Source organism: Cellulomonas fimi (genome assembly GCF_012952065.1).
Classification (GTDB): Bacteria; Actinomycetota; Actinomycetes; order Actinomycetales; family Cellulomonadaceae; genus Pengzhenrongella; species Pengzhenrongella fimi_A.
The window spans coordinates 114,520-218,400 of record NZ_JABCJJ010000003.1; the positions used below are offsets into that span (position 1 = coordinate 114,520).

At 72.6% G+C, this 103,881-nt stretch carries 86 protein-coding genes and 2 pseudogenes (1 of these 88 only partly in view); 28 read left to right on the forward strand and 60 right to left on the reverse strand.

The features are described from left to right. The 4 genes from HIR71_RS03335 to mtnA form a co-directional block, all read right to left on the reverse strand. On the reverse strand, positions 1-239 hold the 5' end (the start) of the coding sequence (locus tag HIR71_RS03335) for an ABC transporter permease (protein WP_169323415.1). The gene continues 976 nt to the left of window position 1, outside the view; 239 of the gene's 1,215 nt are visible here — the first part of the coding sequence; it begins with the start codon at positions 237-239; its stop codon lies off the left edge, out of view. After that, positions 236-1,792, reverse strand: coding sequence for an ABC transporter ATP-binding protein (locus tag HIR71_RS03340; RefSeq protein ID WP_311836054.1), 1,557 nt, complete (start codon positions 1,790-1,792; stop codon positions 236-238). The genes HIR71_RS03335 and HIR71_RS03340 overlap by 4 nt, the downstream gene beginning before the upstream one ends. An 86-nt stretch (positions 1,793-1,878) precedes the next feature. Continuing rightward, the gene (locus HIR71_RS03345; RefSeq protein WP_311836055.1) at positions 1,879-2,925 is read right to left on the reverse strand and encodes a BMP family ABC transporter substrate-binding protein; all 1,047 of its coding nucleotides are present in this window, start codon (positions 2,923-2,925) and stop codon (positions 1,879-1,881) included. Between the two features lie 24 nt (positions 2,926-2,949). Further along, entirely contained in the window at positions 2,950-3,972 is a 1,023-nt protein-coding gene (gene mtnA / locus HIR71_RS03350; RefSeq protein ID WP_169323419.1) for an S-methyl-5-thioribose-1-phosphate isomerase, read from the reverse strand. A gap of 169 nt (positions 3,973-4,141) precedes the next feature. On the opposite strand from mtnA, the gene HIR71_RS03355 reads away from it, so the two are divergent. Continuing rightward, complete coding sequence (locus HIR71_RS03355; RefSeq protein ID WP_169323421.1) at positions 4,142-4,792, forward strand: hypothetical protein; 651 nt, start codon at positions 4,142-4,144, stop codon at positions 4,790-4,792. Between the two features lie 86 nt (positions 4,793-4,878). On the opposite strand, the pseudogene HIR71_RS03360 reads toward HIR71_RS03355, so the two are convergent. The 7 genes and pseudogenes from HIR71_RS03360 to HIR71_RS03390 all read right to left on the reverse strand — a co-directional run. After that, positions 4,879-5,079 (reverse strand): annotated as a pseudogene (locus HIR71_RS03360) (transposase); the annotation flags it as partial. A 150-nt stretch (positions 5,080-5,229) separates the two neighbouring features. Further along, positions 5,230-6,354 carry a site-specific integrase gene (locus HIR71_RS03365; protein WP_169323424.1) on the reverse strand — a complete coding sequence of 375 codons (1,125 nt, stop codon included), beginning with the start codon at positions 6,352-6,354 and terminating at the stop codon, positions 5,230-5,232. Positions 6,355-7,166: 812 nt separating this feature from the next. Then, positions 7,167-8,237 carry a glycoside hydrolase family 43 protein gene (locus tag HIR71_RS03370; RefSeq protein ID WP_169323426.1) on the reverse strand — a complete coding sequence of 357 codons (1,071 nt, stop codon included), beginning with the start codon at positions 8,235-8,237 and terminating at the stop codon, positions 7,167-7,169. 25 nt (positions 8,238-8,262) lie between these two features. Next, positions 8,263-10,563 carry a beta-xylosidase/alpha-l-arabinosidase gene (locus HIR71_RS03375; RefSeq protein ID WP_311836065.1) on the reverse strand — a complete coding sequence of 767 codons (2,301 nt, stop codon included), beginning with the start codon at positions 10,561-10,563 and terminating at the stop codon, positions 8,263-8,265. 137 nt (positions 10,564-10,700) lie between these two features. Continuing rightward, a complete protein-coding gene (locus HIR71_RS03380) occupies positions 10,701-11,594 on the reverse strand; it encodes a carbohydrate ABC transporter permease (protein ID WP_169323428.1) in 894 nt (297 codons plus the stop codon). Next, positions 11,591-12,643, reverse strand: a complete 1,053-nt coding sequence (locus HIR71_RS03385) for a carbohydrate ABC transporter permease (RefSeq protein WP_169323430.1) — start codon at positions 12,641-12,643, stop codon at positions 11,591-11,593. Before HIR71_RS03385 ends, HIR71_RS03380 begins: the two co-directional genes overlap by 4 nt. Before the next feature lie 4 nt (positions 12,644-12,647). Further along, entirely contained in the window at positions 12,648-13,943 is a 1,296-nt protein-coding gene (locus HIR71_RS03390) for an ABC transporter substrate-binding protein (protein WP_169323432.1), read from the reverse strand. A 112-nt stretch (positions 13,944-14,055) separates the two neighbouring features. Here HIR71_RS03390 and HIR71_RS03395 point away from each other — a divergent pair, with 112 nt between their 5' ends. The 4 genes and pseudogenes from HIR71_RS03395 to HIR71_RS03410 all read left to right on the forward strand — a co-directional run. Beyond that, complete coding sequence (locus HIR71_RS03395) at positions 14,056-15,075, forward strand: LacI family DNA-binding transcriptional regulator (protein ID WP_311836056.1); 1,020 nt, start codon at positions 14,056-14,058, stop codon at positions 15,073-15,075. Between the two features lie 53 nt (positions 15,076-15,128). Next, positions 15,129-16,091 (forward strand): acetylxylan esterase, encoded by a 963-nt coding sequence (locus HIR71_RS03400; RefSeq protein ID WP_169323436.1) that lies wholly within the window; start codon positions 15,129-15,131, stop codon positions 16,089-16,091. Between the two features lie 32 nt (positions 16,092-16,123). Then, on the forward strand, positions 16,124-17,422 hold the full coding sequence (locus HIR71_RS03405; RefSeq protein ID WP_211373720.1) for an endo-1,4-beta-xylanase: 1,299 nt from the start codon (positions 16,124-16,126) through the stop codon (positions 17,420-17,422). Positions 17,423-17,500: 78 nt separating this feature from the next. Then, a pseudogene (locus tag HIR71_RS03410) lies at positions 17,501-18,046 on the forward strand (hypothetical protein); the annotation flags it as partial. Positions 18,047-18,133: 87 nt separating this feature from the next. Here the strand turns inward: HIR71_RS03410 and HIR71_RS03415 are convergent. Beyond that, positions 18,134-18,988: an urea carboxylase-associated family protein gene (locus HIR71_RS03415; protein ID WP_169323439.1), complete on the reverse strand. Its 855-nt coding sequence runs from the start codon at positions 18,986-18,988 to the stop codon at positions 18,134-18,136. A 77-nt stretch (positions 18,989-19,065) separates the two neighbouring features. Continuing rightward, the gene (locus HIR71_RS03420; protein WP_169323441.1) at positions 19,066-19,731 is read right to left on the reverse strand and encodes a GntR family transcriptional regulator; all 666 of its coding nucleotides are present in this window, start codon (positions 19,729-19,731) and stop codon (positions 19,066-19,068) included. 154 nt (positions 19,732-19,885) lie between these two features. On the opposite strand from HIR71_RS03420, the gene HIR71_RS17675 reads away from it, so the two are divergent. The 4 genes from HIR71_RS17675 (at position 19,886) to HIR71_RS03440 (ending at position 26,520) form a co-directional block, all read left to right on the forward strand. Next, positions 19,886-22,297, forward strand: coding sequence for an ABC transporter permease subunit (locus HIR71_RS17675; protein WP_282959225.1), 2,412 nt, complete (start codon positions 19,886-19,888; stop codon positions 22,295-22,297). Between the two features lie 71 nt (positions 22,298-22,368). Beyond that, positions 22,369-23,124 (forward strand): LamB/YcsF family protein, encoded by a 756-nt coding sequence (locus HIR71_RS03430; protein WP_169323443.1) that lies wholly within the window; start codon positions 22,369-22,371, stop codon positions 23,122-23,124. Beyond that, positions 23,121-24,752 carry a 5-oxoprolinase subunit B/C family protein gene (locus tag HIR71_RS03435; protein ID WP_311836057.1) on the forward strand — a complete coding sequence of 544 codons (1,632 nt, stop codon included), beginning with the start codon at positions 23,121-23,123 and terminating at the stop codon, positions 24,750-24,752. The genes HIR71_RS03430 and HIR71_RS03435 overlap by 4 nt, the downstream gene beginning before the upstream one ends. 13 nt (positions 24,753-24,765) lie before the next feature. Further along, entirely contained in the window at positions 24,766-26,520 is a 1,755-nt protein-coding gene (locus HIR71_RS03440; RefSeq protein WP_169323447.1) for an acetyl/propionyl/methylcrotonyl-CoA carboxylase subunit alpha, read from the forward strand. Between the two features lie 352 nt (positions 26,521-26,872). On the opposite strand, the gene HIR71_RS03445 is transcribed toward HIR71_RS03440, so the two are convergent. After that, the gene (locus HIR71_RS03445; protein ID WP_169323448.1) at positions 26,873-28,306 is read right to left on the reverse strand and encodes a xylulokinase; all 1,434 of its coding nucleotides are present in this window, start codon (positions 28,304-28,306) and stop codon (positions 26,873-26,875) included. A 3-nt stretch (positions 28,307-28,309) separates the two neighbouring features. Continuing rightward, the gene (gene xylA / locus HIR71_RS03450; RefSeq protein ID WP_169323450.1) at positions 28,310-29,497 is read right to left on the reverse strand and encodes a xylose isomerase; all 1,188 of its coding nucleotides are present in this window, start codon (positions 29,495-29,497) and stop codon (positions 28,310-28,312) included. Between the two features lie 67 nt (positions 29,498-29,564). On the opposite strand from xylA, the gene HIR71_RS03455 reads away from it, so the two are divergent. Further along, positions 29,565-30,881 (forward strand): ROK family transcriptional regulator, encoded by a 1,317-nt coding sequence (locus tag HIR71_RS03455; protein ID WP_169323451.1) that lies wholly within the window; start codon positions 29,565-29,567, stop codon positions 30,879-30,881. A 120-nt stretch (positions 30,882-31,001) separates the two neighbouring features. Here HIR71_RS03455 and HIR71_RS03460 read toward each other — a convergent pair whose 3' ends face one another. The 5 genes from HIR71_RS03460 to chvE form a co-directional block, all read right to left on the reverse strand. Beyond that, positions 31,002-31,781 (reverse strand): ATP-binding cassette domain-containing protein, encoded by a 780-nt coding sequence (locus HIR71_RS03460; RefSeq protein ID WP_169323453.1) that lies wholly within the window; start codon positions 31,779-31,781, stop codon positions 31,002-31,004. Between the two features lie 60 nt (positions 31,782-31,841). After that, positions 31,842-33,044 carry an ROK family transcriptional regulator gene (locus tag HIR71_RS03465; RefSeq protein ID WP_169323572.1) on the reverse strand — a complete coding sequence of 401 codons (1,203 nt, stop codon included), beginning with the start codon at positions 33,042-33,044 and terminating at the stop codon, positions 31,842-31,844. A gap of 79 nt (positions 33,045-33,123) precedes the next feature. Further along, positions 33,124-34,353 carry a multiple monosaccharide ABC transporter permease gene (gene mmsB / locus HIR71_RS03470; protein WP_169323455.1) on the reverse strand — a complete coding sequence of 410 codons (1,230 nt, stop codon included), beginning with the start codon at positions 34,351-34,353 and terminating at the stop codon, positions 33,124-33,126. Then, positions 34,350-35,900 (reverse strand): multiple monosaccharide ABC transporter ATP-binding protein, encoded by a 1,551-nt coding sequence (mmsA, locus tag HIR71_RS03475; RefSeq protein ID WP_169323457.1) that lies wholly within the window; start codon positions 35,898-35,900, stop codon positions 34,350-34,352. The genes mmsB and mmsA overlap by 4 nt, the downstream gene beginning before the upstream one ends. 84 nt (positions 35,901-35,984) lie before the next feature. Next, positions 35,985-37,124 (reverse strand): multiple monosaccharide ABC transporter substrate-binding protein, encoded by a 1,140-nt coding sequence (chvE, locus tag HIR71_RS03480; RefSeq protein WP_169323459.1) that lies wholly within the window; start codon positions 37,122-37,124, stop codon positions 35,985-35,987. Positions 37,125-37,593: 469 nt separating this feature from the next. On the opposite strand from chvE, the gene HIR71_RS03485 reads away from it, so the two are divergent. Both HIR71_RS03485 and HIR71_RS03490 read left to right on the forward strand, forming a co-directional pair. Continuing rightward, complete coding sequence (locus tag HIR71_RS03485; RefSeq protein WP_169323461.1) at positions 37,594-40,047, forward strand: molybdopterin oxidoreductase family protein; 2,454 nt, start codon at positions 37,594-37,596, stop codon at positions 40,045-40,047. Between the two features lie 17 nt (positions 40,048-40,064). Beyond that, positions 40,065-40,547, forward strand: coding sequence for a hypothetical protein (locus HIR71_RS03490; RefSeq protein WP_169323463.1), 483 nt, complete (start codon positions 40,065-40,067; stop codon positions 40,545-40,547). A 105-nt stretch (positions 40,548-40,652) separates the two neighbouring features. Here HIR71_RS03490 and dnaG read toward each other — a convergent pair whose 3' ends face one another. The 6 genes from dnaG to HIR71_RS03520 form a co-directional block, all read right to left on the reverse strand. Beyond that, on the reverse strand, positions 40,653-42,686 hold the full coding sequence (gene dnaG, locus HIR71_RS03495; protein ID WP_169323465.1) for a DNA primase: 2,034 nt from the start codon (positions 42,684-42,686) through the stop codon (positions 40,653-40,655). A 64-nt stretch (positions 42,687-42,750) separates the two neighbouring features. Next, the gene (locus tag HIR71_RS03500; RefSeq protein ID WP_211373736.1) at positions 42,751-44,049 is read right to left on the reverse strand and encodes a deoxyguanosinetriphosphate triphosphohydrolase; all 1,299 of its coding nucleotides are present in this window, start codon (positions 44,047-44,049) and stop codon (positions 42,751-42,753) included. 82 nt (positions 44,050-44,131) lie between these two features. Next, a complete protein-coding gene (locus HIR71_RS03505; protein WP_169323469.1) occupies positions 44,132-45,961 on the reverse strand; it encodes a glycoside hydrolase family 13 protein in 1,830 nt (609 codons plus the stop codon). 10 nt (positions 45,962-45,971) lie between these two features. Continuing rightward, positions 45,972-46,886: a sugar ABC transporter permease gene (locus tag HIR71_RS03510; RefSeq protein WP_169323471.1), complete on the reverse strand. Its 915-nt coding sequence runs from the start codon at positions 46,884-46,886 to the stop codon at positions 45,972-45,974. Between the two features lies 1 nt (position 46,887). Then, positions 46,888-48,528 (reverse strand): ABC transporter permease subunit, encoded by a 1,641-nt coding sequence (locus HIR71_RS03515; RefSeq protein WP_169323473.1) that lies wholly within the window; start codon positions 48,526-48,528, stop codon positions 46,888-46,890. A 111-nt stretch (positions 48,529-48,639) separates the two neighbouring features. Further along, complete coding sequence (locus HIR71_RS03520; protein ID WP_169323475.1) at positions 48,640-49,860, reverse strand: sugar ABC transporter substrate-binding protein; 1,221 nt, start codon at positions 49,858-49,860, stop codon at positions 48,640-48,642. A 180-nt stretch (positions 49,861-50,040) separates the two neighbouring features. Here HIR71_RS03520 and HIR71_RS03525 point away from each other — a divergent pair, with 180 nt between their 5' ends. The 4 genes from HIR71_RS03525 to HIR71_RS03540 all read left to right on the forward strand — a co-directional run bounded on the left by HIR71_RS03525 (position 50,041) and on the right by HIR71_RS03540 (position 54,187). Further along, on the forward strand, positions 50,041-51,078 hold the full coding sequence (locus HIR71_RS03525; protein WP_169323477.1) for a LacI family DNA-binding transcriptional regulator: 1,038 nt from the start codon (positions 50,041-50,043) through the stop codon (positions 51,076-51,078). An 82-nt stretch (positions 51,079-51,160) separates the two neighbouring features. Further along, a complete protein-coding gene (locus HIR71_RS03530; RefSeq protein WP_169323479.1) occupies positions 51,161-52,924 on the forward strand; it encodes a glycoside hydrolase family 13 protein in 1,764 nt (587 codons plus the stop codon). 57 nt (positions 52,925-52,981) lie between these two features. Further along, positions 52,982-53,401, forward strand: coding sequence for a hypothetical protein (locus HIR71_RS03535; protein ID WP_169323481.1), 420 nt, complete (start codon positions 52,982-52,984; stop codon positions 53,399-53,401). Between the two features lie 81 nt (positions 53,402-53,482). Continuing rightward, on the forward strand, positions 53,483-54,187 hold the full coding sequence (locus HIR71_RS03540; protein WP_211373722.1) for a DUF6766 family protein: 705 nt from the start codon (positions 53,483-53,485) through the stop codon (positions 54,185-54,187). Positions 54,188-54,196: 9 nt separating this feature from the next. Here HIR71_RS03540 and dusB read toward each other — a convergent pair whose 3' ends face one another. Further along, positions 54,197-55,360 (reverse strand): tRNA dihydrouridine synthase DusB, encoded by a 1,164-nt coding sequence (gene dusB / locus HIR71_RS03545; RefSeq protein WP_311836059.1) that lies wholly within the window; start codon positions 55,358-55,360, stop codon positions 54,197-54,199. A gap of 12 nt (positions 55,361-55,372) precedes the next feature. Continuing rightward, positions 55,373-56,758, reverse strand: coding sequence for a glycine--tRNA ligase (locus HIR71_RS03550; protein WP_169323484.1), 1,386 nt, complete (start codon positions 56,756-56,758; stop codon positions 55,373-55,375). Between the two features lie 125 nt (positions 56,759-56,883). Here HIR71_RS03550 and HIR71_RS03555 point away from each other — a divergent pair, with 125 nt between their 5' ends. From HIR71_RS03555 to HIR71_RS03570, 4 genes are read left to right on the forward strand one after another with little or no spacing between them, the layout of a single operon-like run. Then, positions 56,884-57,771, forward strand: coding sequence for a metal ABC transporter substrate-binding protein (locus HIR71_RS03555; protein ID WP_249051522.1), 888 nt, complete (start codon positions 56,884-56,886; stop codon positions 57,769-57,771). Then, positions 57,768-58,544, forward strand: coding sequence for a metal ABC transporter ATP-binding protein (locus HIR71_RS03560; RefSeq protein WP_169323488.1), 777 nt, complete (start codon positions 57,768-57,770; stop codon positions 58,542-58,544). The genes HIR71_RS03555 and HIR71_RS03560 overlap by 4 nt, the downstream gene beginning before the upstream one ends. After that, positions 58,544-59,440 (forward strand): metal ABC transporter permease, encoded by an 897-nt coding sequence (locus tag HIR71_RS03565; protein ID WP_169323490.1) that lies wholly within the window; start codon positions 58,544-58,546, stop codon positions 59,438-59,440. The genes HIR71_RS03560 and HIR71_RS03565 overlap by 1 nt, the downstream gene beginning before the upstream one ends. Positions 59,441-59,446: 6 nt before the next feature. Further along, entirely contained in the window at positions 59,447-60,052 is a 606-nt protein-coding gene (locus HIR71_RS03570) for a DedA family protein (RefSeq protein ID WP_311836060.1), read from the forward strand. Between the two features lie 2 nt (positions 60,053-60,054). On the opposite strand, the gene HIR71_RS03575 is transcribed toward HIR71_RS03570, so the two are convergent. The 10 genes from HIR71_RS03575 to HIR71_RS03620 all read right to left on the reverse strand — a co-directional run bounded on the left by HIR71_RS03575 (position 60,055) and on the right by HIR71_RS03620 (position 70,884). Further along, entirely contained in the window at positions 60,055-60,891 is an 837-nt protein-coding gene (locus HIR71_RS03575) for an isoprenyl transferase (RefSeq protein WP_169323492.1), read from the reverse strand. Further along, complete coding sequence (gene recO, locus HIR71_RS03580; protein WP_169323494.1) at positions 60,891-61,622, reverse strand: DNA repair protein RecO; 732 nt, start codon at positions 61,620-61,622, stop codon at positions 60,891-60,893. Before recO ends, HIR71_RS03575 begins: the two co-directional genes overlap by 1 nt. 94 nt (positions 61,623-61,716) lie before the next feature. Beyond that, positions 61,717-63,474, reverse strand: a complete 1,758-nt coding sequence (gene leuA, locus HIR71_RS03585) for a 2-isopropylmalate synthase (RefSeq protein WP_249051523.1) — start codon at positions 63,472-63,474, stop codon at positions 61,717-61,719. A gap of 135 nt (positions 63,475-63,609) precedes the next feature. Beyond that, positions 63,610-65,124, reverse strand: a complete 1,515-nt coding sequence (locus HIR71_RS03590) for an outer membrane protein assembly factor BamB family protein (protein WP_169323496.1) — start codon at positions 65,122-65,124, stop codon at positions 63,610-63,612. A gap of 49 nt (positions 65,125-65,173) precedes the next feature. Next, positions 65,174-66,667 carry an alpha/beta hydrolase family protein gene (locus HIR71_RS03595; protein ID WP_169323498.1) on the reverse strand — a complete coding sequence of 498 codons (1,494 nt, stop codon included), beginning with the start codon at positions 66,665-66,667 and terminating at the stop codon, positions 65,174-65,176. A 56-nt stretch (positions 66,668-66,723) separates the two neighbouring features. Beyond that, positions 66,724-67,614, reverse strand: coding sequence for a GTPase Era (era, locus tag HIR71_RS03600; protein ID WP_169323499.1), 891 nt, complete (start codon positions 67,612-67,614; stop codon positions 66,724-66,726). Beyond that, entirely contained in the window at positions 67,611-68,897 is a 1,287-nt protein-coding gene (locus HIR71_RS03605; RefSeq protein WP_169323502.1) for a hemolysin family protein, read from the reverse strand. The genes era and HIR71_RS03605 overlap by 4 nt, the downstream gene beginning before the upstream one ends. After that, a complete protein-coding gene (ybeY, locus tag HIR71_RS03610; RefSeq protein WP_169323503.1) occupies positions 68,894-69,346 on the reverse strand; it encodes an rRNA maturation RNase YbeY in 453 nt (150 codons plus the stop codon). Before ybeY ends, HIR71_RS03605 begins: the two co-directional genes overlap by 4 nt. Then, positions 69,343-70,413, reverse strand: coding sequence for a PhoH family protein (locus HIR71_RS03615; protein WP_169323506.1), 1,071 nt, complete (start codon positions 70,411-70,413; stop codon positions 69,343-69,345). The genes ybeY and HIR71_RS03615 overlap by 4 nt, the downstream gene beginning before the upstream one ends. 126 nt (positions 70,414-70,539) lie before the next feature. Continuing rightward, positions 70,540-70,884, reverse strand: a complete 345-nt coding sequence (locus HIR71_RS03620; RefSeq protein ID WP_169323508.1) for an HIT domain-containing protein — start codon at positions 70,882-70,884, stop codon at positions 70,540-70,542. A 356-nt stretch (positions 70,885-71,240) separates the two neighbouring features. Between HIR71_RS03620 and HIR71_RS03625 the strand changes: the two genes are divergently transcribed. Beyond that, the gene (locus HIR71_RS03625; RefSeq protein ID WP_169323510.1) at positions 71,241-71,954 is read left to right on the forward strand and encodes a ferric reductase-like transmembrane domain-containing protein; all 714 of its coding nucleotides are present in this window, start codon (positions 71,241-71,243) and stop codon (positions 71,952-71,954) included. Between the two features lie 4 nt (positions 71,955-71,958). Further along, positions 71,959-72,657, forward strand: coding sequence for a ferredoxin--NADP reductase (locus HIR71_RS03630; RefSeq protein ID WP_169323512.1), 699 nt, complete (start codon positions 71,959-71,961; stop codon positions 72,655-72,657). Positions 72,658-72,683: 26 nt separating this feature from the next. Here HIR71_RS03630 and HIR71_RS03635 read toward each other — a convergent pair whose 3' ends face one another. The 5 genes from HIR71_RS03635 to HIR71_RS03655 form a co-directional block, all read right to left on the reverse strand. Next, entirely contained in the window at positions 72,684-73,523 is an 840-nt protein-coding gene (locus tag HIR71_RS03635; protein WP_169323515.1) for a 16S rRNA (uracil(1498)-N(3))-methyltransferase, read from the reverse strand. Between the two features lie 49 nt (positions 73,524-73,572). Continuing rightward, the gene (gene dnaJ / locus HIR71_RS03640) at positions 73,573-74,697 is read right to left on the reverse strand and encodes a molecular chaperone DnaJ (protein WP_169323518.1); all 1,125 of its coding nucleotides are present in this window, start codon (positions 74,695-74,697) and stop codon (positions 73,573-73,575) included. Positions 74,698-74,734: 37 nt separating this feature from the next. Next, the gene (hrcA, locus tag HIR71_RS03645; RefSeq protein WP_169323519.1) at positions 74,735-75,757 is read right to left on the reverse strand and encodes a heat-inducible transcriptional repressor HrcA; all 1,023 of its coding nucleotides are present in this window, start codon (positions 75,755-75,757) and stop codon (positions 74,735-74,737) included. A gap of 137 nt (positions 75,758-75,894) precedes the next feature. Then, positions 75,895-76,068, reverse strand: coding sequence for a DUF1059 domain-containing protein (locus HIR71_RS03650; RefSeq protein WP_169323521.1), 174 nt, complete (start codon positions 76,066-76,068; stop codon positions 75,895-75,897). A 40-nt stretch (positions 76,069-76,108) separates the two neighbouring features. Next, positions 76,109-77,272 (reverse strand): EAL domain-containing protein, encoded by a 1,164-nt coding sequence (locus HIR71_RS03655; RefSeq protein WP_169323523.1) that lies wholly within the window; start codon positions 77,270-77,272, stop codon positions 76,109-76,111. A 147-nt stretch (positions 77,273-77,419) separates the two neighbouring features. Here HIR71_RS03655 and HIR71_RS03660 point away from each other — a divergent pair, with 147 nt between their 5' ends. After that, positions 77,420-78,292, forward strand: coding sequence for a DUF3097 domain-containing protein (locus HIR71_RS03660; protein WP_169323525.1), 873 nt, complete (start codon positions 77,420-77,422; stop codon positions 78,290-78,292). 20 nt (positions 78,293-78,312) lie between these two features. Further along, positions 78,313-79,098 (forward strand): magnetosome magnetite crystal formation protein family, encoded by a 786-nt coding sequence (locus HIR71_RS17355; RefSeq protein ID WP_169323526.1) that lies wholly within the window; start codon positions 78,313-78,315, stop codon positions 79,096-79,098. A 107-nt stretch (positions 79,099-79,205) separates the two neighbouring features. Here HIR71_RS17355 and hemW read toward each other — a convergent pair whose 3' ends face one another. The 3 genes from hemW to HIR71_RS17120 form a co-directional block, all read right to left on the reverse strand. Next, positions 79,206-80,447: a radical SAM family heme chaperone HemW gene (gene hemW, locus HIR71_RS03670; RefSeq protein ID WP_169323528.1), complete on the reverse strand. Its 1,242-nt coding sequence runs from the start codon at positions 80,445-80,447 to the stop codon at positions 79,206-79,208. 9 nt (positions 80,448-80,456) lie between these two features. Next, positions 80,457-82,322, reverse strand: a complete 1,866-nt coding sequence (gene lepA / locus HIR71_RS03675) for a translation elongation factor 4 (protein WP_311836061.1) — start codon at positions 82,320-82,322, stop codon at positions 80,457-80,459. Positions 82,323-82,404: 82 nt separating this feature from the next. After that, positions 82,405-82,539 (reverse strand): hypothetical protein, encoded by a 135-nt coding sequence (locus HIR71_RS17120; RefSeq protein ID WP_282959226.1) that lies wholly within the window; start codon positions 82,537-82,539, stop codon positions 82,405-82,407. A 159-nt stretch (positions 82,540-82,698) separates the two neighbouring features. Between HIR71_RS17120 and rpsT the strand changes: the two genes are divergently transcribed. Beyond that, a complete protein-coding gene (gene rpsT, locus HIR71_RS16680; protein ID WP_169323530.1) occupies positions 82,699-82,959 on the forward strand; it encodes a 30S ribosomal protein S20 in 261 nt (86 codons plus the stop codon). Between the two features lie 132 nt (positions 82,960-83,091). Here rpsT and HIR71_RS03685 read toward each other — a convergent pair whose 3' ends face one another. Both HIR71_RS03685 and HIR71_RS03690 read right to left on the reverse strand, forming a co-directional pair. After that, positions 83,092-84,426 carry a helix-turn-helix domain-containing protein gene (locus HIR71_RS03685; RefSeq protein WP_169323532.1) on the reverse strand — a complete coding sequence of 445 codons (1,335 nt, stop codon included), beginning with the start codon at positions 84,424-84,426 and terminating at the stop codon, positions 83,092-83,094. Positions 84,427-84,589: 163 nt separating this feature from the next. Then, entirely contained in the window at positions 84,590-84,730 is a 141-nt protein-coding gene (locus tag HIR71_RS03690; RefSeq protein WP_169323534.1) for a hypothetical protein, read from the reverse strand. 236 nt (positions 84,731-84,966) lie between these two features. On the opposite strand from HIR71_RS03690, the gene HIR71_RS03695 reads away from it, so the two are divergent. Next, on the forward strand, positions 84,967-85,689 hold the full coding sequence (locus tag HIR71_RS03695; RefSeq protein WP_249051525.1) for an EAL and HDOD domain-containing protein: 723 nt from the start codon (positions 84,967-84,969) through the stop codon (positions 85,687-85,689). A gap of 11 nt (positions 85,690-85,700) precedes the next feature. Here the strand turns inward: HIR71_RS03695 and holA are convergent, their stop codons facing one another. The 10 genes from holA to HIR71_RS03745 form a co-directional block, all read right to left on the reverse strand. Then, positions 85,701-86,753 carry a DNA polymerase III subunit delta gene (gene holA / locus HIR71_RS03700; protein ID WP_396030925.1) on the reverse strand — a complete coding sequence of 351 codons (1,053 nt, stop codon included), beginning with the start codon at positions 86,751-86,753 and terminating at the stop codon, positions 85,701-85,703. Between the two features lie 133 nt (positions 86,754-86,886). After that, positions 86,887-88,491 (reverse strand): ComEC/Rec2 family competence protein, encoded by a 1,605-nt coding sequence (locus tag HIR71_RS16685; RefSeq protein WP_169323540.1) that lies wholly within the window; start codon positions 88,489-88,491, stop codon positions 86,887-86,889. Positions 88,492-88,522: 31 nt separating this feature from the next. Beyond that, positions 88,523-89,806, reverse strand: coding sequence for a ComEA family DNA-binding protein (locus tag HIR71_RS16690; protein ID WP_249051526.1), 1,284 nt, complete (start codon positions 89,804-89,806; stop codon positions 88,523-88,525). Positions 89,807-89,934: 128 nt separating this feature from the next. Then, on the reverse strand, positions 89,935-90,906 hold the full coding sequence (locus HIR71_RS03715) for a DegV family protein (protein WP_311836068.1): 972 nt from the start codon (positions 90,904-90,906) through the stop codon (positions 89,935-89,937). Then, positions 90,903-93,872 carry a leucine--tRNA ligase gene (gene leuS, locus HIR71_RS03720; protein ID WP_396030928.1) on the reverse strand — a complete coding sequence of 990 codons (2,970 nt, stop codon included), beginning with the start codon at positions 93,870-93,872 and terminating at the stop codon, positions 90,903-90,905. Before leuS ends, HIR71_RS03715 begins: the two co-directional genes overlap by 4 nt. A gap of 32 nt (positions 93,873-93,904) precedes the next feature. Further along, complete coding sequence (locus HIR71_RS03725) at positions 93,905-95,005, reverse strand: fatty acid desaturase family protein (RefSeq protein ID WP_311836062.1); 1,101 nt, start codon at positions 95,003-95,005, stop codon at positions 93,905-93,907. A gap of 171 nt (positions 95,006-95,176) precedes the next feature. Next, positions 95,177-95,884, reverse strand: coding sequence for a metal-dependent transcriptional regulator (locus HIR71_RS03730; protein WP_311836063.1), 708 nt, complete (start codon positions 95,882-95,884; stop codon positions 95,177-95,179). A gap of 127 nt (positions 95,885-96,011) precedes the next feature. Continuing rightward, positions 96,012-97,691 carry a metallophosphoesterase family protein gene (locus tag HIR71_RS03735; RefSeq protein ID WP_169323544.1) on the reverse strand — a complete coding sequence of 560 codons (1,680 nt, stop codon included), beginning with the start codon at positions 97,689-97,691 and terminating at the stop codon, positions 96,012-96,014. A 46-nt stretch (positions 97,692-97,737) separates the two neighbouring features. Further along, a complete protein-coding gene (locus HIR71_RS03740; RefSeq protein WP_169323547.1) occupies positions 97,738-98,520 on the reverse strand; it encodes an LLM class F420-dependent oxidoreductase in 783 nt (260 codons plus the stop codon). Positions 98,521-98,629: 109 nt separating this feature from the next. Beyond that, entirely contained in the window at positions 98,630-99,562 is a 933-nt protein-coding gene (locus HIR71_RS03745; RefSeq protein WP_169323549.1) for an EamA family transporter, read from the reverse strand. A 181-nt stretch (positions 99,563-99,743) separates the two neighbouring features. Here HIR71_RS03745 and HIR71_RS03750 point away from each other — a divergent pair, with 181 nt between their 5' ends. Both HIR71_RS03750 and HIR71_RS03755 read left to right on the forward strand, forming a co-directional pair. Then, a complete protein-coding gene (locus HIR71_RS03750; protein WP_169323550.1) occupies positions 99,744-100,799 on the forward strand; it encodes a glutathione S-transferase family protein in 1,056 nt (351 codons plus the stop codon). A gap of 6 nt (positions 100,800-100,805) precedes the next feature. Next, a complete protein-coding gene (locus tag HIR71_RS03755) occupies positions 100,806-102,329 on the forward strand; it encodes a CYTH and CHAD domain-containing protein (protein WP_169323552.1) in 1,524 nt (507 codons plus the stop codon). A gap of 2 nt (positions 102,330-102,331) precedes the next feature. On the opposite strand, the gene HIR71_RS03760 is transcribed toward HIR71_RS03755, so the two are convergent. Both HIR71_RS03760 and HIR71_RS03765 read right to left on the reverse strand, forming a co-directional pair. Continuing rightward, a complete protein-coding gene (locus HIR71_RS03760) occupies positions 102,332-103,204 on the reverse strand; it encodes a VOC family protein (protein ID WP_249051556.1) in 873 nt (290 codons plus the stop codon). Positions 103,205-103,709: 505 nt separating this feature from the next. Next, positions 103,710-103,881: ATP-binding protein (locus tag HIR71_RS03765; protein ID WP_169323556.1), on the reverse strand; the 172-nt coding region annotated here is incomplete at its 5' end.

Sequence of the window (103,881 nt, forward strand, 5' to 3'; positions counted from 1 at the left end):
ACCAGACCGGGACCCGTCAGCGCACCCTCGCCCATAACCCGGTATGCCGTGATCGGGTCGGCGCCGGCCAGGGCAATCACCACGCCGCCGAGGACGAGGGCGAGGCCAATGGAGACCGGCGCTGGCCCGAGCAGGCTCATCGCCGCCCGTCTCAGGATCGGCCAGGGTCCGCGACGTCGCCCCCGGTCCGCGGGCGCGGACGGCGCGGGCATCCCGACGTCGGTCGTCTCAACGCTCATCGTGCATGCTCACTTTCGGTCCCGTCGACCGTGGTCACGGCCGAGATGCCCGTCCCACCGCCCGCCATGAAGAGGCCCAGCTCGCTCTCGGTGGCGGTTGCTGCGTCCAGCTCGGCGACGACCCGTCCTTCGAACATGACGAGGATGCGTTGCGCGAGGTTGAGGATTTCCGACAGCTCGGCGGAGATGAGCAGCACGGCGCCACCGCCGTCCCGGTACTGCGCGATCTGCTGATGGACGAACTCGATGGCGCCGATGTCCACCCCTCGGGTGGGCTGCTCAGCGATCAGCAACGGTGCGTGATAGGCCATCTCCCGGGCCACCACGATCTTCTGCAGGTTGCCGCCGGACAACGTCCCGACCATGGTCCCGGGGCCGGCGATCTTGATCTGGAAGCGGGCGATGAGCTCGCGGGCGCGCTCGACCATCTGGCCCCGCTGCAACACGCCCCGCCTGACAAGGGGCCCCGAACGGTGGTGGCCCAGGGATAGGTTGTCGGTGGCGTCCGCCGTCGGGGCCGTACCCACGCCGTGGCGGTCCTCGGGGATGTAGGCCAGGCCGGCCTTCCTGCGGGCCGCCACGCCAGCCCGGGACACCTCGGTGCCGGCGATCGTCACGACACCACCGGCGGCCGTGCGCAGTCCAGCGATCACCTCTGCCAGCTCCGTCTGACCGTTCCCGGCGACCCCGGCGATGCCGACGATCTCCCCCGCTCTCACTGTGAGGTCGACGCTGTCGAGCACCACCCGTCCGTCGTCTCCCGTCGCCGACAGCCCCTCGCACGTCAGCACCGGGGCGCCAGCCGGGCGCGTGACGGGCCACGCCCGCAGCTCCACGTCCCGACCGGTCATGTGCCGCGTGATCTCGGCGGCGGTCGTCTCTCTGGTGGTCAGCGAGGCGACAGCACGCCCGTCACGCAGGATCGTCACGCGGTCGGAGATCGCCATGACCTCCTTGAGCTTGTGGGTGATGAAGATGATCGTGCGGCCGTCGTCCGCGAGGGCGCGCAGGATCGTGAACAGCCGCTCGGCCTCCTGCGGTGTGAGCACCGCGGTGGGTTCGTCCAGGATGAGAACCTGGGCGTCGCGGTAGAGCGCCTTGAGGATCTCCACCCGTTGGAGCACCCCCACCGGCACCCGCTCGACCCGGGCGGTCGGGTCGACCGCCAGCCCGTAGCGGTCGGCGATCTCGGTGACTCGCCGGTTCGCCTCGCGGTGGTCGAGCAGACCGCGTCGGGTGACCTCCTCCCGGTAGATCACGTTCTCCGCCACGGTGAGGGAGGGGAAGAGCTTGAAAGCCTGGAACACCATGCCGAGACCCGCATCGATGGCCTCGATGGGCGAGCTGAACCGGCGCCTCTCGCCCCGCAGCCAGATCTCGCCCGCGTCCGGCTGGTACAGGCCATAGAGGATCGACATCAAGGTCGACTTCCCTGCACCGTTCTCGCCCATCAGGGCATGGATCTCACCCTTGGCCACGCTGATGTCGATCTGGTCGTTGGCCAGGACACCAGGGAACCTCTTGGTGATCCCACGTAGCTCGAGTTCCGCCACCCTGTCACCTTCCTCGTGCGCGGCGATGCGCACCGGAAACGGGCCGGGTGGGCTGCCTCGCAGCCCACCCGGCCCCTCGTCCATTGTCAGCTTGCTGCCGGGTCCGGCAGCTCGATCTTGCCGTCGATGATGTCCTGCTTGACCTGCTTGACGCGCTCGATGACCTCCGGGTACTCCATGACGACGCACTGGCTCGTCTCTGCACCCTCCATGAGGCTCGTCAGGTCCATACCGCCCTCGGCCAAACCGTAGGAGGTGACCCTCTCGGCCTTGCCATCAAGGATCTTGCCGATCTCGGACACGACCAGGACGTCGACAGCCTTCATCGTGTTGTCGACGACGTAGCCCGGTGCCATCGGGCACTGGTTGATATCGACGCCGTAACCGTAGATGCCCTGTTCGGCTGCGGCCTCGAAGACGCCGCCGTTGCTGCCCGAGGCGACAGCGAAGATCTGGTCCACACCGGTGGCCGCCATCGAGAGCGCCTGCTCCTTGCCCTTGGCCGGGTCAGCGAACGGGTTGGAGCCGCCGATCGCGAGCTGACTGTCATCGATCGCGGAGTCCACGCTCTGCGCGCCCGCTGCGAAGGAGTCGGAGTAGCGGTGAAGGAAAGGAATGTCGAGCGCCATCACGGAGCCGACCTTCCCGCTCTCGCTCAGCATGCCGGCCTCGACTCCTACCAGGTACGAGGCCTCCTGCTCGCGGAAGACGGCGCAGCGCAGGTTCTCCGGGCCGTCCGCCGGACAGGCATCGACGATGAGGAACTGCTGCTCGGGATTGCGCTCGGCGTACTCCTTGGCCATGTCCTCGAAGTCGAACGTGATGAGCACGATGACGTCCGGCTGCTCGGCGATGGCGGCCTCAAGGTTCGACCGGCGGCTCTGGTCGTCAGTGCTCTCGTAGATCTTGGCCGTACCGTCGAACTCCTCGGCGGCCGCCTCGGTTCCCACCTTGCCTAGCTCGAGGAACTTGTTGATGCCAATGGGGGTGTTGGTCACGTAGATGAAGGTGGGTCCGTCACCGGCTGACGCACCTGCTGTGCGATCGTCACCCGAGGCACCGCCGCCGCATCCGGCCAATAGCACGGCGAGCCCCAGGGCTCCGGCTGCGAGGTTCGACTTCTTTGTCGTCACTGCTACTCCTTCGTGGGCGATGAATCAGGACTGACGGGACGGCTGGAGCGGAGTGGTGTTCAGTTCCTGGCCACGGTCCAGGTGGATGACACGGCGGTCGGTGATGATCGCCGTGATCAGTTCGCGCGGCGTGACGTCGAACGCCGGGTTGTACGTCTCGGTGCCCTGAGGTGCTGTGATCCGAGCGCCGAACGACGTGATCTCGGCGGCCCCGCGGTCCTCGATCTCGATGTCAGCGCCGCTGGTGGTGGACATGTCGACCGTGGACTCCGGGGCAACAACGATGAACGGGACCCCTGCGTGTTTCGCCGCCAGCGCCAGGGAGAATGAGCCGACCTTGTTGGCCGTGTCGCCGTTCGCCGCGATGCGGTCCGCTCCGATCAGGACGGCATCGGCCGCTCCGCGAGAGAGCAGGAACGGCCCGGCGGAGTCGACCACCAACCGGAAGGGGGCGCCCATCTGCTGCAGTTCCCATGCGGTCAGGCGGGCGCCTTGGAGCAGCGGACGTGTCTCGAGCGGGACGACCTCCTGCAACCAGCCCTGCTCATGGATCGTCTGCGCGACCCCAAGCGCGGTGCCGCGCTCCACGGCGGCCAGCCCTCCCGTATTGCAGACGGTCATCAGGCGGATATCCCGGTCGGGGACGACGGCACGCAGGTAGTCCGCACCGTGCCGCCCCATCGAGATGCAGGCCGCCAGGTCCTCGTCGCGGACCGCTAGCGCCTCCGCGAGGACGGCCTCGGCGCCCGCCTCCAGCCGCCGCAGCGCGCGGTCCACCCCCCAGGAGAGGTTGACGGCCGTGGGCCGGGCCTCGCGCAGCCGGGCCGCACCCGCCCGAACCTCGGCCACGTCAGTGCCTGCGAGCGCGAGCTGAGCCACCCCCATCGCTCCGGCGACGCCGAGCGCTGGTGCGCCCCGGACGGCCAGCTCCTGGATGGCAGCGATCAAGCCGTCGAGTGTCTCGATCCGGCGCACGGTGAGTTTCGCGGGGAGGGCCGTCTGGTCGACGATCTCGATCGCGCCCTGCACCCAGTCGATCGTCCGCACGTTCCCTGCCTCTCGTAGACCCCTGACGGAAGTTGACTGACAACCGACAACCGAAGTCTGACCGTAGGCCTCTGGATCGGTTTGGTCAACGGCTGCTCCCGGGTGAGAACAATTGTGGCCCGATGACAGTTGTTCGACAACGGATGTCTGACTGCTAGTGTCCTCTCGCATGGTGCTCGAAACTCTGGGATGGATCGGGTCGGCGCTCGTCGTCGCGTCGCTGATGCTCGCGAACGTGTGGCGCTTTCGTGTGCTGAACCTGATCGGATCCCTGATCGCCACCGGGTACAACGTCGCCCTCGGTATCTGGCCCTTCGTCGCGATGAACGCGGCGATCGCGGTCGTGAACATCTACTGGCTCGTCCGGCTGCGCCGTGCCCAGCACGAGCAGCCGGCGTACAGCCTCCTCGAGGTCGGGCCCGAGAACCCCTACGTCACGCACCTGCTGCAGGTCCGGGCCGCCGAGTTGCGCCGTGCCCAGCCCTCGTTCGACCCCAACGCATTTGTGGCTGGCCGCTCCATCTTCCTCACGATGGCAGGCGAGGAGACGATCGGGCTCGTGGCGGTACGCGACGACGGCCGTGGCGTTGCGTACGTCGAGCTCGATGTCGCCATGCCTCGGTTTCGAGACCTCAACCCGGGCGCCTTCGTCTACAGCCGCGGCGGCCCGGTCGCTGTTCGAGGGTTCTACCGCGTGGTCGTGAGCGGCGCGGCGGGTCGGCCGCCGGGGTACTTCGAGAAGCTCGGCTTCGAGCGCAAGGGCGTCGACTGGGTCCTGGACGTCACGGCCACCCCAGCGGTCGAGCTCAGCCGCACCTGATTCGATCCCTGGCGTGATCTCCTGGAGGTGAGAGTGACAGGGGGGATTCCCTCGGCACGTGGGGTCAGGTATTCAGGCGGCGTCGACAGGCGCGGCTCGAACGTCCCCGCCCGATCCCGCGGCGTCGCCACCGGGACGCTCCCGACCTCCGTCGCGAGCGTCTTCGGCGTCGAGCCGTTGCGGGAGTTCGGCGACCCGCGACCGGCCGGGTCGCCCTTGTCGTAGCACAGGTGGTCACGCAGCTCCACGCCCATCCCGCGATCCAGCACGCGCGCCCTCGGCTCGGGCCGCTGATGGACGGACAAGGACCGGAGGTCCGCAACTGCGGACATCAGCGACCTCGCCGGACCGCCCAGGCACGAGCACCGGAAGCACTGGCAACCTCCACGGACGCTAACAGCCGACCGCGCACGTTTGTGCGTCTTGCCGTCTCGTCTTCAGTCGCGGGAACCATTCGCAAGCCGTGAGAGCGCATCGGCGATCACCCGATCCCGGTCGGCCGCGGCATGCTGGTACTTCATCGCTGCGGCTGGCGTCGAGTGCCCCAGGCGAGCCATCAGTTCAGCCAAGGTCGCGCCGGTAGACGCCGCGAGCACCGCTCCGGTGTGGCGCAAGTCGTGGAACCGGAGATCGGGTCGCCCAGCCGCCTCTCGAGCCTGGTAGAAGTGCCAGTAAAGGCTGTTCGGACCCATGTTCCGCCCGTCGCTCGCCGGGAAGAGCAGAGCGTCCCTCGACCGCCCGACGTACAGCTCGAGATGACGCCGGAGAACGGGAACCAGGTGCGGAGGCACCGCCACGTCCCGGACGCCGGCGGCCGACTTCGGTGTACCGACAATGACCTCCGAGCCGACCCGCACCACCCCCCGACGCACACGGATGACCGCCTCGTCCAGGTCGACGTCGCTGCGGCGCAGCTCGACGAGCTCGCCGAATCGGAGCGCACACCAGGCGCCCACGAGCACCATGGGCCGGAGCTGGTCGGGCATCGCAGCGGTCAAGACCTCGAGCTCCGCCAGAGAGGCCGGACGGATCGTGCGAGCCCGCTTGGTGGCCCCGGCGCCGGCGATGCGGCACGGGTTCGTGGGCACGAGGTCGTCGGTCACCGCGGTGGTGTAGATGGTGCGGAGCAGGGCGTAGGCGTGGGCGCGGATCGTGGGCGTGCCGGGGTCGAGCGCGGCGTGCCACATCCGCACCTGCGCGGGGGTGACGTCGGCGAGGCGCTCGTCGGCGAAGGCGGGGAGGAGTCGCGTGTCCAGGAGCCGGCGGTAGTGCGCGCGGGTGCGGGGCTTCAGGTCTCGTCCGGCGAGCCAGGCGTTGGCGTACTCCCCGAACGTCGTCGCGGTGCGTTCACGCTCCTGGGCTGCGAGCTCCGCGCGGCCCCAGGTGCCGGCGGCGATGGCGTCGCGGATGCGCATGAGCCACGCCTCCGCCTCTACCTTGGAAGCGAACGTGTCGGGGGCCGTGTAGCGCGCCAGGTCCGGGCCGGTGTACGTGGCCTGGTATCGCTGGGACGGAAGGCGGCGGACGCTGCCCCATGAGCGGCGCGTTCGCGGGCGGACCATGGGCGCCTCCGGAGCTTCCGGTCGTGCAATAGTCGTGCAATAAGGGAGTGCCCAAAAGGGTATCTGGTGTGTCTCGGTGCACCGTCACTGGATCGCGTAACCGCAGGTCAGCGGCCATAAACCGAGATGGGCCCAGTAGCGGGAGCAGGCCTGTCCCACTGGTTCGAGTCCAGTCGAGGGAGCCAATGAAATCGCAGGTCAGGGCCCCTTTCGAGGGGCCCGCCTTGTTGTCGTGCCCAATACGTGCCCGATCAGAACGGCACTCGACTCCACGATGTGGGCATCCAGCCCCGCGCCGAAGCGCCGGCCGACCGCGCAACGTCCCCTCGGCCCGATCAACCAGACCGACGGTCCGCCGAACGTCCCGGAGCCGCTGGCGCACCCCACATAGTCAGGTTCCGTCGGGTCGTCCATCAGTCAGGGCGCACATGGTCGCCGGACATGATCGTTGCGGCTGGCCCGAGCAGGGTCGTTGGTTGGCGCCACCACGGCAGCCGGCGCAGGCCGGGTGAAACTGACTGCTCGCGCGACTGAGCCATCACTGTGGACCGGCAGCGAATGTGGACACAGCCGGCGCCTCGCGGGCATGTCCTCCTCCATCGCTCCACGGCACCGCACCGGGCAGAGGCAGCGCGCGAGGGTAACGCTACGTGGCAGTAGTCAGGGAGGTCAGCCCTGCACGCTCCCGCTCGTCGTTGATGACGGTCGCGACGTGTGCGATGTCGCTCGAGAGCCCGGGATCAGAGCCCGCGATCAAACACGAGACGCCGAGTGCCCTCACCGTGGCGGAACTGTGCCTGCTGTGGCACCAGCTAGTCCGTCGTCAGCATCACCAGACGCGCGTACTCGGCGGCGGTCAACGCCATGATCGAACCGTGGCGGCACTCCTCGGGCGGCAACGCGTGGTCCTCCACGAGCGTCCAGTGAGCTGAGTCGAGCCGATCGGCCCGAAGCGGCAGATAGCCGCGGTGGCCGAACTCGTCCAGGAAGAGCAACCACCCGTCGCCCCCGGGCTCGCGCACGACGATCGGCCCCTCCGCGCGTCTGAGGCCTGGTCGACCCGCCCGGGACCGGCCGAGATCCCGTGCCACCGGTTCCCACCGGGTCGCTGCGAGGTTCGCGGACCGCTCGGAGAACACGAAGCCGGCGTAGTCACCGTCTTCCTTCCGCTCGTCCTTGGTGAACCGGTAGAAGAGACCGGCGTCGTCCTGCACCACGGTCGAGTCGATCGTCGCGGTCCCCGCGTCGGCCCAGACGGTGGGCGGCGAGAACGTGCGGAAGTCCCGGGTCCGGCCGGCCATCATGCGGTGGTAGGACTCGCCGGCGTGGTGAAGGTCCTGCGGGTCGTAGAGGGTGGACGCCCAGAACACCAGGTGCTCCCCCGTGGCTGGGTCGTGGACCGCCTCCGGGGCCCAGACGCAGCCGGCCTCGGCGGGCATCATCGTCACCGCCTGCGGCGCGCCCCACGAGATGAGGTCGTCGGAGCGCCACACCAGCATGTCTCGGCTGCCGTGCCGGGCTGCGGCGTCCCAGTCGCCGCTCGCGTAGACCCGAAGGTCCGTGCCGAGGAGCGCGAAGCCTTCGTCGTCCGACAGGCGGATGAGGAACGGGTCACGGACGCCCCTGGTCCCGATCGTGGAGGCGAGGGTGCCCAGACCGGGCAGTGTGCGCCAGTGCAGGGGGTCGGCTCCGGCGCTCAGCGCGAACCGGACCTCCTCGCCGTGCGGCTCATGGTCACCGGCGAAGAAGGCGAACAGGTAGCCTGCGACGCCCTCGCTCTGCGGCCCCGGCGCAGCACCCTCCGGCGATGCGACCGATGCCCAGGCCGATGCACCGCCGGGTCGGCGCGCGGCGCCCCCGGCCACCCCGGTGACGTGGCCCATGGGGCCCCCTCTCAGCTCTGCCCGGTCATGTCCCGCGAATGACCTCGACCCGCGACCAGCGCGAGTCGCTGAGTGTCACCTCGTGCGTCTCGCCGACCAGGGTCACCTGGGTCTCGGTCACGCGCTCGGCGCACGAGCGGCCGACCCACAGGTCGACGGCACCGGGCTCCACGACGCGGCGCATCTGCCGGTCGCTGAACGCCAGCCGCGTCGTCGGGACGGTCAGCTGCACGGTGGCGCTCTCCCCCGCAGCGAGCTCGACGCGCGCGAATGCGAGGAGCTGCGCCACGGGTCGGGTGATGGATCCGACGAGGTCGTGACCGTAGAGCTGCACCACCTCGGCACCGTCCCGGTCCCCGGCGTTGCGCACATCGACCGTCACGCCGATGGTCCCTGCGGTGTCGACCTCGCCCGCTGCCAGCCGGAAGTTCGCGTAGGTGAAGGTGGTGTAGCTCAGGCCGTGGCCGAACGGCAGGGCAGGGGCGGTCGCGACGTTGCTCACGGACGAGGCGCCGCCCAGTCGCGGGTGCAGGTAGGAGTACGGCTGGGCCCCGGCCGATCGCGGCAGCGTGACCGGGAGCCGCCCCGAGGGGTTGACCCGACCGGAGAGCACCCCCGCCAAAGCGGAGGCGCCCTCCTCTCCGGGAAAGAACGCCTGCACGACGGCGGCACACCTGTCCAGCGCCCAGTCCACGGCGTAGGGCCGTCCGGTCAGCATGACCAGCACCACCGGTGTCCGGGTGGCGAGCACCGCCTCGACCAGCTCACGCTGCACGCCGGGCAGCTCCAGGTCGTCCCGGTCGCAGCCCTCCCCGACCGTCCCGCGGCCGAACAGGCCGGCCTGGTCGCCGACGACGACGATCGCCACCTCGGCGGCCTCGGCCGCAGCGACGGCGGCCGAGATGCCGGACCGGTCGTCGTCGTCGACGGCGCAGCCGGTCGCATGGGTGACGTCCGCTCCGGTGAGCTCGTGGCGGAGCGCGTCGACGACGGTGGGTGCCTCGATGCCGAGCTCTGTTCCCGGGTGCTGGTCGAGGACATGGTTGACGAAGGAGTAGCAGCCGAACAGCGCTTGGGCCCGGTCGGCGTTGGGGCCGACGACGGCGACCCGCGCCGGGTGCTGCAGCGGCAGGACCCCGGAGTTCGAGAGCAGCACGACGGACTCCTCGGCCAGGCGTCGCGCGATGACGCGGTGCCCGGCCGGGTCGAGGTCCACCTCCGCCCCGTCCGACGGTGTCGAGAAGTCCTGATCGAGGAGCCCGAGCTCCTCCTTCTGTCGCAGCACCCGCAGGGTGGCTCGGTCCACGAGCTCCATCGGTACGTGCCCCGCCTCCACCGCGGCCGTCAGCGGCCCGAGGTACGCGTTGCCGGTCGGCAGCTCGATGTCGATGCCGGCCTCGAGCGACTGACGGGCGGCGTCCCCGAGGTCCGCGGCCACGCCGTGCAGCGTGTGCAGGAAGGCGACGCCGAAGTAGTCGGCCACGACGGTGCCGTCGAATCCCCAGCGGTCCCTCAGCAGACCGGTGAGCAGGTCCGGGTCGGCGGCGACGGGCATGCCGTCGATCTCGGTGTAGGCGTGCATGACGGAGCGGACACCCCCGTCGAGGACCGCCATCTCGAACGGCGGCAGGAGGACGTCGGCGACCTCGCGCGGGCCCGCGCTCACGGGGGCGAGGTTGCGTCCGGCACGGGAGGCGGAGTACCCGACGAAGTGCTTGAGCGTGGCGATGACCCCTGCGCTCTGCAGGCCGCGGACGTAGGCGGTCCCCACGGTGCCCACGACGTACGGGTCCTCGCTGATGCACTCCTCGACCCGCCCCCAGCGCGGGTCCCGCACGACGTCGAGCACCGGTGCCAACCCCTGGTGGACCCCGAGGCTCGCCATGCTGGCGCCGATCGCGGCACCCATGGTCTCGACGAGGTCGGGGTCGAAGCTGGCTCCCCACGCGAGCGGTGTGGGGAATGTCGCCGCCTTCCAGGCGGCGAGTCCCGTGAGGCACTCCTCGTGCGCGATGGCGGGGATCCCCAGTCGTGTGTTCGTCACGAGCCAGCGCTGCGCATCCCACAGGGCACGGCGCCCGGTCGAAGGCTCCACCGGTCGGGTCCCGAACACCCGCGTCAGGTGGCCGAGCCCGTGCACCGCGAAGTCTTCGAACCCCGGCGCCGTCTCACCCAGCATGGCGTCCTGCAACGGGGCGACCACCTCGCCGTCGACCCCTGCGCCGACCCACAGACCGACGATCTGGGCGAGCTTCTCCTCGAGCGTCATCTGCTCCAGCAGGCCGCGGACACGGTCGCTGGCTCGCTCCTGCACCCCGGAGACCACCCCTGCGTCGGTGCGATCGGCGCCGACCTGGACTTCTGTCACGGTTCTTCCTCACTTTTCGGGCGCACGGCCACCGCGACCTCGCGGCTGCGTCGTGCGGAACGACTCATGCAAGGGCGCGATGGCGCCCGAGCGGATCAGCCCTTGACGGCGCCCTGCAGCCCGTTGACGATGCGTTTCTCCATGGCCAGGAAGAACACCAGCGCGGGGATCATGGCCAGCGACGTGAAGGCGAGGACTCCGGCGGTGTCCTGCGCGTGCTCGCTGGAGAAGGTCGCCACCCCGAGCGGCAGGGTCTGCGTTGCGGGGTCGCTGAGGATGAGCAGCGGCAGCAGGTAGGAGTTCCACGACGCCACGAACGCCAGCACGCCGACGGTGACCAGACCGGGGGCGGAGAGCGGCAGCACGATCCGCCAGAAGAACCCGACCCGCGACGTGCCGTCGAGCATCGCCGCCTCCTCGAGCTCCTGCGGCAGCGCCATCAGGAACGGGCGCAGGATGACGATCGTCATCGGCAGCGCGAACGCCGCCTGCGGCAGCGCCACCCCCCAGAAGGTGTTCGTCAGGTTCAAGTCCCGCAGCATCAGGAACAGCGGGATGATCGCCACCGTCAGCGGGAACAGCAGCCCCAGGGTGAACACCGTGGTCAGCGTCTCGCGGCCCTTGAACCGGTACCGAGCCAGCGGGTACGCCGCCATCACGCCGAACACGGCGACGATCACCGTCGTGACCAGGGCGATGACGGTCGAGTTGAACGCGAAGCGCCAGAAGCTCACCGACGTCAAGACGTTCATGAAGTTGGTCGTCACCCACGGGTCCGGCAGGCTCACGGGGTCCGCGGCAAGCTGCGCGTTGGACCGGAAGCCGCCGAGGACCGCGTAGACGACCGGGCCGAGCGTGGCAGCGATCACGACGAGGGCGGCGGCGTAGACCAGCGGGTTACGGACGCCCGCCGCGTTGCCCCCGCGGCGCCGGGGGGCGTCCAGGGTCACCGGCCGGCCGGGGGCCGGAGTCACCACGGGTGCGCTCATCGGGCCACCACCTTTCTCGGCTTCGGGGCGTCTTGGTTGTCCCGGCGCAGGACGAAGAACTGGTAGAAGGCGGCGAGGACCAGGGAGATGCCGAACAACAGCACCGCCACCGCGGAGGCATAGCCGTACAGGCCCCGGTTGGTCCCCTGGTTGATCAGGTAGGTGGCCATCGTCATGGTCGAGTTCGCCGGGCCGCCCTTCGTCAGGATCCACACCATGTCGAACAGCTGCAGCGATCCGATCATGGACAGGAACGCCCACGTGCGGATGGTGGGGCCCAGCAGCGGGATGGTGATCCTGCGCTGCACCTGCCACCAGGACGCACCGTCGAGCTGGGCAGCCTCGTAGAGGTCGGTCGGCACGCCCTGCAGCCCCGCGAGGAAGAGGATCACCGCCAGGCCCAGGTACTTCCAGGTCAGCACGACCATGACGGTGTAGAGCGCGATCTCCGGGTCACCCAGCCAGAGCTGGGTCAGGTCGCCCAGACCGACTGACTCCAGGACGGCGTCGACCATGCCGCCGGGCTGCAAGAGCATGAGCCAGACGACGCCGGCCACCACCTCAGCGAGGACGTACGGGACGAAGATGATGACCCGCATCGCGGAGCGGCCCCACATGTCCCGGTTGAGCAGCAACGCGATGGCGAGGCCCAGCGGCAGCTGGATGACGATCGACAGGACCACGATGGTCAGGTTGTTCATCACCGCGTCGGTGAAGATCTGGTCGCGAAGGGCGTTCGCGTAGTTCTTGAGCCCGACGAAGTCGTCCATCGGACCGAGGCCGTTCCACCTGAACGTGGAGTAGCGCACCGCCTGGACGACGGGCACCACGACGAAGAGGACGAACAGCACCAGGGCGGGGGTGACGAAGAAGGCGATCTCCAGGCGCTTGCGCGTGCCGGTGGAGACCGACCCTGCCCGGCGCCGTCGTCCGGCGCCGGCTCGCGCCGTCGACCGGGCCGGGGCCTGGTCGACGGCGCGAGCTCCGTCGCGGATGGGGGCAGTCTCGGCGGCCGCGCTGGCCGGGCGGGCGGTCACGTCGTCTGCCATGGGATCACTCGCTGTCGGCCGCGGCCTGGGTCGCGTCGACGATGTCCTGCGGACTTCCCTGCCCGGCGAACATCAGCGCGATCGCGTCGTTCATCGCACCGCCGACGTTCTCCCCGAACAGGGTGTCGAGGTACAGCTGGACGTACGGCGCCTCGTCGCGGACGGTGACGAGCTGGGCGAGCGCCGGGTCCTTCACCGACCCCGTCGCGGCCGGGTTGGTCGGCACGCCCATGTCGTTCTCCGCGAAGCCGATCTGCACCTCGTCGCTGAGCAGGTACTTGATGAAGTCGACGCACTCCGGCGGGGCCTCCGCGGAGCAGGCCCACGCGTCGCCACCACCCAGCGGCGCGGTCGGGTCACCCTCACCGCCGTCGACAGCCGGGAACGGGAACCAGCCGGTGTTCTCGCCGAGCCCCTTCTTGTCCTCGGTGAGGCCCTGCATGACACCGGGCTCCCAGTGACCGGCGAGCTCCATCGCGACCTTTCCGGTGGCCAGCAGACCCGAGGCGCTGGTACCGCCGGTCTGGGCGGGGGTGGCCAGGAAACCGGAGTTGAACGGCTCCTTCTCGACGAGCTCCTGCAGGTCCTCGCCGGCCTTCACGAAGCACTCGTCGGAGAAGTCGCGGGACGCGGCAGCGTCGGTGAGGACCTCCTGGCTGCACTCCCGGACGGCGAAGTAGTACCAGTAGTGCGCAGCCGGCCACTTGTCGCCGGCGCCGACCGAGATGGGTTCGATGCCCGCGGCCTTCAGCTTGTCGATGGCCTCGTACAGGTCGTCCATCGTCGCCGGAGCCTGCGTGATACCGGCCTGCTGGAAGAGCGCCTTGTTGTACCAGAAGCCCACGACGCCGACGGAGAAGGGCAACGCGTACGTCTTGTCCTGGTACTGCCAGCCCGAGATCGAGGGGCCGATCATCTCGATCTCGTCGGCCGCCGCCTCGGAGAGGTCCTGGACGAGACCCGCCTCGACGTGCGAGGCGAGCTCGCCGCCGCCCCGCTCCATGTAGACGTCGGGCGCGGCACCGGTCTGGAAGGCCGCGTCGAGCTTGGTGAGCATGTCCTCGTGCGCCATCGCACTGATCTCGATGGTCACACCCGGGTTGTCCGCCTCGAAGTCGGCAGCCACCTGCTCGTAGTACGCCTTGCCGGGATCGTTGTTCGAGTTGTGCCACCAGGTCAGGACGTTGTCCCCATCAGCAGCCTCGGACCCGGTGTCGCCGCCCGCACCCCCGCATGCGCCGAGGATCATCGCGGCGCCGGCGCCCAGCGCCACGGCCGAGAGGGCTCGCTTGCTCGCCATAGTGAGCTTCCTTCGTCGTCGTTGACATCAAGAACCCGACGAGGATGCCACGGCCGTTTTGTCGGTGTCAATCGTTATCGATAACGGTTTAGTTCCGGTTACGATGGTGCGCGTGACCGACCAGCTGCAGCGCGTGACCATCCACGACGTGGCGCGTACCGCCGGGGTGTCCGCCGCCACGGTGTCGAAGGTGATCAACGGCAGGTACGGGGTGGCTTCCGCCACCGTGCAGCGGGTGCAGAAGGTGATCGACGACCTCGGGTACGAGTCGAGCCTGGTCGCGCGCAGCCTGCGCAGCCACCGGACTAACGTCGTCGGGATCTTGGTGGCGGAGTTCGAGCCCTTCAGCACCGAGATCCTCAAGGGCGTCTCGCAGGCGGTCGGCGGCACGGGGTACGAGCTGCTGGCCTACTCGGGCGGCGGCCGCGCGGGCACCTCGGTCGGCTGGGAGCGTCGCTACCTCTCTCGCCTCGGCGGGACTCTGATCGACGGCGCGATCCTCGTCACCCCGACCGTCGTCGACTCCGGCGGGTCCGTCCCCGTGGTCGCCATCGACCCGCACTCCGGGCCGTCGGGCATGCCCACGGTGGACTCGGACAACTTCACTGGCGCCCTGGTCGCCACCGAGCACCTGCTCGAGCTGGGGCACCGCCGTGTGGGCTTTCTCGGAGGGCGCCCGGACCTGGAGTCGTCCCGGTTGCGGGAGGAGGGGTACCGGACGGCGCTGGCCACCGCCGGCATTCCCGTCGAGCCGGAGCTCATGCGTGTCGGCGGCTACCGTCGCGAGAGCGCGCACGAGCCGGCGCACGAGCTCCTGTCGCTCCCGCAGCGCCCGACCGCGATCTTCGCGGCCAACGACCTCTCGGCCATCGGCACCATGGACGTCGCACGCGAGCTCGGGCTCAGGATCCCGGACGACCTCTCGATCGTGGGCTTCGACAACGTGCCCGAGTCGGTGCTGACCAGTCCCCCGCTCACGACCATCAGCCAACCGATCCAGCTGATGGGGTCCGAGGCCCTGCGGCTGCTGATCCACCTCATGGACGGCACCGACGAGCGCAGCACGCACGTCCAACTGCCCACCGAGCTCATCGAGCGTGCCTCGACCGGGGCGCCCGCGACTTCGGCCTGACTGGGCTCGGGTTACCGCGCTCCTGGAACGGCCCGCCTCAACGAGGAGGACACGTGTACACCGACCTGCCCGACACCGAGCTCTGGCATCACCGCAGCAACCACGCCGAACCGGCCGACTTCGACGCGTTCTGGACGCGCACGCTGGACGAGGCCCGCGTCCACGACGTGGCACCGCGACTGACCGCGGTGGCGAGCCCCTTGACCACGCTCGAGGTTCATGACGCCGTCTTTCCGGGGTTCGGCGGCGAGCCCATCCGCGCCTGGTACCGGCGCCCGGCCGGGGTCGACCGACCGCTACCCGTGGTCGTGCAGTACGTCGGCTACGGCGGCGGGCGTGGGAGTCATCTCGAGAACCTCCTGTGGGCGTCGGCGGGCTACGCCCACCTGCAGATGGACACGCGAGGGCAGGGCGCCACGTGGAGCCGCGGCGACACACCGGACCTGTGGGGCTCCGGGCCGCAGGTGCCGGGGGTGATGACCCGTGGCATCGAGGACCCGGAGCAGTACTACTACCGCCGGCTGTACACCGACGGCGTCCGGGCGGTCGACGCGGCCCGCAGGCTCCCGGGCGTCGACCCAGACCGCGTCGCGGTCCTCGGGCAGAGCCAGGGCGGCGCGATCGCGCTCGCCGTCGGCGGCCTCGTGCCTGACCTGGCCGCCGTCGTCTCGCTCGTGCCCTTCCTGTGCGACATCGCGCGCGCGATCGTCATCACGGACGAGTACCCCTTCCGCGAGGTGACCGACTACCTCGCCACCCACCGCGACAAGGTCGACGCCGCCCTGCGCACCCTCGCCTACGTCGACGGCACCCACTTCGCACGACGCAGCCATGCGCCGGCGCGGTTCTCCGCCGCCCTCATGGACGCCGTCGTGCCGCCGTCGACCGTCTTCGCCGCGCACAACGTGTACGCGGGCCCCAAGGAGATGCGGGTCTGGCCGTACAACGGCCACGAGGCGGGCGCCGCGCACGACGACGCGGAAGCCCTCGGGTTCCTCGCTCGCACCCTCGCGTAGCGACCGACGACGTTTCTCAGCGAGGAGCACCCATGACACCCCCGACGAGCGCGACCGCGCCCGACCTGTCGATGGCGCACCACACGGCCGATGCGACGCTCACCGTGCTCGGTCCCGACGGCCTGCCCCTGGCCGACCACGAGGTGACGGTCGAGCAGACCGGCCACCGGTTCGGGTTCGGCAACATCGGCTTCGACCTGATCGCGCTCGCCAACGCGGAGACGGATGCCGCGCCGGAGAGCCCGTTCGGCGGCGCGGCGCCCGCCCAGGGCGACCACCTGGCCGAGCTGTGGCTCGACCTGTTCAACACCGCGACGCTGCCGTTCTACTGGGCCGGCTTCGAGCCCGAGCCGGGCCGGCCCGACACGCAGCGGCTGCTACGCGCGGCGCGATGGTTCGCCGACCGCGGCTGCGCGGTGAAGGGTCATCCCCTCGTGTGGCACACACTGGCCCCCGACTGGCTGCCTGAGCTGTCGACCGACGAGGTCGAGGCTGCCGTCCGCGCGCGGATCAGGCGCGAGGTGACCGACTTCCGGGGAGTCGTGGACGTGTGGGACGCCATCAACGAGGTCGTCATCATGCCGGTGTTCGTCAACGAGGAGCACCGCAACGGGATCACCCGGCTGTGCTGGGAGCGCGGCCGCATCGCGACGATCCGCCTGGCGTTCGAGGAAGCACGCGCGGCGAACCCGTCGGCGACGCTCCTGCTCAACGACTTCAACCTGTCCTCCGCCTACGAGTGTCTCGTGGAAGGCGTCCTCGAGGCCGGCATCCAGGTCGACGCGCTCGGGCTGCAGAGCCACATGCACCAGGGCTACTGGGGCGAGGAGCGCACCCTGGAGACGCTCGAGAGGTTCGCCCGGTTCGGGCTGCCGATCCATCTCACGGAGAGCACCCTGCTGTCCGGTCAGCTGATGCCCCCAGAGATCGTCGACCTCAACGACTACCAGATCCCGTCGTGGCCCTCGACGCCCGACGGCGAGGCACGGCAGGCCGAGGAGATCGTCCGGCACTACCGCACGCTGCTCTCGCACCCCTCTGTGGAGGCGATCACCTACTGGGGCCTGTCCGACGACGGCTCGTGGCTGGGCGCCCCCGTGGGACTCGTCCGCTCCGACGGCACCACGAAGCCGTCGTACGACGCACTGCGCGCGCTGGTCAAGGGCGAGTGGTGGCTTCCGGAGACGACGCTGCGCACGGACGCCGCCGGGCGGGTGCGGGTCCGGGGCTTCCTCGGCGACTACCGGCTCCGGGCACGTGGCGCCGAGGCCGGCTTCGCGCTGACGGCGGCCGGCGAGGTCACGACCGAGGTGACGCTGCCGGCGTCGTGAGGCGTAGCCGGACAGGACCGCCGCGCCCCTGCGGCGGCAGTCCGGCGTGCCCACCGCGAGCACGACGACGCCGACGGCGGGTCGGCGGTCGGGCAGGCCGGTGGGGTGCTGTTGACCGGTGCGGTGCGGGCCAGTGGTCTGGACGTCGCGTTGAGCGCCGCGCTGGCGCCGTCGCGGGTGCGGTTCGCGACGCACGACCAGGCCAAGGTGCTGCTCGACCTCGGGGTGACACTCGCGCTCGGCGGGGACGCCTGCTCGGACCTGGCCACGGTCCGGGCCGAGCCGGCGGTGTTCGGCCAGGTGGCCTCCGACCTGACGGCCTCGCGGACCCTGGCACGGCGGGCAGGCGACGCGGACACGGTGCTGGTGGCACGACGGCGCCGGGGGCTCCCGCCAGGTCATCGAGGCCTTGATCCGCCGCCGGCTGGCCTACTCCGTCGGGTTCACGCTGCCGGAGCACACCCCGGACCTGCTCAAACGCACACCAGAGTTATGTGGGCCACGGCCCTGGACGCCCACGACGAAGTCCGCGACGGGGCGTGGGTCGCCGAGCTCACCGACCTCGGCCCGCTTCCGCCCGTTCCGATCCATCGCGCTTCCCGTCAGACGGTCATCTGCCCGTGACACCCTGGCCATCGCGGGCATTCTCGTTCTCCGCCACACCCCCGAAGCCCTCCGGATCGGTGGATCGCAGCTGAGCGGCCCCAGGTTTCATTCCCACGGCTGCGCGCGTAGACCGTGACCTCCGCCATACGCAGGAGAGGTCGGCGCGCTCCAGCCGGCGAGGACGGCGTCGTCGAGCTTGTAGACCTCGATGCCGATCGGGTGGCACACCTCGATGGGATCGTGGGCGTCCGGTCCCCACAGAGGCACGGACAGGTCGCCGCCCGGGCAGGTGGACAGCGCCATGAGCAGGTCCTGCTCGGCGAAGAGCTCGAAGTGGTCCCCCGGCGTGGCCGGGCACGACTTCATGAAGTACTGGTCCCTGTCGTTGAGACCGGTGCACTGGAACACGTTGAGGACGTCGTGGACGTCGAACTCGGTGAGCCCGAACGGGCGCACCGCGCGCGTGAGGTTGGAGTGGCAGTGGAAGTCGAAGTCCGCGCCCGTGAGGAGCCGGTTGACGTAGGGGTCGCAGCGGGTACCGAGCGTGTCGTGGACGCGGCCGCCCTCGGCGTCGACGCCGTAGCTCTCGAGGGTGTCGGCGGTAATGGTCGCGAGCGGCCGGAGGTAGGGCAGCGTCGACCACAGCCGGTCGAAGGTGGTGACGTGCGCAGCCTGGAGCTGGCGGGTGCGGGCCGCCCAGAAGCGCTCGCGAGGGTTGTGCCGGTTCCAGATGTTGAGGTCCCCCACCTGCGGGCCCTCGACAGTGACGATCCGGCAGACGTGCCCGGCGGGGACCTCCCAGGCCCTGCCGGACCGGACGGGGATCTCGAACTTCTCGACGAGCGTCCGGCCCCCCTCGTGCGCGATCGCCCCGTAGAGGACGTGGTCGACCTCGAGAGCGGGTCCCTGGTAGGCGGCGTCGGTGAGGGAGGACCCGGTCGTCGCGGCGTCTGTCGTCATGGTGTGGTTCCTTTCGTCGCGGTCGTCTCGACCTGGTCGGTGCAGCGTGGCGGCGCCGTGCTCACGGACGGTGAGGGTTAGCCCGCCCGCTCGGCCGCGCGGATCCCGTCGACGACGAGCCCCTCGGACTCGTAGAGGTACTCGAGCAGCCGGGCCTCCGCCTCGGTCCGGCGGCCGCTCACGACGAGGTCCGCGATCTGCCGGTCCAGCGCGACCCACTGCAGCTGGAACTCGCCCTCGTCGGGCATGACGGCGAACGCGAGCCGGAGCTGGGCGGCGATCGTGTCGTAGAAAGCGTTCAGTCGTGCGGAGCCGGCGAGTGCCACGAGGGAGCGGTGGAAGGCGAGGCTGGCCGTGCCGACGTGGGACGCCGCACCGGCTCGGGCGTACTGCTCCACCGTGGTGGCGGCCCGCTCGACGTCCTGCAGGAGGCCGTCGTCGGCGTGGGCGCTCTGGCGGACGGCGGCAGTCTCCATGAGCCGACGCACGAGGTAGATGTCCCGCACGTCGGCCGCCGTGAGCGAGCGCACGGAGCTGCCGGAGTTGCGCACCGACCGGACGAGACCGTCCGCTCCGAGCAGCCTGAGCGCGTCGCGGACGGTGTGACGCGACACGCCGTACTCCTCCGCGAGGGCCGTGTCGACGAGCCGGTTCCCGGGCGGCAGCTCGCCGGCCGTGATGCGCTCCCGCAGGTGCGCCTGGACGGCCTCGGCCGCCGAGACGTGGGGGGCTCTCGTGGACATGAAGCGCACCCTAGCATCGTTCAACAATCACAAGATCCGAACCGCCGCATGATCTGCATGTCCAGGCGTCGCGAGCAGGTCTCTCGTGGTGGTCGCACTCACCTGCCTGCAAAGCATTGACGGGATTGTTGAGCAATCGCTAGGTTCACACCTCATGACGTCCACACCAGCCCGACGCGGCCTCGCGGCGGTCGGCTCCTTCGTCGCCGCCTTGGGGCTCACCGCCGTGCCCCTCGACGCCGCGTCCGCAAGCACCGACGACGGCACGCTGGTCGTCGGCTCGGACCTCACCTACCCGCCGTACGCGTACCTGGAGGCCGGACGACCCGCCGGTTTCGACGCCGACTTCTCCCGCGCCCTCGGTGAGCGGCTCGCCGTCGACGTCGAGTTCGTCGACACGCGGTTCGAGCAGCTGATCACCAACCTCGGGGCCGGCCACTTCGACGTGATCGCTTCCGCTCTCTACATCACCGAGGAGCGCGCGAACGAGGTCGACTACATCCCCTACTTCACGACGGGCAACTCGATCGTCACGCCCACCGGTGCCGACCCCGCGGTCATCGCCGCGGACCTCTGCGGCCGCACCGTGGCCGTCATCAAGGGTGGCGACGTCGCGAACCAGCTCCGCGGCGAGGCATCGGACGACTGCGCCGAGGCAGGCGAGTCCCCGATCGACGTCCGCGACTTCACGACCGACTCGGAGGGGACCCAGGCCCTGCTCGCCGGTCAGGTCGATGCACAGGTCAGTGACGCCGCCGTCGCCAAGGTCGTCGTCGACACCTCGGGCGGCCGGCTCGCCATCACGAGCGAGGAGCTCCTGTTCCCCGTCCCGGTAGGGCTCGCCGTCGCCAAGGGCAACTCCGAGCTGGCGGAGCAGATCCGGGACGGCGTCGACGTCATGAAGGCCGACGGCACCTACGCCGACCTGCTCGCCCGATACAACCTGGCCGAGCCCACGGATGCGGAGGTCGCAGCCGCGCTCGGTGACCAGTCGCCGACGGCGGGCGGCTCGGACGCCGGCGGGTTCGCCTTCGACTGGCAGTACGCCCTGAGCCTCTTCGGGCACTCCGACTTCTGGTCGGCGACCCTCACCGTCATGGCCCTCGCCGTCCCGGCATGGTTGCTTGCTGTCGGCCTCGGGATGCTGGTGGCCCTCGGCCGCCAGTCTCGGCACCCCTGGCTGCGCAAGACGCTCGAGGCGTACGTCTGGTTCTTCCGGTCGCTGCCGCTCCTGGTGCTGCTGATCTTCGTCTACAACGTGCCGCAGGTGGTCCCCGAGCTGCGTGCGCTGGTCGGCTCCCCCTACATGGCCGGCCTGGTCGCCCTCGTCCTCTCGGAGACCGCGTACATCTCCGAGATCCACCGCGGCGGTCTCATGTCCGTCGCGGCCGGTCAGGGCGAGGCCGGCAAGGCTCTGGGCATCCCGTGGCGCGGCGTGCAGCGGCACGTCGTGATCCCGCAGGCCTTCCGCGTGGCGCTGCCCGCGCTGGGCAACCAGTTCGTCACGATCATCAAGCTGACGTCGCTGGTCTCCGCCATCTCCCTGACGGAGATCCTCCTGGTCGGCCAGCGGCTGTACACCCAGAACTTCAAGGTCCTCGAGACCCTGCTGGTAGTCGCCGTCTTCTACGTCATGCTCGTGACGGTGTTCGATCAGCTGCTACGCCTGCTCGAACGACGCCTGGACGTCTCGCGCCGCCACACCGCGGTCCGGCAGGCCGCAGCGGGCGATGACGTCATCCCGACACCCACCGATCCGACGCCGACGCCGCACACGGGTGAGGTCGTCCTGGAGACGGTCGGAGCTCGCAAGTCCTTCGGCGAGAACGCGGTGCTGAGCGGCGTCGACCTCAAGGTCCACAAGGGTGAGGTCGTCGCCATCATCGGCCCCTCCGGCTCCGGCAAGACCACCCTGATCCGGACGCTCAACGCGATGGAGTCCATCGACGACGGCGACGTGCTCTACCGCGGCAAGCCAGTCGGGTACACCAGGCTCCACGACGGCACCCGCGTGCCCGTCTCCGACCGCACGCTCGCCGCCACGCGTCAGCACATCGGCATGGTGTTCCAGCAGTTCAATCTCTTCCCGCACAAGACCGTGCTGGAAAACGTCACGTTCGCCCCGGTCGAGCTCGGCAAGCTGCCGGCCGGGACTGCGAAGTTCATGGCCATGAAGCAGTTGCGCAAGGTCGGCATGGCGGCACACGCCGACAAGTACCCGCACCAGCTCTCCGGCGGCCAGCAGCAGCGCGTGGCCATCGCCCGTGCCCTGGCGATGGAGCCGGACGCCATCCTCTTCGACGAACCCACCTCAGCCCTGGACCCCGAGCTGGTCGACGAAGTCCTCAAGGTGATGACCGATCTCGCGGCGGAGGGCATGACCATGGTTGTCGTGACGCACGAGATGCGGTTCGCCCGGGCGGTCGCCGACTGGGTGATCTTCATGGACCAGGGCGCTGTCGTCGAGGAGGGACCGGCCGAGCGTGTCATCAACGCTCCCGAGCACGAGCGGACGCGCAAGTTCCTCGCCCGGGTCATGCCGTCCGTGCAGATCGCTCCCCGCTGACGCAGCCCACGGCCGGTCCAGCGCCACGCTCGCACCGGGCGCGCACGTCCTCGAGCAAGGAAGGAGACCCGATGTCGATCGACCTCAACAGCGACGTCGGCGAGTCGTTCGGTCAGTGGACCATGGGCGACGACGCCTCGATCATGAAGGTCGTCTCGAGCGCCAACGTGGCCTGCGGCTTCCACGCCGGTGATCCGATCACCGCCCGCCGCACCTGTACGGCGGCCGCGGAGTCTGGTGTCCACGTCGGCGCGCACGTGGCTTACCGCGACCTCGCCGGGTTCGGTCGCCGATTCATGGACGTCGACCCGGTCGAGCTCACCAACGAGGTGATCTACCAGATCGGGGCCCTTCAGGCGATCGCCGCCGCCGCCGGTACCTCCGTCACCTACGTCAAGCCGCACGGGGCCTTGTACAACACGATCGCCCACCACCGCGAGCAGGCCCACGCCGTCGTCGAGGCCATCCGCACGGTCGACGACAGCCTGCCGATCCTCTGCCTGCCCGCAAGCGTCATCCAGGCCGAGGCCGAGAAGGCGGGGCTGCGCGCTGTCGTCGAGGCCTTCGCGGACCGCGCCTACAACGCCGACGGCACGCTCGTCTCCCGCCGCCTTCCAGGCTCCGTCATCCACGACCCCGACGTCGTCGCCGCCCGCGTCGTGCGCATGGCGACCGAGCGCACGGTCAAGACGATCGACGGCCAGGTGATCGATGTGGACGCCGAGAGCGTATGCGTCCACGGGGACACCGCCGGCGCCGTCGCCATCGCGACTGCCGTCCGCGCCGGGCTGGAGCAGGCCGGCGTGCCGGTGACGAGCTTCCTGTGAGCGCTCGCCGGACCGTCCGGCGCGTCGGCGACCGGGCGCTCCTTGTCGAGTGCGCGGACCTCGACGAGGTCGTCGCCTTGCACGCGCGCCTTGTCGCCGCGCCGCTCGACGGCCAGGGGGACGTTCTCGCCGCCGCGCGGACCGTCCTCGTGCGCCTGACGACGCCGACCGCCCGCGCGCGCGTCGCGCGGGCCCTCGCGGAGCTCCCCGCCGACCGGGTGACGCCGCGGTCCGACGGCCGCCTCGTCACGGTCGACACCGTCTACGACGGTGCGGACCTCGCCGACGTGGCCCAGCTGACCGGGCTGAGTCCTGAGGGGGTTGTCGATGCCCACACCGGCCAGGTCTGGACGGCGGCGTTCGGCGGGTTCGCGCCGGGCTTCGCGTACCTCGTCGGCGAGAACGACACCCTCGACGTCCCTCGGCGCCGCACCCCGCGCACGGCCGTGCCCGCCGGCTCCGTCGCCCTGGCTGGCAACTTCTCCGCCATCTACCCGCGCGAGTCGCCCGGCGGGTGGCAGCTCGTCGGCCGCACCGGCGAGCGCATGTGGGACCTCGATCGCGACCCGCCCGCGCTCGTTCGGCCCGGGGACCGGGTGAGGTACCGGGCCGTCCGGGAGGTCGTCACGACGACGGCCCCCGCCGGCTCGGTGACGTTCAGCAGTCCCCTCGCGGCGCCCGCGGCCCCGTCCGTCGCGGGATTCTCTCCGCGACGCGCCGCCGCGGGCCCGCACATGTCCGTACCGGCCCTCGTCGTCGTCAGCCCGGGCGTCCAGACGCTCGTCGAGGACCTCGGCCGTCCGGGGCTCTTCGACCTCGGCGTCAGCCCATCGGGCGCTCTCGATCGCGGCGCGGCCGCCCGCGCGAACCGGCTCGTCGGCAACCCCCGCGGCGCAGCCGTCCTCGAGACGGTGCCCGGCGGGGTCGAGTTCGGCGCGGCGGGCGACCTCGTCCTCGCCGTCACCGGAGCCCCGGCCCCCCTCACCGTCCGCACACCCGACGGCGGGGCGTGGCACCCACCGCCCGACGCGCCCTTCGCCCTCCGCGACGGCGAGACCCTGACCCTGGAGGTGCCAGCCGCGGGCCTGCGCTCCTACGTCGCCGTCCGCGGCGGCCTGGACGCGGTTGAGGTACTCGGCAGCCGGGCGACCGACGTCATGTCCGGCATCGGTCCCGCCCCGCTCGTCACGGGTGACGCACTGCCGATCGCGGACCCGCGGCCCCGCTCCGTCGTCGCCGCCCCCGAGGTCTCGCCCAGGATCGCACGCGGCACCGTCAGCGTCGCGGTCGTCCCCGGGCCGCGCGACGACTGGTTCACCGAAGAGGCGCGCTGCTCGCTGGTCGAGCAGGACTGGACCGTCACGGACCGGTCCAATCGCATCGGGCTACGCCTTGACGGGCGGCCGCTCGAGCGCGCGGTCATGGCCCAGCTGCCGAGCGAGGGCACGATCGCGGGCGCGATCCAGGTCCCCGCGTCGGGACTGCCGGTGGTCTTCCTCGCCGACCACCCGGTCTCGGGTGGTTACCCCGTCATCGGCGTCGTCTCCGATGCCGACCTCGACCGCCTCGCCCAGGCCCGCCCGGGCGACGTCCTGCGGTTCGTCCCCGCCGACGAACCCACCAGCTGAAGGAAGCCCAGCCGTGCGCAAGCTCCTCATCGCCAACCGGGGCGAGATCGCCGTCCGCGTCGTCCACGCGTGCGCCGACGCCGGGCTGGTGTCCGTCGCCGTCTACGCCGACCCGGACGCCGACGCCCTCCACGTCGCGCTCGCCGACGAGGCCTACAGCCTCGACGGCATGACCGCCGCCGAGACTTACCTTGACATCGGCAAGCTCATCGCGATCGCTCGCCGCTCCGGCGCCGCCGCGGTCCACCCCGGGTACGGCTTCCTCGCCGAGAACGCCGACTTCGCTCAGGCAGTGCTCGACGCCGGCCTCACCTGGGTGGGCCCGTCGCCCCAGACCATCCGCGCCCTGGGGAACAAGGTCACGGCCCGCGAGATCGCCCGCCGCGCCGGCGCCCCGCTCGTGCCGGGCAGCGACGGGCCCGTGCCGTCCGCGGCAGAGGCACGGGCCTTCGCCGAGGCACATGGCTTGCCGATTGTCGTGAAGGCCGCCTTCGGCGGCGGTGGCCGGGGTCTGCGGGTGGTCCGCGACCTCGACGACGTCGAGCACGCCTTCGCGTCCGCGCAGGCGGAGGCACGGGCCGCGTTCGGTCGGGACGAGTGCTTCGTCGAGCGGTTCCTCGACCGGCCTCGGCACATCGAGGCCCAGGTGCTCGCCGACAGCCACGGTGCCGTGGTCGTCGTCGGGACCCGTGACTGCTCGCTGCAACGCCGCAACCAGAAGCTGGTCGAGGAGGCCCCCGCACCGTTTCTCACGGTGGACCAGCGGCGGCAGCTTCACGACGCCGCCCGAGCGATCTGCACCGAGGCCGGGTACGTGGGCGCCGGGACCGTGGAGTTCCTCCTCGGTGAGGACGGTTCCCTCTCGTTCCTCGAGGTCAACACCCGCCTCCAGGTCGAGCACCCGGTCACCGAGCTGACGTCCGGCATCGACCTCGTGGCCGCGCAGCTCGTCATCGCCGACGGCGGCGAGGTGCCCGTCCTGACGGATCCGGAGCCGTTCGGCCATGCGATCGAGCTGCGCATCAACGCCGAGGACGGCAGCCGCGGCTTCCTGCCCGCCACCGGCACGATCACCACCTTGCACCTGCCCACCGGGCCAGGCGTGCGGGTCGACACCGGCGTCCGCGCCGGGTCGGTGGTCTCGGGTCATTTCGACTCGCTCCTCGCCAAGGTCATCGTCCACGGCAGGGACCGCGACCACGCGCTGCGCCGGGCGCGGCGGGCGGCACGCGAGATGGAGATCGCTGGGGTCGCGACCGTGCTGCCGTTCCACCGCGCCGTTCTGGCCGATGATGCGTTCCACCGCGCCGACCGCCTGGGTGTGTGGACGACGTGGATCGAGAGCGAGCTCGTGCCACGCCTCGACACCGATCCTGAGTTCCGGCAGGCGCCGGTCGACGAGGGGCGTTGGCGCTTCGTCGTCGACGTCGACGGGCGCCGCGTGACACTCGGTCTGCCCGCTGACCTCCTCGACGCCTTTGCCGCTCGCGACGGCCTCGCCGTCGGCAGGCAGCCTGAGGAGCCCCAGGACCCGGCTGTCCTCGCGGCCCCGATGGGCGGGTCGCTCGTCCGCTGGCTCGTGTGCCCCGGGTCGCACGTGGACGAGAGTGAAGCCGTCCTCGTCCTCGAGGCGATGAAGATGGAGACGACCGTCGTGGCGCACCGAGCTGGGGTGCTCGAGCCCCGCGTGTCTGTCGGTGACCGGGTGCAGCAGGGTCAGGATCTGGCGCGAATAGCGCAGGAGGCCACGGACAACGTCGCCCGGTGACGGGCCTGCGCCTCGACCGAGCGACCGAAGGGCGACCGGCCGAGACAGGCACCGACGGCGCGAACGAGTCGCGGACCAGACCGTGCGCTGGGCCGAAGGCCACAAGGAGGCCGTCGACGATGCGCGCGACGTCCGCCTCCTCCGCCGTGGCCGCACCAGGCTGAGCAGAGAGAGAGCCGTCGGCGGACACCCGCGACGAACACCAGCTGACCGGCCGCGAGCAGGTCGCACGGGGACCGCACGCCGCGTCTGCGCGAGCGTCCGCCCATCGCGAGGACGGCGACGGCTGCCCTCCTCCCCGTGGGGATGGAATGCGCAGGGAGCGTCCGCGGTGCGGGCGACCCGTCCGGCGTCAGCTGCGGGTCGCGGTGAGCTCCCGCACGGCGGCGTACTGCTCGCGGATCTCGGGCGCGGACGCGGACGCGGAGGTCTCGGACACGGTGGCCACCGTCCACGCCGGGGGTCCCGCCCTGCCCGAGAGCACCCACGCGGCCTGCCGGGCGGCGCCGTCGGCGACGTACTCCCCCGGCGCCGGGACCGTGACGTCCATGCCGAGAACGGACGGCCCGATCCGGCGGACGGCCTCCGACTGCGCGCCGCCGCCGATCAGCAGGAGCCGACGCACCGGGACGCCCTGCGCCCGGACGGCGTCGAGGCCGTCGGCGAGTGCGCACAGCATGCCCTCCACAGCAGCCCGTGCCAGGTGCGCCGGCGTGGTGTTGGCCAGGCGCATCCCGTGCAGCGCACCCGTGGCCGTCGGCTTGTCGGGGGTCCGCTCGCCCTCGAGGTAGGGCACGAGCACGAGTCCGTCGGCGCCCGGCGGGGCCGACAAGGCCAGGGCGCTGAGCCCGGCGTGGTCGACGCCGAGCATGCGCGCCGCGGCGTCGAGCACGCGGGAGGCGTTGAGCGTGCAGGCGAGCGGGAGGTAGGCGCCGGTCGCGTCCGCGAAGCCGGCGACGAGCCCGCTGGGGTCCGTCGTGGGTGTGCGCGAGACTGCGGACACCACCCCGGATGTCCCGATCGAGATCGCGACGTCCCCCTCGCGCATCCCGAGTGCGAGAGCGGCCGCGGCGTTGTCGCCCGCGCCCGGCCCCAGGACCAGTCCTCCTGCGGCGGCCGCGGGCTCCGAGGGCCCGACGACGCGCGGCAGGGCGACCTGGCGGCCGAGCGCCAGCTCGAGGAGGTCCGGACGGTAGCTCTCGGTCCGAGGCGACCAGTACCCCGTGCCCGAGGCGTCGGAGCGGTCCGAGGTCAGCGCGTCGAGCCCTGCCGGCCCTGAGCCCGGCCCGTGCCCCGCCAGGCGCCACGTCAACCAGTCGTGCGGGAGCGCGACCGCGGCGACCCGGTCTGCGTTGCCGGGTTCGGCGTCGCGGAGCCAGCGCAGCTTGGTCACCGTCAGCGACGCGACCGGCACGGAGCCCACGGCGTCGGCCCACGCCTGGGCGCCGGCCGCCACGTCACCGCCGCCGAGCTCGCGGACGAGCTCGACGGCGGCCTGAGCCGAGCGGGTGTCGTTCCACAGCAGCGCATCGCGCACGACGGCGCCGTCGGCGTCGAGCGCGACCATGCCGTGCTGCTGCCCGCCCACGGCGAGCGCCGCGACGTCGTCCAGCCCACCGGCGGCCTCGATCGCTGCCTGCAGCGCGTCCCACCAGCGGTCCGGGTGGATCTCGGTGCCGTCGGGGTGGGTCGCACGGCCCGACCGGACCAGGGCCCCGGACTCCGCGTCGCGGATCACGACCTTGCAGGACTGGGTGGACGAGTCCACCCCGGCGACGAGAGGCACGGCTCAGCGCGCGCCGAGCGCGTGCTCGAGCGCGAGCTGGTTGAGCCGCACGAAGTGGAAGCCGCGCGCGGCGACGGCGTCCACGTCGAGGTCCTCGTACGCCGAGCGGTCGGCGAGCAGGTCCGCGAGCGTCTCGCCCTCCCCCAGGGTCGGCCGGGAGAGCTCCAGCACCCCCGCCGCCTCGAGCGCCTCCTGGACGTCCGGGTCGGCGCGGAAGGCGCGGGCGCGCTCGCGCAGGATGAGGTACGTGCGCATGTTCGCGAGCGCCGACTCCCACACGCCGTCAGCGTCCTCGGTGCGCGAGGGCTTGTAGTCGAAGTGCCGCGGGCCGTCGTAGCGCGGGCCGCCGCTCGGGAAGCCGTTCTCGACCAGGTCGACGGTCGCGAAGGCCGAGAACAGGTCGCCGTGGCCGAACACGAGGTCCTGGTCGTACTTGATGGACCGCTGCCCGTTGAGATCGATGTGGAACAGCTTGTCCGCCCACAGCGCCTGCGCGATTCCGCTCGTGTAGTTCAGGCCTGCCATCTGCTCGTGACCCGTCTCGGGGTTCACCCCGACGATGTCACCGTGCTCGAGCTCGGCGATGAACGCCAGCGCGTGCCCGACCGTGGGCAGCAGGATGTCGCCGCGCGGCTCGTTCGGCTTGGGCTCGATCGCGATCCGCAGCCCGTACCCCTGCTCCTTGATGTAGCCGGCGACGGTGTCGATGCCCTCCTTGTACCGGTCGTGCGCCGCCTTGAGATCCTTCGCCGCGTCGTACTCGGCACCCTCCCGGCCACCCCACATCACGAAGGTCTCGGCACCCATCTCCGCGGCGAGGTCGACGTTCTGCACGACCTTCCGAAGCCCGAAGCGACGCACCCGGCGATCGTTGGAGGTGAACGCGCCGTCCTTGAAGATCGGGTGGGCGAACGTGTCGGTGGTGACCATCTCGACCGTGATGCCGGTCTCGTCCAGCACGTCCTTGAACCGCCGCAGGATCTGGTCGCGTGTCGCGGCGTCGGACCCGAACGGCACGACGTCGTTGTCGTGGAACGTCACGTACGCGGCGCCGAGCTTCGCGAGCTGACGCACGGACTCCACCGGGTCCAGGTGCGCCCGCGTGGCCGAGCCGAACTGGTCGCGGGCCTCCCAGCCCACGGTCCACAGACCGAACGAGAACTTGTCCTGGGGGGTGGGGGTGAGGTCCATGCTGATCTCCTCGTCGAGACTTTGTTGTGTCATTTAACTTATGGCGTCCCCGCACTAGGGTCAACCCATGCGAAGCGATGACGGGCGACCCCGTGCAGCCACCGCCGTACGCCTGGGCGGCACGCCCGTCGACGCGCCGTGGCGCGGTGCGGCCCCCGCGAGGGCCGCACCGGCGCGCCAGGGGAGCCTGCGCGAGCACAATCTGCAGGTGGTCCTGGCCCGCGTGGTCGATGCGGACCCGCCGCCCTCCCGCGCCGACATCGCCGCCGCGACCGGGCTGACACGGAGCGCCGTCTCGGCGCTGGTGGACCGGTTGATCACGGCTGGGCTCGTCGCGGAGCTCGCACCGGTGCCGCCGCAGAGGGCCGGCCGGCCGGCCGTTCCCCTCGTGCCCGCGCGGCGCGCGTTCGCCGCGCTCGGCGCTGAGGTGAACGTCGACTACGTCGGCGTGCTGGCGCTCGACCTCGCCGGGGACGTGCTCGCGCGGCGGCAGGTCTGGGGGGACTTCCGCGGCAGCGACCCGGTCACCGTGCTGGCACGGCTCGCGGCTGTCGTCGAGGAGCTTCTCGCCGAGCTCGTCGCCGAGCCGGCGCCCGGAGGGCCGCCACGCATCGCCGGCATGGGACTGGCCCTCCCCGGCCTGGTCGACCGCGTCACCGGCCCACTGCGCCTGGCGCCGAACCTGGGCTGGCGCGACGTCGACGTCGTGGCGATCCTGGGCACCCACGCGCCGCTGACCGGCATCGCGATCGGCCTGGCCAACGAGGCGAACCTGGCCGCCCGGGCCGAGGCACGCACCGCGGGGGCCGACCGGAGCTTCCTCTACGTGTCCGGCGAGGTCGGCATCGGCGCGGCGATCGTGCTCGACGGCGAGGTCTTCTTCGGCCAGCACGGCTGGAGCGGGGAGCTGGGGCATACCGTCGTCGACCCCGCGGGTCCGCGTTGCTCCTGCGGGTCGACGGGCTGCCTGGAGCAGTACGCGGGCAAGGACGCTCTCCTGCGCAGCGCCGGGCTCGACGTCGCCCTCCCGATCGAGGCGCTCCGCGCGGCCGCCCACGCCGGCGACCCGGGCGCGGTCGCTGCCCTCGCCACGGGTGGCCGTGCGCTCGGGATCGCCATCGCCAACTTCGTCAACCTCGTCGACGTCGAGCAGATCGTCCTCGGCGGCATCTACGCACCGCTCGTCGACCACCTCGCACCACTCGTCACGGAGGAGCTCGGGACCCGCGTGCTGGCGGCGCCGTGGAAGCAGGCGGGCGTCCGCGCGGCTCGCTCCCGACAGGACGCGGCGATGACCGGCGCGGCGCTCACGGTGCTGAGCACGATCCTCACCGACCCCGCGGCGTGGGTGCCGTTCGACGCCCCGCCCCCCGAGCTCGGGTAGGGGCGGGGCGCCGCCCGCCCCCAGCGGCGACGAGCCCGTCGGCGCGCAGGCACGGCGTTCCCAGCGAACCCCGCGTCGGGCCGAACCTCGACTCCCGTGGATCTCACCGACCCGCGCCGCTCAGCCCGCGATGTGCCGGGAGCTCGTGCGTCGCCCCAGGGGCACCGCACCCGTGATGGCCGCGAGGACGTCCTCGTAGCTGGCCGTCGCGGCGTCGAAGGTGCCGTTGTTGCGCCCGTGCCGGAGCACCTCGATACGGTCGGCGACCGCCCGGACGTCGTTCATGTTGTGGCTGATGAGGATGACGCCCAGACCGAGGTCCCGCAGCCGCTGGACGTGCGTGAGCACCTCCGCGGTGTGCGCGACGGACAGTGCTCCGGTCGGCTCGTCGAGGACGATGATCCGCGGGTTACCGATCAGCGTGCGAGCGATCGCGACGGCCTGACGCTGGCCGGCGGAGAGGTTCCGGAGCGGGGTCCGAGCCGACGGGATGCGGCTCTTGAGCTCCCGGAGGACACGCCGGGCGCTCTCCTCCATGCGGCCGTCGTCGCGGGCGAAGCGGGAGCGGAGCTCCCGGCCGAGGTACAGGTTTGCCGTGACGTCGAGGTTGTCGCACAGCGCCAGGTCCTGGAACACCGTCGCGACGCCGAGCGCGTGCGCCGCCTGCGGCGAGGGGAGGGCCACCTCCTCGCCCCCGATCTCGATCATCCCCGCGTCCGGTTGGAGCACGCCGGAGATCATCTTCGCCAGGGTCGACTTCCCGGCGCCGTTGTCGCCGACGAGCGCGACCACCTCGTGCGCGTGCACGTGGAGGTCCACGTCGACGAGTGCCTCGATGGCGCCGAAGCGCTTGGTGATGCCGTGCATCGCGACGAGCGGCACCCGTTGGTCAGCCGTCATGACACCCCGCCTCGCCGCCGCGCTCCGGACCTCCGGCTCGAGCCCACCTGACATTCAACCTCATACCTCTCTCGAGCCGTCGTCCGTGACGCCCGGTACGACGACGTCTGGCACCTCGAGCACGACGTCGGCGTGCTGCAGGGCGAGAGCGAGCGCGCCCACGACCTCCGCCTTGGGTCCGAACGCGGCGGGCACGACGTCGATCGGCGCGATCTCGTTCGGGAGGACCCGGCGCAGCACCGCCTCGCGCAGCGGCCCCAGGAGGAGCTCACCGGTCTCGGCGAGCTCACCCCCGACGACGACGCACTGCGGGTTGACCGCCACGCCGAGCCCGGCGACGACCTCGCCGATGGTCGCGCCGGCGTCGGCGACGACCTGGGCGCAGCCGCGGTCGCCGGCCAGGGCCCGGCTGATGACGTCGCGCAACGTGAGACTCCCGTAGGTGCCGCGCAGCGGCTCGATGAGCGCCTGGGCACCGACCACCGTGTCGAGGCATCCTCGGCCGCCGCACCGGCACACCGCGCCCTGGGGATCGACCTGGATGTGGCCGATCTCGCCCGCGGTGCCCGCGAAGCCGCGGTGCAGTCGGCCGCTCAGGATGAGCCCGGCGCCGGTGCCGTACGACGCGCGCACGTAGACCGAGTCCAGGTACTCGCGCCCGGCACCGAGCGTGCTCTCGGCGAGGGCACCCAGGTTGGCGTCGTTCTCGACGTGGACCGGGCGGCCGAGCCGCTTGCTGAGCACCTGGCCGATGTGCACGTCGTCCCACCCACGCATGAGCCCGCGGACCGAGATCATCCCGGTGCCGGAGTCGACCGGCGCCGGCAGGCCGACGCCGATGCCCACGACCTCGACGAGCTCCGAGCCCACCTGCTCGAGCAGGTCGGACACCAGGAGCGCGACCCGGTCGAGCGAGGTGTCGACCCGGTGGTCGTGCGGGAGCGGCAGGTGCTGCTCCGCGATGATCTCGTGACTGAAGTCGCCCAGCGCCACGCTCAGGTGCCGGTGCCCGATCTGGACGCCGACGGCGAGCCCGACGCGACGAGCCAGCGTGACCAGCTGGGCCCGGCGCCCGCTGCGCGTCGTCGTCGCGATGTCGACGACGCCGGCACCCAGGAGCTCGCGGACGATGATCGACACCGTCGCCGGCGAGAGCCCGGTGGCCTCGACGAGCTCGACCTGCGTGAGGCCGCCGAACTGCTTGACGGTGTCGACGACGACCGAGCGGTTCGCCGCCCGCAGCGCGGACTGCGAGCCGGCCATCGGGGCGCGTCTGCTCACGGCCGGAGCCTAGTGCGGTGCCTGCTGCTCGCGACCGACCACGGCGGCACGTGCGGTGTGATCAGCTGCCGGCACGGCGCTTGTTGATCAGGTCGAACGCGACCGCCAGCAGCAGCACCAGGCCCTTGATGGCCATCTGCCACGCGGGATCGACCGCCATGATCGACAGGCCCATGTTCAGGACCCCCATGATCAAGGCACCGACGATCGCACCGGCCACCCGGCCGACGCCCCCCGTCACCGCCGCACCGCCGATGAAGCAGGCCGCGATCGCGTCGAGCTCGTAGTTCTGGCCCGCCGCGGCGATCGCCGCGCCCGCACGCGCCGTCGTCACGACGGCGGCCACCGCCGCGAGGACGCCGATGTTGACGAAGATCCAGAAGTCGACCTTGCGGGTGTTCACGCCCGACAGCGTGGCCGCGGCACGGTTGCCGCCGATCGCGTAGACGTGCCTCCCGAAGACGGTGCGGCCCATGACGAACGAGTACACGACGACCAGGACGCCGACGAGGACGAGGACGATCGGGGTGCCACCGGCCGAGAACGACAGGATGACCGTGAGGATCGCGATGCCCGCCGCGACGAGGACGAGCTTCGCCACGAACAGCCCGCTCGCCTCCATGTGGAGGTTGTGCTTGCGCAGCGACCGACGGGCCCGCAGCTGCGACACGAGCAGGCCGACGAACGCGAGCGTGCCGACGAGGAGCGTCACGACGTCCGCGTTGCTGACGAACCCGAGCGCGTTGGGCAGCGAGCCCTTGGAGATCGAGATGAACGAGGCCGGCAGGCCCGCGACGGTCTCGCCGACGATCACGAGGGCGAGCCCGCGGAAGAGGAGCATGCCGCCGAGGGTCACGATGAACGCCGGGATCCCGACGTAGGCGATCCAGAAGCCCTGCCAGGCGCCGACCAGCGCACCGAGCGCGAGACCGATCAGGATCGCGAGCACCCACGGCACGTCGAGGTCCCGGATGCTGACGGCGACGACCCCGCCCACGAAGGCGACGACGGACCCGACCGACAGGTCGATGTGCCCGGCCACGATCACCATGACCATGCCGATGGCGAGGATCATGACGTAGGCATTCTGCTGGAACAGCGACGCGACGTTGTTCGCGAGCAACAGCTTGCCGTCCGTCAGCACCTGGAACAGCAGGATGATCACGACGAGCGCGCCGAAGATGCCGTACTGCCGGGTGTTGCCCCCGAGGCCCTGCAGTCGCTGCGAGAGCGGCACCCGCGCCCGCTCCCCCGGGGGCATCGCGGGCACGGTGTTGAGGTCGGTCGTCATCGGGCGTGTCCGTCCTTGTCCATGGTCATGAGGTGCATGAGACGCTCCTGCGTGGCCTCGTCGCGGGACAGCTCACCGGTGACCCGTCCCTCGTTCAGTGCGTAGATGCGGTCGCAGATGCCGAGCAGCTCGGGCAGCTCCGAGGAGATGACGATGATGCCCTTGCCCTGCTGCGCCAGCGTGTTGATGATCACGTAGATCTCGTACTTGGCCCCGACGTCGATGCCGCGGGTCGGCTCGTCGAGGATGAGCACGTCCGGGTCGGCGAAGATGCACTTGCTCAGGACGACCTTCTGCTGGTTCCCCCCGGAGAGCTTCCCGGCGAACGCCTGGACCGTCGGCGCCTTGATGTTGAGGTCCCGCCGGTACTTCTCGGCGACGGTCGCCTCGCGCTCGCGGTCCACGACCCCGCCGGGCCCGGTCAGCTTCCCCAGCGCTGACGCCGAGATGTTGTGCTGGATGGTGTCGATCAGGTTCAGGCCGTAGCGCTTGCGGTCCTCTGTCGCGTAGGCGATGCCGTGCCGGATGGCCTGCCCGACGGTCCGCAGCTCGACGGGGCGCCCGTTCTTGAACACCTGTCCCGACACGCGGGCCCCGTAGGTCCGCCCGTAGAGACTCATCGCGAGCTCGGTGCGACCGGCGCCCATGAGACCGGCCAGGCCGACCACCTCGCCGCGACGTACGGCGACCGTGGCGCCGTCGACCACCGTCCGGGCGTGATCGACCGGGTGGTGCACGGTCCAGCCCTCGACCCGCAGCACCTCCTCGCCGATCTCCGGCGTGCGCTCCGGGAACCGGTGGTCCAGCGGTCGGCCCACCATGCCGCGGATGATCCGCTCCTCGGTCACCCGCTCCGGGCCGTGCATGTCGAGCGTCTCGATCGTCCGTCCGTCGCGCAGGATCGTGGTGCTGTCCGCGATCGCCTCGATCTCGTTCAGCTTGTGGCTGATGAGGATCGAGGTGATCCCCTGGTCCTTCAGGCCACGGATGAGGTTGAGCAGGTGCGCGCTGTCCTCGTCGTTGAGCGCGGCGGTGGGCTCGTCGAGGATGAGGAGGCGCACCTCCTTGGACAGCGCCTTGGCGATCTCGACGAGCTGCTGCTTGCCGACGCCCAGGTCCATGACCGGGGTGTCGGGCTTCTCCGGGAGACCGACGCGCTCGAGCAGCCGGCCGGCCTCGGCGTTGGTGCGGTTCCAGTCGATCACCCCGCGCTTGGCCTGCTCGTTGCCGAGGAAGATGTTCTCCGCGACCGACAGGTACGGGCTGAGAGCCAGCTCCTGGTGGATGATGACGACGCCCCGGGCCTCGGAGTCGCGGACGCTGCGGAACTCGACGGCCTCGCCGTCGAGCAGGATGTCGCCCTCGTAGGAGCCGTGGGGGTAGACCCCCGAGAGCACCTTCATGAGCGTCGACTTCCCGGCGCCGTTCTCCCCGCAGATGGCGTGGATCTCGCCGCGCCGCACCGCGAGCGTCACCTCCTGCAGGGCTGCGACCCCAGGGAACCGCTTGGTGATGCCGCGCATCTCGAGGATGTGCTCGTTGTCCATGCGTCCTCGCACGTGTGGTCGATGAGGGACGTGGCCGCCGGGCCCCCCGAGCGTCTGCCCGGGGGGGCCGGCGTCACCCTGGGGTCAGAGACCGAGGTCGTCGGCCGAGTAGAACCCGGACTCGACCAGCTGCTCCTCGACGTTGTCCGACGTCACGACGACGGGTGGCAGGAGGTAGGTCGGGACCACCTTGGTGCCGTTGTCGTACGTCTCGGTGTCGTTGACCTCGACGTCGCCACCGGCGAGGATCTCGTCGATCATCGTGGCGACGCGGTCACCGAGGGTGCGCGTGTCCTTCCAGACGGTCATCGACTGCTTGCCCGCCAGCATGTTGAGGACGTTCGCGTTGTCCGCGTCCTGACCCGTCAGGACGGGCCAGTCGGAGCCCGGCGTGTAGCCCGCGCCCTCGAGCGCCTGGGCGATGCCGAGCGCGAGCGAGTCGTTCGGCGACAGGACGACGTCGACCTTCTCGCCGCCGCCGTAGAACGAGTTGAGGCGGTTCTCCATCTCGGCCTGCGCGGAGTCCGAGCCCCACCCCTGGATCCCGATGCTCGCCCACTCGTCGTTCGACGCGGGTGCCTTCCCGGACGGGACGACGAGCTTGCCCTCGTCGACGTACGGCTTGAGGACGTCCCACGCGCCGGAGAAGAAGAACTTCGCGTTGTTGTCGTCCGGCGAGCCCGCGAACGGCTCGAGGTTGAACGGGCCCGCAGCGTTCTCCAGGTCGAGCGCCTCGACGACGAACTCACCCTGCAGCTGGCCGACCTTGTAGTTGTCGAAGGTCGCGTAGTAGTCGACGTTCTCGGTGCCGTTGATGAGGCGGTCGTAGGCGATGACCGTGACGTCGTTGGACGCCGCCTCCTCCAGGACGGGCGCGAGCGCCTCGCCCTCGATCGAGGCGATGACCAGGATGTTCGCGCCCTGGTTGATCATGTTCTGGATCTGCGTGATCTGCTGGTCGACCTTGTTGTCGGCGTACTGCAGCGTCGTCTCGTAGCCCGCGTCCTGGAGCAGCTCCTCCAGGTAGGCCCCGTCACGGTTCCAGCGCTCGAGGCTCTTCGTGGGCATCGCGATCCCCACCAGCGTCTCCTCGGCCGACTGCGCCGAGCTCTCACCGGTCGCCGGGGTCGCGACCTCGCGCTCGGCGCTGCAGCCGCTGAGGCTGGCGGCCAGCAGACCGGTGGTCGCCAGGGAGACGGCGACCTTCTTCCATGCACGCGACATCTTCGTCTGCTCTCTCTCGATCGGCGCAGCCCCGCCGACGAGGCGGGTCCGGGGGTGTGTGCCCGGACCGGCACCGGTCGGCGTGGTGCGATGCGACTGATCCGGCCTCCGTCGGCCGGTGCGAACACGCGTGACTTTAGAAGTCGAACTCATCGCACGTCCAGTGTCGTGACCCAATCGTGTCCCAGGCGGGCTCAGCAGGGGCATTGCAGTCTGGGCGGTCAGGTGGCACAGGCAGGCCGCAGGGGTTGGCATCGTGTACTGAAGCCGGGGGCCTCAGTCGTCGGCGTCCGGGTCGTTCGGGTCCGACCCCGCGCCCTCGCGCCCGATCCGCACCGAGGTGCTTCGCGACCGGCTCGGGTCGACGGCGTGGGCCGACGCGAGCGGTTGCGTGCGACGCCGCGCAGGAGTCTGCTGGACGCGCCGTGCAACACGTCCGGGACCGGGCGACGACGTGGAGGGGTGGCTGATGGGCACGACCGACCGCATCGCCGAGCCGTGGGGGACACGGACGCCGTACGGGGCCGGTTCGCCGTGGCCGACCCGGGTCGACACCTACCTGGCCGCCGGCACGTCCGCGGAGGACGTCGAGCGCTGGGTGCAGACCGCCTCGATCCTGCACTCGAACGGTGACGCGCTGGACATCGCCGTGCGCGACGGGCGGATGGTCGGGGTGCGCGGGCGAGCGGACGACCGGGTCAACCGCGGTCGGCTGGACCCGAAGGACGCGTTCGGCTGGCAGGCCAACGCGTCGGCCGACCGGCTCACGCGCCCACTGGTGCGCGAGGGCGGCCGGCTGGTCGAGACCGACTGGGACACGGCGATGAACCGGGTCGTCGGTACGACCCGGTCGCTCCTCGACACGCACGGGCCGAGCTCGATCGGCTTCTACACGACCGGCCAGCTGTTCGCGGAGGAGTACTACACGCTCGGTGTCATCGCGCACGGGGGCATCGGGACGAACCACGTCGACGGCAACACCCGCCTGTGCACCGCGACGGCGGCGGCCGCGCTCAAGGAGTCTTTCGGGTGCGACGGCCAACCGGGTTCCTACGAGGACGTCGACCACGCCGACGTCATCGCGCTCTTCGGGCACAACATGGCCGAGACGCAGGTGGTGCTGTGGGAGCGGGTGCTCGACCGGCTGGCCGGGCCGAACCCGCCGCAGCTCGTCTGCGTGGACCCACGGGCCACGGAGGTCGCCCGCGCGGCGACCGTCCACCTCGCCCCGCGCCCGGGCACCAACCTGGCCCTGATGAACGGACTGCTCCACGAGGTCGTCGCCAACGACTGGGTCGACCGCGCGTACGTCGACGCCCACACCGTCGGCTACGACGCCCTCGAGAAGGTCCTGCGCGACTACCCGGCGGAGAAGGTGGCGCAGATCTGCGACATCCCGGTCGAGGACCTCCGGGCTGCCGCGCGGATCGTGGGCCGGGCCGAACAGCTGCTGTGCACCGTGCTGCAGGGCTTCTACCAGTCGCACCAGGCCACGGCCGCCGCGGTGCAGGTCAACAACCTCGTGCTGCTGCGCGGGATGCTCGGCCGGCCGGGCTGCGGCGTCCTGCAGATGAACGGCCAGCCCAGCGCCGAGAACACCCGCGAGTGCGGGGCCGACGGCGACCTCGCCGCCTTCCGCAACTGGGCCAATCCCGACCACATCCGCGACCTGGCGCGTGTGTGGAACGTCGATCCGATGCACATCCCGCACTACTCACCGCCGACGCACGCGATGCAGATGATCCGCTACGTCGAGGACGGCTCGATCCGGATGCTCTGGGTCACCGGCACCAACCCCGCGGTGTCGCTGCCCGAGCTGCGCCGGATCCGCGCGGTGCTGGGGCAGGACCGTCTCTTCCTCGTGGTCCAGGACCTCTTCCTGACGGAGACGGCCGAGTTCGCCGACGTCGTGCTCCCAGCGGCGACCTGGGGCGAGAAGACCGGCACCTTCACGAATGCGGACCGCACCGTGCACCTGTCCGAGAAGGCGGTCGAACCGCCCGGCGAGTCGCGGCCCGATCTCGACATCCTGATCGACTTCGCGCACCGCCTCGGGCTGACCGACAAGGACGGCGGCCCGCTCGTGACGTGGCACGACGCCGAGTCGGCGTTCGAGGCATGGAAGGAGTGCTCACGCGGCCGGCCGTGCGACTACTCGGGGCTGACCTACGCGAAGCTGCGTGGCGGCAGCGGCATCCAGTGGCCGTGCACCGACGACGCGCCCACCGGTACCGACCGCCTCTACGCGGACGGAGCTTTCTTCGCGCACCCCGACTACTGCGAGCACTACGGCCGCGACCTGGTCACCGGCGCCCCGATGGAGCCCGGTGAGTACAAGGCGCTCAACCCGTCGGGCAAGGCGCTGCTGCGCGGCGCGGAGTACGTCACGCCGCACGAGATCCCGAGCGAGGACTTCCCGCTCCAGCTCATCACGGGCCGCACGCTCTACCAGTTCCACACGCGCACCAAGACCGGCCGCGTGCCCCAGCTCCAGGCAGCGGCACCCGACGTCTGGGTCGAGGTCTCGCCGCAGGACGCCGAGATGCTCGGTCTGGCGGAGGGCGACCTCGCGGAGGTTCGCACGCCACGCGGTCGGGTCCGGGCCAAGGTGCGGGTCGGGGGCATCCGGCGCGGCGTCGTCTTCCTGCCGTTCCACTACGGCTACTGGGACACCGAGGGCGGCTCGGGTCCCAGGGGCGCGGACGGCGGCAGGGCTGCGAACGAGCTGACGCTCACCGACTGGGACGCCGCGTCGAAGCAGCCGATCTTCAAGACCGCGGCGGCGTCGCTGCGCAAGGTGCGGGCGGGTGACGGGTCACCGGCCTCGGCTCCGACGACGACGGCGTCGGCCCCCGTCACGGCCGGCGTCGCCCCGACCGTGGGTGGAGCGTCGGCGCTGGTGACCGAGCGGACCGGCCGCTGAGCCAGAGGAGGGACGCGATGAAGATCGGCCTGGTGCTGCGCGAGCTGCACCGCGCGGAGAACGACCTCGCGCACGACCTCCTGCAGGCGTCGGCGCGGCACGAGGTCGACCACGAGGTCTTCCACATCGCGCGCGACCTCGCGGTGTGGTCGCAACGGCACGTGCGCGAGATCGCGGCGCTCGCCCCGCGGTACGGCGAGGAGCTGGACCCCGAGCCCGAGGACGAGCTGAAACTCTCCGCGCGGATCCGCGAGCGTGGCAGCGAGCTGGTCGGGCGTCGACCCGACGTCGGTATGCTGCTGCTGCGCGACCTGCGGAGCCTGCACCTCGCGGCGACCGGGGTCTCGGTGGACTGGGAGCTGCTCGGCCAGGCGGCACAGGGGCTCGAGGACCTCGAGCTGCTCGCACTCACCGAGCGCTGCCACCCCGACACCCTGCGTCAGGCGAAGTGGGCCAACGCGAAGCTCAAGGAGTCGGCCACCCAGGTGCTCGTCACCTGACGACCACCCCGCGGTCGGCGTGCGCCCGGTCCCGTCCACGTGTCGCGCAGCAGCGACCAGATCTCCAGGTCGTGGTGGCGGGGCGACCGTCTCGTCGGACGCCGGTCATGGCTGCGAGCGCAGCGAGCGCCTGCGGTTCTCGCTCGCGATGAGGTCGGCGAACGCCGCCTGGTACGCGTCGGGCTCGCGATCGGGATCCATGCGCTGCAGCCGGCCGCGCGCCTCGGCGATCTCCCGGGTCAGTCCCAGGTCGACGAGGGCGCCGACGACGCCCCGCACGTAGGTCTCGATCGCCTCGGGCCTGTCCTCGGGCATCGGGGTGACCGCGAGCTCCGTGACGAGCGCGCGGACCGGCGCGGCCGCCTCGTCGCTCACCTTCTCGACCCAGGTCACCGCGCCGCCGGGTCCCGTGACGAGCTCACGCGCGGCGGCCATGCCCCCCGCGGCCCGGACCGCCTCGTGCACCGCGCGGAACGCCGGCACGGCGAACGCGTCCGCACCCAGCGCGTCGAAGTCGGCGGGCACGAGGTGCGGCAGCTGGAGCGCGACCTCGAGGCTCTGCGCCTCGAGCCGCGCGACCGGGTCGCGACGGTCCGCCTGGGGCCTCGGGCCGCCGTAGGGGCCGGCACCCGGACCCGCGTCGCCTCGGCCGCGGCCGGGCCCGTCGTCGTGCGCGGGACGGGGCGCGCGCTGACCGCGCGACCCGGCGGCGTCCGGCCCCGCTCCGGGATGCCGTCGCGTCGTCGGGCCCGACGACGCCGCCCCCCCGCCGTTCGCGGCGCGCCCCGCCGACTGGACCGCGCGGAGGACCTGCTCCTGGTCCATCCCGATCCACCCGGCGAGCATGCGCGCGTACTCGGGTCGCAGCCCGGCGTCGCGGATCTGCGCGACGACGGGCGCCGCGGCGCGCAGCGCGCCGACCCGGCCCTCGACGGTGTCGAGGTCGAAGCTCGTGAGCGTCGTGCGGATGACGAACTCGTAGAGCGGCGTGCGCCCGGCGACGAGCGCGCGCACCGCGTCGGGTCCCCGCGTCTGGCGCAGCTCGCACGGGTCCATGCCGCTCGGCTCGACCGCCACGAACGTCTGCGCGGAGAACGCCTGGTCCTCGCCGAACGCACGCATGGCTGCCTTCTGGCCCGCGGCGTCCCCGTCGAACGTGAAGATGATCTCGCCGCCGACCGAGGCCCCGGACGCGAGCTGCACCCCGCCGGCGCCGGCGGAGTCGCCCATGAGTCGTCGCACGATGCGGGCGTGGTCCGGGCCGAACGCCGTGCCGCAGGTCGCCACCGCGGTCGGGACGCCCGACAGGTGCGCGGCCATCACGTCGGTGTAGCCCTCGACCACCACGACCTGCCGGGACCTGGCGATGTCGCGCCGCGCGAGGTCCAGGCCGTACAGCACGTGCGACTTCTTGTAGAGCGCCGTCTCCGGGGTGTTGAGGTACTTGGGCCCCTGGTCCTCCTCGAACAGCTTGCGGGCACCGAAGCCGACGACGTCGCCCGTCACCTCGCGGATGGGCCACACCAGCCGGCCGCGGAACCGGTCGTAGATCCCGCGGCTGCCCTGGCTCATCAGCCCCGACGCGACGAGCTCGGCCTCGGTGAACCCCCGCCCCCGCAGGTGGCGCAGGAGCGCGTCCCAGCCCTGCGGCGCGAACCCGACCCCGAACTGCTCGGCGTGCGTCCGCTCGAAGCCCCGCTCGGCGAGGAACGCGCGGGCCGCGGCCGCAGCGGGGGCGGTGAGCTGCTCGGCGTAGAACTGCTCCGCCACGCCGTGCGCCTCGATGAGCCGCCGACGGCTCCCCGTGTCGATCCCGGACCGCGGGCCGCCGCCCTCCTCGTAGCGCAGCTGGATGCCGACCCGGCCGGCCAGGTACTCGACCGCCTCCGCGAACGCGAGCCCGTCGATCTTCTGGACGAACGAGATGACGTCACCGCCCTCGCCGCAGCCGAAGCAGTGCCAGCGGCCGACCTGCGGGCGCACGTGGAAGGACGGCGAGCGCTCGTCGTGGAACGGGCACAGGCCCTTCATCGAGCCGACGCCCGCCGATTTGAGCGTCACGTGCGCGCCGACGACCTCCTCGATCCGCGCGCGCTCGCGGACGGCGTCCACGTCCTCGCGTCGGATCAGTCCAGCCACGGCGTGAGTCTAGGCGGCGCGGACGACAGGGCCGTCGCGGGTCGTCCGGGCCCTGCGGCCGGGCTCAGCGGCGCGGCGGCGGGACGAGTCGTCCGTGCCACTCGGCCGCGCTCACGTCGGTGAGCGACGCGACCTGGTCGACGACGACCCGCAGCCGGGCGGCGTCGTCGGCGGCGAGCGACCAGTCGGCCGCGAACGGGGGCTCGAGCGCGAGCGGCGCCCGGTCGGCGATGACGCGCACGAGGTCGAGGATGATCTCGCGCTGGCGCTGGTAGAGCGGCTCGTGCTCGCGCGGCGCCATGACGTAGGTGACCGCGAGGCCCTTGAGCACGAGGATCTCGGCGAGGGTCTCGGGCGGCACGACGAGCGAGGCGGCGTACCGCGTGAGGGGCCCCTCCCCGTACTCCTCGCGCGTCGCCGCCTGCGCCGCCCCGGCGAACCGGCCGATCAGCTGGCTCGTCGCGTCCTTGAGCCGGGCGAGCGCCCCGCGCGAGCCGTCGAACGCCGGCCCCCACAGGCCCGTTCCCACCAGCCGGTCCATCCCGGCCCGCAGCCCGTCGGCGTCGACCGCGGGGCCGTACCAGGCGTGGACGGCCTCGATCACCCGCGCCCGCTCGTCGTCCTGCTCGAGCACCTCGAGGTCCAGCCGTCCGCCGACCACCGCGTCCTCGACGTCGTGGACCGAGTACGAGATGTCGTCGGCGAGGTCCATGACCTGGGCCTCGAGGCACTGGCGGCCGTCGGGGGAACCCTCGCGCAGCCAGGCGAAGACCTCGGCGTCGTCGGCATAGACCCCGAACTTCGGCGTCGACCGCCCGTCCGTCCGCGGCGGCCCCTCGCCCGCGCGCCACGGGTACTTCACCGACGCGTCGAGGCTCGCGCGCGTGAGGTTCAGCCCGACGGCGCGCCCGCCCGGCGCGACCACCTTGGGCTCGAGCCGCGTCAGCAGGCGCAGCGTCTGGGCGTTGCCCTCGAACCCGCCGATGGCGGCACCGGCCTCGGCGAGCGCGCGCTCCCCGTTGTGGCCGAACGGTGGGTGGCCGAGGTCGTGCGCGAGGCAGGCGGTGTCGACGACGTCCGGGTCGCACCCGAGCGCCTTGCCGAGCTCGCGGCCGACCTGCGCGACCTCGAGCGTGTGGGTGAGGCGCGTCCGGACGAAGTCGTCGCTCGCGGGCCCGAGCACCTGCGTCTTGGCGCCGAGCCGGCGCAGCGCCGAGGAGTGCACGATGCGCGCGCGGTCGCGCTCGAAGGCGGTGCGCCCGCGGGACTTGTGCCGCTCGGGGACCCAGCGCGCACGGTCGGCCGCGGAGTAGCCGAGCTCGACCGGCACAGAGGCGCGCGTGGAGGCCTCGACGTCGTGCAGGAAGGGGTGGTCGGACGGCACGGTCGTCACCCTAACGACCCCGGGGTCGCCGCTCGTGCGCGAAGCCACGTCGGGCCGCGCCTCACGCCAGGCGCCACACCTGGACGCCGGGCCCGTCGCCGGGCACGTGGAGCGCATCCGGACGCACGTCGAGGTCGCCGCCGCCGTAGAGGTTCTCGGGCTCGGCACCCGGGCCGAGCAGGTGCCGCGGCAGGTCCGCGCCCGCCCACGGCGCCCGGGCCGCCACCACCAGCACGCGCTCGTCGGCCGTCTCGCGCAGGTACGCGAGCGCGTCGTCGACCACGACGGCCCAGCGCAGGCCGCCCTCGCGCAGCGCCCGCGAGCCGCGCCGCAGCGCGACGAGCGAGCGGTACGTCTCGAACGTCGCGCCGTCCCACCGGTCCGGGCGGTCCCACGGCATCGGCGCCCGCGCGTGCTCGCCGTTCGACCCGGTGAGCCCGACCTCGTCGCCCGCGAAGACGACCGGCGTGCCCGGGTACGTGAAGAGGATCCCGGCCGCGACCTCGACGAGCGTGCGGTCGCCCGTGAGGGTCCGCACGCGCGGGGTGTCGTGCGAGCCGAGCAGGTTCCACTGCCGCGCCGTCACGCGCCACGGCACGGCAGAGTCGAAGTCGCGCATCGTCTCGACGACACCGACGCCGCCGCGCCGCGGGATCGTGATCGGCAGGCCGAGCAGGCCGAGCGTCGTCGCGGGCTCCACGAGCCACGTCCAGAGCGGACGCGTGAAGGCCGAGTAGTTCATGTTCGCGTGCCAGCCGTCGCCCGGGAGGTCCGTGCCGGCGTCGTGGAAGTGCTCGCTGATCAGCACGGCGTCGGGGTTCAGGTCGGTCATCGTGCGCCGGATCGTGCGCGCGACCTCGTGTGTGCGGTCCTCCGCCGCGTAGCGTCCGGTCATGTTCGCGACGTCGATGCGCCACCCGTCGAGGAGGTAGGGCTCCCGCATCCAGCGCCCGACGACGGAGCGCGGCCCGTCGATCATGCGTCGCGCCAGGCTCGGCGCGCCGTAGCGCAGCTTGGGCAGCGACGCGTGCCCGAGCCAGCTCGCGTAGCCGGGGCCGGGGCCGGCGTCGGAGCCGGTCCAGTAGTAGTACTGCGCCTCCTCGCTCGTCGCGTCGGCGCGCGCCCGCCGGAACCACTCGTGGCCGTCACCGGTGTGGTTGGTCGTGAGATCGCCGACGAGGTGCATGCCCCGCGCGTGCAGCGCCCGGCTCAGGGAGGCGAGCGCGGCGTCGCCGCCCAGGAGCGGGTCGACGTGGTCGAACGTGCTCGCGTCGTAGCGGTGGTTGGACCGTGCGGGGAACACCGGGGTGAGGTACACGGTCCCGACCCCGAGCCGCTCGAGGTGGTCCAGCCGCGCCTCGATGCCCGCGAGGTCACCGCCGTACAGCTGGCGGGGCGTGCCGGGGCCCGTGCCGACGGGCTCGTCGTCCCAGCCGGCCGGCTCGGCCCACTCCGGCAGGTCACGGACCGCGCCGGAGCGCGCGAACCGGTCGGGGAAGATCTGGTAGACGACGGTGCCCGAGAGCCACGCGGGCGCGCCCGGATGGACGGTCAGGCGGAAGTCGGCGGCGTCGGGGATGTCGCGGGCGTGCACGCCCCGGCCGTTCAGCCAGCGGTACCCGCCGGGCTCGTCGAGCAGCGCGCGGTAGCTCGTCACGGGGTTGTGGACCGGCACGTCCGCCACGTACCAGCGCTCGTCGTCGTCCACCCGGTCGAGCCGGGCCTCGACCATGCGGGGCTCGCCGTCGCGCACCGTGCGCACCCACACGCCGCGCTCGACGCCGGCCGCGGGGACGCGGAACCTGACCGGGACCACGTCGCCGAGCGACGGCGTGCCGACCGGCACGTAGAGCTCCGAGCCGTCGTGGTGCGGCCCCAGCAGGTGCCCCATCGAGGACGAGTCAGCCCTTGACCGCGCCGGCCGCGAGCCCGCCGACGATGTACTTCTGCAGGTAGAGGAACAGCACGAGGATCGGCACGGCGGAGATCACGGCACCGGCCGCGAACAGCCCCCAGTTCGCCTCGAGCAGCTCGGAGACCCAGCCGTAGAGCCCGATCGCGACGGTCCAGTTGCGCTCGGACTGGAGCACCGTGCGGGCGAGGATGAAGTCGCCGAACGTCGCGATCACGGACAGCAGGCCGACCACCGCGAGGACGGGGGCGACCAGCCGCAGGATGATCGTCCAGTAGATCTGGGAATGCGTGGCGCCGTCGATCTTCGCCGCCTCGTCGAGCTCGCGCGGGATCGTGTTGAAGAACCCGTACATGAGGAACGTGTTCACCCCGAGCGCCCCGCCCAGGTAGACGCCGATCAGCGCCAGCTTGCTGTTGAGGCCGAGCTCCGGGACGACGTTCCCGAGCGCGAGCAGCAGCAGGAAGATCGCGATGAACGCGAGCATCTGCGGGAACATCTGGATCACGAGGAGCGACGTGAGCCCCACGCGCCTGCCCGTGAACCGGAACCGCGAGAACGCGTACGCGGCGGCCGCGCCCATGAGCACCGTGCCGATGCCCGTGGCCGTCGCGATGACGATCGAGTTGAGGAGCCAGGTCCAGAACAGCGTGTCGTTGAGCGTGGCGTAGTTCGCGCCGCTCACCTCGGCGAACAGCTCGTTGGAGCCGGTCAGGGTGCCGCCCTCGCTCAGCGACGCCGAGACGACGTACACGAGCGGGAACCCGGCGTAGACCACCGCGATCACCCCGACGACATGGCGCCAGCCCACCTCCTGGAACCAGCGCCGGCCCCGCAGGCGGTGCTCAGGCGCGGCCGCGGCCGGCCGCGCCACCGACGACGACGGTGCGGTCTCGATCGCCATGTCAGCTCATCTCCTCGAGCTTGCGGGTCTGCCGGAAGGCGAGCGCCGAGACCGTCGCGACGATCACGAAGATCACGATCGCCAGGGCGCTCGCGAGGCCGTAGTTCTTGGGCGCGGTGCCGTCGACGCCGGAGATCGAGTAGACCATCGAGATCAGGATGTCGGTGTCCCCGAGAGGGACGGAGGCGTCGGTGAATCGCGGCCCACCCTTGGTGAGCATGTAGATGAGGTTGAAGTTGTTGAAGTTGAACGCGAACGACGAGATCAGCAGCGGGGCCGTCGCGACGAGCAGGAGCGGCATGGTGATGTACCGCCAGGTCGTGAGGCCACCCGCGCCGTCGATCTCGGCCGCCTCGTTGACGTCCTTGGGGATCGACTGCAGCGCTCCGGTGCAGATGAGGAACATGTACGGGAAGCCGAGCCACAGGTTGACCCCGAGCACCGACAGCTTCGCGAGCCACGGGTCGGTGAGCCAGGGGATCTCCGCGCCGCCGAGCAGCACGTCGTTGACGAACCCGAACCGACGGTTGAGCAGGCCGGACCACAGCAGCGCCGCGAGGAACCCCGGGATCGCGTACGGGAGGATCATCAGCGTGCGGTAGATCCTGCGGCCCTTGACCCGCTCGTCGTTGAACACGATCGCGAGGAACAGGCCCAGCAGGAAGGTGGTCAGCACGGACAGCACCGCGAAGGCGAACGTCCACGCGAGGATCTTGACGAACGGCCCCGCGTAGCGCGGGTCGCCGAACGCCGTCGTGAAGTTGTCGAACCCGACGAGGACGCGCCACCCCACGTTGAGCGTCGTGCCGTCCTCCGCCTCGAACAGACCCTCGTCGTTGGGCCGGTAGACCGTGCCGGTGGTGACGTCCGTCATCGTGTCGGCCGACTCGTCGTACTCGAGGACGGACGTGTAGACGAACCCCGTGCGGGCGTCCTGCGTGCGGATCGAGCCGTCCCCGGGGTCGGCGGACACCGGGACCCGCAGCGTCGTGACGTCCTGCTGCCGCTCGAGCACGCCTTGACGGGACAAGACCTCGTAGCCCGGCACGGCCGTGACGGTGTCGCCGTCGACCTCGGCGTCCTCGACGGCGCGCAGCGGCTCCTGTGCCTGTCCCACCCGCACGTCGCCGTCGTCGTCCACGATCGCGAAGGCGAGCTCCCCGCCGGCGTCGAGCACGGTCAGGGGGTAGGAGTCGGACCCCTCGACGCGCCGCTCGTTCTGGATGAGCAGTGCCTCGATCGCGTCGGACTTCGTCGAGTTGTGCCCGTCCCCGTAGTTCGTGAAGGCGACGAAGCCCGTGTAGAGGACGACGAAGATCTGGAACACGAGCAGAAAGGCGAGCCCGGGGAAGATGTACTTGAGCGGGACCGTGCGCCGGCTGAAGTAGATCCAGTTGGCGGCCGCGAGCAGCGCGACCATCGCCCAGAGGATGCCGAACGACCCCTCCGCCCAGGCGGCCAGGACGACGTAGACGCCGATCGCGTCGACGAGCGCCATCAGCACGAGCTTGACGAAGAACCCACGGGTGAAGCTCCGGGCCGGGGACTCGTCGAGGGACCGGCGCCGACCGGCTCGCGGGGGTGCCTGGGGTGGTTCCGCCGACGTCGGGACGTCGGTCCTCGTCGACCGGGTCGTGCTCATCCGTACCTCCGTGCGGCGGGCCGTGGTGAGGTGCGCGTGGCGCGCAGCCGGTCTGTGCACCGGCTGCGCGCCACGGCGTCCGTGGGGCTCCCCGAGACCCGGGGAGCCGGGTCAGCCGATCGCGCCCTGGATGTCCGCGACCATCTTCTGCCAGCCCGCGACCGGCTCGACCGCGCCCTTGACGATGTTCGCCTCGGTCACGCCCCAGAAGGCCCACACGGAGCCCATCTCGGGGATGGACGGCATCGGGACGGCGTCCGAGCCGACCTCGCGGAAGCCCGCGGTGATCGGGTCGGCCGACGCGGCGTCGGCGGCCGCGATGAGAGCCGGCGGACGGTTCCCGGCCTCGTAGAGGGCGAGCTGCGCCTCCTCGGTGGCCATGAAGTTCACCAGGAAGTCGTTCGCGAGCAGAGCGTTGTCGCTCTGCGCGTTGACGTAGAAACCGGGGACGCCCACGAACGGCTGGGCGGGCTGGCCGCCGGCGCTCGGGATCGGGTCGACCGCGAGCTCGAGGCCCTCGAAGCTCTCGATCATCCACGGGCCGCCGACGATGAACGGCGACTGACCGTTCTTGAACGCCTCGACCGCGATGTCGTAGGAGATCGTGGGGTCGAGGACCTTGGCCGCACCCTGGGCCGCGAGCCACTGGGCGAAGGCCTCGCCGCCCGCACCGCCGAGCGCGAGCTCGGCCGCGTAGGAGCCGTCCTCGTTCTGCGTGAAGACCGGGGCGCCGAAGGAGGTCTGGAGCGGGTACATCGTGTAGGGGTCCCCCTCCTCGCCCATCTGGATGAGGATCGGGTACTGCGTGCCGGCGGCCTGCCCGGCGGCCACGGCCTCGTCCCACGTGGCCGGCGCGGCGGGTGCGAGCGCGGTGTTCCGGATCAGGGCGATGTTCTCGACCGCGTACGGCAGGCCGTAGACCTGGCCGTCCTGCGTGAACGCCTCGATCGCGACGGGCTCGAACTCGTCGACCTTGTCGCCCAGCTCGATCGGGGCGACGACGCCGCCCGAGGTCATCTCGCCGAGCCAGTCGTGGGCGCCGACCGTGATGTCGGGGCCCTCACCCGTCGGGACCTGGGCGAGGAAGTCGGCGCGGATGTCGTCGAAGTTCTTCAGGACGGTCTCGACCGTGGTGCCGGTCTCGGCCTCGAAGTCCGCGGCCGCGGCCTCGACGGCGGCCTGGCGCGTCTCGTCCACCCAGACGGTGAGCGTGCCGCCGTCCGCCGCGGCCGAGGTGGTCTCCTCCTCCGCGGGGGTCTCGGCGCCGCCCGAGCAGGCCGCCAGCGTCAGCGACAGGCCGAGGGCCGCCGCGAGAGTGATGCTCCGTCGCATCGGGGTTCTCCAAGCGATCGAATGTGTCGGCCGCCGTGGGATGGTCCGGTAGGTCGGCCCTGATGCGTGTGACGCTAGCCGCGCCCTGGCGCGCTTGCAAGCCGTTGCGGTAACTTTCAGGTCTCGCTTTCACCGCGGTGCGAGGACGCACCGCGGACGCCCTCGCCACGAGGAGGTCCGGTGTCCCCGACACCGATCCAGTCCCGCACCCGCTTGGCCGACCTCGCCGAGCAGGCGGGCGTCAGCACCGCGACGGTCTCGCGCGTGCTCAACGGCAAGCAGGGCGTCTCTGCGCAGACCCGCCAGGCCGTGCTCGCCGCGCTCGACGTCCTCGGGTACGAGCGCCCGGACAAGCTGCGCACGCGGTCGGCCGGGCTCGTCGGCCTCGTCGTCCCCGAGCTGACGAACCCGGTGTTCCCGACCTTCGCCCAGTTCATCGAGTCGATGCTCTCGGCACGCGGCTACACGCCCCTGCTCTGCACGCAGTCCCCCGGCGGCACGACCGAGGACGAGTACGTCGAGATGCTCCTCGAGCACCGCGTCGACGGCATCGTCTTCGTCTCCGGCCTCCACGCCGACACCACCGCGAGCCGCGAGCGCTACCACCAGCTGCGCAGCCGCGGTCTGCCGATCGTCCTGGTCAACGGCTACGCCGAGGGCGTCGACGCCCCGTTCGTCTCGACCGACGACGCCGCGGCGATGGAGCTCGCCGTGCGGCACCTCGTCTCGCTCGGGCACCGCGACATCGGGCTCGCGATCGGGCCCGACCGCTTCGTGCCGGCCCAGCGCAAGGTCGCGGCGTTCGCCGACGGGCTGCGGCGGCACCTCGACGTGGCCGACGCCGACCCGCACGTCGTGACGACGCTGTTCACCGTCGAGGGCGGCCAGGCCGCGGCCGCCGAGCTCATCACGGCGGGGCACACGGCGATCGTGTGCGGCTCGGACCTGATGGCCCTCGGCGCGATCCGGGCGGCCCGTGCGCGTGGTCTCGTGGTCCCCGCGGACGTGTCCGTGGTCGGGTTCGACGACTCCCCCCTCATCGCGTTCACCGACCCCCCGCTGACGACGATCCGCCAGCCGGTCATGGCGATGGGCGAGGCAGCGGTGAGCGCGCTGGTGGCCGAGATCGGCGGCACCCGGGCGCCGCGCACCGAGCTGCTCTTCCACCCCGAGCTCGTCGTCCGCGGCTCGACGGGCGCGGCGCCCGCCGTACGCTGAGACGCGACGTGCGCCCGCGGTCGACCGCGACCCGGCGCGCCCCCGGGGCGACGCCCCCTCCCGACGACGGCAGGAACCCTTCGTGACCGACTCGCGCCTTGATCTCGTGACGACCACCACGCTCGTCCACCCGCCGAGCGGGCCGCACGCCGAGTGGTGGCGGCGGGCCGTGATCTACCAGGTCTACCCGCGGTCGTTCGCCGACTCCTCGGGCGACGGGATCGGCGACCTGCCCGGCGTCACCGACCGGCTCGAGCACCTGGCCGCCCTCGGCATCGACGCCGTCTGGCTCTCGCCGTTCTACCGCTCCCCGCAGGCCGACGCGGGGTACGACGTGGCCGACTACCGCGACGTCGACCCGATCTTCGGCACCCTCGGGGACTTCGACGACCTCCTGGTGCGGGCGCACCGCCTCGGGATCCGGGTGATCGTCGACCTCGTGCCGAACCACACCTCCGACGAGCACGCCTGGTTCAGGGCAGCCCTGGCGGCCGGGCCCGGCAGCCCCGAGCGCGCGCGGTACGTCTTCCGCGCCGGCAAGGGCCCCGACGGGAGCGAGCCGCCCAACAACTGGACCTCGGTCTTCGGCGGCCCCGCCTGGACCCGGGTCGACGACGGCGAGTGGTACCTCCATCTCTTCGACACCCGCCAGCCGGACCTGGACTGGGAGCACCCCGAGGTCCGCACCGAGTTCGAGGACGTGCTCCGCTTCTGGCTCGACCGCGGCGTCGACGGGTTCCGGATCGACGTGGCGCACGGGCTCGTGAAGGCACCGGGACTGCCCGACTGGGACGGCGAGGTCTCCATGATCGAGGGCAGCGACGCGGTCCCCGGCGCCGACGCGGGCGACACGGACCTCGTGGAGGAGAGCGCGGCGGGCGCCGGCAACCGCGGCCCGATGTTCGACCAGGACGGCGTCCACGAGATCTACCGCGACTGGCACCGCGTCCTCGCCGGGTACGAGGGCGACCGCGCACTGGTCGCGGAGGCCTGGGTCGAGCCGCTCGAGCGCCTCGCGCGGTACGTCCGTCCCGACGAGATGCACCAGGCGTTCAACTTCTCGTTCCTCACCACGCGGTGGGACGCGGCGGCTCTGCGCCGGGTCGTGACGGCGTCGCTCGAGGCGAACGACGCCGTCGGCGCCCCGACGACCTGGGTGCTCTCCAACCACGACGTCGTCCGGCACACCTCGCGGCTCGGCCTGCGCGACGCCGGGTCCCGCCCCAAGGGGATCGGCCACGACGACGAGCAGCCCGACGAGGAGCTGGGCCTGCGGCGCGGGCGCGCGGCGACCCTCCTCATGCTGGGCCTGCCCGGCTCGGCGTACCTGTTCCAGGGCGAGGAGCTCGGGCTGCCCGAGCACACGGCGCTCGACGACGACCTGCGGCAGGACCCCGCCTGGTGGCGGTCCGGGCACACCGAGCGCGGTCGCGACGGCTGCCGGGTCCCGCTGCCGTGGGCCGCGGACGCACCGGGCTTCGGGTTCTCGCCGACCGGCGCGACGTGGCTGCCCCAGCCCGCGTCCTGGGCGAGGTACGCGCTCGACGCCCAGCGCGGCGTCGCCGGGTCGACGTACGAGCTGTACCGGGCCGCGCTCGACCTGCGGCGCGACCTCGAGCTGGGCACCGGCTCGCTCGGCTGGGTCGACGGGCTGCCGGGGGCGGACCCGGCGACCACGCTGGTGCTCGCCAACCGCGCGGTGCTCGTTCTCGCGAACCTCGGCGCGGGGCCGGTCGCCCTGCCGGAGCGCGCCGAGGTGCTGGTCGCGAGCGGCCCGCTCGAGGGCACGACGGACGCCGTCTCGGTGCCGGCGGACACGACGGTCTGGGTGCGCCTGCCCGGCTGACGTCCGCCGTCTCCTGCTGGACGGGCGCCCGAGGACGGACGTCGGTACGGTCACGGGATGGGGACCGTGCAGCGCAGGAGGCTGCCGGCCTGCGCGTTCACCGCCGGTGCGGTGCTCGCCGTCGCGGGCTGCGCCTCGCTGAGCCCCGACCCGAGCGCAGCGGCGAGCGTCGCGACGCAGCTCCACCAGGCCGTCGCGGACGGCGACGGCGAGGCCGCCTGCGCCCTGCTGGCTCCCGCCGTGATCGAGGAGCTCGAGGACGAGTCGGCCGCGGACTGCGCGGTCGCGGTCCTGGAGGCCGAGGTCCCCGCCCCCTCCGACGTGCTCGAGACCCACGCCTACGGACGTCAGGCGCAGGTGACGACGGGCCGGGACGTCGTGTTCCTCACCGTGTCCGGCGCCCGGTGGGTCGTCACGGCCGCGGGCTGCACGCCCCGGCCGGAGCGGCCGTACGACTGCACCGTCTCGGGAGGCTGACGTGCGCGTCCTCTACGTGACCTGCCTCGTCGGGGTGCTCCTCGGCCTGGCGTACTTCGCGACGATCGGGCTGCTGCAGCGATGAGCGCGACGACGGGCGGGCGCGGCCGGGTGCGCACCGCGCTGCGAGAGAACGGCCTCACGCTCTTCTTCGGCGGCATCTTCCTCGCGGCGCTGACCGGGCAGGCCGCGACCGGGGTCGCGTTCTACAACGGCGAGCAGCTGGGCGCCGGCCTCGAGCCCGTCACGTTCTGGCGGTACGTCACGTCCTCGTCGTTCGCGGTGGACGTGGCCGAGAACTGGCAGTCGGAGTACCTGCAGTTCCTGCTCTACATCGTCGCGACGGTGTGGCTGCTGCAGCGGGGGTCGCCCGAGTCCAAGGAGCTGGACAAGCCGGGACGTGAGTCGGACGAGACGCAGCTCGTGGCCGAGCACTCGAACGACGACTCCCCGGCCTGGGCCCGGGTCCGGGGCTGGCGGCTGTCGGTCTACTCGCACTCGCTGAGCCTGGTGATGGGGCTGCTCTTCGCCCTCTCGTGGCTCGTCCAGTCGATCGCCGGTGTGAGTGCGTTCAACGAGGTGCAGCTGCGCGACCTGCAGGACCCGGTGACATGGTCGGAGTACCTGACGCTGCCGGAGTTCTGGAACCGGACCCTGCAGAACTGGCAGTCGGAGTTCCTCGCCGTGGCCAGCATGGTCGTCCTGGCCATCTACCTGCGCGAACGCGGCTCGCCGGAGTCCAAGCCCGTGGGTGCGGCGCACGACGACACCGGGATGACGGGCTGAACGGGCGGCTCAGCCGCCCGAGACGCTGAGCTCGGCCTCGTGCAGGGCCCGGCGGAAGTCCTCGCTCAGCTCGCGCGAGTCGAGCCAGCCGGCGGGCAGCGACGGGCGCTTGGGCGACCCGGCGCGCCCGCGCTGCCCCTCGGCCGCCTCCCCCGGGTACGGCTGGTCGAGATCGAGCGTCGCGAGCAGGTCGTCGAGCTCGGTCAGCGTCGACACCAGGCCGAGCGCGGCGCGGAGCTGCCCACCCACCACGTAGCCCTTGAGGTACCACGCCATGTGCTTGCGCATCTCGCGCAGCGCCTTGCTCTCCTCGCCGAAGTGCTCGACCATCAGCTCGGCGTGCCGGCGGATCACGGTCGCCACCTCGCGCAGCCCGGGCCGCACGCGCTCGTCGGACCCGGCGAACGCCGCGGCCAGGTCCGCGAACAGCCACGGCCGGCCCTGGCACCCCCGGCCGACGACGACGCCGTCGCACCCGGTCCGCTCGACCATCGCCAGGGCGTCCTCGGCGGACCAGATGTCGCCGTTGCCGAGCACGGGGATGTCCGTCACGGCCTCCTTGAGTCGCGCGATCGCCTCCCAGTCGGCTGTCCCGGAGTAGTAGTCGGCCGCGGTGCGCGCGTGCAGGGCGACCGCCGCGACCCCGACGTCCTGCGCGACCCGGCCGGCCTCGAGGTACGTGAGGTGGTCCGCGTCGATGCCCTTGCGCATCTTCACGGTCACCGGGACGCCGTAGGGTGCCGCGGCGTCGACGGCGGAGCGGACGATCGAGGTGAACAGGTCCCGCTTCCACGGCAGCACCGCTCCCCCGCCCTTGCGCGTCACCTTGGGCACGGGGCAGCCGAAGTTGAGGTCGACGTGGTCTGCGCGGTCCTCGGCGGCGATCATGCGGACCGCGGCGCCCACGGTCGCAGGGTCGACGCCGTAGACCTGGACCGACCGCGGCTTCTCGTCGGGCTCGTGCGAGATGATCCGCAGCGACTCCTCCCCGCGCTCGACGAGCGCCCGCGAGGTCACCATCTCCGCGACGTACAGCCCGGCGCCGCTCTCGCGGCACAGTCGGCGGAACGCGGCGTTCGTGACACCTGCCATGGGCGCCAGCACGACGGGGGTGTCGATGCTGAGCGGCCCGATGCGCAGCGGCGGCAGGAGACGCGTGGAGGTGACTGTCACCGCACCAGTGTCTCAGGCTCCCAGGAGGTGCGACCCGAGGTAACCGGCGACCTTGTCGAGCGAGACCCGCACCTGCGACATGTCGTCGCGGTGCCGGATCGTCACGGCCTGGTCCTCGAGCGTGTCGAAGTCGACCGTGAGGCAGAACGGCGTGCCGATCTCGTCCTGGCGGCGGTACCGGCGGCCGATGGCGCCGGCGTCGTCGAACTCGACGTTCCACTGCCGGCGCAGCGCGGCCGCGAGGTCGCGCGCCTTCGGGGACAGGGCCTCGTTGCGCGAGAGCGGCAGGACCGCCGCCTTGACCGGGGCCAGACGCGGGTCGAGCCGCAGCACGGTGCGCGTGTCGACGCCGCCTTTCGTGTTGGGTGCCTCGTCCTCGGTGTACGACTCGACGAGGAACGCCATCAGGGACCGGGTGAGTCCCGCGGCCGGCTCGATCACGTACGGCACCCAGCGCTCGTTCTTGGCCTGGTCGAAGTACGACAGGTCCTGACCGGAGTGCTCCGTGTGCGTCGTGAGGTCGAAGTCGGTGCGGTTGGCGATGCCCTCGAGCTCGCCCCACTCGCTTCCCTGGAAGCCGAAGCGGTACTCGATGTCCACGGTGCGCTTGGAGTAGTGCGAGAGCTTCTCCTGCGGGTGCTCGTAGTGCCGCAGGTTCCCGCGAGCGATGCCGAGGTCGGTGTACCAGTCGGTCCGCGCGTCGATCCAGTACTGGTGCCAGGTCTCGTCGGTGCCGGGCTCGACGAAGAACTCCATCTCCATCTGCTCGAACTCGCGGGTGCGGAAGATGAAGTTCCCGGGCGTGATCTCGTTGCGGAAGGACTTGCCGATCTGGCCGATGCCGAACGGCGGCTTCTTGCGCGACGTCGTCATGACGTTCGCGAAGTTCACGAAGATGCCCTGCGCGGTCTCGGGCCGCAGGTAGTGCAGGCCGGACTCCTCCTCGACCGGGCCGAGGTACGTCTTGAGCATCATGTTGAAGTCGCGGGGCTCGGTCCACGCTCCCCGGGTCCCGCAGTTCGGGCACGCGAGGTCCGCGAGGCCGTTCTCGGGCGCGCGCCCCTTCTTCTGCTCGAACTCCTCGACGAGGTGGTCGGCGCGGAACCGCTTGTGGCAGCTCGTGCACTCGGTCAGCGGGTCGGTGAAGACCCCGACGTGCCCCGACGCGACCCACACCTGGCGCGGCAGGATCACGGAGGAGTCCAGCCCGACGACGTCGTCACGGCTCTGGACCATCGTCCGCCACCACTGCTTCTTGATGTTCTCCTTGAGCTCGACGCCGAGCGGCCCGTAGTCCCAGGCGGACCTCGTGCCTCCGTAGATCTCCCCCGAGGGGAAGACGAAGCCACGGCGCTTGGCGAGGGAGATGACGGAGTCGAGACGGGAGGGCGCAGCCACGGAGGATCACCTTCGGCAGGGCCCCGACCTGGCTGGCCGGGGGCGGACGTCACAGGCTACCGGGACGACCGGAGGCGACGGCGCGTCCTTTGACAATCATTCTCAGCGAACTGAGAATGATTGTCATGACGCCACGTTCCCGCGCTGCCCTGACCGTCGTCGCCGCCTCGGCCCTCGTGCTCGCCGGGTGCGCGACGTCCGACCCGGAGAGCGCCCCGGCCGACGACGGCGTGGACGGCGCAGGCGTCGAGGTCCTGGCGTCCTTCTACCCGCTCCAGTACGTCGCCGAGCGCGTCGGCGGCGACGGCGTCGTCGTCGACACGCTGACGCCGCCCGGCGCGGAGCCGCACGACGTCGAGCTCTCGCCGCGCCAGGTGCGCACCGTCGGGGAGAGCGACCTGGTCGTCTACCTCTCCGGGTTCCAGCCGGCGGTCGACGAGGCCGTCACCGCTCGGACCCCCGGTCGCGTCGTGGATGCGGCCGAGGTCGTCGGCGGGTCGCTCGACCAGCACTTCTGGCTCGACCCCGAGCTGCTCGCCGCCGTCGTGGCGCCCGTTGCCGCTGCGCTCACCGAGATCGACCCCACGCGCGCAGACGACTACGCGAAGAACGCGGCGGCGCTCGAGGGGGAGCTCGCCGACCTCACCGCCGAGCTCCAGGCGGGCCTCGCGTCGTGCGAGCGGAAGGTCGTCGTGACGCCGCACGAGTCGTTCGGCTACCTCACGGCGAAGCACGGTCTGGAGCAGGTGGGGATGTCTGGGCTCGACCCCGACTCGGAGCCGTCGCCGGCCCGGCTCCGCGAGATCGGTGACATCGTCCGCGCCGAGGGAGTGACCACCATCTTCAGCGAGCCGCTGGGTGACCCCGAGGTCGCCCGGACGCTCGCGTCCGACCTCGGGATCGAGGTCGGCGTGCTGGACCCCCTCGAGAACCAGACCGACCCGGACTCGGACTACCGTGGCGTCATGGAGCAGAACCTCCGCGTCCTGCGCGACGCGCTCGGATGCGCATGACGGCCGCCGTCCTGGCGCGCGGCGTGCGGGTCGTCCTCGGCGGCAACGAGATCCTGCGCGGGGTCGACGTCACCGCCCAGGACGGTGAGGTCGTGGCGCTGCTGGGAGCGAACGGCTCCGGCAAGTCGACCTTCGTGCGGGCCCTCGTGGGTGCCGTACCGCTCACGTCCGGTCAGGTCGAGCTGCTCGGCCGTCCGCTCGGCCCCGCGGTCCGCTGGGAGCGGATCGGCTACGTGCCGCAGCGGGTCAGCGCCGCGACGGGTGTCCCCGCGACCGCCGGGGAGGTCGTGACCTCGGGTCTGCTCCACGGGCGCCGGCTGCGCCCGCCACGTCGCTCGCGCACGGCCGTGCGCGACGCGCTCGAGCTCGTGGGCCTCGCGGACCGGGTCGACCGGCCCGTGCGCGAGCTCTCCGGAGGTCAGCAGCAGCGCGTTCTCATCGCACGGGCGCTGGTGCGCGACCCCGAGCTCCTGGTGCTGGACGAGCCGGTGGCCGGCGTCGACCTCACGAGCCAGAAGGCGTTCGCGTCGACGCTGACGACGCTCGCCGCCCGCGGCCGGACGGTCCTCGTCGTCCTCCACGAGCTGGGGGCGCTCGCACCGCTCGTCCAGCGCGCCGTCGTCCTGCGCCACGGTGCGGTCGTCCACGACGGCGCGCCCCCCCAGCCCACGCGCGAGCACGGAGGGGCCGACCACGACCACGTGCACCCGCACGATCCTGCCGATGACCTGGCGGGCGAGGGCCCGGTCGGCCTGCGGGGGTGGGGGCCCTGATGGACGAGCTCGCCGGCATGGTCGGCGACCCCCTGATGCAGCGGGCCTTGCTCGCCGCCCTGCTGGTGGGACTGGCCGCGCCCGTGGTGGGCACCTACCTCGTGCAGCGCCGGCTCAGCCTGCTGGGAGACGGCGTGGGGCATGTCGCGCTGACCGGGGTCGCGCTCGGCTGGCTGGTCGGGAGCGTCATGGGGCTCGTGCCGCAGGACGCCCTCGCGGTGCCCGGCGCGATCGTCGTCGCCGTGATCGGTGCCGTGGTCATCGAGCTCGTGCGCGAGCGCGGGCGCACCAGCGGCGACGTCGCGCTGGCGCTGATGTTCTACGGCGGCATCGCGGGGGGCGTGCTGCTCATCTCGATCGCGGGCGGGACCAGCGCCAACCTCATGGCCTACCTGTTCGGCTCCATCTCGACCGTCTCGAGAGGTGACCTCGGGCTCACCGTCGCCCTGACGGCGCTGATCCTCGTCGTCGGGGTGGGCCTGCGCACCGCGCTCTTCGCCGTCTCCCACGACGAGGAGTTCGCCCACGCCGCGGGCCTGCCCGTCCGGGCCCTCAACGTCGCGACCGCCGTGGTCGCCGCGCTCACCGTGACCGTGTCGATGCGGGTCGTCGGGCTGCTGCTCGTGAGCGCGTTGATGATCGTCCCGGTGGCGGTCGCGCAGCTCGTCGCGGCGTCGTTCGCTCGGACGATGAGCCTCGCGATGGCGATCGGCGTGGTTGTGTGCGTCACCGGGCTGTCGTTGACCTACTGGTACGACCTCTCCCCCGGCGCCACGATCGTGGTGCTCGCCGTCGGCGTCTACACGGTCGTGGCGCTCGTGCGCCCCCTGGTCCAGCGACGCCGCCCCGTCGACCCGCACCCGCAGGTGCCGGACGACGTGCGGGTGGCGGCCTGACCCGCAGTGGGGGGCATCCCGACCTTCCTCGGCCTGGCGGAGCTCAGCTTCCCGCGCCTGGTCGCGGCGCTCTTCGTGGTCGTGCTGCTGCGGGCGCAGGCCACGTACTGGCTGGGCCGCGCGGTGGCCTCGACCGTGCGGTCACGGGCCCGGCGTGCCGCGCGCGGCGGCGGCGGCGACCTACGTCACCGCGCGGGGGCGGGGCTCGCTCGACGGTGGGCCGACGTCGCCGCCCGCGTGGAGCGGTGGTCGCACGGCCCGGGTGGACGGCGGGCCGTGGCTCTGCTGCAGCGCTGGGGACCGGTCGCGGTCACGTCGAGCTTCCTCACCGTCGGCGTCCAGACCGCCGTGAACGCCGCCGCCGGGCTGACGCGCATGCCGTTCCGGCGGTACCTCGTCGCCATGGTCCCCGGCTGCCTCGCGTGGGCGTTCGTCTACGCGACCGTGGGGTTCGGGGCGTTGTACGGCGCCGTGGCCGTGGCCGCGGGCTCTCCGTGGGCCGTGTCGGGGGTGGTCGTCGTGCTGGTCGCCGTCGTCGCGGTCGTGCTGCGACGCCGCCGTCGGATGGCCGGGGCGCAGGGCGTGGAGCGCGATACCGCGGGTTCCCGGTAGCGTCACCCCGAGCCCGGCAGGTCCGCCGCCCCCCCGTACCGGCGGTCGCGACGCGCGTACACCTCGACGGCGCGCCACAGCGAGCGGCGGTCGACGTCGGGCCAGAGCTCGTCGAGGAAGACCAGCTCCGCGTAGGCCGACTGCCAGATCATGAAGTTGGACGTCCGCTGCTCGCCCGAGGTCCGCAGGAACAGGTCGACGTCCGGCAGGTCGGGCTCGTCGAGGTGCGCGGCGACGGTCCGCTCGGTGATGCGCTCCGGGTCGAGGCGGCCCGCGGCCACCTCCCGCGCGATGGCGCGGGTGGCGTCGGCGATCTCGGCCCGTCCCCCGTAGTTCACGCACATCGTGAGGGTGCACACGTCGTTGTCACGCGTGAGCCGCTCGGCCTCCTCGAGCTCGGCGAGGACGGAGCGCCAGAGCCGCGGGCGTCGGCCGGCCCACCGGACCCGCACGCCCCAGTCGTGCATGATGTCGCGGCGACGTCGGAGCACGTCGCGGTTGAACCCCATGAGGAACCGCACCTCGTCGGGCGACCGCTTCCAGTTCTCGGTCGAGAAGGCGTACGCGGAGACGTGCGTCACGCCGATCTCGATGGCGCCCGCGACGACGTCGAGCAGCGAGGCCTCGCCCGCCTCGTGGCCCGCGGTGCGCGGGAGCCCCTGGGCGTTGGCCCACCGGCCGTTGCCGTCCATCACGATCGCGACGTGCCGCGGGACAAGCTCGGGCGGGATCGCGGGCGGTCGGTCGCCCGACGGGTGCGCGGGCGGCGACACGACGACGTGCGGAGCCGTGCGCGCGCGGGCGCCCGGCTCGGGGCGCCGGCGGATTGCCCCGGCCATCAGACGCGCTCGACGAGGCGCAGCGAGCGCAGCTGCCGCTCGAGATGGAACTGCAGGAACGCCGCGACGAGCCCGTCGGCCTCGCGACGGTGCCGCTCGTGGCTCGCGTCCGCGGGTCCCCACTCGCCGCTCAGGAGCGCCGCCAGGAGCACGAACGTCTCCGGGGCCGGTGCGGTGGCGCCCGGCGGCCGACAGCGTCCGCACACGGCACCCCCCTGGGCGACCGCGAACGAGTGGTGCGGGCCGGGCGCACCGCACCGCGCGCAGTCGGTGAAGCTCGGCGCCCAGCCGGCGACGGACAGCGCACGCAGGAGGTAGGAGCTCAGGACGAGGCCGGGCGCGTGGGCGCGCTCGGCGAGCGACCGGATCGCCCCGACAAGCAGCCGGTACTGCGGCAGCGCCGGCTCGCCCTCGGCCTCGACGAGCCGCTCCGCGGTCTCGAGCATCGCGGTGCCCGCCGTGTAGAGCGCGTAGTCCTCGCACACCGGGCGACCGAACGGCGTGATGGTCTCGACCTGGGTGACGATGTCGAGGTTGCGCCCCGCGTGGAGCTGGATGTCGACGTGCATGAACGGCTCGAGTCGCGCACCGAAGCGCGACGACGTCCGGCGCACGCCCTTGCCGACCGCGCGCACCTTGCCGTGCGACCGGGTCAGGAGGGTGACGATCCGATCGGCCTCGCCCAGCTTCTGGGTGCGCAGCACGATCGCCTCGTCGCGGTAGAGGCTCACCGGACCATCGTCTCCCGCGCTGCGGGCGTCCGCGGGTTCGCCGCAGCACCGGCGCGGCGACGTCGCGCCCGTCCCGGGACCCGCCGTTCGCGAGTCAGCGCAGCGCCCGGTTGACGGCCGAGACGATCGCCTGGAGCGACGCCGTGGTGATCGAGGGGTCGATCCCGACGCCCCAGATCACCTGGTCCTTGACCGAGCACTCGACGTACGCCGCCGCGCTCGCGTCGCCGCCCTCGGCCAGCGCGTGCTCGGCGTAGTCCAGCACCGCGACGTCGACCCCGAGGCCGGCGAGCGCGTCGACGAACGCCGCGATCGGACCGTTGCCCGAGCCCTCGAGCGTGATCGGGGAGTCGCCGTCGAGGAGGTCGACGCTGAGGCTGTCGGCGCCGTCGGCCACGCTCTCGGTCCGGACGCCGCGGAGCGTGAACCGACCCCAGCGCTCGAGCCCCGAGCCCTCCTCGACCGGGAGGTACTCGTCGCTGAAGATCTGCCACAGGTCGGTCGCGCTGACCTCGCCGCCGGCGACGTCGGTGAAGCTCTGGACCGCGTGCGAGAACTCGATCTGGAGTCGACGCGGCAGGTCGAGGTGGCGCTCGTGCTTCATCAGGTACGAGATACCGCCCTTGCCGGACTGCGAGTTCACCCGGATCACGGCCTCGTACGTGCGACCGACGTCCTGCGGGTCGATCGGCAGGTACGGCATCGCCCAGGCGAAGTCGTCGACCCCGACGCCGGCGTCGGCGGCCTTGGCCTCGCGCGCCTCGAACGCCTTCTTGATCGCGTCCTGGTGCGAGCCGGAGAACGACGTGTAGACCAGGTCGCCCCCGTAGGGGTGGCGCGGGTGCACGTCCATCTGCGTGCAGTGCTCGACCGTGCGCCGGATCTCGTCGATCTCGGAGAAGTCGATCTGCGGGTCGATGCCCTGGCTGAAGAGGTTGAGGCCGAGGGTCACCAGGTCGACGTTGCCCGTCCGCTCGCCCTGGCCGAACAGGCACCCCTCGACCCGGTCCGCGCCCGCCATCAGCGCCAGCTCGGCGGCCGCGACCGCCGTGCCGCGGTCGTTGTGCGGGTGGACCGAGAGGGCGATGTGCTCGCGCCGCGTCAGGTTGCGGCTGATCCACTCGATCTGGTCGGCGTAGGTGTTCGGCGTCGCGCGCTCGACCGTCGCGGGGAGGTTGAGGACGATCTCGCGCCCCTCCTGAGGCTCGTAGACGTCCATGACCGCTTCGCAGACCTCGAGCGCGAACTCGAGCTCGGTGTCGGTGAAGATCTCGGGCGAGTACTCGAAGCCGAAGACCGTGTCCTCGTCGAGCAGCTTCTCGGCGAGGTCGACGACGTCGCGCGTGCCCTTGGTCGCCAGCCCCTTGGTGCCGTCACGGTCGTTGCGGAACACGATCTCGCGGAAGACGGGCGCGGTGGCGTTGTACAGGTGGACGGTGCCGCGCGGGGTGCCCACGAGCGACGACACGGTCCGTTCGATGAGGTCGGTGCGCGCCTGCGTGAGGACCGAGATCGTCACGTCGTCCGGGATCGCGCCGTCCTCGATGATCGAGCGCACGAAGTCGAAGTCCGTCTGGCTCGCGGCCGGGAAACCGACCTCGATCTCCTTGTAGCCCATCCGGACGAGCAGGTCGAACATGCGCCGCTTGCGGCGCGGGTCCATCGGCTCGATGAGCGCCTGGTTGCCGTCGCGGAGGTCGGTCGAGAGCCAGCGGGGCGCCGCGGTGATCCTCCGGGACGGCCATGAGCGGTCGGACAGGTCGATCCCGTCGAGACCGGAGAACGGCCGGTACTTGTGGACCGGCATGGTGGTGGGGCGCTGCGCCCCACGGACCTGGGAGTCGTGTCGCATCAGAGAGTTCCTTCGGATCGTCGGTTCGACCGGAGCACGACGACCACCGCGACGAGGGACCGGTCGGTCAGACCTCGCCGCGGCGACGAAGGAGGAGTCGCACCCCGAGAACCCGCATGATCGGCACTGTACACGTCACCCCAGCGCGACGAGGTCGCGGTCCGTCAGGGCGACCAGTCGGCCGTCGACGACCGTGAGGTGGTACGCGTCGGCGGGCAACGGCGTCGTCCAGCGCGTGCGGCCGTCCGCCGGGTCGAGCGCGGCGAGGACGGGGCCGAGGTCCGGATCGGTCATCGGGACCACGAGGACGCGACCGTCCGTGAGCACCTGGCTGGCCTGGGTGCCGGTCGGCGCGTCGACCGCCCACAGCTCGGCGCCGCTGCGCGCGTCGAGCGCCCGGAGCTCGCGGCCCCCGCCGAGGATCACGCGTCCGTCGAGCACCAGCACACCGCCGTCCAGGGTGGCGTCGGACTCCCAGACCTTCTCGCCGGTCGACGCGTCGAGCGCCACGATGCCGCTCCAGCTCGGCGAGCTGGTCAGGAGCAGTCCGCGCATCGAGCCGTCGTCGACCTGCGGCAGCAGGACCGGCCCGGGGATGGGGATGCTCTCGCTCCCGTCCGCCCGGGCGACCGTCCCGTACTCCTCGCGGCCCGTCCCGACCCCGCCGGACTCACCGACCGCGAAGCGGCCGTCCGGCAGCGCGGTCACCTCGAGCCGCCACCCACCGGCGACGGCACGGTCGCCGCCGCGCAGGTGCCACTCCGCGACGAGCTCGCCGTCCGGGTCGAACGCCCAGGTCACCGGGCCGTTGACGACGAGCACGTCGCCCTCGACCGAGGGGTACAGCGCGAGCGGCCCGGTGGTGCTGGGCGGCAGCGGCTCGTCGCCGGCGAACGACCAGGTGACGTCCCCGGTCACCGGGTCCTCCAGCGTGACCTGGGCGACGCGGTCCGCGCGCAGGGACGTCACCACGAGCCCGCCGCCGAACGCCGCGAGCAGCACCTGCTCACCGGGGAGCGCACGCTCCGCGACCCGCTCCCCCGTCCGTGCGTCCAGGACGACGAGGAGCGCCGGACCGTCCCACTGGTAGGTGCCGTCCTGCGCACGGAGCACCGCGGACCGGACGAGCCGGCACGCGACGTAGGGCGCGGCCGCGGCCGAGCCGTCGAGCGGGACGCACCACGCGTCGCCGGTCTCAGCGACCTCGTCGAGCGGGGCGGACCAGCGCTGCCGGCCGGTGACAGGGTCGAGCGCGACGACGCCGGTGCGCCCGCTGCCGTCACGACCCGCCAGCACCAGGCTGCCGGCGACGGTGTCGATCTGGCCCCAGCCGCGCAACGGCGCGCGCCACCGCTCGGCAAGCCCCGGGTCGAGCGGAGCGAGGACGCCGGGCACGACGGCGAGCCGGGCCGCACGCTCGCGTGCGCGCACCGCACCGACGAGCGACGTGACCACGAGCACGAGCACCAGGCCGGCCGCGACCGGCCACCAGCGGCGGAGCCGGCGGGCCGCGAGCGCGCGGCGGGGCGCCTGGGCCCCCTCCCGACTCGCGTCAGCCCGCCCGGCGGGCGCGGCGGACGCCGCGACCTCGGCTCCGTCGAGGTCGGTTACCTCGACCAGGACGACGTCCTGCATCTGGTCCCGCGCCATGAGCCGACGCTACTCGCGCGTTCTCCCCGTGGCGCGGGTGGCGCCTCGCTCAGATGCCGAGCTGGAACACGCCCCAGTACGCGAGCATCACGAGCAGGACCACGGAGCCGACGGAGACGAGCACGAGGCTCACTGTCGCGGCGGGCCCGTCGACGGCGGTCGCCTCCTCGTCCTTGCGCAGGTCGCCGACCCGGTTCACGAGCATCGCGGCCCCGACCACGGCGGCGACACCGAGCAGGCGCACACCGACCCACCCGCCTTGCACGACCCACGCATTCCGCTCGTAGTCGAGCGCGAGGCGGGCGACCGAGACGAGATACCAGACGAGCGCCACGACGGTGAGCAGGGACCCGAGCGCCAGGGCGAGCAGCGGGCCGCCCAGGCCCCGTGCGAGGCCGGTGCCCTCTCGGCGGGCGAACCTCGCGACCAGCAACACGACCGCGCCCACCACCACGGCCGCCGCTCCTCCCACGACGGTGTTCACCACCGTGTCGCCGTCGCCGAACCAGCGCGGCGTCGCGACCGGCTCGGCGAGGAAGGTCTGGTACGGCTGACCTCCGGCGATCCGCGGCGCGGCGTCGACGGTAGCCGGCAGGCCGTCGATCCAGCGTGCCAGGTCGCGCACGAGGTCGGCCGAGACGCGACCGTCGACCCTGAGCCCGTGGTCGGCGCCGGCGTAGTAGCGGACGGTCACCTGGTCGTTCCCACCCTCCGCGAGGTCGTCGATGATCCGACGCGCGCCCTGCACCAACGGCAACGAGGCGTCAGCGGTGCCGTACGCGACGAACACCGGCTGGGTCGTGCGCTTCTGGAAGGGTGTCACGACGAAGTCCGCGTACTCGAAGCCGCCACCAGGCAACGCCATGCCGACGGCCCGGGGGATCGCCCGGAACACACCGTCGGGCACGCCGGTGTTGCGCAGGTAGTTGTCTGCCGCGTAGGCCGCCTGCTGTCGTGGTGGCACGACGGGGGCGGACACCAGTGCGGCGAACGCCAGGGTCGGGTCCCGGGCCGTCATGACCGGGGCGATCCACGCCCCCTCGCTCTCGCCGTACACGCCCACCCGGTCCGGGTCGACGCCGTCGCGGCTGCGGAGCACGTCGACCGACCGCGCGTAGTCGGCCGCCATCGACTCGTAGTCGCGATGCCGCGTCGAGTAGGTGTCGAGGCGCTTGTTGGGCACCAACGTGACGATGCCCGCGCTCGCGAGATCGTGCGCCTGGACCCGGAACGCCCGCCGGAACTCACCCGTGCCGGCGCCGTGGACGAAGACCACTCCGGGCAGGTCGCCAGGGGCGTCCACCGGTCGGCTGATCTGCGCCTGCACCACCGCGCCGTCGAGCTGGACGTCGACGACCTCCGTCTCGACGCGGTAGGTCCCGACCGGCGTGCGGTCGACGGGACCGCCGATGACGGTGGACGACCTCTCCACGACCAGCGGGTCCGTGAGGGGCGACGGATCCCACTGCGGCCCGAGCACGGCGCCGAGCACCGCGAGCACGATGATGCCGACGGCGGTCGTCGCTGCGGTCCGGAAGAGCACCCGCAGATCTTAGGGCCCGGCACCGATCCCGGTGCGGACCCGGTCCGGCAGCCCGGTCAGAACCCGAGCCGGCCGAGCTGCTTGGGGTCGCGCTGCCAGTCCTTGGCGACCTTGACGTGCAGGTCGAGGAAGACACGGGTGCCGAGCAGCGCCTCGATGCCCCGGCGCGCCTCGCTGCCGACGTCGCGCAGACGGGCGCCCCCGCGCCCGATGACGATCGCCTTCTGGCTGTCCCGCTCGACGAACAGGTTGACGCGGACGTCCAGCATCGGCGTCGGGCCCTCGCGCGGCACGATCTCGTCGACCACGACCGCGAGCGAGTGGGGCAGCTCGTCGCGCACGCCCTCGAGTGCCGCCTCACGCACGAGCTCGGCGACCATCACGACCTCCGGCTCGTCGGTCAGCTCGCCGTCCGGGTAGAGCGCGGGACCCGGCGCGAGGTGTCCGACCAGGACGTCGGTCAGCACGTCGACCTGGTAGCCGTCCGTCGCCGACACCGGGACGATGTCCGCCCACTCGCCGAGCTCGGCGATGGCGAGCAGGTGCTCGGCGAGCCGGCCGCGACCGACGAGGTCCGCCTTGGTGGCGATCGCGACCACGGGCGACCGGAGCTCGGCGAGCTCGGCGGCGATGTAGCGGTCACCCGGTCCGATCTTCTGGTCGGCGGGCAGGCAGAACGCCACGACGTCGACCTCGGTGAGGGTGTCCCGGACGAGCGCGTTGAGGCGCTCGCCGAGCAGCGTGCGCGGGCGGTGCAGGCCCGGGGTGTCCACCAGCACGAGCTGGGCGTCCGGCCGGTGCACGATGCCGCGGATCGTGTGCCGCGTCGTCTGCGGTCGCCCCGACGTGATGGCGACCTTCTGCCCGACGAGCGCGTTCGTCAGGGTCGACTTGCCCGCGTTGGGCCGGCCGACGAGGCAGGCGAAGCCGGAACGGAAGTCGGTCATCGGGCTGCTCCATGGAGGTCGGGGTCGTGGTCGCCGGGCTCCGCCCGCTCGGGTTCGACGAGGGTCACGACGAGGGTCGCGAGCTGCTTGCGCCGGCCCTCCGCCCGGTCGGCGACCAGGTGGAGCCCGTGGATGTCTGCCGCCGACCCGGGCAGCGGCACCTTGCCGAGCGCCTTGGCGAGCAGGCCGCCCGCGGTGTCCACGTCGTCGTCGTCCACGTCGAGCTGGAACAGCTCGCCCAGCTCGTCGACCGGCAGGCGGGCCGGGACCCGGAACGACCCGTCGCCCAGGTCCTCGACCTGCGGCACGGAGCGGTCGTGCTCGTCGGTGAGCTCACCGACGATCTCCTCGAGGGCGTCCTCGATCGTGACGAGGCCCGCGATCCCCCCGTACTCGTCGACCGCGATCGCGATGTGCGACGACGTCGCCTGCATCTCGCGCAGGAGGTCGTCGACCGGCTTGGTCTCGGGCACGAACACGGCGGGGCGCAGGATCGTCGTCACCGGGTCGTCCTGGCTGTCCGGCGCATCCTGCATCCGCCGCACGAGGTCCTTGAGGAAGACGACGCCGCGCAGGTCGTCGACCGACTCCCCGACGACCGGCACCCGCGAGTACCCCGACCGCAGCAGGAGCCGCAGCGCCTTGCGCAGCGAGGTGCCGGCGCCCGCCGTGAGCATCTCCGTGCGCGGCACCATCACCTCGCGCGTCAACGTGTCGCCGAGCTCGAAGACGGACCGCAACATCTCGCGCTCCTCCTCCTCGATCCCCTCCGACTCGCTGACCCGGTCGACCATGTCCCTGAGCTCGTCCTCGTCGACCTCGCCCGTGCGGCCGGCAGCGGGAGCGAGCCGACCGAGGGGCAGCCGGGCGACCACCGAGAGCAGGCCGGAGAGCGCGACCAGGACCCGCAGCGGGTGCCTGTGACCGACGCCGCGTGGGCTGGCCCGGACCAGGAGCAGCGCGATCAGCGCCGTGAGCACGACGCTCAGCAGGAGGATCTGCCACCACAGCAGCGATCCCGTCGACGCGAGCGCGAGCGTGATGGAGGTCGTCGTCGTCATCTCGAACACGAGTCGGACGAACGACGCGGCCGCGGCGGTGCGGGCCGGCTCGGTCGTCAGGCGCCGGACGCGGGAGGCGTGCGGACGCGACTCGGTGACGAGCTCGCTCACGGCAGCCCTCGTCACGCGCAGGACGGCGACCTCGCCCGCGCTGAGGAGCGCTGCGAGCACCATGCAGGCTGCCGCCACGAGGACGAGCAGCGCGACGGGGGCGTCGATCATCGGCGCGCGAGGAACGTGAGGAGCAGCTGACGCTGCAGGGCGAACATCTCCTTCTCCTCGTCGGGCTCGGCGTGGTCGTAGCCGAGCAGGTGGAGGATGCCGTGCGTCGTGAGGAGCAGGAGCTCCTCGGTGGTCGAGTGCCCCGCGTCCCGCGCCTGGCGCGCGGCGACCTCGGGGCAGAGCACGACGTCGCCGAGCAGCCCGGCGGGCGTGACGTCGCCCTCCCGACCGGGCCGGAGCTCGTCCATCGGGAAGGACAGGACGTCGGTCGGTCCCGGCTCGTCCATCCACTGCACGTGCAGCTCGCTCATCACGTCGGTGCCGACGAGCAGGATCGACAGGTCCGTCTGCGGGTGCACGTGCATCGCGTCGAGGACGTGGCGCGCGAGCGCCGCGAACTCGGCCTCGTCGGTCGCGTACCCCGACTCGTTGTTGACCTCGACGCTCACCGGCCGGCCCCCGGGTCGGGCCGGCGGTCGCCGCGGCCACGGCCGCCCTGGCGTCCCGCGTGCTCCGGCAGGACGTCCCAGCGGGCGTAGGCGTCGATGATCTCGCTCACGAGGCGGTGGCGGACCACGTCGGCCGATCCGAGGCGGCAGAACATCACGTCGTCGACGTCGCCGAGGATCTCCTCGACCACGCGGAGCCCGGACGCGGTGCCGTGCGGCAGGTCGACCTGCGTGACGTCGCCGGTGACGACGACCTTCGAGCCGAAGCCGAGGCGCGTGAGGAACATCTTCATCTGCTCGGTCGAGGTGTTCTGGGCCTCGTCGAGGATGATGAACGAGTCGTTGAGCGTGCGCCCGCGCATGTAGGCGAGCGGCGCGACCTCGATCGTGCCGGCCTCCATGAGCCGCGGGATCGAGTCGGGGTCCACCATGTCGTGGAGCGCGTCGTAGAGCGGACGCAGGTACGGGTCGATCTTCTCGCTCAGGCTGCCGGGCAGGAAGCCCAGCTTCTCGCCGGCCTCGACCGCGGGGCGGGTCAGCACGATCCGGTTCACCTGCCGCGCCTGGAGCGCCTGGACGGCTTTCGCCATCGCGAGATAGGTCTTGCCCGTGCCCGCCGGACCGATCCCGAACGTCACCGTGTGGCGGTCGATCGCGTCGACGTACTCCTTCTGTCCGGCCGTCTTCGGCCGGATCGTCCGCCCCCGGCTGGACAGGATGTTGAACGTCAGGACGTCGGCGGGCCGGGCCCCGGTCGGGGCGGTCAGCATCGCCACGGAGCGGCTCACGACATCGGCCGTCAGCGGTGTGCCCGCGGAGGCGACGTCCGCCAGCTCGTCGACCAGGCGCGCCAGGAGGGCGACGTCGCCGGCCGGACCGGCCAGGGTGATCTCGTTGCCGCGCGCGTGCACGTCGACCGACGCGAACCCGGCCTCAATCGCCCGGAGCACCTCGTCACCGCGCCCCAGGAGCGCGACCATCGGGACCTCGGGCGGGATGGTGATCCGGTGCTCGACGCGTGCGCTCGACGTCTCGGGCGGGCGCCGCGCTGGTGTGGTCTCTGCCATGGGTCGGCCGGCAGGCCGTGAGCTCCTCAGTACGTCCGGGTGATCGGTCGGCAGGGTGCCGCCGACGATCACGTTCGCCGAGCGGCATGCTGCGCCGCCATCCTACCGAGCGGCACCGACAGCCGCTCAGGCGGGCGACCAGCCGAGCCGCGCACCCCCGAGCACGTGCCCGTGCACGTGGAAGACCGACTGGCCCGCCTCGGGCCCGGTGTTGAACACGAGCCGGAACTGACCGTCTCCCTCGGTCCCGGCGACCTGCTCGCCCAGCTTGACCACCGCCGCGAGGAGCCTCGGGTCCGCGGCCGCGAGCTGGGCGACGTCAGCGTGGTGCTCGCGCGGCACCACGAGGGCGTGCAGCGGGGCCCGAGGGTCGATGTCGCGGAACGCGACGGCGTCGTCGTTCTCGGCGAGGAGGTCGGCCGGGACCTCACCCGCGACGATCCGGCAGAACAGGCACTCGGCGGTCGACATGGCCCCAGGCTAGAGGAGGCCAGGGGTCCTCTCCAGGAGCTCGTCATGAGCTCGTCATGAGCTCATGACCCGGGCGGTGCGGTGTCGGCCCCAGGCAGAGGAACGAGCCCGCGACGCCGCGACCTGTCGTCGGGTCCAGGGGCCCGCCCGTCGTGTGTAGGCTCTGCGCGGCTGGTCCCACGGTGATCAGGCTGCCCTGCGACCGGACGGTGCGCCGTCGGTGGGACTTGTCGCTGGGACCTGTCGCTTGGACTTGTCGGTAGGACTTGCGGGTACGCGGTGCGTGCCTGTGCACACAGGACCGGGTAGGTGCGTCCTCTCGGCCCGACCTCACGCGGGAGAAGGGTGGCACGACGATGCTGCTGGGCATCAGGACCACGCGGGAGCTCCTCCTGCGCCATCTCCTCGTCGCCGGGTTGTCCGGTCTGGCCGTCTACGGGGGCTGGCAGGCGAATGCCGCGTGGGACCCGGAGATGCGGTGGTGGAAGTCGTACGGTGTCGGCGCCGCTGTGCTCATCTGGTTCGTCGCCCTGGTCGGACCGGCGGCGAGGCTCTGGCCGGCGTTGACCCCGCTGGTCCCCTGGCGCCGGGAGGCCGGGATCTGGTTCGCCCTCGTGTCGGTCGTGCACTTCGCACTCGTCTGGGACGGCTGGGCGCGCTGGGACGTCCGCGAGCTGCTCGGTTTCCAGTACGTCCCCGAGGTGGACGCCTACCTGCGCTTCGAGCCGGGTTTCGGGCTGGCGAACGTCATGGGACTGACAGCGCTGCTGCTCGCCCTCGTCCTGGCCGCGACCTCCTCCGACCGGGCCGTCAGCCTTCTCGGCATCTCGGCCTGGAAGTGGCTGCACAGCTTCTCGTACGTGATCTTCTACATCCTCACGCTGCACGCCTTGTACTTCGCGTTCATCCACTACACCCCCGCGCCGTACCGGATCCTCATGGGGATGCCGACGGACTACCCGGAGAACATCCTGCGATTCGGCTACGTGGTGATGCTGCTGTCGGTCCTGGGGGCGCAGGCCGGCGCGTTCGTGAAGACGGTCCACGAGCGGCGGACGGTCGGGAGGTGACGGCGTGCGGTTGCGACGGCGACGGATCTTCACCACGGTCCTGACGGACCGGAGGACAGTCGCCCAGGACACCCTGGAGGTGTCCTTGGCGCGCCCCCGAGACTTCGCGTTCGCCGCAGGGCAGCACCTCCAGGTCCGCGTGCCGACGTTGCTGCACGCGGACCGGAGGGGCCCGTCGCGCGTGTTCTCCATCGCCTCCTCGCCCTTCGACGAGCAGCACCTGCGGATCGCGTTCCGGGAGACCGGCAGCGGGTTCAAGCGGACGCTGCGCGCGCTGGAGATCGGGTCGGAGCTGCGGATCGAGGGGCCCCACGGCTTCTCCACGCTGCCACGCGACCCAGCCCGGCCCGTGGTCCTGGTCGCGGGGGGCATCGGGGTCACGCCGTACATGAGCATGCTGCGAGGGCTCCACGAGAGCCACGACGACGGCCCCCCGATCACCCTGCTCTACGGCAACCGGAGCTCCCGGACCGCCGCGTACGTCGACGAGCTCGACGACCTGGCGCGGAGCGAACCGCAGCTGACCCTGCGCAAGCACTCCGGCCTCATGGACGAGGCGGCCATCCGCAGGAGCGTCGAGGGCCGGGACTCCACGTGGTTCGTCTCCGGACCGCCCCCCATGGTGGACGGGGTCCGCAGCGCCCTGCACGTCCTCGGTGTCAGGGCCTCGCGCGTGCACGTCGAGGAGTTCCTCGGGTACTGACCGTCGCCACGGTGCGGCGCACGTCCTCAGCCCCAGCGTCCCATCCGCTGCGCGAGCACCGCGAGCGCCACCGGGCCCGCGGTCGACGTCCGCATGACGTGCGGTCCCAGCCGCACGGCCCGCGCCCCCGCGTCGGTCAGCGCCGTCAGCTCACGCTCGCTGATCCCGCCCTCGGGTCCGACGACGACGAGCAGCTCACGCATCACCGTCGGCCCCGCTGCCCCGCGGTCGCCCGCCCCTTCACCGTGCGACGCGGCGTCGGGCCCGGAGGCGTCAGGCTCCGCGAGGGGGAGCTCCGCCGTGGCGATCGGCTCGGTCGCCTCCCCGTGCAGCACGAGCACGGCGCCGCCGGCCGCGACGACGGCTTCGACGCGCGCCACGAGCCCCGTGCCGTCGACGGCCTCCCCGACCGGAGGGACCCAGGCACGACGCGCCTGCTTCGTCGCGGCGCGCACAATGCCGATCCACCGCGCACGGCTCTTGGCGGCGCGCTCTCCGCGCCAGACGACCACGGACCGCTCGGCCTGCCAGGGCACGATGGCATCCGCCCCCACCTCGGTCGACGCCTCGATCGCCAGCTCGTCGCGGTCCCCCTTGGCCAGTGCCTGGACCAGCACGAGGGCCACGGTGGGCGGCTGCTCCTCGATGCGCGCGTCCACGAGCAGCCGCACCTCCTCGCGCGACGCGGCCTCGATGGTCCCCACGAGGCGCACGCCCGCGCCGTCGACCACGTCGAGCCGCTCGCCCGCCGCGCGTCGCTGCACGACGCCCGCGTGCCGGGCCTCGGCTCCCTCGAGCAGGTAGACCGCACCGGCGTCGTAGCCCGCGAGCGACCCCGGTTCCGCGAGGAAGACGGGCGCGCTCATCGGGCAGAGCTCCACCGGGCCGGGACGCGCGCGGGTCCACCCGCCCCGCTCACCGGCCGGCGAGCTTGTCGCGGAGCTTCGAGAAGACGCCGCCCTGCAGGGCGCTCAGCCGCGACTCGGCGCGCTCCTCGCCCCGCAGCTCGGCGAGCCGGCGGAGCAGCTCCTCCTGCTCGTCGTCGAGCCCGGTCGGCACCTGGACGTCCACGTGGACCAGCAGGTCGCCCCGGCCGCCCACGTGCAGGTGCCCGACGCCGAGGTTCTTGAGCGTGAGGACCTGCCCCGGCTGCGTCCCGGGGCGCAGGTCGACCTCCTGCGGTCCGTCGAACGTGTCGAGGTCGACGACGGTGCCGAGAGCCGCGGCGGTCATCGGCACCTCGAGCGTGCAGTGCAGGTCGTCCCCGCGGCGGACGAACACGTCGTGCGGGCGCTCGCGGATCTCGACGTAGACGTCCCCCGCGGGACCGCCCGCCGGGCCGACCTCGCCCTGACCGGTCATCTTGATGCGGGTCCCGGTGTCGACACCCGCCGGCACCTCGACCGCGAGCGTCCGGCGCGAGCGGACCCGCCCCTCGCCGGAGCAGTCGGGGCAGGGGTCGGGGATCACCGTGCCGAAGCCGTGGCACGCGGGGCACGGCGAGGAGGTCATGACCTGACCGAGGAACGACCGCGCGACGCGCTGCACGACCCCGCGGCCGTTGCAGACGTCGCACGTGCGCGGCGACGTGCCGGGTCGGCAGCACGAGCCCTGGCAGGTGGTGCACACCACGGCCGTGTCGACCTGGAGCTCGCGCCGGGCGCCGAACACCGCCTCCGACAGCTCGAGGTCGAGCCGCACGAGCGCGTCCTGGCCGCGACGGGCCCGCGGGATCGGGCCGCGCTGCGCGCTCGCGCCCTGCGCCGCCCCGAAGAACGTCTCGAAGATGTCCTGGAAGCCGAACCCCCCGCCGGCGCCGCCACCGGGCGCCGTCGGGTCGTGGCCGAGGTCGTAGGCGCGCCGCTTCTCCGGGTTGGACAGCACCTCGTACGCGCGCGAGACGTCCTTGAAGCGGTCCTCCGCGCCGTCACCCGACGAGACGTCCGGGTGCAGCTCGCGAGCGAGCTTGCGGTACGCCTTCTTGATCTGGTCCGAGCTCGCGTCCCGGGACACCCCGAGGATCTGGTAGTAGTCGCTCACTGGTCGCTTTCCTGGTGCGTGGCGGGGTGGAGGCCGGTCATCCGGCGAGTATGCGGGACAGGTAGCGGGCCACGGCCCGCACCGCGGCGATCGTGCCGGGGTAGTCCATGCGGGTCGGTCCGAGGGAGCCGATGCGGGCGACGGCGTCACCGTCACCGCCGTAGCCCGTGGTCACGAAGCTCGTCTCGAGCAAGCCCTCGTGCTGGGTCTCGTGGCCGATGCGGACGGCCACCCCCATCGAGTCCTCGGCCATCTCGGTCAACAACCGCAGCAGCACCACCTGTTCCTCGAGCGCCTCGAGGACCGGGCTGAGCGTGTGCGGGAAGTCCATCGCGCCACCGCGCGCGAGGTTGGCCGTGCCCGCCAGCACGATGCGCTCCTCACGCTCCTGCGCGAGCGTCTCCTCGATCATCTGGATGACCGTGCGGACGAGCGGGCGGTCGACCGGCGCGAACGCCTCCGGCACGTCCTCGAGCGCGCTGATCAGCTCCACCAGGCGACGGCCCGTCGCGACCGCGTTGAGCCGCGCACGCAGCTCGGCGACCACGGCGTCGCTCGGCGTCTCGGCGACCTCGAGCGTGCGCTGCTCGACGCGACCGGTGTCCGTGATGATGACGACCAGCAGCCGCCGCTCGGCGACCGGGACGAGCTCGAGATGGCGCATCGCGGAGTGCCGCAGCGACGGGTACTGCACGACGGCGACCTGCTGGGTCAGCTGCGCGAGCAGGCGAACCGACCGGTCCACGACGTCGTCGAGGTCGGCCGCGTCCTCGAGGAACGACTCGATGGCGCGCTTCTCGGGGGCCGAGAGCGCCTTGACCGTGGAGAGCCGGTCGACGAAGAGGCGGTACCCCTTGTCCGTCGGCACGCGGCCCGCCGAGGTGTGGGGCTGCGCGATGTAGCCGGCCTCCTCGAGCGCCGCCATGTCGTTGCGGATCGTCGCCGGCGAGACGTTGAGGCCGTGGCGCTCGACGAGCACGCGCGAGCCGACCGGCTCCCGCGTCTGGACGTAGTCCTCGACGATGGCACGCAGCACGGCGAGCCTCCGGTCCTCGCTCATCGCCCTCCGTCCCCTCGCCCACGGTCCCTCGCACCGGATCAGCACTCGACGTGCCCGAGTGCCAATTCTACGACGTCCGTCGTCGGGACACCCCCCGCCGCCCGACGACGGGACCGCACCGGTGCGATCCCGGGGGATCAGCCCGCGGCCGTGATGTTCGCGCGGACGTTCGCCACGAGCGAGTCGGGGATCTCGGTGAGTCCGTGGTCGTGGAGCGCGTGCGGCACGACGGCCGCGAGGATCTCGTCCTCCGAGCCCTCCACCGCCCAGCTGCAACCGGGAACGACGTCACCGCAACGGAACTTCTTCATGGTGTCTCCTCCTGGTGGACGAACGGGTCAGACGGATGGGTCAGACGGACAGGCGGGCGGCGTGGCCGGGGCTCGGTGCGGTGCGACCCGGGTGGACGACGCGCTCGACGAGGTCCCGGATCTCGAGAACGCCGAGGACGACGCCGCGCGAGTCGGTGCAGACCACCGGGGCGGCGTGCCACGCCGCCGGCCGGGCGAGCGCGCGGCGCAGCACCTCGTCGGGGGCTGACGAGGGCGCGACCGTCAGCGCCGGGACCCGGTGCGTCACCCCCGCCGGATCGACGACGACGACGGCGCGCGGCCGCCCGTCGTCGTCCAGCAGCACGGTGCCCGGCTCCCACGGGCCGGCGGGCGCCCGCCCGCTGCGGACCGCCGCGGGACGCACCAGCGCCACGACGTTCTCTGCGAAGCCGAGCCGCCCGTTCTCGGCCGCGATGAACGCGCGTGTGCCCGGGTCCAGCACGGACCATCCGTCGGCCGGGCGCCCGACCGCCCACCCCTGCACGAGCGGGACGCCCAGCCGGACGACCTCCGCGAGCTCGCCGCGCGTCTCGACGCCCTCGGCGAGCAGCCACGCGTCGATCTCGCCCGCCAGCTCCCCGACCAGCCGGACGGCGGTGCGCTTGACGGGGTCCAGGTCGAGTCCCGCGACGAGCCCGCGGTCGAGCTTGACGATGTCGGGACGGATCCTCAGCATCTGGGCGAGCCCCGCGTACCCGGTCCCGGCGTCGTCCATGGCGACGAGACCGCCCGCCTCGCGCACGGCGTCGAGCGCCGCGTCGAGCGCGCGGTCGTCCGCGGCCTCCACGTGCTCGGTGAGCTCGACGACCACCCCGGTGAGCCGGCCCGCCCCGAGCAGCGCCTCGAGGACGGCAGCGTCGAGGAGCAGGTGCGGCTCGACGTTCACCGTGCAGAAACCCGGCTGACCGACGGCCCGCAGCCGGTGCAGCTCGGCGAGGACGCGCACGGTGAGCTCGGCGTCGCGCCCGCGGTGCCGGGCCGCGGCGAACCAGACGTCCGGAGACTGCGCGGGTGGGCCCTCGAAACGCGCGAGCAGCTCGTGACCGGCGATGTCGGCGCGAGCGACGTCGATGATCGGCTGGGCCGCGAGCCGGAGGCCGCCGCCCGCCACGACGCGCTCGAGCGCCTGGTCCCATCGGGTGTCCCCGTGCGTGGGGCTTCCCGGCTGCGCCGCTGCGACCACGAGCCCACCCTTCGTCGCACGATGCCGGCCGGCGCCGGGCACTCCCGCGGGGCCCATCGGCATCGCGCGCCCCGAGATGACGACTTCCTCGGTCCCGGTGCGGCGCGTGCCGGTCGGGATCCGCCGTCCTCGCCCTAGGCTGCCGCGGTGAGCCAGACCGATCGGTACGGACGCGACGTCCTCTCCCCCGCGGCGTCGGCGGGTCTTGCCGGCCACCGCCCTCGCCGTCCGTCGTCGGCTCCGGTCGAGGCGTCGCCCGGCCTGGTCGTCGAGGAGGTCACGACCGGCTGGGTCGGCGCGGTGACCCGGGTCGAGAAGTCGGGCGGCATGCACGTCGTGGTGCTCGAGGACCGGCGCGGCGCGACCCGGACGTTCCCGCTGGGGCCGGGGTTCTGGGTCGACGGCGCGCCGGTCGAGCTGCTGCCGCCGCGCGGCCCTGCGGCGCCTGCCCGGCCCACGCGGACGGCGTCGGGCTCGGTGGCGGTCGCCGGGGCCCGCGCGCGCGTGGCCCGCGGCAGCCGGATCTGGGTCGAGGGCAAGCACGACGCGGAGCTCGTCGAGAAGGTCTGGGGCGACGACCTGCGCGTCGAGGGCGTCGTGGTCGAGCTCCTCGACGGCGTCGACAACCTCGTGGACGCCTTGCGCGAGTTCGGGCCGACGGCGGACCGTCGCGTGGGGGTGCTGGTCGACCACCTGGTGCCGGGGTCGAAGGAGAGCCGGATCTCGCAGGGGGCGACGCGCAGCGCGCCGGCCGGGACCGTGCTCGTGCTCGGGCACCCGTACGTCGACGTGTGGCAGGCCGTCCGGCCCGCGCGCATCGGTCTCGACGCGTGGCCGAGGATCGAGCGCGGCACGGAGTGGAAGCTCGGCATCCTGCGCGAGCTGGGGTGGCCCGCAGCCGAGCAGGCGGACGTGGCCCGCGCGTGGCAGCGGATCCTCGGCAGCGTGCGCAGCTACGCGGACCTCGAGCCGGCACTGCTCGGCCGGGTCGAGGAGCTCATCGACTTCGTCACGGGCTGACGCGGCGACGTGACGGCAGCGTGCGCCGCCGGTGGGCGGGGCTCGCGCACCTCGGGGGCATCCTCGGCCTCCCGAACTTCACGCTCGTGCTGCTCATCGGCTACATCGGGCCGCACGTCCTCGGTAGGGTCGTCCCGTTCGTCGAGCTGCTCGTACCCGTTCACGTTGGAGCTGATCAAGTGACCACCACGCCTCCCGAGGGCTCGCCGGACGACCGGCCCGCCGACTCCCCCGAGCCGGCCCCGGGCAGCGGCGCCACGCCGCCTCCCCCGCCGTCCGCGCAGAGCTACGGCGGCAGCACCCCTCCGCCGCCGCCCACGCACGACTACGGCGCGCCGCAGGGCGCGTACCCACCGCCGCCCAGCCAGGGTGCCTACCCGCCGCCGGCCCAGGGCGCGTACCCGCCGCCCGGGCAAGGTGCCTACCCTCCGCCCCAGGGCGCCTACCCTCCGCCGGCCTACGGCGTGGGGGCGCCGCTCTCGGACTCCGACCAGCGCATGTGGTCGCTCCTGTCGCACCTCGGCACCCTGCTGGTCGGCTTCATCGCGCCGCTGATCGTCTGGCTGGTCTTCCGGGAGCGCGGCGCGTTCGTCGAGGACCAGTCCAAGGAGTCGCTGAACTTCCAGATCACGATGACGATCGTGGGCATCGTCATCGGCATCGTCTCGGTCATCACGCTCGGCATTGGAACGGTCCTCTACTTCCCGTTCGGCGTCCTGGTCCTGATCTTCGTCATCATCGCTGCGGTGAGGTCGAGCAGCGGTGAGCGCTACCGCTACCCGCTGACGTACCGGTTCATCAAGTAGGGCACGAACCACCTCCGAGCCCTCGCCTCGGTGCGCAGGATTCTCCGCACGAACGATCAGAGCCTCATGGCCGACTCAGGTCACGAGGCTCTGACACTTCGCGGGCCTCAGTCGGTCAGGGTGCGCACGACCGCGTCGGCGAGCAGCCGCCCGCGGAGCGTGAGCAGTGCGCGCGCAGCCGCGCCGTCGGCCCCGAGCGCCGCCCTCCCGTCGAGCAGGCCGTCCGCGACCAGGCCCGCGACCTCGTGCCGCGCGCGGGGCGACACCGCGTCGAGCGGCAGGCCCTCGGACAGCCGGACGCCGAGGAGCACCCGCTCGAGCTGCACCGCCTGCGGGTCGAGCGTCTCGCGGCCCGCGGCCGGGCTGAGCCCCGCCTCGAGGCGCGCGGCGTACGCGCGGGGATGCTTGACGTTCCACCACCGCACCCCGCCCACGTGCGAGTGCGCCCCGGGCCCGATCCCCCACCAGTCGTGCCCGCGCCAGTAGGCGAGGTTGTGGCGGCAGGCCTGCTCGGGCGTGCGCGCCCAGTTGCTCACCTCGTACCAGTGCAGGCCCGCCGCGCCGAGCGCGGCGTCGGCGATCTCGTACTTGAGCGCCTGGTCGTCCTCGGCGGGGAGCGGCAGGTCGCCGCGCCGCACCTGGGCCGCCATCTTGGTCCCCTGCTCGACGACGAGGCCGTACGCCGAGACGTGGTCGACGCCGGTCGCGAGCACCGCGTCGAGGCTCGCGCGCCAGTCGTCGACGGACTCGCCCGGGGTCCCGTAGATCAGGTCGAGCGAGACCGCGAGCCCCGCGTCCTGGGCCCACCGCACGACGGCGGGGATGCGTCGGGGGTCGTGGGTCCGCTCGAGCGTCGCGAGGACGTGCGGGACGGCCGACTGCATGCCGAACGAGACCCGCGTGAAGCCCGCGTCGGCGAGGCGGGCCAGGGACTCCGGCGTGACCGAGTCGGGGTTCGCCTCGGTCGTGACCTCGGCGCCCGGGGCAAGACCCCAGGCGCCGCGGACGCCGTCGAGCATCCGCACCAGGTCGTCGGCCGGCAGCACCGTCGGGGTGCCACCGCCCACGAAGACCGTCGAGACGGGCCGGGCCGGCATCCCGGCGTCTGCCAGGACGCGGCTCGCGAGCTCGACCTCGCGCAGCGCGGTGTCGGCGTACGCGCGCTGGCTCGCGCCGCCGCCGAGCTCGCTCGCGGTGTACGTGTTGAAGTCGCAGTACCCGCAACGCACCGTGCAGAACGGGACGTGGAGGTAGATCCCGAAGCCGCGGCTCGCGGCGTCGCGCGTCGCCGAGTCGGGCAGCGCGCCGTCGTCGGGCGCGGGATCGCCGTCCGGGAGTGCCGGTGCCATGGGCGCCGTCTACTTCTTCTTGTCCTTGGACTCCGAGTCCGACGACAGCGCGGCGATGAAGGCCTCCTGCGGCACGTCGACCCGGCCGATGGTCTTCATGCGCTTCTTGCCCTCCTTCTGCTTCTCGAGCAGCTTGCGCTTGCGGCTGATGTCCCCGCCGTAGCACTTGGCGAGCACGTCCTTGCGGATCGCCCGGATGGTCTCGCGAGCGATGACACGCGCGCCGATGGCCGCCTGGATCGGGACCTCGAACTGCTGGCGCGGGATGAGCTCCTTGAGCTTCGCCGTCATCATGACGCCGTACGCGTACGCCTTGTCCTTGTGCACGATCGCGCTGAACGCGTCGACCTGCTCGCCCTGGAGCAGGATGTCGACCTTCACGAGGTCGGCGACCTGCTCGCCCGTGGGCTCGTAGTCGAGCGAGGCGTAGCCGCGCGTCTTGGACTTGAGCTGGTCGAAGAAGTCGAACACGATCTCGGCGAGCGGCAAGGTGTACCGCATCTCGACCCGGTCCTCGGAGAGGTAGTCCATGCCCAGGAGGTCGCCACGGCGGGTCTGGCAGAGCTCCATCACGGAGCCGATGAACTCGGACGGGCAGAGGATGGTCGCGCGCACGACGGGCTCCCGGACCTCGCCGATCTTGCCGCTCGGGAACTCGCTCGGGTTGGTGACCGTCACGACGCTCTTGTCCTCGAGGGTCACCTCGTAGACGACGTTCGGCGCCGTCGAGATGAGCGCGAGGTCGAACTCGCGCTCGAGCCGCTCGCGCACGATCTCGAGGTGGAGCAGCCCGAGGAAGCCCACCCGGAACCCGAAGCCCAGCGCGACGGACGTCTCCGGCTCGTACACGACAGCAGCGTCGTTGAGCTTCAGCCTGTCGAGGGCGTCGCGCAGGATCGGGTAGTCCGAGCCGTCGATCGGGTAGAGCCCTGAGAAGACCATCGGACGCGGGTCCCGGTAGGCGCCGAGCGACTCGGCCGCCGGCTTCTGCGCGTTGGTGACCGTGTCGCCGACGCGGGACTGCCGCACGTCCTTGACGCCCGTGATGAGGTACCCGACCTCGCCGACCCCGAGGCCGTGCGTGGGCAGCGGCTCGGGCGAGATGACACCGATCTCGAGCAGCTCGTGCGTCGCGCGCGTCGACATCATGACGATCTTCTCCCGCGGCGACAGCGCGCCGTCGACCACCCGGACGTAGGTCACGACGCCGCGGTACGTGTCGTACACCGAGTCGAAGATCATGGCCCGCGCCGGTGCCGTGGGGTCGCCGACCGGCTGCGGGACGGTCGCGACGATCGTGTCGAGGAGCTCGACCACGCCCTCGCCCGTCTTGCCCGAGACCCGCAGGCAGTCCTCGGGCTCGCCGCCGATGAGCTTCGCGAGCTCCTCGGCGTACTTCTCGGGCTGTGCGGCCGGCAGGTCGATCTTGTTGAGCACCGGGATGACCTGCAGGTCGTTCTCGAGCGCCAGGTAGAGGTTCGCGAGCGTCTGCGCCTCGATGCCCTGCGCGGCGTCGACCAGCAGCACCGCACCCTCGCACGCGGCGAGCGAGCGGGACACCTCGTAGGTGAAGTCGACGTGCCCGGGTGTGTCGATCATGTTGAGCGCGTACGGCGTGCCGTCGAGCTCCCACGGCATCCGCACGGCCTGCGACTTGATCGTGATCCCGCGCTCGCGCTCGATGTCCATGCGGTCGAGGTACTGCGCCCGCATGGCGCGCGCGTCGACGACCCCCGTGAGCTGGAGCATCCGGTCCGCGAGCGTCGACTTGCCGTGGTCGATGTGCGCGATGATGCAGAAGTTCCGCAGGAGCTCGGGCGGGGTCGCCGCCGGCTGGATGCGCGAGCTCTGCGCGGCGCTGGGGATCGGGGACACGCTGGGGACGACTCCACGTTCTGGGTGGGGGTGCGGGAACCACCATGCTCCCATGCCCGACGACGGCGTCACCCCCTCGCGCTCACCCGCGCCCACGCCGGTGCTCGTCGAGCTGCCGCCCGACCGGTCCGCCGCCGCGCCACCGTGCCCCGAGCACGCACCCCACCGTGGCCCGCCTGCTCGCCGCCGCCACCCGTGACCACGTCTCGCTGGTCACGCCACGAGCCTGGTAGCATCGGCTCCTGCGTGTCCGCCCAGGTCGGCGGGCACAGTCCCAGCTCCTCACCGCGGGTGTCCCCACGCCCCAGTCCCGGAGCCGGGCAGCCCTCTACGACCTGTCAGATCGCTTCCGCGAACGCACAAAGAGAGTCCACACGTGGCAAACATCAAGTCCCAGATCAAGCGCATCGGCACCAACGAGAAGGCCCGGCTGCGCAACAAGGCCGTCAAGTCGGAGTTCAAGACGCACGTGCGTCGGGTCCGCGAGGCCGTCGCGGGCGGAGACAAGGAGGCCGCCTCGCTCGCCCTCGTCAGCGCGTCGACGAAGCTCGACAAGGCCGTCTCCAAGGGCGTCATCCACGCCAACCAGGCCGCCAACAAGAAGTCGGCGCTCGCGAAGGCCGTCAACAGCCTCTGAGTGCCACGCCGGTGCGTCCCGTTCAGCGGTCGCACCTGCACGATGACGAGAGAGGGCGTCCCCCGTGGGACGCCCTCTCTCGTCTGTCCGAGATCCCGCACCGGACGCTCAGATACGCAGCATCCGGTGCGCTCAGTCCACGCGCACGCCGTGCCGGCCGGCGAACACGGCCGCAGGCACCGACGTCGGCCGCAGACCGGCTTCGCGCAACGCTCGGTCGAACGACCGCGCGGCCTCGGCCACGTCTCCGTGCGCGAGGAACCGGTCGCCGAGCGCGCGCCAGGCCGCTGCGGACTGCCGGCCGGCCGCCATCATGCCGAGCATGTCGGCCGCCCACCGGTAGGCCTGCGCGGCGCCCTGCTCGTCGCCGCGCGCGAAGAGCGCATCGCCGAGCACGAGGTGCGCGCTGCACGTGTCGAGCCGGGGGTTGTCACCCAGCCGCTCGATCGCGCGCCGAGCGCAGTCCTCGGCGCGCGCGAGGTCCCCGAGCATGAGGTACGCACGCGAGCTCTCGATCTCCGCGAAGGCGATGTCCACCTCGGAGCCGATGAAGCCGAGCTGCGGGCCGGCCATCTCGAGCTGGTCGAGCGCCGCACGGGGGCTGCTGGGCTCCGAACGCAGGAGGAGCCAGGCGTAGTGCAGCCGGAGGCGGGCCACGTCGCGGCTCGAGCCGCTCTCGCCGATCAGGGCGAGCGCACGCGACGTGTAGCGCTGGGCCAGCGCGTAGTCACGGCGCTGCTCCGCCACCATCGCCGCGTTCCAGTAGACGCTGCCGCGGCCCCGAGGCGTGCCGAGCGCGTCGGCCTGCTCGATCAGCTGCGCGGCTCGGTGCGTGGCGAAGAGCATGTCGCCGCGCTCGACGTAGGGCCACAGGATCGTCGCGCCCAGACGCAGCTGCTCGTCCGTGCCGGCCAGTCCTGCGTCCTCGAGCTCGGCGATCACCTGCTCCCCGAGATCGATGCTCCGATGCAGGTCACCCGCCTGGAGGTACGAGATCACGAGATCGGTCGCGATCGTCGCCGCATCCAGGTGGTGGGAGCGCCCACGGGCGCGCGCGAGCAACGGCTCCAGGACGCCGATCGACGCCTCCAGCTCGCCGAGGCCCTCGTAGGCGCGTGCGAGCGTGATGAGGATCTCGGAGTGGAGCGTCGAGGAGATGCTGCCCAGGTCGAGCGCCAGCATCCGGTCACGCGCCTCGACGGCCTTGCCGGTCTCCAGCGCGAGCTTCGCGTAGTCGATCTCGAGCCGCGCCTTCGACTCGCTCGGCCCGCTCTCGCCATGACGGAGGTACTCCGTCGTGGTGTCGAGGCGCGCGGCGAGCACCGCCAGGGCCGCGTCGGTCGGCTCACGCCGGCCGCCCTCGATCAACGAGACGTAGCTCGGCGAGAACGCGTCACCCGCGAGGGCGGTCTGGGACAGCCCTGCGGCGACGCGCAGAGCCCGGAGTCGGTCACCCAAGTCGGTCATGAGCAGTCACTGTAGCTGTGACGTCCGGGTGTATCGCGCCGAACCGCAGATGAGTTGCGCGCCGGCGGTCGTCGAGGTGATCGACCCAGTTCGCTGCGCCCCCTGCCGCGCGACCCGGGCGACCCCTCCTGGCCGCCGGCATGCACCGTCAGGACCTCTCGCGTCACTGGAACCCGCGGCAGCAGCCGATGCCGCCCGCCACGGTCGTCGTGGCCTCGCTCGGCGTGACCGCGGGCAACGACGCGGCGAAGGCGAGACCGGAGGCGAGGGCGACGGCGAGGACGGACTTGACCATACGGCGCATGAAGAGCTCCTGTCAGAGTTGGATGACCGTTCAGTCACAGCCATGCTGACGCAAGGTTCCGCGTCGCACGGTCGCTTGTCAAGACCGGGTCGTCCGGCGACCTTGCGCGTCCCCGCAGTTCAGCGCGCTGGGTCCTACCGTGCCGCTGCGTCCGGACGGGTGATTTCTCGCGAGTCACCCGGCGGGTCGCCGCAAGGGGGCTGTCATGCGGGCAACGACGTGTTGTCATGGATGGCATGACAGTCGACCTCGCCGCCCTCGCGGCCGCCGTTGATGCCGCCATCCCGCCGGGTCTGCGGCGCGAGTGGGACGAGTTCGTGCTCGGCCAGCGGGTGCTGCTCGGTCGGCAGGGCATCTTCACCGGGCGCGGTGACGTGTTCGGGTACGAGCTCTGCTACCGGTCGGACGACCGCACCGCCGCGCAGGTGTCCGAGGGCCGGAGCGCCGAGCAGCAGGACCACGCGACCCGCCGCGTCCTCCGCGCGGCGTTCGCCGGGCCGGGCGTCAGCTCCGTCGCACGTGACCGCCGCGTCTTCGTGAACTTCCCCCGCTCCTACCTCGTCGCCGACGGCGCGGTCCCGTTCCACCCGGACCAGCTGGTGATCGAGGTCGTCGACTCCGCGCAGGCCGACGACGAGGTCGTGGCCGGTGTCCGACGGCTGCGCGCGCTCGGCTTCAGGATCGCGATCGACGACTTCGTGGGCGCGCCGAGCCAGCGCAGGCTCCTGCCGAGCGCCGACTACGTGAAGATCGACGCGCGTGACCTCGACGTGGAGGGCCGCCCGCTCCTCGACCTCGCGCGGTCGCACGGAGCACAGCTCGTCGCGCAGTTCGTGGAGTCCCACGAGCTCCTCGACTCGTGCCGCGCCCACGGGTTCGAGCTGTTCCAGGGCGATGCGCTCGAGGCCACCACGGTGATCGACCTCACCGCCGTGATGCCGTCACAGCGCGGCCGCTGAGCCACGAGCCTTCAGCGCCCGGCCGCGGAGGCCACCCGCAGCACCGCCCGCTCCACCGCGAACACGGGGTCCCGACCTGCCCCCTTGACCTCGGCGTCGGCCTGCGCGACCGCGGTGATCGCCTCGGCGAGTCCCTCCGGCGTCCACCGCGACAGGTCCTTCAGCGCGCGATCGACCTGCCACGGCGCCAGCCCCAGGTCCGCCGCGCCGCCCCGCCGGCCGCGCGTCGCCGCGACCTTGGCGAGGACACGGAGCTTGGCCGCGAGGGTCGCGACGAGCGGGACGGGGTCACCCCCGGTCGCGAGGGCGTGACGGAGCAGGGCCACGGCCTCGCCGGTCCGACCGGCGATCGCGGCGTCGGCCACCCGGAAACCGGTCGCTTCGATGCGACCGCCGTAGTACCGCGCGACCACCGCGGGTCCGATGACCCCGCGCGAGTCCGCGGGTGCATCCGCTGCCAGCTGGGCGCAGGCCGCAGCGAGCTCGCGGAGGTCGGACCCGACGGCCTCGACGAGCGCGCGCAGCGCCTCGGCGTCGGCGCGCCGGCCGGCACGCCGCAGCTCGGCAGCGGCGAACGCGACCTTGTCCGCGTCCTTCTTGATCGGCTCGCAGACCACGACCGGCGCGCCCGAGGCGCGGACAGCGTCGAGCAGCTTCTTGCCCCGCTGCCCGCCCCCGTGCTGCAGCACCAGCACGACGTCGTCCGCCGGCGCGTCGACGTACGCCAGCGCGTCGGCCATCAGGTCGTCGGTGGCCTGCTCGACGCCCTCGACCACGACGACGCGCGCCTCGCCGAAGAGCGACGGGCTCGTGACGATCCCCAGTGCGCCGGCCGAGTAACCCGCCCCCTCGAGGCGGGTCACCTCGACGTCCGCATCACGGTCTCGGGCTGCCGCGACCAGTCCGGCCACCGCCCGCTCCCCCAGCAGCCCCTCCGTGCCGGTGACCAGCACGACGGGAGCGAGCTCGACCTCGTCCCAGGAGAGCGTCGGTCCACCGCGCGACGACCCGCGAGCAGGGCGCGCAGAGCGGGACGACGTTCGAGAGCTCGGGGTGGACGGCACCCGCTCAGGGTGCCACGCGCTTCCCACGTCGAGCGATCCGCGTCGCGCCGGCCCGCCCCGTCGCCCCAGGCGCACACGGGTGGACCCGGATGCCCTCGAGCCCGGAACACCGACCCGGCACCCCTCCGAATGCTCACCGCGACGCCCACGCCACCGCGATGCCGGCTGCGAGGGCCGCGCAGCACGCGGCAAGCCAGCGCCCTCCCGGTCCGACCCGCGACAGCGCAGGGGTCCCGAGGACCGCGGCCCCCGTCAGCACCGTGATCGCCGCGAGCAGGACCGCCCCGGGGGGGCCTTCCGGCCAGGGCAGGCGCGCCAGCGGGAGCCCCGCAGCCACCCGCGCGACCCCGCTGATCCACCAGGTGGCCGCCCCGGCCACGTGGGCGAGGGCGGTCCCCGCCGCGGGCCACCACGGGGCGACGAGCGCCGCGAGCACCCCCGCCACGGTCGCCGGCGCGACAGCGGGGGCCGCCACGACGTTGGCGGGGACGGCATAGCTCGCCAGCCCTGCGCTGAGCAGGACGACGATCGGCGCGCACGCGAGCTGCGCAGCCAGTGGGACCGCGACGACGTACGCGACGGCCTGCGGGAGCACGGCGCCGAGCCGGCGCGCGAGCGGCTCCGTCAGCACCACGATCCCTGCGGTCGCCACGACCGACAGCACGAAGCCGTAGCTCCGTGCGAGCCACGGGTCGAGCAGCAGAAGGACGGTGCCCGCGACAGCCAACGCCGGGAGCGCCCGCGCCGGGCGCCCCAGCAGCAGACCGCCGACCCCCACGGCTCCCATCGCGGCGGCCCGCACGACGCTCGGCTCGGGGTGGACCAGCAGGACGAAGCCGACCATCACGACCGCGACGACCACCGCCCGTGCGGACCGGGGCAGACCGACGAGCCCCGTGAGCCCCAGCACCACCGCCGCCACGATCGCGAAGTGGGCACCGGAGACCGCGGTGAGGTGGGTGAGACCCGTCACCCGCATCGCCTCGTCGAGGTCGTCAGGGATCCGGCTGGTGTCACCGACCGCGATCCCGGGCACCAGCCCGCGGGCGTCGGGCGAGAGGTCGTCGCTCGCCTCGAGCAGCGAACGGCGGATCCGCCCGACACGGAGGTCGATCGGCCCGGGGGGCTCGACGACGCGCAGCTCGCCCGCGATCAGGAGCGCCACGACGGGGTCGCCGTCGTCGACCGGCTGCAGCCGTCCGGCCACCTGCGCGCGGGCGCCGTAGGACGCCCCGGCCCATGGCGCGTTCCCCAGCACGAGCACGCGTCCGGCCGCCGCGCCGGTGAGCCCGCGCCCCGTGACGTGCTCGACCGTGAGGACGACCCGGTACCGCTCGCCGCCTGCGGACCAGCTCGGCGCAGCGAGCGGCATCGGCTCGGACCGCACCGTCCCGACGACGCTCACGGTGGCACGCTCCTCGACGAGCCTCCCGAGGAGTCCGGCATCCCGCTGACCCAGCTGGGCCGCGGCGGTGAAGGCGGTGGCGGCCGCGGCGAGCAGCACGAGGACGGCCTGGCCGCGTAGCGCTGCCCGGCGGCCACGGGGGGCGGTCGCGGTTCGTGTCGCGGTCCCGGTTCGGGTCGCCGTGGGAGCACGGGCCGGCGTGCGGCGGCGCAGAGCCGTCGCGGCGACGACGCCGCCGGCGAGCGTTGCCGCGCCCCCGATGGCCGTCGCGGTGCCGGCGGGGACCAGCACCACGAGGAACGCGGTGCACCAGGTCGCCAGCGCGGCGGGCACGAGCCGGACGTCCGGCCGTTCAGGATGCACCTCAGACCCGGACCAGCGGTCGGAGGCGTCCCAGGAGCGTCGGGCCGATCCCGCTGACCTCGCCGAGCTCGGCCACGTCGGTGAACCGGCCGTGGGCGTCCCTCCAGTCGAGCACGCGTTGCGCCAGCACCGGTCCGATGCCGGGGAGAGCATCGAGCTGCGCGAGGTCGGCGGTGTTGAGGTCGACGAGCGCGGGTGAGCCGCCCCGGCCGGCGTCGCCGTTTCCCGCGGGGCCCGCAGGGCCGGCAGGACCCGCAGGACCCGCACCTGCCTCAGCCGCCTGCCCGGGAGCAGGCACGACCACCTGCTCGCCGTCGACGAGCACGCGGGCCAGGTTGACCGCCGTCAGGTCCGCCCCTCCGGTCGTACCGCCCGCGGCGGTGAGCGCGTCGGCGACCCGCGACCCGGTCGGGAGCCGCACCACGCCCGGGACGACGACCTCGCCCACCACGTGCACGACGACCACGCCGACGGCGTCCGCGCCGGCACGCGCACCGACGCCGTCGGCGGCCCCCGCCGCACCAGCTGCGCCGGCCGACGGTGCCCCGGACGACGCATCCCCGACCGCCCCGGGAGGTGCGTCGCGGCCGGTGACGGCCAGCGTCTCGACCGGACGGTCCGGCACCGCCACGGGTGCGCCGGGTGACCCGAGGAGGCTCCTGACCGCGATCCCGGCGCCCAGGACGACGAGCGCGATCCCGGCGACGACGGCGAGCCGGAGGCTCAGGACCCAGCGCGCGGGACCGGTCGGCGCCTCGGGGCCGGGGTGCTCGAGCGGGTGCCCGTGGACCGCCGCGTAGCCCGCCGTCGCGGCCGCCATGGCGCCTGCGCGCATACGTCGCACGACATCCCGGACGTCGTCGTCGGCGGTGCCGCTGCGGTCCTCGTCGCCTGCGTCGGGGCCGTCCCCCCCTCCGGTGCCCGCGGCCGTGCGGGTCGGCGCGCGCGCGAGGTCGCGCTCGCTCGGTCCGGCTGCGCCGTCCCGCCCGGCCGGCGGCCGCGGGGTCCACCCACGCGCCTCCTCGGGCGAGGCGGGACGGAGGGCGTCGTCCGTCCGCCCGCCCTCGGCGCCGACCACGCGAGCCGCGCCGGTCGGCATGCGAGCCGGCTCCGTCGGCGACACGCTCGACGACGACACGCTCGACGACGACGACGCGCTCGACGACGACGACGCGCCCGTCACGGCGACGCGTCGCGGGCCCGCCCGCCCGCCGTCCGCCTGGACCGCGAGGACGTGCAGCCGGTCGCGCGCAGCCTGCTCGTCGACACCCCGCGCACCCGGCATGACGGCACGCTAGGCACGTGGTCGCCGGCGTCCGACCCGCACGGCCGACCGCTGGGGACAGCGGCCCGCCGACGACGTCTGGGGAGCCGCCCGGGGTGCCTGCACCCGCTCGCTCCCGAGCGGAGCCGTCAGCGCGGGGCGACGACCACGGCCAGCAGCCCGGGCCCCGCGTGCGCCGCGATGACCGCGCTGGCCTCCGACACGACGACGTCCTCCACGGCCGCGCCGAGCGCCCGCTGGAGGCGGTCGCCCACCTGGGCCGCGACGTCGGGCTGGCCGAGGTGGTGGACGGCGACCCGACCGAGCCCCCGCGCTGCGACGTCGGCGAGCACGAGCGCCTCGAGCCGCTCGCGCGCCGCGCGCCGCGTGCGCACCTTCTCGAGCACCTCGACGCGACCGCCGCGCACTCCCAGGAGCGGCCGCAGTCCCAGCACGGTGCCCAGCGCGGCAGCCCCCGCCCCGAGCCGCCCGCCGCGCCGCAGGTGGTCCAGCGAGTCGACCAGGAACGTGACCGAGCTCCCTGCCGCCACTCGGCGCGCTCGCTCCGCCACGGTGGCGCCGTCCGCCGGGGGAAGTCGCTCGAACAACGTGCCACGGCCGCCCCCGCGCCCGCCGACGACCGGGTCGACGCCCGCTGCACTCGCGCGCGGGTCGGCCACCACCTCGGCCGCGGCGACCACCGCGAACCCGAGCCCCATCCCGACCGACCGGGCGTCGACGACGTGCACCGGCACGGGTGCGGCGAGCGCACCGACCTGGGCGGACCGGACCGTCCCCGAGAGGTCTCCCGAGAGGTGCACCGACACGATCTCGCGGGCGCCGCGAGCGGCAGCCTGCGCGTAGGCCCGGGCGAACGCGGCCGGCGGCGGCTGCGAGGTCGTCACGCGTCTGCCTGCGGTCAGCACGGCGAGCAGGTCGGCCGGTCGGAGGTCGACCCCCTCGTGGCGCTCCGCGCCGTCGAGCGTCACGCCGAGCGGGACGACCGTGATCCCCCACCGCTCCGCGAGGCCCGGCGGCAACGACGCGGTCGAGTCGGTGACGAGCGCGACCCGCGCCGGGCGTGCGGGCGGGCGGAGGCGGTCGAGCAGCCCGGGGGTCAGCTGGGCACCACGTTGACGAGCTTCGGCGCCCGGACCACGACCGTGCGCACGCCGCGTCCGTCGAGCGCACGCTGCACCGCCGCGTCGGCCAGGGCCAGCTCGCGCAGCGCGCCGTCGTCGATCGACGGCGGCACCTCGACCCGGCCCCGCACCTTGCCCTGGACCTGCAGCACGCAGGTCACGGTCTCCTCGACGAGGTAGCGCTCGTCAGCCACCGGGAACGCCGCATGGGCGAGCGACGTGGGGTGCCCGAGTCGCGCCCACAGCTCCTCCGCGACGTGCGGGGCCACCGGGGCCGTCATGAGGATCAGCGGCTCGACGACGGTGCGTGGCACCGCCGGCAGCGACGTCAGGTGGTTGTTGAGCACGATGAGCCTGGCGATCGCGGTGTTGAGCCGCATCGCCTCCATCTCCGTCGTCACGTCCGCGATCGTCCGGTGCAGGACACGGAGCGTCTCGAGCGTCGGCTCGTCGTCGGTCACGACGACGTCCCCCGTCGCCTCGTCGACCACGTTGCGCCACAGCCGCTGGAGGAAGCGCTGGGAGCCGACGACGGCGCGCGTGTCCCAGGGACGCGACTGGTCGAGCGGTCCCATCGACATCTCGTAGACCCGGAACGTGTCCGCGCCGTAGGCCTCGTACATGTCGTCGGGCGTGACGACGTTCTTGAGGGACTTCCCCATCTTCCCGTACTCCTGCTGGACCGGGACGGCCTCGCCGTCCACCAGCGCGACGAGCTCACCGGGAGCGTCGGGGCGCTCGGTCACCGTGGACGCCTCGACGTAGGCGCCGTTGTCCTCGCGCGTGTAGGCGTACGCCTGGATGTAGCCCTGGTTGAACAGGCGGTGGAACGGCTCGAGACTCGAGACGTGACCGAGGTCGTACAGCGCCTTGTGCCAGAACCGGGCGTAGAGCAGGTGCAGGACGGCGTGCTCCACGCCACCGACGTACAGGTCGACTCCCCCGGCCACGCCGGCGGTGGCGTTGTGGTCCGGTCCGAGCCAGTAGGCCTCGAGCGCGGGGTCGACGAGGTGCTCGGCGTCGGCGGGGTCGAGGTAGCGAAGGTAGTACCAGCACGACCCGGCCCAGTTGGGCATCGTGTTGGTGTCTCGCCGGTAGGGCCGGGGGCCGTCACCGAGGTCGAGCGTGACGGTGACCCAGTCCGCGTTGCGACCGAGCGGCGGCTCGGGCGTCGACGTGGCGTCGTCGGGCGCGAAGGTGCGCGGCGAGTAGTCCGGGACCTCGGGCAGGTCGACCGGCAGCAGGGCGTCGGGGACCGCGATCGGCAGGTCGTGCTCGTCGTAGACGATCGGGAACGGCTCACCCCAGTACCGCTGGCGGCTGAACAGCCAGTCGCGCAGGCGATAGGTCGTGGTGGCGGTGCCCAGACCCTTGTCCGCGAGCCAGGCGACGATCCGCGCCTTGGCCTCGTCCACCGACAGGCCGTCGAGGTCGACCTCGTCGTTGGCGGAGTTGATGATCGGGCCGCTGCCGGTCCACGCGCCCCCCGCCCAGTCCTCGGGCGGCTGGACCGTCCGCACGTGGGGCAGCTCGAACGCCGCGGCGAACGCCCAGTCGCGCTCGTCCTCGCCCGGGACGGCCATGATGGCGCCGGTCCCGTAGCCCATGAGGACGTAGTCGGCCGTGAAGACGGGGATCGGCACGCCGTTGACGGGGTTGGTGGCGAGGTGCCCGGTGAAGACGCCGGTCTTGCGGCCCGCGTCCGCCTGGCGCTCGACCGCCGTCTTCGCGGCCGCCTCGGCCCGGTACGCGGCGACGGCCTCAGCGGGGGTTCCGTGCCCGCCCGTCCAGGTGCTCCGGGTCCCGTCAGGCCATGCGGCGGGGACCTCGTCGAGCAGCGGGTGCTCGGGCGAGACCACCATGAACGTCGCGCCGAACAGCGTGTCCGGGCGGGTGGTGAAGACCTCGACCTCGTTGAAGCCCTCGACCCCGAAGCGGACGAACGCGCCCTCGGACCGGCCGATCCAGTTGCGCTGCATCGCCTTGACCTTCTCCGGCCAGTCGATGAGCTCGAGGTCGTCCACCAGGCGGTCGGCGTAGGCCGTGATGCGCATGTTCCACTGCCGCAGGCTGCGCTGGAACACCGGGAAGTTGCCACGCTCGCTGCGGCCGTCCGCGGTGACCTCCTCGTTCGCGAGGACGGTGCCCAGGCCCGGGCACCAGTTGACCGGGGCCTCGGACACGTAGGCCAGCCGCTCGGCGTCGACCAGGCGGCGCTGCTCGACCGCGTCGAGGGCGTCCCAGGGGCGCCCGTCGGGCGTCGCACGCTCGCCCGACTCGTAGGCGGCGACGAGGTCGGCGACGGGCCGCGCACGACCGGTCCCGCCGTCGGGACGGCCCGCCCGCGGGTCGTACCACGCGCCGAACAGCTGCAGGAAGATCCACTGCGTCCAGCGCACGTACCCAGGGTCGGTGGTCGCGAAGGTGCGCCGCGGGTCGTGCGCCAGGCCGAGCCGGCGCAGCTGCCGCCGCATGTTCGCGATGTTGGCCTCGGTGGTGAGGCGCGGGTGCTGACCCGTCTGCACCGCGTACTGCTCGGCGGGCAGGCCGAAGGCGTCGTAGCCCAGGGCGTGCAGCACGTTGTCGCCGCGCATCCGCCGGAAGCGGCCGACGACGTCGGTCGCGATGTACCCCAGCGGGTGCCCCACGTGCAGCCCGGCTCCCGAGGGGTACGGGAACATGTCCATGACGAAGAACGACGGCGACGCGGCGTCCGCCGTGCGCCCCTGGGCGTCCGTGAGGGCGCCCCGCGGGTTCGGCGTGTGGAACGTGCCGAGCTCGTCCCACCGGTCCTGCCAACGCTGCTCCAGCTCGGAGGCGAGCGCGGCCGTGTACCGGTAGCGGACGTCCGCCTGAGGGGAGTCGCCCGGCTCCGGCTGCGCAGCCGGCTCGGACGGTGCAGCCGGTCCGGAGGTGGTCAGGGGCGCGTCGGGCGAGGTCGTCACCGGGCGAGTTTACCGGCGGGCCGACGAGCGGCTCACCGCGCCGAGCGGTACTCCGCCGTGAGCGGGCACTGGAACGGGTCGCGCGCGGAGAGCCCGACCTCGTTCAGGTACCGCACGACGATCCCGTAGGACTGCAGCAGGCTCGTCTCGGTGTAGAGGATGCCGCGGCTCTCGCAGAACTCGCGGACGATCGGCTGGACCCGGCGCAGGTGGGGCCGCGCCATGCTCGGGAACAGGTGGTGCTCGACCTGGTAGTTGAGCCCGCCCATGAACCAGTCCATGAGGCGCCCGCCCCGGACGTTGCGGCTCATGAGGACCTGGCGCCGCAGGAAGTCGATCCGCGAGTTGGCCGGGACGATCGGCATGCCCTTGTGGTTCGGGGCGAAGACCGCGCCCATGTAGAGGCCGAAGAGCGCGAGCTGCACGCCGAGGAACGCGAACCCGAGCCCGACCGGCATCGCCCAGAACACGAGCGCCACGTAGCCGACGAGGCGGATGCTGACCAACGCCAGCTCGACCCAGCGGCGCTTGATCTCGCCGCGGCCGAGGATGGTCGCGACGCCTGCGGCGTGGAGGTTCAGGCCCTCGAGGAGCAGGAGCGGGAAGAACAGCCAGCCCTGGCGCGCCGCGAACCACGCGCGGACGCCGGTGAACGGCTTCTCGAGGTCGGCCGTCTGGAAGACGAGCACACCGGTGGGGATGTCAGGGTCGGCCTTGACCTGGTTGGGCTTCGCGTGGTGGCGGCTGTGCTTGTGGTTCCACCAGCCGTAGCTCATGCCGGCGTAGAGGTTCGCGATCACGAGGCTGGACCAGTCGTTCCACCGCCCCGACGCGAAGATCTGGCGGTGCGCGGCGTCGTGGCCGAGGAACATGACCTGGCCGAGCACGAGGGCGAGGCCGGCCGCGACCGCGAGCTGCCACCACGAGTCGCCGATCATCACGATCGCGATGCCGAAGGCCCCGAGGAGAGCCGTGAGCACGGCGAAGCGGGTCCAGTAGTAGCCGTGCCGGCGCCGCATGAGCCCGGCCTCCTGGACGGTGCGGGCGAGCGCGGTGAAGTCGCTGACCTGGCGCTCGCGAGCGCGTCCGGGCGGTCCATCGGTCGTGGTCTGGGTCGTGGTGTCGGTGGTCACGCGGGCCGTCCTCAGTGCTCGTGGTGACGCGAGCCGTGGCAGCACGTCCGGTCGTGAACTCGGCGAGCGTAACGGCCAGGTGACGACGGGGCCGGTCGGGCGCACATTGGCGCGAGCCCGTTTGTACAAGCGGTCTGCGCGGCCCGACCGGCCATGCATCGACGCCACCCGTCACGGCGACGACCGGCGGCCGGGCACGGCCCACACGGCGGCCGCCACCGCCGCCGGCAGCGCGAGCGCGTGTCCCGCGATCACGACGTGGACTGCGTCGCTCGTGGTCGTCCCCGGCTGGTTCGGCCCCCGCTCGAGCACGACGGCGCGGGCGTCCAGCCCGATCCCCGCCGCTGCGCAGAACCGCAGCACCTCCGGATCGGCGTCCGAGACCCGGGCGACGACCCACTCCCCCGGGCCCACCTCGGCGAGCGGCCGCGCGGGCGGGCTGGGCACCTGGCCGTCCGCCGTCGGGATCGGGTCCCCGTGCGGGTCCCGGGTCGGCCGGCCGAGCCGGGCGTCGATCCGCTCGATCATCAGGTCGGACGCCGCGTGCTCGAGCACCTCGGCCTCGTCGTGCACCTCGTCCCAGCCGTAGCCGAGCTCCTGCACCAGGAACGTCTCGATCAGGCGGTGCCGCCGAACCATCGCCACGGCGTGGGCCCGTCCCGCCGCCGTGAGCTCGATGCGCCCGTAGGGCGCGTGCTCGACCAGCCCCTGGTCGCGCAGGCGGCGGACGGTCTCCGAGACGGTGGGCGCTCCTACCCCGAGCCGCTCGGCGAGCATCTTGGTCGTCACCGGGTCGTCGGACCACTCGCGCGCGGTCCAGATGACCTTGAGATAGTCCTGGGTCACCGCGGTCAGGTCCGCGGGGTCGGGGCGGGGCACGCGCACCTCCTACGCCTCGGTCGCGGTCAGCCGGACGCGCGCGGCCCGGCGGGCACCGGCGACGACGATGGTCCCACGAGCACCATGAGCACCACGAGCGCGGCGGTGACGCTCGGCACGCCGAACTTCACCGCGTGAGGTTCGGCCTGGTCCCGCCGTCGCCCGTGCCGGGCGCCTCCGCGGGCTCCGGACGGGGGAACGGGACGGGGTAGCCGATCGCGACCGAGCCGTCGGGCCGGACGGCGACCGGCTGGTGGTCGACGAACCGGCGCTCGGCCGGGTCGAACCGCAGCACGGTCAGGTGTGCGGTCCCGCGGAGCGGTCCCACGGTCGGCGCACCTGCCGTCGCGCCCGCCGTGCTGCCGCTGACGAGGCGCAGACCCTCGCCTACCGGCGCCGGACCGCTCTGGCGGTGCGTGTGCCCGGCGAGCTGCACCGGGACGCAGCCGCTCTCGAGCGCGGCGTCGCCCACCCGGGGCAGGTGGGTAAGAAGGACGTCGACGTCCCCGTCGTCGCAGGCGGTCTCCGCGAGCCGCTCGCCGACCTCCGCCACCGTCTCCTCACCGCCCAGCCGGGTGCCGCCCCCCACGCGGGTCTCGTTGGGGTCGCTGTCCCCGAGGATGCGGACGCCCGCGACCGTGACGACCTCGCCGTCGAGGACGACCACGCCGGCCCGGCGCTGCTGGGCGGCGGTCTGGGTCGAGTCGTGGTTGCCGTTGGCCGCGACCATGGTGGCGCCCTCGGGCACCGCACGCGCGAACGTCGTCGCGCAGTACTGCTCGACGGCGGTGCCGTTGACGGTCGTGTCACCCGCGTCGAGCACGAGCTGGGCGCCCGACAGCTCGGCGAGCGAGCGGATGAGCGGCGCCATCCCGACGTTGCAGTGCAGGTCGCTGACCAGCACCATCACGACCGGCTCGACGACGTCGGCGGTCTCGGTCGGGGTCGACCCGTCGTCGGGCTGGACGAGCAGGCGTTCCTGCGCCGCCACGCGCGCCCGGGTCCCCTCCGCACGCTCCTCCCACGCCGCGACGAGTGCGTCGTCGGCGGCCTCGTAGAAGGCCTGGCTCGCCTGGTACGCCTCGACGACCTGCCCGCCGTACGTGTCGATGACGCCCGCGAGGCGACCGGTGATGCGGGCGCCCTCGAGCGGCGTGCCGTCGAAGACGCTCGACGCGGGCCGCCCGGTCTGGCGGAGCTCGCTCGGGGCGACGCTGCTCACCGTGGTCACGACGACGGCGACCGCGAGCAGCCCGCCACCGATCACTGCGCGTCGGTGCGGGGCGAGCGCCGTCGCCAGCTCGCTCCGGCGCGTCGGGCCGAGCAGCGCGCTCGACCCGACCCCGGCGACGACGAGCAGGACGAAGGCGCCACCGGTGCGCAGCAGGGCGTTCGTGACCAGCGCGCGCGTCGCGTCGGCGATCGTCGCCTCGGGCCCGCTGAAGAACTGGACGTACCCCTGGAGGTCCCCGCTGAGGGCCGCGAGGGTCCGGACCGGGTCGACGGCGCGGACGTCGGCCGGGATCTCCTTGACGGTGACGCGCGCTCCGAGCGTCAGGGGCAGGGGCGAGTCGATCTGGAGGGTGCCGAGCGGGCCGACGTCGAGCGTGATCGTGTCGTCCGTCGTGACGTCGTAGCGCGCCTCGTGCGGGCCGAGCCCGAGCCGGACCGACGCCGTCGTGAGCCCGAAGACGAGCGAGACCGCGAGCGCGAGCAGCCCGAGCGCGACGAGCCGTCCCCAGCGCACGCCCTGCAGCCGCGTGCGCAGGCGCGCACGCGGCGAGGTCGCACGAGGGCCGTCGGTCATGGCCGCCCAGCCAATCGCATCGGCCGCGGTGGTACCAACCGGGAGGTCAGCCCTGCGCGTCCCGCCAGCCGACCCACTCGCGCACGAGCCCGAGGTCGTACTCCGGCCCGCTGACCCCCACGGTCAGGAGCGTCGCGCCGGCCGCCACGAGCGGCCCGGCCACCTCGGCAGGCGTGCGCGAGACGGCGACGGACCGTTCGATCTCGGCGGGATCGCGGCCGACCGCGGCGCAGTGCTCGTCGAGGATCGCGCTCTTGCGCGTGAGCACGTCGACGTCGCCGAAGCTGTGCCACACGTCGGCATGCTGGGCGACGACGCGCAGCGTCTTGCGCTCGCCGCCCCCGCCGATCAGCACCGGGATGTCGCGCGTGGGTGCGGGGTTGCCATGCGCCCATCGCGCCGTGATGCGGGGCAGCGCCTCACCGAGCGCGGCGATCCGCGAGCCCGCGGTGCCGAACTCGTACCCGAACCTGTCGTAGTCGCGCTCGAACCAGCCGGCCCCGATGCCGAGCACGAGGCGTCCGCCCGAGATGTGGTCGACCGTGCGCGCCATGTCCGCGAGCAGATCGGGGTTCCGGTACGAGTTGCACGTGACCAGCGCGCCGAGTTCGACGCGCGAGGTCTGCTCGGCCCAGGCTCCGAGCATCGTCCAGCACTCGAAGTGCTTCCCGGCCGCGTCCCCGAGCAGGGGGAAGAAGTGGTCCCAGTTGAAGACGATGTCGACCCCGAGGTCCTCGGCGCGCGCGACGGCGTCGCGGATCTGCGCGTACTCGGCATGCTGCGGCTGGAGCTGGACCCCGATGCGGGGACGACGACGTGTGGCACCCATGGGGTCGAGCCTCGCACCCACGCCGGGCACCGGCACACCGGGACGTCCCGTCGGCGGCGACCTCGACGCCGCAGGTGGACGCCGTCACGGGGTTCGGGGACCACCCCCGTCACCCGCTCGCTGAGCGGGCCACCTCCCCGGGAGGCGCGGACACCCGCGCCGGCGGGAGCGTGAGCGGGCGCTGCGGGCGGCTCGCCCACAGCACACCGCCCACGATCGCGGCACCCGCGACCAGCACCACGAGATCGATGCGCTCGCCGAACGCGACCCACGAGGCAGCGACGCCCGTGACCGGCACGAGCATCGAGAACGGGGCCACGGCCCCGGACGGGTGGCGCGACATGAGCGTCGTCCAGATCCCGTAGCCCACGACCGTCGCCACGACCACGACGTAGACCAGGCCCAGCACCGACGGCAGGGCCTCGCGCGTCAGGGCCGTGCGCAGCGCGTCCCCCACCCGGTCCGGCCCCTCGACCGCGAGCGAGATCGCCCACATCGGCAGCGGCGGGACCACCGACATCCAGAGGGTCAGCCGCAGCGGGTGGGAGGTCCTCGCCTGGGCGCTGCACACGTTGCCGAAGGCCCAGCCGAGCGCACCGCACAGGGTCAGCACGACGGGCAGCAGCGCGGCCACCTGGGCGCGGTGGGCCGCGATGGCGACGAGGCCGAGCACCGCGACCGCGATCCCGACCGTCTGCCGTGGGCTGATGCGCTGCCCGAGCCACACGCCCGCGAGGACGACCGTGAACGGCGCGGACGCCTGGAGCACGAGCGACGCCAGCCCGGCCGGCATCCCCGCGGCCATCCCCAGGTAGAGGAAGCCGAACTGCAGCACGCCGATCCCGAGCCCCATCCCGACCAGCCACCGCAGCGGCACGTCGGGGCGTGGCACGAGCAGCAGCGTCGGGATCGCGAGCAGCGTGAACCGCAGGGCCACCATGAGGAGCGGGGGGAAGTGCTCGAGGCCGAGGGCGGTCGCGGGGAAGTTCAGGCCCCAGCACACGGCGACGACGACGGCGAGGAGTCGGTCGCGGAGAGGCACCGGGCCATGGTGGGGGTCCGGCGCCGGACGAACAAGGACGGCGCGCGCCCCGCACGGCGCGGATTGCGGGATCCTGCCTAGGGTGGTCGGGACGTCGACGTGCGGCGGTCCGGCGTCGCGCGGGCCGAGTGGGGACGAGCGGGGACGGGTGGGCCGAGTGGGACGAGTGGACGAGGATGCGATGACGACCAGCACCGAGGGGTACGACACGGCCGGCGCGTACGTCACCACCGGCGAGTCCTTCCGGCGGGACACGAACTACATCACCACCCGCGTCACCGCCGACGGACGCGACGGGTACCCGGTCGAGCCCGGCCGGTACCGCCTCGTGGTGTCGCGCGCCTGCCCCTGGGCGAACCGCGCGGTGATCGTCCGCCGGCTGCTCGGGCTCGAGCCGGTCCTCTCGATGGGCATCTGCGGCCCGACCCACGACCGGCGCAGCTGGACCTTCGACCTCGACCCCGACGGCGTCGACCCGGTGCTCGGCATCCCGCGGCTCCAGGACGCCTACTTCGCCCGGTTCCCGGGGTACGAGCGCGGCATCACCGTCCCGGCGATCGTCGACGTGCCGACCGGCCAGGTCGTCACCAACGACTACGCGCAGATGACGCTCGACCTCTCGACGCAGTGGCGCACGCACCACCGCGACGGCGCACCCGACCTCTACCCCGAGCACCTGCGCGCGGAGATCGACGCGGTGAACCGGCTGGTGTTCCGGGACGTCAACAACGGCGTCTACAAGTGCGGCTTCGCCGGGTCGCAGGAGGCCTACGAACGGGCCTACACGCGGCTTTTCGCCCGTCTGGACGACCTCTCGGACCGCCTCCGCGACCAGCGCTACCTCGTCGGCGACACGATCACCGAGGCGGACGTCCGCCTGTTCACGACGCTCGTCCGGTTCGACGCCGTCTACCACGGGCACTTCAAGTGCAACCGGCAGAAGCTGACCGAGATGCCCGTGCTCTGGGCGTACGCGCGCGACCTGTTCCAGACGCCCGGCTTCGGCGACACGATCGACTTCGACCACATCAAGAAGCACTACTACGTCGTCCACACCGACCTGAACCCCACGCAGATCGTCCCGCGCGGGCCCGAGCTCTCGGGCTGGCTGAGCCCGCACGGTCGCGAGACGCTCGGCGGACGGCCGTTCGGCGACGGGACCCCGCCCGACCCGCCGCGGCCCGACGAGGTCGTCCCGCCCGAGCACACCGCGGCCGCCTTCCCGTCGGCGGGCTGAGCGCGCATGGCCACGCACCGCGAGATCGAGACGAAGCTCGAGGCGCCGGCCGCCGCTGTGCTCCCCGACCTGACCGGGCTCCCGGGCGTCGCGTCGGTCGACGAGCCGGAGGAGATCGAGCTCGAGGCGGTGTACCTCGACACGCCCGACCTGCGCCTGACGCGCGCTGGCCTTTCGCTGCGACGTCGCACCGGCGGACCGGACGCGGGCTGGCACGTCAAGCTCCCCGCGGCGGGCGACGAGCGGACGGAGCTGCAGGCGCCGCTCGGGGACGACGACGGCGCTCCCCCTCCGGCGCTCGCGGCAGCCATTCGCGCGCGCGTGCGCGGCGCCGCGCTCGAGCCCGTCGCCGTGCTGCGCACCCGACGGACCGTGCACCGCCTGCGCGACGCCGAGGGCCAGGTCCTCGCCGAGGTGGCCGACGACCGGGTGACGTCCCGGGCCCCGGGCGAGCGCGACGTCGTCGTCGACGCGTGGCGAGAGTGGGAGGTCGAGCTCGTCGACGGGGACCGCCCGCTGCTGCGCGCGGCCCTCGCGCGGCTCGAGGCGGCGGACGGGACGACGGCGGCGTGGTCGTCCAAGCTGCGCCGCGCGCTGCGGGACCGGCTGGCGGCCGACGGGCCGGACGACGCCGCACGCCCGGCCTCCGGGTCCGCCGGCGCCGTCCTCCAGGGACGCCTGCGCGCGCACCGCGACCGCCTGCTCGAGCTCGACCCCGCGGTCCGCCGGGACGAACCCGACGCCGTGCACCAGATGCGCGTGACGACCCGCCGGCTGCGCAGTGCGCTCACGACGTTCCGGCCGCTCCTGGACCGCGAGCGGAGCGAGCTCGTGCGCGCGGAGGTCCGGTGGCTCACCGGGGTTCTCGGGGCGGCACGGGATGCCGAGGTGGAGCGCGGCCGCCTGTCCGGCCTCGTGCACGAGCAGCCCGCCGAGCTGGTCCTGGGCCCCGTGGCTGCCCGGCTCGACCAGGACCGCGCCCAGGCCTACCGCGCCGCGCACGACGAGGCGCTCGCGGCAATGGACTCGGATCGCTACCTCCGGCTGCTCGACGCCCTCGACGCGCTCGTGGACGACCCGCCGTTCTCGACGATGGCCGAGCTCCCGGCCGCCACGCTGCTCCCCCGGCTCGTCCGCCACGAGTTCCGGCGGCTCGGCAAGCGGCTCGACGCCGCCCAGGCGGCGGAGCCAGGGCGCGTGCGCGACGCCGCGCTGCACGAGTCGCGCAAGGCGGCCAAGCGCGCGCGGTACGCCGCCGAGCTCGTCGCGCCGGTCGTGGGTCGCGCCGCCGAACGGTCGGCCGAGGCGGCCGAGGCGGTCCAGGACCTGCTCGGCGAGCACCACGACACGGTGGGCGTCCGGGACCACCTGCGCCGGATCGGCATCGAGGCCCACCTCGCCGGTGAGAACGCCTTCACCTACGGCCGGCTGCACGCGCTCGAGGAGGCACGCGCGCAGCGCCTCGAGCAGCGGGTCGCCGAGGTCGCGGATCCCCTCCGGTCCAAGAAGCGCCGCCGCTGGATGCGCTGAGCTCAGGCTGCGGTCGTCCCCTCGGCGGTCACCTTGAGCAGGTTGCGCCACGGGTCCTGGAACCGCAGGGCCGCGCCGTCGTCGGTCACCGCGACGCCCGCGTGGGTGAGGCGCGAGGTGAGGGCGGCGACGTCGTCGGCGGTGGGGACCACGATCGACACCTCGCCGAGGCCGAGCGACGAGGCCCGCGGACCGGCGCCACGGCTGTTCCAGGTGTTCATCGCGAGGTGGTGGTGGTACCCGCCCGCGGAGACGAACAGCGCCCCGGGCCACGTGGCGGTCACCTCGAAGCCGAGCGTGTCGACGTAGAAGCGCTGCGCGCCCTCGACGTCGCCGACCTGGAGGTGGACGTGGCCGACGGCGGCCGGCTTGGCGCCGACCTCGGCGAGGACCTGGTCCGTGACGTGCTCACGCAGGTACTCGTTGGGGTCGAGGCGCAGCGAGTCCATCTTCACGAACCCGTTCTCCCAGGCCCACTGGTCGCGGCTGCGGTCCCAGTAGAGCTCGATGCCGTTTCCCTCGGGGTCGGTGAAGTAGAACGCCTTCGAGACGAGGTGGTCGGCGCTGCCCGTGTACGTGCCGGTCGCTTGCATCGCGATGGAGGCGACCGTGGCGGCGAGCGCCGGCTCCTCGTCGAAGAGGATCGCGGTGTGGAAGAGCCCGGCCTCGCCGCGCCCGGGGACGGGCAGGTTCGGCGTGTGGCGCAGCACGACGAGCGGCGTGCCGGCCCGGCCGAGCGTCACGGACGCGCTCGACGGGATCCCGAGGACGTCGTCGGCAGGGGCGGGGGTGTCGAGGACCTGGAGGGCCAGGGTGTCGCGGTAGTAGGCGGTCATGCCGTCGAGGTCACCGACGCGAAGCGTGACGGCGTCCATCTCCGTCCCTGCGGCGATGACGTCGGGGCCGACGGGGGTCGTGGTCGGCTGGGTCGTGGTCGCCGTGGTGGCGAGGGTCGCGTGCTCGGTCATGGCTTCCTCCGGGGTTGTCTGCTCGCACCAATGTACTTGAGCGTTCAACTTCTGTCACCTCCTGGCTATTCCCGGGTCCGGTGGACACCGGGCGCGGCCTCGCCGACACGGACCCAGACCACCGTGCCGCCGTCGTTCGTCTCGAAGAGCAGCACCGTGCCGGGTGGGGCGAGTGACGCAGCCCACCCGGCCTCGAGCCGGCGCGCTGCGCCGGTCCCGGTGCGGGCAGGCTCCCCTATCCCGCCGGCGAACGCCCGTCATAGCGGCGCGGAAGCTACGACAGGACGCCGCGGCCGTTCTGCTGCGCCTGCTCGAGCGTCATCTCGTGCCATGCCGGGTCTGTCAACGTCGGCCGAAAATTGACCCCCTGGCGTCGGGCGAAAATTGACCCCGTTGGTGTGGTTCGTGCCGGTCAGCGTGTGCTGGCCGGTGTGGTGGTGAGTAGGTCTCGGCGGGTGCGGGTGCGGGTGCGGTAGGACTCGCCGGTCAGGGTCAGGACCTCGGCGTGGTGGACGAGGCGGTCGATCATGGCGGCGGCGACGATGTCGTCGGCGAAGATCTCGCCCCAGCGGCCGAAGGGCATG

Bases quoted from the DNA above. Each gene is read 5' to 3' on its own strand.
- HIR71_RS03355 (WP_169323421.1), top strand. From the start codon at position 4,142: ATGGTGCTCGAAACTCTGGGATGGATCGGGTCGGCGCTCGTCGTCGCG.
- HIR71_RS03365 (WP_169323424.1), bottom strand. From the start codon at position 6,354: ATGGTCCGCCCGCGAACGCGCCGCTCATGGGGCAGCGTCCGCCGCCTT.
- HIR71_RS03370 (WP_169323426.1), bottom strand. From the start codon at position 8,237: ATGGGCCACGTCACCGGGGTGGCCGGGGGCGCCGCGCGCCGACCCGGC.
- HIR71_RS03380 (WP_169323428.1), bottom strand. From the start codon at position 11,594: ATGAGCGCACCCGTGGTGACTCCGGCCCCCGGCCGGCCGGTGACCCTG.
- HIR71_RS03385 (WP_169323430.1), bottom strand. From the start codon at position 12,643: ATGGCAGACGACGTGACCGCCCGCCCGGCCAGCGCGGCCGCCGAGACT.
- HIR71_RS03390 (WP_169323432.1), bottom strand. From the start codon at position 13,943: ATGGCGAGCAAGCGAGCCCTCTCGGCCGTGGCGCTGGGCGCCGGCGCC.
- HIR71_RS03405 (WP_211373720.1), top strand. From the start codon at position 16,124: ATGACACCCCCGACGAGCGCGACCGCGCCCGACCTGTCGATGGCGCAC.
- HIR71_RS03415 (WP_169323439.1), bottom strand. From the start codon at position 18,988: ATGACGACAGACGCCGCGACGACCGGGTCCTCCCTCACCGACGCCGCC.
- HIR71_RS03420 (WP_169323441.1), bottom strand. From the start codon at position 19,731: ATGTCCACGAGAGCCCCCCACGTCTCGGCGGCCGAGGCCGTCCAGGCG.
- HIR71_RS17675 (WP_282959225.1), top strand. From the start codon at position 19,886: ATGACGTCCACACCAGCCCGACGCGGCCTCGCGGCGGTCGGCTCCTTC.
- HIR71_RS03430 (WP_169323443.1), top strand. From the start codon at position 22,369: ATGTCGATCGACCTCAACAGCGACGTCGGCGAGTCGTTCGGTCAGTGG.
- xylA (WP_169323450.1), bottom strand. From the start codon at position 29,497: ATGGACCTCACCCCCACCCCCCAGGACAAGTTCTCGTTCGGTCTGTGG.
- HIR71_RS03455 (WP_169323451.1), top strand. From the start codon at position 29,565: ATGCGAAGCGATGACGGGCGACCCCGTGCAGCCACCGCCGTACGCCTG.
- HIR71_RS03460 (WP_169323453.1), bottom strand. From the start codon at position 31,781: ATGACGGCTGACCAACGGGTGCCGCTCGTCGCGATGCACGGCATCACC.
- HIR71_RS03465 (WP_169323572.1), bottom strand. From the start codon at position 33,044: ATGGCCGGCTCGCAGTCCGCGCTGCGGGCGGCGAACCGCTCGGTCGTC.
- mmsB (WP_169323455.1), bottom strand. From the start codon at position 34,353: ATGACGACCGACCTCAACACCGTGCCCGCGATGCCCCCGGGGGAGCGG.
- mmsA (WP_169323457.1), bottom strand. From the start codon at position 35,900: ATGGACAACGAGCACATCCTCGAGATGCGCGGCATCACCAAGCGGTTC.
- chvE (WP_169323459.1), bottom strand. From the start codon at position 37,124: ATGTCGCGTGCATGGAAGAAGGTCGCCGTCTCCCTGGCGACCACCGGT.
- HIR71_RS03485 (WP_169323461.1), top strand. From the start codon at position 37,594: ATGGGCACGACCGACCGCATCGCCGAGCCGTGGGGGACACGGACGCCG.
- HIR71_RS03490 (WP_169323463.1), top strand. From the start codon at position 40,065: ATGAAGATCGGCCTGGTGCTGCGCGAGCTGCACCGCGCGGAGAACGAC.
- HIR71_RS03505 (WP_169323469.1), bottom strand. From the start codon at position 45,961: ATGGGGCACCTGCTGGGGCCGCACCACGACGGCTCGGAGCTCTACGTG.
- HIR71_RS03510 (WP_169323471.1), bottom strand. From the start codon at position 46,886: ATGGCGATCGAGACCGCACCGTCGTCGTCGGTGGCGCGGCCGGCCGCG.
- HIR71_RS03515 (WP_169323473.1), bottom strand. From the start codon at position 48,528: ATGAGCACGACCCGGTCGACGAGGACCGACGTCCCGACGTCGGCGGAA.
- HIR71_RS03520 (WP_169323475.1), bottom strand. From the start codon at position 49,860: ATGCGACGGAGCATCACTCTCGCGGCGGCCCTCGGCCTGTCGCTGACG.
- HIR71_RS03535 (WP_169323481.1), top strand. From the start codon at position 52,982: ATGGGGACCGTGCAGCGCAGGAGGCTGCCGGCCTGCGCGTTCACCGCC.
- HIR71_RS03540 (WP_211373722.1), top strand. From the start codon at position 53,483: ATGAGCGCGACGACGGGCGGGCGCGGCCGGGTGCGCACCGCGCTGCGA.
- HIR71_RS03555 (WP_249051522.1), top strand. From the start codon at position 56,884: ATGACGCCACGTTCCCGCGCTGCCCTGACCGTCGTCGCCGCCTCGGCC.
- HIR71_RS03560 (WP_169323488.1), top strand. From the start codon at position 57,768: ATGACGGCCGCCGTCCTGGCGCGCGGCGTGCGGGTCGTCCTCGGCGGC.
- HIR71_RS03565 (WP_169323490.1), top strand. From the start codon at position 58,544: ATGGACGAGCTCGCCGGCATGGTCGGCGACCCCCTGATGCAGCGGGCC.
- HIR71_RS03575 (WP_169323492.1), bottom strand. From the start codon at position 60,891: ATGGCCGGGGCAATCCGCCGGCGCCCCGAGCCGGGCGCCCGCGCGCGC.
- leuA (WP_249051523.1), bottom strand. From the start codon at position 63,474: ATGCGACACGACTCCCAGGTCCGTGGGGCGCAGCGCCCCACCACCATG.
- HIR71_RS03590 (WP_169323496.1), bottom strand. From the start codon at position 65,124: ATGGCGCGGGACCAGATGCAGGACGTCGTCCTGGTCGAGGTAACCGAC.
- era (WP_169323499.1), bottom strand. From the start codon at position 67,614: ATGACCGACTTCCGTTCCGGCTTCGCCTGCCTCGTCGGCCGGCCCAAC.
- HIR71_RS03605 (WP_169323502.1), bottom strand. From the start codon at position 68,897: ATGATCGACGCCCCCGTCGCGCTGCTCGTCCTCGTGGCGGCAGCCTGC.
- HIR71_RS03615 (WP_169323506.1), bottom strand. From the start codon at position 70,413: ATGGCAGAGACCACACCAGCGCGGCGCCCGCCCGAGACGTCGAGCGCA.
- HIR71_RS03620 (WP_169323508.1), bottom strand. From the start codon at position 70,884: ATGTCGACCGCCGAGTGCCTGTTCTGCCGGATCGTCGCGGGTGAGGTC.
- HIR71_RS03625 (WP_169323510.1), top strand. From the start codon at position 71,241: ATGCTGCTGGGCATCAGGACCACGCGGGAGCTCCTCCTGCGCCATCTC.
- HIR71_RS03635 (WP_169323515.1), bottom strand. From the start codon at position 73,523: ATGAGCGCGCCCGTCTTCCTCGCGGAACCGGGGTCGCTCGCGGGCTAC.
- hrcA (WP_169323519.1), bottom strand. From the start codon at position 75,757: ATGAGCGAGGACCGGAGGCTCGCCGTGCTGCGTGCCATCGTCGAGGAC.
- HIR71_RS03650 (WP_169323521.1), bottom strand. From the start codon at position 76,068: ATGAAGAAGTTCCGTTGCGGTGACGTCGTTCCCGGTTGCAGCTGGGCG.
- hemW (WP_169323528.1), bottom strand. From the start codon at position 80,447: ATGGCACCGGCACTCCCGGACGGCGATCCCGCGCCCGACGACGGCGCG.
- HIR71_RS03685 (WP_169323532.1), bottom strand. From the start codon at position 84,426: ATGACCGACTTGGGTGACCGACTCCGGGCTCTGCGCGTCGCCGCAGGG.
- HIR71_RS03690 (WP_169323534.1), bottom strand. From the start codon at position 84,730: ATGCGCCGTATGGTCAAGTCCGTCCTCGCCGTCGCCCTCGCCTCCGGT.
- HIR71_RS03695 (WP_249051525.1), top strand. From the start codon at position 84,967: ATGACAGTCGACCTCGCCGCCCTCGCGGCCGCCGTTGATGCCGCCATC.
- HIR71_RS16690 (WP_249051526.1), bottom strand. From the start codon at position 89,806: ATGCCGGGTGCGCGGGGTGTCGACGAGCAGGCTGCGCGCGACCGGCTG.
- HIR71_RS03735 (WP_169323544.1), bottom strand. From the start codon at position 97,691: ATGACCGACGGCCCTCGTGCGACCTCGCCGCGTGCGCGCCTGCGCACG.
- HIR71_RS03740 (WP_169323547.1), bottom strand. From the start codon at position 98,520: ATGGGTGCCACACGTCGTCGTCCCCGCATCGGGGTCCAGCTCCAGCCG.
- HIR71_RS03750 (WP_169323550.1), top strand. From the start codon at position 99,744: ATGACGACCAGCACCGAGGGGTACGACACGGCCGGCGCGTACGTCACC.
- HIR71_RS03755 (WP_169323552.1), top strand. From the start codon at position 100,806: ATGGCCACGCACCGCGAGATCGAGACGAAGCTCGAGGCGCCGGCCGCC.
- HIR71_RS03760 (WP_249051556.1), bottom strand. From the start codon at position 103,204: ATGGACGCCGTCACGCTTCGCGTCGGTGACCTCGACGGCATGACCGCC.